We start from the raw sequence: 114825 nt of genomic DNA on the forward strand, positions 1-114825 counted from the left end.
CGAACTTGTACGAGTCGATGCCGGCGCCGCCGTACTCCTCGTCGACGCGGATGCCGAAGACGCCGAGCTCGGCGATCTTGTAGTAGAAGTCGCGCGGCGCCTGGCCGGCGGCGAACCACTCGTCGTAGACGGGGACGACCTCGGCCTCGATGAAGGCCCTGAGGGTCTCCCGGAACGCCTCGTGATCCTCGTTGAACACCGTACGGCGCACCGCCGCCACCTCCAGCTGCCTCGCATGTCTAAGCGCTTGCTCATTGCACGGTACCGGCGAGTAGGGAACACGTCCAGGGCCCCCCGTGGTAACGCCCGTCACGCCTTCCAGCCCGTCCGGCGTTTGAGGACGAGGCCCGTTCAGGGCCGAAAGCGGGGGCCCGGGGGTGGCAGCCCCCGAGGACGGGACGGGTAGGGGCGGCGGGGGCGAAGCCCCCCGGGGCCCGGGCGGAGTCTCACCGCTCACCGGCGGAGCCGAACGCCCCCCGGGCCATTCGGTGCAGCAGCGCCGCGGTGGCGCCCCGGCCCGGCAGGGATCCCGGTCGCCCGAGGTGCGGCGTCGAGTTCAGCAGCCCGAACACCGAGTGCACAGCGGAGCGCGCGGTCGGCTCCGACAGCTCCGGATACACCTCCCGCACCACCCCCACCCACAGCTCCACGTACTGCCGCTGCAACTGCCGCACCAGCTTGCGGTCGCTGTCCCGCAGGCGGTCCAGCTCACGGTCGTGCAGGGTGATCAGAGGACGGTCGTCGATGGCGAAGTCGATGTGCCCCTCGATGAGCGAGTCGAGGACCGCCCCGGCGTCACCGCCCGCCCCGTCACCCCCGCCGCTCCCGTCCGCCTCCGCGACCCGCCGCCGCGCCCCGTTCAGCAACTGCCCGCTGATCCCGACCAGCAGCTCCGCCAGCATCGCGTCCTTGCCGGGGAAGTGCCGGTAGAGCCCGGGGCCGCTGATGCCGACCGCGGCCCCTATCTCGTCCACCCCGACGCCGTGGAACCCGCGCTCGGCGAAGAGCCGCGCGGCCTCCTTGAGGATCTGCTCGCGGCGGGTGGGGGCGTCGGTTCTGGTGGCCATGAAATCAATTCTAGACAGCGAGGTTAGCGCTCGTTAACCTGATGGAAATGGTTAACGCTCATTAACAGTCGATCACTGGGTGAGGGGACCGCAAGGATGGAGCAGGCACCGGAGCTGACGAGCGCGGCAGACCCCGCGTCGGAGGCCTGGCGGGCCAACGAGGAAGCGCACCGCGCACTCGTCGAGGAACTGCGCGGCAAGCTCGCCGCCGCCCGCCTCGGCGGCGGCGAGAAGGCGCGCGAGCGGCACACCGCGCGCGGCAAGCTGCTGCCGAGGGACCGGGTGGACGCCCTCCTCGACGCCGGCTCGCCGTTCCTGGAGCTCGCGCCCCTCGCCGCCGACGGGATGTACGAGGGGCAGGCCCCGGCCGCCGGCGTGATCGCCGGGATCGGCCGGGTGAGCGGCCGGGAGTGCGTGATCGTCGCCAACGACGCGACCGTCAAGGGCGGCACGTACTACCCGATGACCGTGAAGAAGCACCTGCGGGCGCAGGAGGTGGCGCTGGAGAACCGGCTGCCCTGCCTGTACCTGGTGGACTCCGGCGGCGCCTTCCTGCCGATGCAGGACGAGGTGTTCCCCGACCGCGAGCACTTCGGGCGGATCTTCTACAACCAGGCCCGGATGTCGGGCGCGGGCATCCCGCAGATCGCGGCGGTGCTCGGCTCGTGCACGGCGGGCGGGGCGTACGTCCCGGCGATGAGCGACGAGGCCGTCATCGTGCGCGGCCAGGGGACGATCTTCCTCGGCGGTCCTCCGCTGGTGAAGGCCGCCACCGGCGAGGTGGTCACCGCGGAGGAGCTCGGCGGCGGCGAGGTCCACGCGCGCGTGTCGGGCGTCACCGACCACCTCGCGGAGGACGACGCGCACGCCCTGAGGATCGTGCGGACCATCGTCTCCACGCTGCCGGCCCGCCGGTCCCTGCCCTGGGAGGTCCGCCCGGCCGCCGAGCCCAAGGTCGACCCCTACGGGCTGTACGGCGCGGTCCCCGTCGACTCCCGTACCCCCTACGACGTACGCGAGGTCATCGCCCGTATCACCGACGGCTCCCGCTTCGCCGAGTTCAAGTCGGAGTTCGGGCAGACCCTGATCACCGGCTTCGCCCGGATCCACGGCCATCCGGTCGGGATCGTCGCCAACAACGGCATCCTGTTCTCCGAGTCCGCCCAGAAGGGCGCGCACTTCGTCGAGCTGTGCGACCAGCGCGGGATCCCGCTGCTCTTCCTCCAGAACATCTCCGGGTTCATGGTCGGCCGGGACTACGAGGCCGGCGGCATCGCCAAGCACGGCGCCAAGATGGTGACGGCCGTCGCCTGCACGCGCGTGCCGAAGCTGACCGTCGTGGTCGGCGGCTCGTACGGCGCGGGGAACTACTCCATGTGCGGCCGGGCCTACTCCCCCCGCTTCCTGTGGATGTGGCCCAACGCCAAGATCTCCGTGATGGGCGGCGAGCAGGCCGCCTCGGTCCTCGCCACCGTCAAGCGGGACCAGCTGGAGGGGCGCGGCCAGGAGTGGGCCGTGGAGGAGGAAGAGGCGTTCAAGGACCCGATCCGCGCGCAGTACGAGCGCCAGGGCAACGCCTACTACGCCACCGCCCGCCTCTGGGACGACGGCGTCATCGACCCGCTGGACACCCGCCAGGTCGTCGGCCTGGCCCTGACCGCCTGTGCCAACGCGCCCCTGAGCGACCCTCAGTTCGGCGTCTTCCGGATGTGAGGAGGAGACCCTTGTTCGACACCGTGCTCGTGGCCAACCGCGGCGAGATCGCCGTCCGTGTCATCCGCACCCTGCGCTCGCTCGGCGTGCGTTCGGTGGCGGTCTTCTCCGACGCGGACGCCGACGCCCGGCACGTGCGGGAGGCCGACACCGCCGTGCGGATCGGCCCGGCCCCGGCCGCCGAGAGCTATCTGTCCGTCGAGCGGCTGCTGGAGGCCGCCGCCCGCACGGGCGCCCGGGCCGTCCATCCGGGGTACGGCTTCCTCGCGGAGAACGCCGCCTTCGCGCGCGCGTGCGCCGACGCGGGGCTCGTCTTCATCGGGCCGCCGGCCGAGGCGATCGCCCTGATGGGCGACAAGATCCGCGCCAAGGCGACCGTGCAGGAGGCCGGGGTGCCGGTCGTGCCGGGCTCGTCCGGCAGTGGTCTCGACGACACCCAGCTGATCGAGGCGGCCCGGGAGATCGGCGTGCCGGTGCTGCTGAAGCCGAGCGCCGGCGGCGGCGGCAAGGGCATGCGCCTGGTCCGCGACCCGGCCGTCCTCGCCGACGAGATCGCCGCCGCCCGCCGCGAGGCCCGCGCCTCCTTCGGCGACGACACGCTGCTCGTCGAGCGGTGGATCGACCGGCCCCGCCACATCGAGATCCAGGTGCTGGCGGACGCCCACGGCAACGTGATCCACCTGAGCGAGCGCGAGTGCTCGCTCCAGCGCCGGCACCAGAAGATCATCGAGGAGGCGCCCAGCGTCCTCCTCGACGAGACCACCCGGGCCTCGATGGGCGAGGCGGCGGTCCAGGCGGCCCGCTCCTGCGGCTACCGGGGCGCGGGCACCGTGGAGTTCATCGTCCCGGGCGGCGACCCCAAGGCGTACTACTTCATGGAGATGAACACCCGTCTCCAGGTGGAGCACCCGGTCACCGAGCTGGTCACCGGCCTGGACCTGGTGGAGTGGCAGCTGCGGGCGGCGGCGGGCGAGCCCCTGCCGTTCCGCCAGGACGACATCGCCCTCACCGGGCACGCCGTCGAGGCCCGCCTGTGCGCCGAGGACCCCGCGCGCGGGTTCCTGCCCTCCGGCGGCACGGTGCTCAGACTGCGCGAGCCCCAGGGCGACGGCGTCCGCACCGACTCGGGACTCGTCGAGGGCGCCGAGGTCGGCAGCCTGTACGACCCGATGCTGTCCAAGGTGATCGCGTACGGCCCCGACCGCGCGACGGCGCTCCGCAAGCTGCGGGCGGCCCTCGCGGAGACGGTCACGCTGGGCGTGCAGACCAACGCCGGGTTCCTGCGCCGGCTGCTGGCCCATCCGGCGGTCGTGGCGGGCGAGCTGGACACCGGGCTCGTGGAGCGGGTGGCGGAGGAGCTGGTCCCCGCCGACGTGCCCGAGGAGGTCTACGAGGCCGCCGCCGCCGTACGCCTGGAGGCGCTGCGGCCCCGCGGGGACGGCTGGACGGATCCCTTCTCGGTGCCGAGTGGCTGGCGGATGGGCGGCGTGCCCCGGCCGGTCGGCTTCCACCTACGGGTGACCGAGCCCGTCGAGCACAGCGCGCGCGGCGCCCACACCGTCACCGACGACCGCGTCCACGTCACCCTGGACGGCGTCCGGCACTCCTTCCACCGGGCCGGCGACTGGCTGGGCCGGGACGGCGACGCCTGGCACGTGCGCGACCACGACCCGGTCGCCGCGGCCCTGTCGGGGGCCGCGCACGCGGGCGCCGACTCGCTGACCGCGCCCATGCCGGGCACGGTGACGGTGGTGAAGGTCGCCGTCGGCGACGAGGTGACCGCCGGTCAGAGCCTGCTGGTGGTCGAGGCGATGAAGATGGAGCACGTCATCTCCGCCCCGCACGCCGGCACGGTCGCCGAACTGGACGTCACGCCGGGCACGACGGTCGCCATGGACCAGGTCCTGGCGGTCGTCGCACCGCACGAGGAGGCGGCTCCGTGACCCTGCGAGGACTTCCCATGGCCGTACCGTCCGAGGGCCTGCCCGGGCGGGTCAGGATCCATGAGGTCGGGGCGCGCGACGGCCTCCAGAACGAGAAGTCGACCGTGCCGACCGAGGTGAAGGCGGAGTTCGTGCGCCGGCTCGCCGGTGCGGGTCTGACGACCATCGAGGCGACCAGCTTCGTGCATCCCAAGTGGGTGCCCCAACTGGCCGACGCCGAGCAGCTGTACCCGCTGGTGGCGGACCTTCCCGTCGAGCTGCCCGTCCTGGTGCCGAACGAACGCGGACTGGACCGGGCGCTGGCCCTCGGGGCCACCCGGGTCGCCGTGTTCGCCAGCGCCACCGAGTCCTTCGCCAAGGCCAACCTCAACCGCACGGTGGACGAGACGCTGGCCATGTTCGAGCCGGTGGTGGCGCGCTCGAAGGCCGACGGCGTCCAGGTGCGCGGCTATCTCTCCATGTGCTTCGGCGACCCGTGGGAGGGCGCGGTCCCGGTCCCGCAGGTGGTGCGGGTGTGCCGGGCGCTGCTCGACATGGGCTGCGACGAGCTGAGCCTCGGCGACACGATCGGCGTCGCGACGCCCGGTCATGTCGGGCAGCTCCTCGCCGCGCTCACCGAACAGGGCGTCCCCGTCAGCGCGTTGGGCGTGCACTTCCACGACACCTACGGCCAGGCGCTCGCCAACACCCTGGCCGCGCTCCAGCACGGCGTCACCACCGTGGACGCCTCCGCGGGCGGCCTCGGCGGCTGCCCGTACGCGAGGTCCGCCACCGGCAACCTCGCCACCGAAGACCTCGTGTGGATGCTGCGGGGCCTCGGCATCGACACCGGGGTCGACCTCGGCCGCCTCGTCGCCACAAGCGTCTGGATGGCCGGACGACTGGGCCGACCCAGCCCCTCCCGCACCGTCCGGGCCCTGTCCCACAAGGAGCAGTGATGGACCACCGTCTCTCCCCCGAACTCGAGGAACTCCGCCGTACGGTGGAGGAGTTCGCCCATGACGTCGTCGCCCCCAAGATCGGCGAGTTCTACGAGCGGCACGAGTTCCCGTACGAGATCGTCCGTGAGATGGGCCGTATGGGCCTGTTCGGGCTGCCGTTCCCCGAGGAGTACGGCGGCATGGGCGGCGACTATCTGGCGCTGGGCATCGCGCTGGAGGAACTCGCGCGGGTCGACTCGTCCGTCGCCATCACCCTGGAGGCGGGCGTCTCCCTGGGCGCGATGCCGCTGCACCTGTTCGGCACGGAGGAGCAGAAGCGCGAGTGGCTGCCCCGGCTGTGCTCGGGGGAGATGCTCGGCGCGTTCGGCCTGACGGAGCCCGACGGCGGCTCCGACGCGGGCGCGACGCGCACGACGGCACGGCTGGACGAGACGACGGACGAGTGGGTGATCAACGGCACGAAGTGCTTCATCACCAACTCGGGCACCGACGTCACCGGGCTGGTCACGGTCACGGCGGTCACCGGCCGCAAGCCGGACGGCAGGCCGCTGATCTCGGCGATCATCGTCCCGTCCGGCACCCCCGGCTTCACGGTCGCCGCCCCCTACTCCAAGGTCGGCTGGAACGCCTCGGACACCCGGGAGCTGTCCTTCGCGGACGTCCGCGTCCCGGCGGCGAACCTGCTCGGCGAAGAGGGCCGCGGCTACGCCCAGTTCCTGCGCATCCTCGACGAGGGCCGCATCGCCATCGCCGCCCTCGCCACCGGGCTCGCCCAGGGCTGTGTGGACGAGTCGGTGAAGTACGCGCGGGAGCGGCAGGCGTTCGGCCGTCCGATCGGCGCGAACCAGGCCATCCAGTTCAAGGTCGCCGACATGGAGATGAAGGCGCACACGGCCCGCCTCGCCTGGCGTGACGCCGCGTCCCGGCTGGTGGCCGGCGAGCCGTTCAAGAAGGAGGCGGCCCTGGCGAAGCTGTACTCGTCGACGGTCGCCGTCGACAACGCCCGCGACGCCACCCAGATCCACGGCGGTTACGGCTTCATGAACGAGTATCCGGTCGCCCGGATGTGGCGCGACTCCAAGATCCTGGAGATCGGCGAGGGCACGAGTGAGGTTCAGCGCATGCTGATCGCACGGGAGTTGGGCCTGGTCGGCTGATCCCCGACAGGAGAGGGCTCCGCGGTACGGCCGCGGCGGGTGTGCTCGCCGCGGCCTTCTGCACGGGCAACTCCGGTTCCGTATTGGCCGGAAGCCGCCCAACCTCCGCGCGCCCTACGCGTGTCGCACGCGTTCACACGCCCCCGCTTCCGTGATGCGTGGGCGTCCCGGAAACGGGCACACGTCCCATCAGGTGGCAAGGCACTCACAGGCACCACCCCCTGGACAAGATCTGAGGTTAGGCTAACCTACATTCGAACTTGCCCTTGGGTGATCAGCCCCGTTCGAAAGCAGCCAGATTGATGTCCAACGCCACCAACCACCTCACCCGCCGCGGCATCCTCGCCGCCGGTGGCGCCCTCGGCCTCGGAGCCGTGCTCGCAGCCTGCGGGGACGACGACGCGAAAAGCGGTGGCTCGGACTCGACCGCCGGCCCCTCCGCCAAGTCGGGCCCCTGGACGTTCAAGGACGACCGCGGCACCACCGTGAAGCTCGACAAGGCGCCCGCGAACATCGTCGCCTTCACCGGCGTCGCCGCCGCGCTGTTCGACTACGGCATCACGGTCAAGGGCGTGTTCGGCCCGACCAAGACCGCCGCCGGCAAGGCCGACGTCCAGGCCGGCGACATGGACATCTCCAAGGTCGAGATCCTCGGCAACGTCTGGGACGAGTTCAACGTCGAGAAGTACGCGGCGCTCGCCCCCGACGTGCTGATCTCCACCATGTTCGACAGCGCCGGCACCCTCTGGTACGTCCCCGAGGCCTCCAAGGACAAGATCGCCAAGCTGGCCCCGAGCGTCGGCATATCCGTCTACGACCGCCAGCTCACCGCGCCGCTGGAGCGCATGTGGGCGCTGGCCGAGTCCCTCGGCGCCGATCTGACGGCCGCCAAGGTCACCGACGCCAAGAAGCGCTTCGAGGCGGCGGCCACCCGGCTGCGCGCCGCCGCCAAGGCCAAGCCCGACATCAAGGTCCTGGCCGGCTCCGCGTCCGACCAGCTCTTCTACGTCTCCGGCACCAACCTCTCCATCGACCTCGAGTACTTCAAGGCGCTCGGCGTGAACTTCGTCGAGCCGCCGGAGAGCGCAAAGGCGCAGGGCGGCGGCTGGTTCGAGGCGCTCAGCTGGGAGAACGTCGACAAGTACAAGGCCGACGTGATCATGCTGGACGACCGGTCGCAGGCGCTTCAGCCTTCGGCGATCACCAAGCCGACGTGGAAGCAGTTGGCTGCCGTCAAGGCTGGGCAGGTCATCGCTCGGTCGCCGGAGCCGATTCTGTCCTACGACAAGTGTGTGCCGCTTCTTGAGAACCTCGCGAAGGCGCTGGAGTCCGCCAAGAAGGTCGCCTGATCGGTGGGATGGCTGTGAGGCGTGGGCGACTGCGAGTCGGTCGTGGCTGGTCGCGCCCACGCGGCGGAGCCGCAAATAGGCACAGCCCCGCGCCCCTCAGGTGAGCTGCCCTGCCCCTCGTTGACACCTGACGCCACTTCAGGAGCTCTCATGACCACCGCCGTTGCCGCGCCGTTCCGGTTCTTCGCTCTTCAGGTCACGCGAACCAGGCGGCTCGGTGCGTCCCTCGTCCGGGTGACCCTCGGCGGGGAAGATCTTCAGTACTTCTTCTCCGACGGGTACGACCAGTCGCTCTCCCTGTTCCTGCCGCAGCCGGGGCAGAGCGAGCCGCGGGTGCCGTACGAGCTCGGGGACGGGTGGTGGCAGGCCTGGCGGGAACTCCCGGACGACGTGCGGGCGGTGATGCGCTCGTACACGCTCCGGTCGCTGCGCCGGGACGCCGCGGGGCGGACCGTGGAGATCGACGTCGACTTCGTGCTGCACGGGGTCGAGCCGGACGCCGCCGTCCCGGCGGGGCCCGCCTCGCGGTGGGCCTCGACGGCCGCGGCCGGGGACCGGGTGGTGCTGCTCGGGCCGGCGATCGCCGACAACCGGGCGATCCGCTTCCGGGCGCCCGAGGACGCCGATCTGGTGGTCCTGTGGGGCGACGAGACGGCGCTGCCGGCGATCTCGTCGATCCTGGAGGCGCTGCCGGCCGGTCTGCGGGTGCGGGCCTGGCTGGAGGTGCACGACGCCGGGAACATCCAGGATCTGGCGACCCCGGCGGACGCCGAGATCACCTGGCTCGTGCACCGCGAGGACGGCATGGAGGGCGACGAGGGGTCCCCCATGGCCCTCGCCGCCCTGCGTGAGGCACAACTGCCGTCCGCCGAGAGGCCGTACGTCTGGATCGCGGGCGAGTCGGGGTGCGTGAAGCTCCTGCGCCGGCATTTCGTCGGCGAGCGCGGCATCGACCGGCGTCGGGTCACCTTCGTCGGGTACTGGCGCAGGGGCCTCTCCGAAGAGCAGCTGCGCGAGCAGGCGTGAGCGAAACCCGTACCCGCCAGGGAAGTTGACTGGTGGGCAGCAACGTGAGCACCGTCACGGAGGGGGCCGGGCACCCCCGCTACAACTTAGGTTAGGCTTGCCTAAGTTGAATCCGAGGTTCCGCCCCCTGTGTCCGTTTCGCAAGCGGACCGTCCCCACCCGGAGGACCCCCACCATGCGCTCGCACCTGCTCAATGACACGACCGCGGAGCAGTACCGCCGCTCCGTGACCGAAGGAGTCGAGCGGGTGGCCGCCAAACTCGCCGCCACCGACCGTCCGTTCACCGGCGTCTCGGTCGACGCCCTCGCTCCCCGCATCGAGGGGATCGACCTCGACAAGCCCCTGCACGACACCGCGGCCGTCCTGGACGAGCTGGAGGAGGTCTACCTCCGCGACGCGATCTACTTCCACCACCCCCGCTACCTCGCGCACCTCAACTGCCCGGTCGTCATCCCCGCCGTGCTGGGCGAGGCCGTCCTGTCCGCCGTCAACTCCTCCCTGGACACCTGGGACCAGTCGGCCGGCGGCACCCTCATCGAGCGCAAACTGATCGACTGGACCACCGAGCGCATCGGCCTCGGCCCCGCCGCCGACGGCGTGTTCACCTCGGGCGGCTCGCAGTCCAACCTCCAGGCGCTGCTGCTCGCCCGTGAGGAGGCCAAGCCGGGGCGGGACGGGTGGGAGGGGCCGGCCTCGCTCGCCAAACTGCGCATCTTCGCCTCCGAGGTCAGCCACTTCAGCGTGAAGAAGTCCGCGAAACTGCTCGGCCTGAGCCAGGACGCCGTGGTCTCCCTCCCCGTCGACCACGACAAGCGCATGCAGACCGTCGCGCTCGCCCGTGAGCTGGAGCGCTGCACCGAGGCCGGCCTCATCCCCATGGCCGTCGTCGCCACCGCCGGCACCACCGACTTCGGCTCCATCGACCCGCTGCCCGAGATCGCCGAGCTGTGCTCCCAGTACGGCGCCTGGATGCACGTCGACGCCGCCTACGGCTGCGGCCTGCTCGCCTCGGTGAAGTACCGGGACCGCATCGACGGCATCGAGCGCGCCGACTCCGTCACCGTCGACTACCACAAGTCCTTCTTCCAGCCGGTGAGTTCCTCCGCGGTGCTGGTGCGCGACGCGGCCACGCTGCGGCACGCCACCTACCACGCCGAGTACCTGAACCCGCGCCGGATGGTGCAGGAACGTATCCCCAACCAGGTGGACAAGTCCCTCCAGACCACGCGCCGCTTCGACGCGCTCAAGCTGTGGATGACCCTGCGCACCATGGGCGCCGACGGCATCGGCCAGCTCTTCGACGAGGTCTGCGACCTCGCCGTCGAGGGCTGGAAACTACTCGCCGCCGACCCGCGCTTCGACGTCGTCGTCGAGCCGTCGCTGTCGACCCTGGTCTTCCGCTACATCCCCGCGGCCGTCACCGACCCGGCCGAGATCGACCGCGCCAACCTCTACGCCCGCAAGGCCCTGTTCGCCTCCGGCGACGCCGTGGTCGCGGGCACCAAGGTGGGCGCCCGCCACTACCTGAAGTTCACCCTGCTCAACCCCGAGACCACGACCGCCGACATGGCCGCCGTCCTCGACCTGATCGCCGGCCATGCCGAGCAGTACCTGGGAGACTCCCTTGACCGCGCTTCCTGACACCACGAAAAAGACCTACGACTTCGTGGGCATCGGGCTCGGCCCCTTCAACCTCGGCCTGGCCTGCCTCACCGAGCCGATCGCCGAGCTCGACGGGATCTTCCTGGACTCCAAGCCCGACTTCGAGTGGCACGCCGGCATGTTCCTCGACGGCGCCCACCTCCAGACGCCGTTCATGTCGGACCTGGTCACCCTCGCCGACCCGACCTCGCCGTACTCCTTCCTCAACTACCTGAAGGAGAAGGGCCGGCTGTACTCGTTCTACATCCGCGAGAACTTCTACCCGCTGCGCGTCGAGTACGACGACTACTGCCGCTGGGCCGCGGGCAGGCTGAGCAACGTCCGCTTCTCCACGACGGTCTCCGAGATCACGTACGAGGACGAGGTCTACGTGGTGCGGACGACCGCCGGCGAGGAGTTCCGCGCCCGCCGTCTGGTCCTGGGCACCGGCACCTCGCCGCACTACCCGGAGGCGGTCAGCGGTCTGGGCGGCGACTTCTTCCACAACTCCCGCTATGTGCAGAACAAGGCGGAGCTCCAGAAGAAGCGGTCGATCACGATCGTCGGCTCCGGCCAGTCCGCCGCCGAGATCTACTACGACCTGCTCAGCGAGATCGACGTCCACGGCTACCAGCTGAACTGGGTGACCCGCTCCCCGCGCTTCTTCCCGCTGGAGTACACCAAGCTCACGCTGGAGATGACGTCCCCGGAGTACATCGACTACTTCCGCGAGCTGCCGGAGGCCACCCGCTACCGGCTCACCTCGCAGCAGAAGGGTCTGTTCAAGGGCATCGACGGCGACCTCATCGACGAGATCTTCGACCTGCTCTACCAGAAGAACCTCGGCGGTCCGGTCCCCACCCGGCTGCTCACCAACTCCGCCCTCGGCGGGGCGACGTACGAGAACGGCACGTACACCCTCGCCTTCCGCCAGGAGGAGCAGGGCAAGGAGTTCGAGCTGGCCTCCGAGGGCCTGGTCCTGGCCACCGGCTACGCCTACGCCGAGCCGGAGTTCCTCGCGCCGGTCCGCGACAGACTGCGCTACGACTCCCAGGGCAACTTCGACGTCGCCCGCAACTACGCCATCGACACCACCGGCCGGGGCGTGTTCCTCCAGAACGCGGGCGTGCACACCCACAGCATCACCTCGCCCGACCTCGGCATGGGCGCCTACCGCAACAGCTACATCATCCGAGAGCTGCTCGGCAGCGAGTACTACCCGGTCGAAAAGACCATCGCGTTCCAGGAGTTCGCCGTATGACCCCCACCACCGGCACCCTCACCGACACCGGCGCCCTCACCCTGCGCCCTCTGGACCCCCTGAAAGACGCCGAGTTGCTGCACGCCTGGGTGACACACCCCAAGGCGGCCTACTGGATGATGCAGGACGCCACGCTCGTGGACGTCGAGCGGGCGTACATGGAGATAGCCGCCGACGAGCACCACCACGCGCTGCTCGGACTGCACCGCGACGCGCCGGCCTTCCTCATGGAGTACTACGACCCGGCCCACCGCGAGCTGGTCGGCCTCTACGAGCCGCAGCCCGGCGACGTCGGCATGCACTTCCTGGTCGCCCCCACCGACCGGCCCGTGCACGGCTTCACCCGCGCGGTCATCACCGCCGTCATGGCGCGCCTCTTCGAGGACCCGGCGGTGCGGCGCGTCGTCGTCGAGCCGGACGTCTCCAACACCGCCGTCCACGCCCTGAACGAGGCCGTCGGCTTCGTCGCGGAGCGGGAGATCCAGAAGCCGGAGAAGCAGGCGCTGCTGAGCTTCTGCACGCGGGAGCAGTTCGCCGCCGCGACGGGGGTGGCCGCATGAGCCGCCTCGCCGACGCCGTGGCCCACCTCTCCCCCGAGCGCTGGGAGAAGGCCAACCGACTGCTGGTGCGCAAAGCCCTCGCGGAGTTCGCGCACGAGCGGCTGATCACGCCCAAGGCGCAGGAAGAGGGCGGCGACCAGTACGTCGTCCGCAGCGACGACGGTCTGACCGCCTACCGCTACACCGCCGTCCGGCGCGCCCTCGACCACTGGCAGGTCGACGCCGACTCCATCACCCGCACCCGGGACGGGGCCGAACTCCCGCTCGCCGCCCTGGATTTCTTCATCGAGCTGAAGAAGACGCTGGGCCTGAGCGACGAGATCCTGCCGGTCTACCTGGAGGAGATCTCCTCCACCCTCTCCGGCACCTGCTACAAGCTCACCAAGCCGCAGCTCACCTCCGCCGAGCTCGCGCGCAGCGGTTTCCAGACCATCGAGACCGGGATGACCGAGGGCCACCCCTGTTTCGTCGCCAACAACGGCCGGCTCGGCTTCGGCGTCCACGAGTACCTGTCGTACGCCCCCGAGACGGCGAGCCCGGTCCGGCTGGTGTGGCTGGCCGCGCACCGCTCACGGGCGGCCTTCACGGCGGGCGTCGGCATCGAGTACGAGTCCTTCGTCCGGCAGGAGCTGGGCGCGGAGACGGTCGAGCGGTTCGATAGGCAGCTCGCCGGCCAGGGCCTGGACCCGGCCGACTACCTGCTCATCCCCGTCCACCCCTGGCAGTGGTGGAACAAGCTCGCCGTCACCTTCGCCGCCGAGGTCGCCCGCGGGAACCTGGTGTGCCTGGGCGAGGGCGAGGACGAGTACCTGGCGCAGCAGTCCATCCGGACGTTCTTCAACAGCTCGCACCCCGAGAAGCACTATGTGAAGACGGCGCTGTCCGTCCTCAACATGGGCTTCATGCGCGGCCTTTCGGCGGCGTACATGGAGGCGACCCCGGCGATCAACGACTGGCTGGCGCAGCTCATCGACAACGACCCGGTGCTGAAGTCGGCAGGCCTGTCGATCATCCGGGAGCGGGCGGCCGTCGGCTACCGGCACCTGGAGTACGAGGCCGCGACGGACCGCTACTCGCCGTACCGCAAGATGCTGGCCGCGCTGTGGCGGGAGAGCCCGGTGCCGTCCCTGGAGGACGGCGAGTCGCTCGCCACGATGGCCTCGCTGGTCCATGTGGACCACATGGGCAGGTCGGTGGCCGGCGCGCTGGTCGAGCAGTCGGGTCTGGCGCCCACGGAGTGGCTGCGCCACTACCTGGAGGCCTACTACACCCCGCTGCTGCACTCCTTCTACGCCTACGACCTGGTCTTCATGCCGCACGGCGAGAACACCATCCTGGTCCTGCGGGACGGGGTCGTGCAGCGGGCGATCTACAAGGACATCGCCGAGGAGATCGCGGTGATGGACCCGGACGCGGTGCTGCCGCCCGAGGTGCGGCGCATCCGGGTGGAGGTCCCCGAGGACAAGAAGCTGCTGTCGATCTTCACGGACGTCTTCGACTGCTTCTTCCGCTTCCTCGCCGCGGACCTCGCCGCCGAAGGGGTCCTGGAGGAGGACGACTTCTGGCGCACGGTCGCCGAGGTCACCCGCGCCTACCAGGAGGCGAACCCCCAACTCGCCGAGAAGTTCGCGCAGTACGACATGTTCGCGCCCGAGTTCGCGCTGTCCTGCCTCAACCGGCTCCAACTGCGCAACAACGAGCAGATGGTGGACCTGGCGGACCCGTCGGGCGCCCTCCAGCTGATCGGAACCCTGGAAAATCCCGTCGCGGGGTTCTGATCAAGACAGACGGGCGCCCCCCGAGTACGGTCCTCGGGGGGCGCCCGTCGCCGTCTTTGAAAGAATCCCCCCATGGCGGAAATCATCCAGAAGGACGGTACCTGGGTCTTCGACGGCGACGCCCTGCGGTTGACTCCGGGGAGGGACAAGAACGTCGGTCTGCTGCGCCGGACCCTCGGCGAACTCGTCGTCCCGCTGGGCGCGTTGGCGGGGATCTCGTTCGAGCAGGGGAAGAAGACCGGACGGCTCAGAATACGGCTGCGCGACGGCGCCGACCCGCTGCTGCTCGCGACGGGCGGCCGGCTCACCGAGCCCCACGACCCCTATCAACTGCTCGTCGAGAGCGACCGCTACGGCGTCGCCGAGTACTTCGTCGACGAGGTGCGCAACGCGCTGCTGCTGGACCAGGTCCCCACCGGCCCGGCGGAGTCCTATCTGCTGCCGGGGCCTTCGGTGCCGCTGTCGGTGTCCGCGGGGGACGGCACGGCGAGCTTCGACGGCGAGCGCGTGCGGCTGGAGTGGAACTGGAAGACGGAGGAGGCCAAGGCCGCCGCCGGCGCCCGCAGTCTGCCGGTCGCCGAGATCACGGCCGTCGACTGGCATCCCGCGGCGGGCCTGGGCAACGGTCATCTGCGCTTCACCGTCCGCAACGCGGCCACGAAGGCGCCGCCCAAGTACGACCCGAACGCGGTGGAGTTGTGGGGGTTCAAGAAGGACCCGCTGATGGCTCTGGTCGCGGCGGCGGTGCAGGCGCGGCTGCCGCATCCCTCGGGCGCGCCGCAGGACGCCGTGCCCGCGCCGGGGGCCGAGCCGCGCGACCGGACGGCCGCGGTCACCGCGGGGGCCGCCGGGAACGCGGGGGCCGCCGCGTCCGCCGCTCCTGCCGCGTCTTCCGCCTCCCCCGCCTCCCCCGATTCCCCCGCCTCCCCCGACGACGACCATGACGCGCTGCTGCGGCGGTTGCGCGAGCTGGGCGAGCTGCACCGCGACGGGGTGCTGACGGACGAGGAGTTCGCGATGGCCAAGCAGGCGGTCCTCAGACGGCTGTGAGGACCGCCCGCGCCGCCTGACCGTGCGCCCCGCCTACTTCGCCGTGCGGGCCACCGTGAAGTGGTCGACCCGCTCGCCGCTCTCGGCGATGCCGCGCACCATGAGCGTGGCCGTGCGGCCCTTGGCGGCCGGGGTGACGTCGACGCGCAGGAACGAGTAGTCGAGGTAGCGCACCCGCGACCAGGCGACGGTCTCGTTCTGCTTGCCCTCCTTGGTGTTGACGAACGAGGCGACGGAATCGACGTCGTTCTCGTGGCCCTCGTACGACAGCGGGGCGGTGAAGGCGTACAGGCTGCGGCCCGCCGCGCCCGCAGTGACGTAGACGACGCCGTCGCTCTCGGGGTAGGCCGTGCCGCCGATCGGGAGTTCGCGGGTGACCGCGCCGCCCTTGATCACGTCCGTGCGCTCGTACTGGTGGTTGTGGCCGTTGATGACCAGGTCGACGGTGTACTTCTCGAACAGCGGCACCCACTCCTGGCGCACACCCCCCTCCGAGGCGTGCGCGGTGGAGGTGCAGTAGGCGCAGTGGTGGAAGAAGACGACGATGAAGTCGACGTCCTTCGCCGCGCGGTACTTCTTGAGCTGCGCCTCCAGCCACTTCGTCTGGGTGCCCCCGGAGATCCCGAGGTTGGCCGGGATCTCGAAGGAGACGTCGTTGGCGTCGAGGGAGACGACCGCCGTGTTGCCGTAGACGAAGGAGTAGACGCCGGGGAGGTTCTTGCGGTCGGGGCCGTTGTCCGGGAGGTTCCAGCGGGCCTCCTCGCCGCCGTAGCCGTTGGGCGAGTACCAGGCCTCCATGTCGTGGTTGCCGTAGGCCGGCATCCACGGGACGGACTTGGCGACGGACTCCGTCTGGTACAGGAACTGGTCCCACACGCGGGAGTCGAAGCCGGCGTCGGAGGTCTTGCCCGCGCCGGACGGGTCGGCGTAGGCGATGTCCCCGGCGTGCAGGTGGAAGGCGGGGTTCTGGCCGAGGAGGAGGCTGTTGTTGGCCAGCCCGTGGTAGCTGACGCCCTCGTCGCCGAAGGCGGTGAAGGTGAACGGCTCCTTGTGCGCGGGGGCGGTGGTGAAGGTGCCGACGGTGCCCGCGAAGCGCGGGTCGGCCGGGTCGAAGCCGTCGTGGCCGACGCCGTAGAAGTACGTCCTGCCGGGCTTGAGGTGGGTGAGCTTCGCGTGCACGTAGTACTGGGTGTGATCACCGCTGGCGCCGACGCCCGCCGGGGTGAAGAGGGTGCGCACCTCGGCGTCGATCTTGACGGAGAGGTGCGAGGCGTGGGTGCCGATCCGGATGAAGGGCCGCTTCACCGGGAGCGGGACCTGCCAGGAGACGCCGATCTCCGTGCGGGGGTCGTTGCCGAAGGCGAGGTGGCGGCCGAAGGGGGCGACGAGGGCGCCGTCGACGGCCGCGGCGGCGGTGAAGGTCCGGGTCGGCACGCCGGCCTGCGCGGTGGCGCCCGCGGCCTGTGAGGTGGTGCCGGCGGCCTGTGCGGTGGCGGCCGGGACGAACGCGCCACCGGCGACGGCGCCCAGCGTGACGGCGCCGCCTCTGATCATCGTGCGCCGGGAGAACCGGGAGCGCAGGTACTCGTGCTGCTCGGCCATGCTCATGCGGGCGGCGAGCCGCTCGGGTACGCCCATGCGAGGAGTGTCCATGGCGTCTGAAACTCGTCCCCCCGGGCAACGAATCGCGGGCGGAGGGATGGACGGCTCACGAACAGGCACTCATGAGAGATTCAACGTTCGGGCCTGTCCGGCGGATCATGCCGCAGACGCGGGGCTCGGCACGCCCGTCTGCGGCGTTGTCGTCGGTCGCCGACGCTCCGCGTCGACTCCCTCCTCCGCCTTGCAGCCGGACGCACCGAGCCCCGCTCACCCGCGCTGATCAGCCACCGCCGATTCCCTGCGACCTGATCCGCCGGACAGGCCCTGACCCAAAGATCGTCCACAAGCGATTGCCCGGAATCGGGCAGGATTCTTGCGAAACCGGCTCCGGTACCCCAGGATCTACCGGGTGCACGACGAACTCGTAGATCATCTGACGCGCTCCACGCCCCTCCAGCGGGGCGAGGCGCTGCGGGTGGTCCAGGACGTGCTCGCCTACTTCGACGAGACGACCGAGGACTACGTCCGTCGCCGCCACCGCGAACTCCAGGCCCGGGGCCTGGTCAACGCGGAGATCTTCGGACGGATCGAGGCGGACCTGAAATACCGTGCGGTCGCCCCGCCGGAGCTCACGCTCCGGCAGCTGCGGCGCATCGTCTACGGCTGATCGAAAGCTTGGGGATACCTTTTTATGTGCGGAATCGTCGGATACATCGGCAAGCGTGACGTCGCCCCGCTGCTCCTGGAGGGCCTCCAGCGCTTGGAGTACCGCGGCTACGACTCGGCGGGCCTGGTCGTGACCTCCCCGAAGACGGCCGGCCTGAAGATGGTCAAGGCCAAGGGCCGCGTCCGCGACCTGGAGGCGAAGGTCCCGGCCCGCTTCAAGGGCACCACGGGCATCGCCCACACCCGCTGGGCCACCCACGGCGCCCCCTCCGACGTCAACGCCCACCCGCACATGTCGGCCGACCTCAAGGTCGCCGTCGTCCACAACGGCATCATCGACAACGCCTCCGACCTGCGCCGCAAGCTGGAGGCGGACGGCGTCGAGTTCCTCTCCGAGACCGACACCGAGGTCCTCGTCCACCTGATCGCCCGCTCGCAGGCCGACAAGCTGGAGGACAAGGTCCGCGAGGCGCTGCGCGTGGTCGAGGGCACCTACGGCATCGCCGTGATGCACGCCGACTTCAACGACCGCATCGTCGTGGCCCGCAACGGCTCGCCGGTCGTCCTCGGCATCGGCGAGAAGGAGATGTTCGTCGCCTCGGACATCGCCGCCCTGGTCGCCCACACCCGCCAGGTCGTCACCCTCGACGACGGCGAGATGGCCACCCTCAAGGCCGACGACTTCCGCACCTACACCACCGAGGGCACCCGCACCACCGCCGAGCCCACCACCGTGGAGTGGGAGGCCGCCTCCTACGACATGGGCGGCCACGACACCTACATGCACAAGGAGATCCACGAGCAGGCCGACGCCGTGGACCGCGTGCTGCGCGGCCGTATCGACGACCGCTTCTCCACCGTGCACCTCGGCGGCCTCAACCTGGACGCCCGCGAGGCGCGCCAGATCCGCCGGGTGAAGATCCTCGGCTGCGGCACCTCGTACCACGCGGGCATGATCGGCGCCCAGATGATCGAGGAGCTGGCCCGCATCCCCGCCGACGCCGAGCCCGCCTCCGAGTTCCGCTACCGCAACGCGGTCGTCGACCCCGACACCCTGTACATCGCCGTCTCCCAGTCCGGCGAGACGTACGACGTGCTGGCCGCCGTCCAGGAGCTGAAGCGCAAGGGCGCGCGGGTGCTGGGCGTGGTCAACGTGGTCGGCTCGGCGATCGCCCGCGAGGCGGACGGCGGCATCTACGTGCACGCCGGTCCCGAGGTCTGCGTCGTCTCGACGAAGTGCTTCACCAACACCACGGTCGCCTTCGCGCTGCTCGCGCTGCACCTGGGCCGCACCCGCGACCTGTCGGTGCGCGACGGCAAGCGGATCATCGAGGGGCTGCGCAAGCTGCCCGGCCAGATCGCGGAGATCCTGGAGCAGGAAGCCGAGATCGAGAAGCTGGCCGAGCAGTTCGCCGAGGCCCGCTCGATGCTCTTCATCGGCCGTGTCCGGGGCTACCCGGTGGCCCGTGAGGCCTCCCTGAAGCTCAAGGAGGTCTCCTACATCCACGCCGAGGCCTACCCCGCCTCCGAGCTGAAGCACGGCCCGCTGGCCCTGATCGAGCCGGCCCTGCCGACGGTCGCGATCGTCCCCGACGACGACCTGCTGGAGAAGAACCGCGCCGCCCTGGAGGAGATCAAGGCCCGCAGCGGCAAGATCCTCGCGGTGGCCCACGAGTGCCAGGAGAAGGCCGACCAGACGATCGTCGTCCCGAAGAACGAGGACGAGCTCGACCCGATCCTGATGGGCATCCCGCTCCAGCTGCTCGCCTACTACACGGCGAAGGCCCTGGGCCGGGACATCGACAAGCCGCGCAACCTGGCCAAGTCGGTCACGGTCGAGTAGTCGAGCGGTCGAGTCGTCGAGCGGTCTAGCGGTCGATTCGTCGAAGTGAGAAGCGGGCCCCACGTGATGCCACCCCGTCACGCGGGGCCCGCCCTCGTACGCCGGGGCCGCCCGACGCCCCGGCCGGCGCTGCGAACGACCGGTGGCCATCACCCCCCGGCCGGCAGCGCGTCGCCGTCCTGCCCGCCGCCTCGACCGGCGTGCGGTGCACGGTATATGCCCGGAGCAGGGACGCGAACACCCCTACGCGCGAGTAGATTCGTGCGGCGCGCACGGGAGTTGACGGTGCGTCGGGAACGTCACTGACGGGGCGTCGGGAGCGACGCCGACGGGGCGCCGGGCAGGGCCGGGCTCATCTCACCGGCGGGAAGCGCCCGTTGGGGCTACGGGATGACGATGACGGGCCGCTTCGCCCGCTTGGCGAGCCGCCCGGCGACCGAGCCGAAGATCCGCCCGACGATGCCGTGCGTCGAGCCGACGACGATCGCGTCGGCCTCGTACTCCCGCCCCACCTCTTCGAGTTCGTGGCAGATGTCACCGCCGCGCTCGACCAGGATCCAGGGCACCTCGGAGAGGTAGTCGGCGCAGGCCAGCTCCAGACCGAGCACCTCGGTGCGATGGTCCGGCACGTCGACGAAGACCGGCGGCTCGCAGCCCGCCCACACCGTGGTGGGCAGCCGGTTGGCCACATGCACGATGATCAGGCCCGAGCCGGAGCGGTGAGCCATGCCGATGGCGTACGCGAGGGCGCGCTCACTGGAGGTGGAACCGTCGAAGCCGACGACGACGCCGTGCTTGAAAGCGGGATCGCAGGAGGGGCGTGCTTCTTCCGCCGCCAGGGGCTCGGCCGCCGTGGGATCGGCGACGGGCCGCTTGCGGTCCGCGGGTTCGAAGAATTCGTGACCGGCCATGGCTGTCTCGGCGTATAGATCCTTGCTACGGATGGGACGAGCGGGAGCGGCGGAGCGTGTCCGGGAATCGCCTTCCCAGGCCCATACCCTCAAGGGTACGGCGGCAAGCCCCGTTGGCCCAGATCCCGCGGACGTCCCCTGGGGGGTTCCAGGGAGCATGCACGAGGGGCCGCCCGTAACGCAATGGTTGCTGCCCCGTACAGGCGGTTTGCACAGGATTCATTTATCCCCGGCGTACGGGGCGGCCGATCGATGCGTCGCTCCCGGCGTGAGGTGTGGATGATCGAGTACGCCGAAGATACGTCGAAGAGGAGTGACCGACCCGTCGGGCAGGCGTTGAACCCCCTGAGCCACCGCCCCAGGGAGAGCCCGCCCCCATGCCTCCGTCCCACCCCGCCCCCGAGGACCACCCCGACGACGACCGGACCACCGAACGGACCACCGACCTGATCCGCTGGGCGGCCTTCAGCTGCGTCCTGGTCCCGGTGGTCCTGCTCTGGTACGGCACCTCCTTCGCCGGCGCCGCCGGCACCGCGCTGGGCCTGGCCGCCGTCACGGGCGCCTGCCGGCTGCTGCTGCGCCGCTCGGAGCGGTACGCACACGAAACCCGCGACCTTCAGGAGCCCCAGCAGCCCCCCGAGTCCCCTGGGTCTCTTGGATCCCCAGAGTCCCACAAACCCCAGGATTCCCAGGTGACCCGGGGTGCGCAGGCGTCGTACGGGCCCCGGCGGGGACGCCGTCACCGCCCCGGGGGCGGGCCGCGCCGTGGCGGTCGTCACAGCGGCGGAAGCTCACCGGTCGGCTGACCGGTTTTCACGCACGCGCCCGTCGGTTTTCAGCCAACTTCCAAGACCCCCGCACCCCTTGCCCTGAGTACCCCTCACCCCCCGTTCCACCTGCGGAAAAAGGGTCTGGGAGGCCCCGCGCACCCTACGTGGATTGGCCACTGCGACAAGGCGCACTTCCCTGCACGGCCCGTGAGTGCAACGCTTCGTGATCGAATGCTTCACGCCAAGTTGCCATGTCGACAATCTGCCGGGTGCTGAACTGGCCACGCCGGCATCACGCGACACAGTAGATTCGATCTTGACTGTCTACGGCGGGGGACTCGTGCAGGACCGAGGGGAAACGTGCAGGAGCGACACAACCGAGGAGCCGCGACCACCGAGGGGGGCTTAGCAGGATGAGCCACGACTCCACTGCCGCGCCGGAAACCGCGGCCCGGAAACTGTCCGGGCGACGCCGCAAGGAGATCGTCGCGGTGCTGCTGTTCAGCGGCGGCCCCATTTTCGAGAGTTCCATTCCGCTGTCGGTGTTCGGGATTGACCGCCAGGACGCCGGCGTGCCGCGCTACCGATTGCTGGTGTGCGGCGGCGAGGACGGCCCGCTGCGGACCACAGGGGGCCTGGAACTCACCGCACCACACGGCCTGGAGGCGATATCCAGGGCCGGCACGGTCGTCGTGCCGGCCTGGCGTTCTATCACCTCCCCGCCGCCTGCGGACGCGCTCGACGCACTGCGCCGGGCGCACGAAGAGGGCGCCCGCATAGTGGGTCTGTGCACCGGCGCGTTCGTGCTGGCGGCGGCGGGCCTGCTGGACGGCCGTCCGGCCACGACGCACTGGATGTACGCACCGACGCTGGCCAAGCGCTATCCGTCGGTGCACGTCGATCCGCGAGAACTGTTCGTCGACGACGGCGACGTCCTGACGTCGGCGGGCACGGCGGCCGGAATCGATCTCTGTCTCCACATCGTGCGGACGGACCACGGCAACGAGGCGGCGGGCGCGCTGGCCCGGCGTCTGGTCGTGCCGCCGCGCCGATCCGGCGGCCAGGAGCGCTACCTCGACCGGTCTTTACCGGAGGAGATCGGCGCCGACCCGCTCGCGGAGGTCGTCGCCTGGGCGCTGGAACACCTCCACGAACAGTTCGACGTGGAGACGCTGGCCGCGCGCGCTTACATGAGCCGGCGGACCTTCGACCGCCGCTTCCGGTCGCTGACCGGCAGCGCGCCGCTGCAATGGCTGATCACCCAGCGGGTGCTCCAGGCGCAGCGGCTGCTGGAGACGTCGGACTACTCCGTCGACGAGGTCGCGGGCCGGTGCGGGTTCCGCTCGCCGGTCGCGCTGCGCGGGCACTTCCGGCGGCAGCTCGGCTCGTCGCCGGCGGCCTACCGGGCGGCGTACCGGGCGCGGCGTCCGCAGGGCGACCGGCCGCCGGCCGACAGCGAGCCGCCTGCGCCGGTTTCTGCGGGGCCGGGAGCGGGCGGGTTCCATCCGGAGGCGGGCGTGCCGCCGCAGGTGCGCCGCACGGCGGGCCCGCCGGCACCGGCCCCGCACGTGGCGTCGGCCACGGCGACGGCGCTTTCGTCGGACCACGGCCAGCACAGCCAGCACGGCCAACATGGTCAGCACGGCCAGCACGGCCAGCACGGCCAGCACGGCCAGCTGCACGGACGGGACGCGTTCGCGGGACCGCGGGCGAGTCTGCCGGGACCGCGTAGCGGGATGTGACGGCGGGGGCGGCGGGGCCGGGATCGTCCCCGCCCCGCCGCCCCCGCCCATTCCGTGCGTCCCGTCCCGTCCCGTCCCGTCCTCCGTCCCCGAGGCAGTCGTCGGCACCGGGGGCATGGCAACGGCGGACGTCAGCCTTAGGGTGGTCGCATGAACGATCGCATGGTGTGGATCGACTGCGAGATGACCGGCCTCTCGCTGTCCGACGACGCTCTCATCGAGGTAGCCGCCCTCGTCACCGACTCCGAGCTGAACGTCCTCGGCGACGGCGTCGACATCGTCATCCGCCCGCCGGACGCGGCGCTGGAGACGATGCCGGACGTCGTGCGCCAGATGCACACCGCGTCCGGACTCCTCGACGAGCTCGCCGCCGGCACCACGCTGGCCGACGCGGAGGAGCAGGTGCTCACGTACGTACGCGAGCACGTCAAGGAACCCGGCAAGGCGCCCCTGTGCGGGAACTCCGTGGGCACGGACCGCGGCTTCCTGCTGCGCGACATGCCGACCCTGGAGGACTACCTCCACTACCGGATCGTGGACGTCTCCTCGATCAAGGAGCTGGCCAGGCGCTGGTACCCGCGCGCCTACTTCAACAGCCCCGAGAAGAACGGCAACCACCGCGCCCTCGCCGACATCCGCGAGTCCATCGCCGAACTGCGCTACTACCGCGAGGCCGTCTTCGTCCCGCAGCCCGGCCCGGACTCCGACACGGCGAAGAAGATCGCCGCGAAGCACGTCGTCACCGAACGGTAGCGACCCCCCGACAGGGCCCCCGGAAAAGCCGTGCGCGAGCACCCCTTCGGACCCTGTACACTTTTTCTCGGCCGGTCGGTGAACCACCAAGTGAACCGCCGGTCATGGTGGGTGTAGCTCAGCTGGTAGAGCACCTGGTTGTGGTCCAGGATGCCGCGGGTTCGAGTCCCGTCACTCACCCTGACAGATCAAGGCCTGCCCCGCGAAAGCGGAGCAGGCCTTGATCGTTTCCCCCTCCTTGGCGTGAGCGCACCCTCATATGCGAGAACGGCGACCAGGCCGACCGCTTCGTCGTGCCCGGATACTCTGCCCGCATGATTCGCGCTGTGATCTTCGACGTCGGCGAATGCCTCGTGGACGAGACCACCGAGTACGGCACCTGGGCCGACTGGCTCGGCGTGCCCCGCCACACCTTTGCGGCGATGTTCGGTGCCGTCATCGCCCAAGGCCGCGACTACCGCGAGGTGTTCGAGGAATTCCGGCCCGGCTTCGACCTCTACGCCGAACGCGAGCGCCGTGCCGAGGCCGACAAGCCCGAGCACTTCGGTGAGACCGACTTGTATCCAGACGTCCGCGACGCCCTCGCGGCCCTGCGCGCGGACGGCCTGTGGCTCGGCATCGCCGGCAACCAAACCGTGCGCGCCGGCCGGATCCTTCGGCAGTTGTTCACCCAGGACGTCGACCTGATCGGCACCTCCGACGACTGGGGAGCCTCGAAGCCGGACCGGGCGTTCTTCGAGCGCGTCGCCGAGGTGGTCCCGGCCGCGGTCGACGAGATGCTGTACGTCGGCGACCGCGTCGACAACGACATCCGCCCCGCCGCCGCTGCGGGCATGCACACCGCGCTCGTGCGTCGAGGCCCGTGGGCGACGATCCAGTGGCACACCGAGGAAGCCGAGAAACTCCCGACCTTCCGGGTAGAGAGCCTCCTCGACCTGCCCGGCCTCATCCGCGACGTCAACGAGCGAGAGCGCTGACCGTCGTCGACCAGCCGTACAGCCGGTCGTCGAGGTCCCGCACGCACCGCTCGTGCTGATGCGGCGCCAGCGCGCGCCGCACCTCCCGCACCCGGTCCATGCCCATCGCGTACCACGTGCGCTCCAGCTGATCGAGCGCGCGGATCGCGTAACCGCAGGCGGCCTCCGGGTCGCCGGCTGCGGTCTCAACGGCGGCCAGGTCGCCGAGGATCACCGTGGTCTGCTTCTCGCCGGTGGGGCCGAGTGTGTCCAGGACGCCGAGCAGCGTCTCGCGGGCCTGCGGCAGGTGACCGGCGCGCAGCTGGGTGTTGCCCTTGAAGGCGGCGAGCCGCACGGGGCTGAACCAGTCGAGCCACTCCGGAACCGGGTGGCCGCTGCCCGCGGCGAGGAGGCCCTCGCCGTGCCCGATCAGGTGGAGCGCTGTGCGGGTGTGCCCGCACCGCGTCTCGCACTCGGCCTCGACCGCGTCCAGCCACGCGAGCAGCTCGGCGGGAGCGGGGCCTCGGCGGGCGTACGTCCGCGCAGCCACCATCCGCTCGACGGCGGCCTCCCGGTCACCCGCCCACGCGGGGATGAACGCCGTGTGCGCGAGGATCGCGCATCCGAGCAGCGGGTCATCAGCCTCGCCCGCGGCTTGGAGCGCGCGGAGCAGGGTCTGCTGGGCACGGACGGCGTCGCGCAGGTCGAAGAACTCGATCCGCCCTGCCAGCAGCCACGTTTCAGCGAGCGCGGCCGCCGTGCGCTGCCGTGTCCGGCCGGCCGTCTCGGGAAGCAGAGCGCAGCCGAGGGTGGCGTGCGAGATCGCAGCGGGATGCAGGGTGGCGGGGGCCACGGACCAGTAAAGGCGGCGATGCGAGCGCGTCACCGCTTCGAAGTCCTGCGCGACCGAAGCGGGTTGCACAGCGACGGCCAGTGTGGGGACCGCGGCCAGCCCGACAGCGGCGGTCGTGGCCGCGAGGACGGTGCGGCGGCCGCGGTCGACGCGGGCACCACCACCCGGTGGGATGAATCCGAGCTGTTCCAGATCCTGCCCGAGCGCGCGCGTGAGGGCCTGTCCCACCTCGGGCTGCGGCCACGGTGGAGCGTCGGACTCCCACCGGCGGACCTGCCGGACGCCGACCTGAAGAGCGTCGGCGAGGGCTTGCTGAGAGCGGTATCCGGCGGCCACGCGCGCCGCCTTGAGGCGGGTGTTACCCGTAGGTCGTGCCACTGCTGCACCTCCGTGTCGAGCACTGCGGCAAGTGTCCCCAAAGGCCCTGTCGTTGACCAGTTATCCTCCGTACGCCTCAAGGAAAGTCCCATTCGAGGCGGCAAGAAGACCTTTTAAAGTCCTCGGAATCGCTTCTAGCGAGGGCCACGCTTGTATGCGCTGACCACCACTGATGCCGAGGAGTCCACGAATGCCGACGACACCCTTACCGTCCGCCGCAGGCTGCACCCTGCACGACGCCGGCCAGGAGTGGGACGCGATCCGAGTCCCTCGCAGCGTCGGTCTCGCCGCGCTCGGCATCCTGGGCCGACGCTGCGGTGCCGTCGTCGAGGACCCGATCTCCTCCGCCGTGTACTTCTTCACCGAGGTGGGCACCGCCGCTGAGTGGGACGCGGTGAACACCCGGGCTCTCGGCGAGGGCAGCACCTTGACGATCCCCCCGACGCGACGCATGGAGGGGCCGGGCGTGCACTGGAGGATCTCCCCCAGCCATGACAGGTGGCTCACCGACGCCGAAGCGCTGCGGGCCGCCATCGCGGACGCGTTCGGTACACGGGTCGTCGAGCCGGTGGAGGCCACGGCTTGAGCGGCGGCCCCGTGCAGCGTGCGGTCCGCGCCGTGGACGCCGGCGTCCGCACGGCGTTCCTCGCCATGGCCGACCACTCGCTGGGATGCACGGAGTGCAAGGCGACCCGGGACGACACCGGGCTCGGGTGCCCGACCGGAACCGAGTTGTACCGGGCCTGGTCCCGTGCCCGCAGGGGAGCGCGGCGATGACCGTGGCCGTCTCCTACCTCCTGCAGCTACCCACCGCCCCACCCTCACCCGTGCCGGGCTGCACCACCTGCGCAGCCCTGGCCGAAAAACGCGCGGCCGCCCAGGCGAAGGGCGATTACTCCAAGGTGTCGGACTGCAACGTTCGCATGCGCCGACACCACAAGCATCGCGCGGCGACAGCCCGTTGATCTCCTTCGCCTGCGAAACAGACGCAGGCGAAGGACACGACCCGTGTCCTCCCTCGTGGAGGGCGCTGTCGTGTCCCATGACTTCCGGTAAGGCTGTTCTGCACCCCCGCCGATGACGGTGGGATGGCAGCCGCCGCACGAGGCACCCGAAGCGCCCCGAAGATCACGTTCCGGTTAATCCGTCGTGATCGCCGCAACCGCACAACTCCTCCACGAGTCGTACAGGCGCACATCGTCATTCATGCCTCGGGGAGACCATGAGCCAGCACCACCAGCCCGGATACGGAGCGCCCCAGCAGCCGGTGTGGGGGCCGCCGCCGCCAAAGAAGACCTCTCCCGGGAAGATCGTCGGCTTCGGCTGTCTCGGTGTCTTCGCTCTGTTCGTCGTCATTACCGTCATCGGCGCGATCGTCGGTGGTGGTGACAGCGGCGGCAGTGGCAGCGACGGCAAGGACGTATCCGCCGGCAAGACGGAGAAGAGCGCCCCCGCCGTCGCGAGCAGCGCGCCCGCCGCCGCGCCCAAGGCGGAGACCGAGCCGGAGGCGGCGACGAGCGTCGCGGCCGAGACCGCGAGCCTGCCGGACCTGCGGGGCAAGGGGCTTCAGTCCGCCCAGGATCAGGCCCAGGCCGCCGGGTTCTTCTACCTGACCTCGCACGACGCGCTCGGCCGCGGGCGGTTCCAGGCCTTCGACCGCAACTGGAAGGTGTGCTCCCAGTCGCCCGCGGCCGGTGAGCACCCCACGGACGCCGAGATCGACTTCGGCGCGGTCAAACTGGAGGAGTCCTGCCCGGCCCAGGACGCGGGCCCCGTCAAGGAGGCCGGGGCGACGATGCCCGACTTTGTGGGCAAGTCCGTCAAGGTCGCCCGCCAGGCCCTCGACAGCGGCACCAGCATCACCGTCGACGACGCGTCCGGGGACGACCGACTGATCATCGTCGAGTCCAACTGGAAGGTCTGCACCCAGACCCCGGCGGCCGGCGCCGCGCTCGACGGTCAGCCCGTGGGCTTCACCGCCGTCAAGTTCGAGGAGTCCTGCTGAGGCTCGGTCCCCCCTTACGACGACGCCCGCAGCACCAGTTCCGTCGCCAGTACCACCTGGCGTCGCTCCAGTTCGCGGGAGACCGCCGGGCGGCGGTCCGCGATCTCTGTGAGGAGGAGGTCCAGCATCCGGCGGCCCATCTCCTCTATGGGCTGGCGGACGCTGGTCAGGGGCGGGTCCATGTGGCGGGCGATCGCCGAGTCGTCGTAGCCGACCAGGGCCACGTCGTCCGGGATACGGCGGCCCACCTCCCGCAGGGTCTGGCGCGCGCCGGCCGCCATGACGTCGGAGCCCGCGAAGACCGCGTCGAGGGTCGGGGTACGGGCGAGAAGGTCGGCCATCGCGCGGCGGCCGCCCTCCTCGGTGAAGTCACCCGGCTCGATGAGCCCCTCCTCCACCTCGTGCCCCGCGTCGCGCAGCGCGTCGCGGTAGCCGTCGACGCGGCGCTGAGCGCCGTAGACGTCCAGGCGGCCCGTGATGTGCGCGATCCTGCGGCACCCCCGCGCGAGCAGGTGTTCGACGGCGGAGCGGGCGCCGCCGTAATTGTCGGAGTCGACGGACGGCAGCGTCTCCGCGGCGGAGCGGGGGCCGCTGATCACGGCCGGGATCTCCAGCTGCGCGAGGAGGTCCGGCAGGGGGTCGTCCGCGTGGACGGAGACCAGCAGGACGCCGTCCACCCGGTGGGCCGCCAGATACTGGGCCAGGCGTCGCCGCTCACGGTCGCTGCCCGCGAAGATAAGCAGCAACTGCATCTCGGTGTCGGAGAGTTCGGCGCCGACGCCGCGCAGGATCTCCGAGAAGTACGGTTCGGTGAAGAAGCGGGTCTCCGGCTCGGGCACGACGAGGGCGATGGCGTCCGTGCGGTTGGCGGCGAGGGCGCGGGCCGCGGTGTTGGGGACGTACCCGAGTTCGGCGACCGCCGCCTCGACCGCCGCGCGGGTCGCGTCGCTGACCCGGGGCGAACCGTTGATGACCCGGGACACCGTGCCCCGGCCCACGCCGGCGCGCGCGGCCACCTCCTCGAGGGTGGGCCGGCCACCGCTCCGGCTCCGCGCTCCGTGGCTTGCCATGAGCTCCGCCTTCCCGCCGTCGTCATCCCGCTGGCCTGGAATCTAACAGTCCCGCCTGTTCGCCCGACCGCCACCGTGACCGCCGCCTGCCAGGGCCACCGCCCACCGTGGCCGCCGTCCGGCCGGGGCCGCCGCCCGCCGAGGCCGCCGCCAACCGTGGCCGCCGTCCGGCCGGGGCCGCCGCCCGCCGAGGCCGCCGCCCGCCAGGGCCGCCACCTACCGTGGCCGCCGCCCGGCCGGGGCCACCGCCCGCCAGGGCCACCGCCAACCGTGGCCGCCGTCCGGCCGGGGCCGCCGCCCGCCGAGGCCGCCGCCTCCGTCGCCGGCCGCCCGGTGATCGACACCCTCGGCATCCGCGCCTCCGGTCTCGACACCCTTGACGTCCACGCCTCCGGCCCCTAACACCTTCGGCATCCGCGCCTTCGGTCTCGACACCCTCGGCGTCCACGCCTCCGGCCGCCAACACCCTCGGCATCCACACCTCCGGTCACCGACTCCCCGGCCGAAAACCACCCATCCCCCGAGTTAGTTAACAGGCCGATAACTGAACACACCCTTCCGCGCCCCCACCCTTGACACCCCCGCCCGAACCCGCGACTCTTCAACACATCACTTGTGGGAGCGCTCCCACGGTACCTGACACATACACATCCCGCACGTTCCCCGCCCGAGCCGCAGCGAGAAACTAACGGGCCCAACAATGCAGTTGGCCGGGGGGTCGGCACGTCAGGGCAACAGGAGGACGCAATGCGAGCACGTACCCGAACCGCCCGCAAGGCGCTGGTCCTCGCGGCCGTCGCGACGCTGGGCGCCGGGCTGCTGGCCGGCTGTGCCGACGACGGCGGCAACGAGGGTCCCAAGGGATCCTCGTCCGAGGACGGCAAGGGCAAGACCAAGATCACGCTGGGCCTTTTCGGCACCATGGGCTTCAAAGAGGCCGGCCTCTACGCCGAGTACGAGAAGCTCAACCCCAACATCAAGATCGCCGAGACGGTCATCGAGCGGAACGAGAACTACTACCCGGCGCTCCTCAACCACCTCACCACCAACAGCGGCCTCCAGGACGTGCAGGCCATCGAAGTCGCCAACATCTCCGAGGTGACGGCCACCCAGGCCAACCGGTTCCAGGACATGTCCAAGGTTTCGGGCGTGAACAAGAGCAACTGGCTGGACTGGAAGTGGGCGCAGGCCACCAACAAGGAGAACAAGACGATCGGGCTCGGCACCGACGTCGGCCCGATGGCCATCTGCTACCGCACCGACCTCTTCCAACAGGCCGGTCTGCCCACCGACCCCGCGGAGGTCGGCAAGCTGTGGGCGGGCGACTGGAACAAGTTCCTCGACACCGGCCGGAAGTACAAGGCGAAGGCGCCCTCGGGCACGTTCTTCATGGACTCACCCGGCGGTCTGCTCAACGCAGTCCTCAGCAGTGAGAAGGAGAAATTCTACGACTCCGCCGGCGAGGTCATCTACAAGACGAACCCGGCCGTGAAGGCCGGCTTCGACCTCACCGCGAAGGCCGCCCAGGAGGGCCTCGTCCAGGCGCAGACCCAGTTCCAGCCGGCCTGGGACCAGACGATCGCGAACAGCAAGTTCGCCACGGTCGCCTGCCCGCCGTGGATGCTCGGCACCCTCAAGGGCAAGTCCAAGCCTGACTCCTTCGGCAAGTGGGCCGTCGCGGTGGCGCCCAAGTCCGGCAACTGGGGCGGCTCCTTCCTGGGCGTGCCCTCCAGCGGCAAGAACGTGAAGGAGGCCGAGAAGCTGGTCGCCTGGCTGACCGCGCCCGAGCAGCAGGCGAAGCTGTTCAAGGTGCAGGGCTCCTTCCCGAGCGCGCCGAGCGCGTACACGATGCCCGAAGTCACCGGCGCCACCAACGAGATGACCGGCAGCGCCAACATCGGCACGATCTTCGCCGAGGCCGCGAAGGCCGCTCCGGTCCAGGTGATCGGCCCGAAGGACCAGATCATCCAGCAGGGTCTGAGCGACAACGGCGTCATCCTCGTGACGAAGGGCAAGTCGCCGAAGGAGGCCTGGGACACGGCGACGAAGACCATCGACAACAACCTGGACAAGTGACCCGTATGGCCACCCGCCACGACACCGCCGCGCCCCCCGTGAAGGAGGGGGGCGCGGCCCCGGGCCGCCCGCCCGCCGCACCGACGGATGCGGAGCAGCGGCACCGCGCCCGGCTGTCCCGCCGCTGGCAGCGGGACATCCGCTGGAGCCCGTACGCCTTCGTCTCGCCGTTCTTCCTGCTGTTCCTGGCGTTCGGCCTGTTTCCGCTGCTCTACACGGGCTGGGCGTCGCTGCATCAGGTGGAGATGACCGCGCCCACCGACATGAACTGGGTCGGGCTGCGCAACTACACGCGGATCTTCGACGACGAGTTCTTCTGGAACGCGGCGAAGAACACGCTGACGATCGGCATCATCTCGACGGTGCCGCAGTTGCTGATGGCGATGGGCATCGCGCACATCCTCAACTACAAGCTGCGTGCCTCGACCTTCTACCGGGTCGTGATGCTGGCGCCGTACGCGACGTCGATCGCGGCCGCCTCGCTCGTCTTCGTGCTGCTCTTCGGGCGCGACTACGGCATGATCAACTGGGCGCTGGACATGGTCGGGATCAGCCCGGTCGACTGGCAGAACGACAAGTGGCCGTCGCAGATAGCGGTGTCCACGATCATCATCTGGCGATGGACCGGCTACAACGCGCTGATCTACCTGGCGGCGATGCAGGCGATCCCGCAGGACCTGTACGAGTCGGCGGCGCTGGACGGCGCGAGCCGGTGGAAGCAGTTCGTCCATGTGACGCTGCCCTCGCTGCGGCCCACGATTCTGTTCACGGTGGTCGTCTCCACGATCGGCGCCAGCCAGGTCTTCGGCGAACCGCTCCTCTTCGACGCCAACAAGGGCGCGTCGGGCGGTGCGGAGCACCAGTTCCAGACGCTGGGCCTGTACCTGTACGAGCAGGGCTGGGTGAACCAGCACCTGGGCCGAGCCTCTGCGATCGCCTGGACGATGTTCCTGATCCTGATCGTGATCGGCATCGTCAACTACGTCATCTCGCGCCGGCTGCGCGCCAGTAGTTAGGAGTACCGGCCGTGACGACGACACTGACCCCGCCGGATACGACCGTGAAGAAGCCCGGCCGTGTACGGCGGCCCAAGTCGGCCCGTGCCGGCGGCACCCTGCACGCCGGCCCGGTCGCCTATGTGATCCTGGCCCTGTTCACCATCGGCTCGCTGTTCCCGCTGGTGTGGACAGCGATCGCCGCGTCCCGCGACAACAACCGGCTGGCGCAGACTCCGCCGCCGTTCTGGTTCGGCTCGAACCTCTTCCACAACCTGGATGTGGCGTGGAACGACGCCAACCTGGGCACGGCGTTCGTCAACACGACGATCGTGGCCGGGATTTCGGCGGCCACCATCGTGTTCCTGTCCACGATCGCCGGGTTCGCCTTCGCCAAGCTGCGGTTCAAGGGCCGGGGCGCGATGATGCTGATCGTCATCGGCACGATGATGGTGCCGCCGCAGCTGAGTGTGATCCCGCTGTACATGATGGTCGCCAAGCTGGAGTGGACCGACCAGCTCCAGGCGGTGATCCTGCCGTCCCTGGTGAGCGCCTTCGGTGTGTTCTTCATGCGGCAGTACCTGCTCCAGGCGCTGCCGGACGAGATCATCGAGGCGGCCCGGGTGGACGGTGCGAGCAGCTGGCGTGTGGTGTGGCACGTGGTGTTCCCCGCCGCGCGCCCGGCGATGGCCGTGCTCGGCATGCTGATGTTCGTCCAGACGTGGAACGACTTCCTGTGGCCGTTCCTGGTGCTGAGCCAGACCGGCAACCCCACCGTGCAGGTCGCGATCGCCGGCCTGGGCCGCGGTTACACCCCGGACCAGTCGCTGATCATGGCGGGCGCGCTGCTGGGCACGCTCCCCCTGCTCCTCGTCTTCGCGATCTTCGGCAAGCAGATCGTGGGCGGCATCATGCAGGGCGCGGTGAAGGGCTGAGGCCCGTCCGTCCCCGCCTTCCCGGGGGCCGGGTCACCGCCGCCTCGGCCCCTCCGCATCACTTCCCCCCATCCTCCGTCGGTCGGCGACGACCTCGACGACCAACCATGGGAGCGCTTCCATGTCTGAGTCCGCACAGTCGGCCACCTCGGTGACCCCGGTGACCTTCCCTCCCGCCTTCCTCTGGGGCGCCGCGACGTCCGCGTACCAGATCGAGGGGGCGGTGCGGGAGGACGGCCGCACCCCGTCGATCTGGGACACCTTCAGCCATACGCCGGGCAAGACCGCCGGCGGCGAGACCGGTGACATCGCTGTCGACCACTACCACCGCTACCGCGACGACGTGGCGCTGATGGCGGAGCTGGGCCTGTCGGCGTACCGCTTCTCCGTCTCCTGGTCGCGGGTCCAGCCGACCGGGCGCGGCCCGGCGGTCCAGCGGGGCCTGGACTTCTACCGCCGGCTGGTGGACGAGCTGCTGGCCAAGGGCATCAAGCCGGCCGTGACCCTCTACCACTGGGACCTCCCGCAGGAGTTGGAGGACGCGGGCGGCTGGCCGGAGCGCGACACGGCGTACCGGTTCGCCGAGTACGCGCAGATCGTCGGGGAGGCGCTCGGCGACCGGGTGGAGCAGTGGATCACGCTGAACGAGCCGTGGTGCAGCGCGTTCCTCGGCTACGCGTCCGGGGTGCACGCGCCGGGGCGCACGGATCCGGCGGCCTCGCTGCGCGCCGCGCATCACCTCAACTTGGCGCACGGGCTGGGCGCGTCCGCCCTGCGGTCGGTGATGCCGGCCCGCAACTCGGTCGCGATCAGCCTCAACTCCTCGGTGGTGCGGCCCCTTTCGCCGACGGAGGCCGATCTCGCCGCGGTCCGCAAGATCGACGACCTGGCCAACGGCGTCTTCCACGGCCCGCTGCTGCGCGGCGCGTACCCGGAGACGCTGCTCGCCGCCACGTCGTCGGTGACGGACTGGTCGTACGTCCTCGACGGCGATCTGCGCACGATCCAGCAGCCGCTCGACGCGCTGGGCCTCAACTACTACACGCCCACGCTGGTCTCGGCGGCGGACGCCGACCCGAAGGGCCCGCGCGCGGACGGTCACGGCGCGAGCGACCACACCCCGTGGCCGGGCGCGGACGACGTCGCCTTCCACCAGACGCCGGGCGAGCGCACGGAGATGGGCTGGACGATCGACCCGACGGGCCTGCACGACCTGATCATGCGCTATACCAAGGAGGCGCCGGGCCTGCCCCTCTACATCACGGAGAACGGCGCGGCCTACGACGACAAGCCGGACCCGGACGGCCGCGTCCACGACCCGGAGCGCGTCGCCTACCTGCACGGCCATCTGCGGGCGGTCCGCCGGGCCATCGCGGAGGGCGCGGACGTCCGCGGCTACTTCCTGTGGTCCCTGCTGGACAACTTCGAGTGGGCGTACGGCTACGAGAAGCGGTTCGGCGCGGTGTACGTGGACTACGCGACGCTGGCCCGCACCCCGAAGTCGAGCGCTCTGTGGTACGGCCAGGCGGCGAAGACGGGAACGCTGCCGGCGCTCGAGACCAACTGACCCTCCCGGGGGAGCGGGGAAAGGGGCGCGGCACTCCAAGGGGGGTGTGCCGCGCCCCGCTGTTCCTCGCCCCGCTGTTCCGCGCCCCGCTGTACCGTGCCGGGTCACCTCAGGACGGTCACGGCCACCACGACCGCGAGGGCGACGACCGCCGCGGCGGTCCAGGCGAACGCGCTGACGCGCTGCCTGCTGAAGCGGTCGATGACCTCGATGCCTCCGGTGGCGGCGGGGAAGGCGTAGTAGACGCGGCGCGGGTCGGCGGGGGACTCGACGCGGGCGAGGGGGAGGTAGCTGAGGGACACCCGGCGGCGGACCTCGCGGTCCTGTTCGGCCAGGAGGCGCGCGAGCCGTTTGCGGTGGACGTCGTCGAGGAAGTCGGGGAGTTCGTCGCCGGCGGCGTTCAGCTCGGCGGTGAGGCGTCGGCCCGACTTGAGTCTGCTGAACGGCGGGTAGACCGGCTTCAGTTCGTCGGTGGCGGGCGTGTGGGTGATGACGCCCGCGGTCCAGACCGTCAGGCGGCCGGTGGCGCCGCAGGGCTGGTGCGGCAGGCGCCGGGCGCCCTTGCACTCGCCGCAGGTGATCCGTCCCTTTCCCTTGCAGGCGGGGCACTTCCACTTCCACTCGCCCGCGCAGTTCGGGCAGGCCACGTCGGCGGCGGCGCAGCGCTTGCACTGGGCGGCGCGCGGCCGGGCGCCCTCGGGGCGGGGCCGGGCCGACGCGCGGGGCCGCCGGGTGCGCGGGGTGCCCGTGCCGTCGCACTCCCAGCAGGCGTCGGGGCCGCCCTCGCAGACCTCGCACTCGATCCAGGCGGGGCAGTCGCGTCCGCCGCGCCCCTTGCAGGCGTCGCAGTCCTTCCTGCCGTCGGTGCAGCCGTCGCACGCCGTCTCGTCGAGCGTGCCCTCGCGCACGAGGTCGATCCGCCGGGCCGTCGCCGGGTCGTCCGGCGGGGTGACCGGGTTGGCGTGGAGATCGGTGTACGTGGGGCGGTCGGCGACGCGCTGGTTGGCGCTCCTCGGTCCCTTGGCCCGGCCGGGTTCCTCCCGCCGCTTCTCTAGGGAGCGGTGGATGCGGCACTCCAGGACAGAGGGCCAGGAGACGGTCGCCGCGCCGGGCGCGGAGAGGTCGGCGGTGATCTTGTACCGGGTCATGCGGCGTTCGACGGCCCGCAGTACCTCTTCCTCGGACGGAACCGTGGCCAACTCCGCTTCCCCTCGTCAACCAGTGACACAGGCAGGAAGAGCAGGGTAAGAGGGCCCTCAACTCGGCGACAAGAGGGCGTCGTTGCCGTCGTCGGCGGTCAGCCGTCGGTGCCCGAGAGCAGCCGGCGGGTGGTGGTCACGCCCCACTCGTCCAGCGAGAGCAGCCGGTCGCTGGAGGCCGTCAGACCGCCCGTCGCCTCCACGTGCGCGGCCCAGCGCTCACGGGTCTCCACGGCGGGGCGCGCCATCAGGCAGTCGGGGTCGTTGACCCAGAGCCGGCCGTGCTGCCACTGGCGGGCCGCGCCGGTGAACTCGGCCGGTTCCTGGCCGGGTTGGCTGAAGTCGTCGGCCTCGGGGCGGCGGTGCGGGGCGGTGTCGGGGCTGACCCGCATCGCGTCGAACAGGCCGAGGGAGGGCAGGATCGGCGCGCCGCAGCCCAGCAGGTAGGCGTCCGCGCCGATCGCCTCGCGGATCAGCCGGACGCCGTCCCGGTACGCCGTCAGCGCGTCCACCGGCTCGTGCCGTACGCCGTGCAGCGCGCCCGCGTACAGGAAGTCGGCCTTGAAGTAGTCGTAGCCCTCGGCGCGCAGGGTGGTGAACACGCCGGTCAGGTAGGCGGCGGCGTCGGGGTGGGTGGTGTCGAGGACGTTCAGGTCGTGGCCCCAGTTGCGGCCGGCGTGGGCGGGGCCGCCGTCGGGGTCGCGGACCAGCCAGTCGGGGTGCTCGGCGGCCAGGTCGCTCGCCGGGTCGACCAGGAAGGGCGCCGTCCAGATGCCCGCCCGGCGGCCCCGGGCGCGGATGGCGTCGGCGATGCCGGCGCGGGAGCGGAAGCGGCCGGAGAGGACCAGCCAGTCGCCGAGCGCCTTCTGGTAGCCGTCGTCGATCTGGACGACGTCGACGGGCAGGTCGAGGGTGTCCATCGCGCGGAGGTTCTCGTGGATGTCGTCCTCGGTGACGGCGGTGAAGTACTCGTACCAGGAGCACCAGACGGTGGGCGCGGGCCGGGGCGCGGGCAGGCCGAGGTGGGCGGCCCAGTCGGCGAGGGCGCCCTGGATGCCGCCGGGGCCGAGGTAGGAGTAGTGCTCGACCTTGCCGTCGGCGCTGATCTCGGCGCGGTCGCCGTCCACCCGCAGGCGTATGGAGGGCACGGAGCGCGTCGGGTCGGGCGCGGCGCAGACCACGACGGGGCCGTTGCGCCCCTTCGGGGCCAGGGCGAGCAGCCCTTCCCCCTGGAAGACGCCGTCGGGCACGGAGACCCCGGGCCGGTAGCAGACGGTGGCCCAGTTGGCGGTGGTGGGGCGGTACGGCGTCGCGCCGAGGGCGTAGGCGCCGCTGGGGCTCCAGGACTGCCAACCCTCCTCGTGGACGAGGGCGCGTCGCGGGTCCACGGGGACGGAGAGGACCGGGGTGAAGGGGTGGTGCACGGTGGTTCTCTTTCGTGAGCGTTCGTGAGCGGGAGGCTCGCGTCGTCAGCCCTTGTTGGCGCCGAGGGTCAGGCCGCTGACGAACTGCCGTTGCAGGACGAAGTACACGATGAGCGTCGGGATCGCGGTGAGCAGGGCGCCGGCGGCGACCAGGTTGGGGTCGGTGAAGTACTGGCCGGAGAGGTTGTTCAGGGCCGAGGTGATCGGCATGTTCTCGCCGGTGGAGATCAGGACGATGGCCCAGAAGAAGTCGTTGTAGATCCAGATGGACAGCAGGGTGGCCAGGGCGGCCATGGCGGGCTTGCACAGCGGCAGCACGATCTGCCAGTACAGCCGCCACACCGAGGCGCCGTCGACGAGCGCGGCCTCGGTCAGCTCGTGCGGCAGCGAGCGCATGTAGTTGCTCAGCACGAAGGCGCAGAAGCCGGACTGGAACGCCACATGGATGAGGACCAGGCCGAGCGCGGAGTCGTACAGCTTGCCGCTCACCGTGATGCCGGGCACGTCGACGAGCAGGTACAGCCGGTACAGCGGGGTGATGATGACCTGCTGCGGGAGCAGGTTGCCCGCGGTGAAGACCAGGAGCAGCGCCAGGTTGAGGCGGAAGTCGAAGCGGCTGACGTAGAAGGCGACCATCGACGACAGGAACAGCGTCAGCAGCACGGCGGGCACCGCCACCAGCAGGGTGTTGCCGAAGTAGTGCAGCATGTCGGACTGCTGGAACGCGTTGGTGAAGTTGTCGAGGCTCAGCTTGTCGGGCCAGGAGACATAGCCCTTCTCGCTGGTCTCGGCGTACGGGCGCAGCGCGGCGAGCAGCGCCCACAGCAGCGGGGCGAGCCAGGCCAGGGCGGTGACGACCAGGAAAGCGTGCAGCAGGATCCGGGCGGGGCGGACGGGGGTGCGCCGCTTGGTCACCAGGGCGTGGCTCATGCCCGCCGCTCCTTCCGGAAGGTCGCGATCAGGTACGGGATGATCACGACGAGGGAGATCACCAGCAGGACGACGGCGATCGCGGAGCCGTATCCGATCCGGCTGGACTCGCCGATGATGTTGTCGGTGACCAGGATCGACAGCAGCTCGGTGCCCTCGGCGCCCTTGTTGAAGACGAAGACCAGGTCGAAGGCGCGCAGGGCCTCGATGATCGTGACGACGAGGACGACGGTGTTGGTCGGGCGCAGCGTCGGGAAGACGACGTTCTTGAACGTCTGCCACTCCCCCGCGCCGTCCAGCGCGGACGCCTCGCGCAGGGCCGGGTCGACGCCCTTGAGGCCGGCCAGGTAGAGGATCATCATGTAGCCGGTGTGCCGCCAGGAGGCGGCGACGAGGACGGCCCAGAGGTTGAGGTCGGGGTCGCCGATCCAGTCGATGTAGCGGCCGGGCTCGTTCGCGCCGATGAGGCTGTTGATCAGCCCGGTGTCGGGGTTGTAGACGAGCTGCCAGACGAAGCCGATGACGGCCATCGACACCACGACCGGCAGGAAGAACGCGGTCTGGTAGACCCGGCTGAAGCGGATCCTCTTGTCGAGCTGGACGGCGAGGAACAGGCCGAGCGGCGTCGGGACCAGGATGAGGACGACGAACCAGACGACGTTGTGCTCGACGGCCGGCCAGAACTGCGGGTTGGTGGTGAAGAGCTCCCTGAAGTTGTCGAGACCGACCCACTTGATCGAGTCGAAGCCGATGCCGTCCCAGGCGGTGAAGGCGAGGGCGATCGAGGCGAGGGCGGTGACCCAGACGAGGGCCACGTGCAGGACCGTGGGCACACCCGCCATCAGCCCGAGCGTGAACCGGTCACGCCGGGTGAGCAGACGGCGGTGGCCCGTCTTCGTGTCGTTCGTCTCTGTGCTCATCGGGTCTGATCAGCCGGACGCGAAGATCGTCTTCTTCTGGCGCTCGATCGAGGTCAGCAGGCTGTCGACGCCCTTGGGGTCGCGGACGAACTTCTGGAGCGCGGGCTGCATCACCGTGGAGGTGAAGTCGGGCCGGCTGTCGCGGTCCATGAACTGGGTGAGGCTCTTCGCGCCGCTGATCATCTCGTACGCCTTCTTCTGGAGGGCGGTGTACGAGGAGGTGTCGGCCTTGGTGGAGGCGGCGACGACGCTCGGGTCGGCCTTGAGGTAGACCGCCTCGGCCTGCGGGGTGCCGAGGTACTCCAGCAGCTTGAAGGCGCCCTCCTTGTTCTTCGGGGCCTTGCTGAGCATGAAGCCGTCGGTGGGCGCCTCGACGGTGTCCTGCCCGTAGGCGGGGTCGATCTCCGGGAAGGCGAAGAAGTCCAGGTCGTCGAGGTCGGCCTGGTTCGTGAACTGCTGCGCGACGAACGTGCCCAGCAGATACATGCCGGCCTTCTTGGAGACGAGGGTCTGGGCGGCGTCCTGCCAGGTGCGGCCGACCGCGCCGTCCTGGTGGTAGGGGAGGATCTCGGCCCAGTGGTCGAAGGCCTTGCGCACCTTGGCGTCGGTCCAGGAGGCCTTGCCGGCCATCAGCTCGACGTGGAAGTCGTAGCCGTTGGTGCGGAAGTTGATCTGGTCGAAGGTGCCGAGCGCGGGCCAGGCGTCCTTGTCGCCGAAGGCGATCGGGACGAGCTTGTCCTGCCGCATCCGCTTGCACAGGGCGACGAACTGGTCCCAGGTGGTGGGGACGGTGTAGCCGTACCGCCGGAAGACGCTCTTGCGGTAGAAGATCGCCCACGGGTACGTGTACAGCGGGACGAAGTAGTACTTGCCGTCCTCGCCCTTGCTGAGCGCCTTCATGGCGTCGGGGAAGTCGCCGCCGATCTTCTGCCACACCTCGTCGACCGGGGTGGCGAGCTTCTTGGCCGCGAAGAACTGCATGCGGTAGCCGGCGAACCAGTGGAAGACGTCGTCGGGGGTGCCCTGGAGGTAGGAGTTGATCTGCTCCTGGAACGTGTTGTGGTCCTTGGTGTTCACGGCGACCGTGATGCCGGACTGCTGGGTGAAGGCCCCGTAGATGTCGGCGAAGGCCTTCTTCGGCACGGCGTCGGAGGCGTTGGAGCCGACGGTGACCGTCTTGGGGTCGGCAGCCGTGCCGCTGCCGCCGCAGGCGCTCAGCAGGGGGATGCCGGCGCCGAGCACGGCCGCGCCGCCCATGCCGCGCAGGAGGGTGCGGCGGGTGGGGGCGGGGGTGGGGAGTCCGGAGGGGGAGAGGTCGTGCATGAACGGCTCCAGGGGCAGGTTCGGCCACGGAGGTCGGCTGAAAGTCGGCCGTGAACGACCAGAAATCAACTTGACCCAACACGGTGGCGCAATAACAGCCGCATGTCCTGTCATGCGTCAAGAGTTGAAGAAGCCGGTTGTCGAAACGTAATCGACACGACTCCGCCCGGTTCGTCCGATGTGAGACACGTCATGGGGAGGGTGTGCCACAGCGTGAGGTCAGGAGAGTTCAGGAGAGGGAGCGCGAGCGGCGGAAGGCCGCACCCAGCCGGCCCGCGCGGCGCCGGCGGACCGCTCCGCGGTGTCCCCGGCGGGAGGGCTCGTGCCCGCTCAGCTGGATCCAGATCCGCACCTCGGTGCCGCCCAGCACGGAGGACCCGATCCGCACGTCCCCGCCGGTCGACTCCGCGAGCCGGCGCACGATGTCCAGCCCGAGCCCGGTCGATCCCGCGCTCCCGGAGCCCCGGCCGCGCGCCATCGCCGCCTCGGGGTCGGGTATGCCGGGGCCGGCGTCGGACACCAGCACGATCACCGCGTCCTCGGCGTTGTGCACGTCGACCGCGAATGCGGTGCCCTCGGCGGTGTGCCGGAACACGTTGCCGAGCAGGGCGTCGAGCGCCGCCGCGAGGTCGGCGCGGGCCACGGGGATGCGCACCGGCCGGTCCACGCCGGCCACCCGCACCTTGCGGCCCTCGTCCTCCGCGAGCGCCGACCAGAACGCCATCCGCTCCCGGACGACCTCGGCCGCGTCGCAGCCCGCGCCCGGTCCGGCGGCGGCCGTCTGCGGCTTGGCCTCCCGCGCCGTGCGGATGATGGTGTCGACCTCACGCTCCAACTGGGCGACCGCGGCCCGGGTCTGCTCCGCGGCCGGGGAGTCGCCGAGGGAGGCCGCGTTGAGCCGCAGCACGGTCAGCGGAGTCCGCAGCCGGTGCGACAGATCCGCCGCCAACTCCCTTTCGTTGGCCAGCAGTTGTACGACCTGGTCGGCCATGGAGTTGAACGCCACGGCCGCAAGCCGCAGTTCGGTCGGCCCCTCCTCGGGGACGCGCGCGCCGAGCTTGCCCTCCCCCAGTTCGTGCGCGCCCTCCACCAGCCGCTGGGCGGGCTGCACCATCCGCACGCCCAGCCGGTCGGCGACGGCGACCGAGCCGACGATCAGCGCGACGCCCACCCCGGCGAGCACCGCCCACGCCGTGCCGACGCCGTTGCTGACCTCCGACTCGGGGACGTACACCTCGATCACCACGGTGCCGAGGCCGAGCGCCACGGGCTGGAGCAGCACGGAGCCGCCGGGCACCTCCGCGGTGGAGGCGCGGCCCAGGGCGCGTACGGCCTCGATGTCGGTGTCGGCGGCGCGCGCCCGGCCCAGGTCGACGGCGGGCCGGCCGTCGCCCGCCGGTATGTGCACCGCCATCCCGTCGTCGGAGCCGGTGGAGGCGACGACGCGTTCCACCTGCTCCCGGTCGGTGGTGATGGACAGGGCGGGGACCACGACGGCGGCCTCCCGCTCGGCGTTGGAGAAGGCGCGGTCGCGGGCCATCTCCTTGATGACCAGCCCCAGCGGGACCGCGAAGGCGACCACGACCATGGCGGTGACCGCCAGACAGACCTTGACCAGTGCCCACCTCATCGCGGTGGCTCCGGTGTCGGGGCGGGCGGCGCGGGGGCGGGCGGTGTCGTAGCGGGCGGTGTCGTAGCGGGCGGTTCGAGTTTCACGCCGACGCCGCGCAGGGTGTGCAGATAGCGGGGCCGGGCCGCCGTCTCGCCCAGTTTGCGGCGCAGCCAGGACAGATGGACGTCGATGGTCTGGTCGTCGCCGTAGGACTGCTGCCAGACCTCGGCGAGCAGTTCCCGGCGCGACACGACGACGCCGGGCCGGCCGGCGAGGAAGGCGAGCAGGTCGAACTCGCGGCGGGTGAGGTCGAGTCGGACGCCGTCCAGCTCGGCCTGGCGGCGCAGCGGGTCGACGGTCAGCCCGCCGACGCTCAGGACGGTGGACGGCGCGGCCTCCCCGGCGCCGGCGCGGGAGCGGCGCAGGACGGCGGCCATGCGGGCGGACAGGTGCTCCACCGAGAAGGGCTTGGTGAGGTAGTCGTCCGCCCCGGCGTTCAGCAGTCGGACGATCTCCGTCTCGTCGTCGCGGGCGGTGGCGATGATGACGGGCACGTCGGTGATGCCGCGCAGCATCTTCAGCGCCTCGGAGCCGTCCAGGTCGGGCAGTCCGAGGTCGAGGACGACCACGTCGAAGCGGAAATGGGCGACCTCGCGCAGCGCCTCCAGCGCCGTCCCCACGCTGCGCACGAGATGCGAGGCGTCGGTCAGGTGCCGGATCAGCGCCGAACGCACGAACTGGTCGTCCTCGACCACGAGCACACTTGCCATGCGCGGCAACCTACGCCATGCGGACGGACGTCATTCGGGCCTGTGGACAACTCATCGCCTGTGGACAACCGGTGGGGCGTCCGTCGAGCACCCGTGCGACACCCATGAGGCGCGTGGGGCAAGATGGCCGCGATGCGCAGCGGACTCGTACACCTGCTCGCGTGGTCGCTCGCCACGGGCGCGGCGGTCACGCTGTCGTGGTGGGGTGTCCACACGGTGATGGCCGGCACGGTCTACGACCCTCCGCGCGCCCTGCCGCTGACGGCGGGTGAGGCGACGGCGCGGGAGACGGAGCCGCCGCCGACCGGGGCGGACGGCTCCTCGCCGTCCCCTTCCGCCAGCCCCTCCCCGGCCCGGCCGAGCCGCGCGCCCGGCACGCCGTCGTCCGCACCGTCCTCGTCCACATCGTCCCCGCCGTCCGGGCCGTCCGCGTCGCCCCCGTACGGCGCGGGCGCTTCGAACCCGGCAGCCGCCGGCGGGCCCGGCTCCTCCGGCCAGGTCAAGAGCTATGACACCGAGGGCGGGCGGGTGGTCCTCGACATCGGCACGACGTCCGCCGCGCTCGTCTCGGCGACGCCGGGCGCGGGCTGGTCGATGCAGGTGTGGAAGACGCAGTCGTGGATCCGGGTGGACTTCGCCTCGGGCGCGGACCGGGTCACGGTGTTCTGCACCTGGCACGACGGACCGCCGCGGGTGGACGTCAGTACTTACTGAACTGTCCGCCGCGCGGGGCCTATTCGAATACCGAGGGCGGCGGGGCCGGTGACGCGACGGCCGAGGCGTCGGCGACCGGTGCGGCGCCGCCGGTGAAGTCGAGGAGCGCGCTGCCGTGCTCGACCCGGCCGGGGTGCGGGTCGGAGGCGGCGCGGCGGGTCAGTTCGGCGATCGGCAGGGGCAGGTCGGAGGCGACCAGGACGGCGTTGCCGAAGCGTCTGCCGCGCAGCACGGACGGGTCGGCGACCAGGGCGAGTTCGCCGAAGCGGGCGGCGGCGGTGGCTATCTGGCCGCGCAGATGGGTCAGGGGCGGGCCGTCGGCGACGTTGGCGGCGTAGATTCCGCCGGGCCGCAACGCCCTGCGGACCTCGTCGAGGAACTCGGTGGAGGTCAGGTGCGCGGGCGTCCGGGCCCCGCCGAACACATCGGCGATGACGAGGTCGGCCCAGCCGTCCGGCGTCTTCCCGAGGCCCTCGCGGGCGTCCACCGACCTGATCCTGATCCGCGCCCCCGGGTCCAACGGCAGCTCGCGCCTGACCAGTTGGACGAGACGCGCGTCCCGCTCGACGACCTGCTGGGTGGAGCGGGGGCGGCCGGCGGCGACGTACCGGGCGAGGGTGAGGGCGCCGCCGCCGAGATGCACGACGTGCAGGGGCTTGCCCTGCGGTGCGGCGAGGTCGATGACGTGGCCGAGGCGGCGCTGGTACTCGAAGGAGAGGTAGGACGGATCGTCGAGGTCGACGTGCGACTGCGGCGCGCCGTCGATGAGCAGGGTCCAGGCCCGCGCCCGGTCCCGGTCCGGGACGAGTCGGGCCACCCCGCCGTCGACCTGCTCGACGACGGCGTCGGCGTCGCGCTCACGACGGGAGGTGCGGGACCGTGCCATGGGGGCATTTTCGCACCCTGTGACGGGAGGTTCGCCCGGCGGGTGACGGGAGGTTCGCTCCGGCAGGGGCCGGAGGGGTCGCCCGACGGAGGCCGGGAGGTCCCGCCGGCGGAGGCCGGGAGGGTCGCCCGGCGAAGGCCGGGAGGGTCGCCCAGCAAGGGCCGGAGGGGTCGCCCGGCGGAGGCCGGGAGGTTCGCCCGGCGAAGGTTGGGAGGGTCACCCGGCAAGGGCCGGGAGGTTCGCCCGGCAAGGGCCGGAGGGGTCGCCCGGCGAAGGCCGGGAGGTTCGCCCGGCAAGGGCCGGGAGGTTCAGCGGCAGTTGTCCGCCGCTTCGATGATGCGGGCCGCCTCGCCCAACGCTCTTCGCAGCACCGCCGGATCGGTCGCGAGGTCCGCCTCGCCGGGCGGGACCAGCCAGTCCGAGCCCTCGACCGGCGGTTCGGCGGGCAGCCGCAGCCCCCGGCCGTCCGTCTCCGTACAGGTGCTGCCGGGCACGTCCCAGGCGGCGGCCGTGCCCGCGGGCACCACGAAGCCGAGCGTCCCGCACCCGTCGTCGTGCAGCACGGGCCCCACCGCGTCGTCCGGGCCCCGTCTGCGCAGGATGTCGACGGCCTCGAGGCCCTGCCGCGTCGGGACGGTGACGAGGTCACATCCCGGCCGCGGCGGCTCACCGCACTCGACGTCGACGCTCTGACTGGTCTCCATCCCGGCCTCCACCACGGAACCCCTCCTTCAGCGAGCGGCTCGGGAGTCGGGCGGCTCCCGGTCCGCAGGGTTCAACGCGTCACGGCGTCAACGGCTACGGCGGAAGTCCGCCGCAAGGATGGCAGTTCATGGCAGATCACGTAGGAGATATCCGGTTTGTAGCCAAACACCGCGTGGCGGTCCGGTCACAGCAGGTACGTTCTTGCTCGCCGGACAACAGGGTGATCACTTCGGATGATCGAACAACTCACCCTTCGTCCGGCATGGTTCGACGGTTCGCACGAGAGGACCCGGCCATGGCGTCGTCAACGGTGACCCCACCACGGCCCGACCGGCCACCCCGGCCCAACCTCGCCTTCCGGCAGTTGCGCGGACAGCGCTCGCCGGCCGAGTTCGCCGCACTGGTACGGCGGGCCGCGCGCGAGATCGACGAGCGGGTCAGCTGCGACGCGCGCTACATCGGCCGCGTCGAGGCGGGGGAGATCCGCTGCCCCAACTACGCGTACGAGCGGGTGTTCCTGCACATGTTCCCCGGCCGCACACTCACCGACCTGGGGTTCGCACCCCGTTCGTCCGTACGCGGACGAGGGGCTCGCCCGGACGACGAAACGCCCCCGGCGCACATCGGACGCCCGGCGCGCTCCCCCGCGGACGCGCCGGGCACGGATGAGACGCGCCGGACGTACGAGCCGTATGACACGCAGGACCCGTACGACACGCACCACGACCACGAGGAGAGCGACGTGCTGCGTCGCGCATTCATGACCGGCGGAGGCGCCACGGTGGCCGCCGCCTCGCTGGGCCCGCTCGGGTTCGCCCTGGAGGCGTCGGCGACGGAACGTCCCGTCCGCCGCGCCGGGGGAAGCCAGGCGAGCGCCCTCGAAGAAGCGGTCCGCCGCATCCGGCTGCTGGACGACCGGCACGGCGCCGACGGTCTCTACCGGCGCGCGGCGACCCCGCTGCGCGCCGCCTACGCGCTGCTCGACGCCGGCGCGACCCGGCAGGCGACCGCCGACCGGCTCCACTCGGGCGCCGGGGAACTCGCCATCTCCGTGGGCTGGCTGGCGCACGACTCCGGGCGCTTCGAAGATGCCCGCTCCCACTACGCCGAGGCCCTCGCCACCGCCCGGATGACCGGCGACAACGCCCTGGAGGCCCACGCCTTCTGCAACACCGCGTTCCTCGCGCGCGACGCGGGCCGCCCGCGCGAGGCCGTCCGGGCAGCGCAGGCCGCGCAGCGCGTCGCCCGCCCGCTCGGCTCGCCCCGGCTGATGTCCCTGCTCGCGCTGCGCGAGGCGGGCGGCTGGGCGGGGCTCGCCGACCGCACCGGCTGTGAGCAGGCCCTCGCCCGCGCCCAGGCCCTCTACGAGCGGGGCGCCACGGACGCCGACCCCGAGTGGATGTCCTTCTACGGCGAGGCCGAGCTGGAGGGGCTGGAGGCGCAGTGCTGGTCGACGCTGGGCGACTGGCCGCGTGCCGCGCGGCACGCGCGCCGGGCGGCGGAACTCCAGGATCCGCACTTCACCCGCAACATCGCGCTGTACACCGCCGAGCTGGCGGACGACCTCGCGCGCGGGGGGCGCCCCGACGAGGCGGCGGCGGCGGGACTGCGGGTGCTCGACCTGCTGGGCCAGGTCCAGTCGTCCCGGATCCAGACGATGCTGGCGGGCACGGCGAGGGTGTTGCTGCCGCACCGACGGGCGTCCGGGGTCTCAGAGTTCCTGGAGCGGCACGCGTCGACACCCCGCAAGGTGTAGCCACAGCGGCCGGCAGCACTCTCGCCCCTACGCCAAGTGCCCCAAGTCGTTCCAGCTCTCGATCGCCGGCTCCCCGTAGGCCCACCCCAGCACGGACAGCGACGTCGGATTGAGCCGTATCCGCGCCGCGAAGTCCAGCGGCAGCCCCAACCACCGCGCCCCGATCGACCGCAGGATGTGCCCGTGGGCGAACACCAGCACGTCCCGCTCGGCGGACCGCGCCCACGCCACGACCTCGTCCGCGCGCGCGGTGACCTCGGCGAGGGACTCCCCCTCGGGCACCCCGTCGCGCCAGATGAGCCACCCGGGCCGCAGGGCCTGGATGTCGGCGGGGGCCAGCCCCTCGTACGCCCCGTAGTCCCACTCCATCAGCGTGTCCCACTCGGTGGCCCGCTCGCCGAAGCCGGCGATCTCGCACGTCTCACGCGCGCGTGCCAGCGGGCTGGTGCGGACCTCGACGTCGGGGAGCCCGTCGAAGGGCGCCCGGTGCAGTCGCTCGCCGAGCAGCTTCGCGCCCCGGCGGCCCTCCTCCAGCAGGGGCACGTCGGTCCTGCCGGTGTGCTTGCCGGACAGCGACCACTCGGTCTGTCCGTGCCGGGCCAGCAGGATGCGCGGTGCCATGGGGGACCTTTCCGGGGAAACCCTGGGAGAACCAGGGGACTGATCAGCTGCGGAGCCCTTCCATCATCGCTCACCCTGGAGGGGGGCAACCCGACGGGCGATCTCAGCGTCTCTTGAGGTCCGGGGGCGTTCTGAAGGGACGCACGCACACGCCGTAAAGTGTCACCTCCGTGCCACCGGCGCGGCAGCGACGAGAAGGGGGAGGCAATCGGATGCCGCAGACCGAGACACAGGGCACCGAGGCGCACCCACGGACCCGGCTGCGCTGGTGGACCGAGCTGCCGCTCATCCTGCTGGTGTACGCCTGCTACACGGCGGGCCGCCTGCTCGCGCGCGGTGACGTCTCCACGGCCGTCGACAACGGTCTGGCGATCCTGCGCGTCGAGAAGCTCTTCTACCTCAACGCCGAGCACCCGCTGAACCGCCTCTTCAGGACCCAGGCGTGGATAGGCATACCCGCCGACTTCTGGTACGCGTCGCTGCACTACGTGGTGACGCCGGTCATCCTGGTCTGGCTGTTCCGCTCGCGCGCCGTCCAGTACCGGGCCGCCCGCACCTGGCTGATGACCTCGACCATGATCGGCCTGGTCGGCTTCACCCTGCTGCCCACCTGCCCGCCCCGCCTGCTCGCGGCGGAGCACGGCTTCGTGGACACGATGGCGCAGTACAGCTCATGGGGCTGGTGGGGCGCCGAGGCGAGCGCGCCGCGCGGGATGGGCGGCATGACCAACCAGTACGCGGCCATGCCGAGCCTGCACGTCGGCTGGGCGCTGTGGTGCGGGGTCATGCTGTGGCGGCACGGCCGCACCCCGCTGGCGAAGACGGCGGCCGTCGTCTACCCGCTGGTGACGACGATCGTGGTGATGGGCACCGCGAACCACTACTTCCTCGACGCGGTCGCGGGCGCGGCCGTGATGGGCCTGGGGCTGCTGCTGGCGCCGGTCGTGACGCGCCGCGTGGACCGGATCCGGGACTGGCGCGAGGCGCGCGCCCCGCTCGCCCCGACGGCCTCCCCCGCCGCACAGGCCACGATTGTCAGTGGCGGATGCCAGACTTCCACGGGTGAGCGAATTCCACGGCAGCGCGAGCCGCGCCTCGACAGCGGAGCCGAGCCGGGTGCCTCCCCCACGGACGCGGGGGACGGCGCTCCGGCAGCGGCTCGCTGAGCTGCGCGGCCCCGACGTACCCGCCAAGGCGCTGGACGCCCGGGCCCTCGCGGCGCTCGCCGCGAACCCGGGGTGCAGCCGGCGCGCGATCCTCGACGGCGCCGGGGTGAACAAGACGGCGCTGGCGAGCGCGCTGGGCTCGCCTTCGGCGTTCGGCCAGTCGCAGTTCGCCCTCACGCGCGGCAACGCCTTCGAGGCGCGGGTGAAAGCCGACGGCGGCACGGAGCTGCTGCGCCTGGTGCACGAGAGGCTGGACCCGCGCGCCGAACCGCCCGCCGGGGCGAGCGTGCCCGACCTGACGGCGATCGGCCCCGAGGGCCGTACCGCGCGGACGGCGCTGGCCCTGCGCGAGGCCACCGACGCGACCGGCTCCTGGACGCTCCTGGACCATCCGATGCTCGCGCTCGACGTCGCCGGCTCCCCCGCCTTCCTGGAGCCGGACGCGGTCGTGGTGCACCCCGACGGCACCTGGACCGTCGTCGAGATCAAGTCGTTCCCGATGCTGGACGGCTCGGCGGACCCGGCGAAGGTCGGCGCGGCCGCCCGCCAGGCCGCGGTGTACGTGCTGGCGCTGGAGCAGGTCGCCGCCCGCCTCGACCCCGCGCCGGCCGTGCGCCACCGGGTGCTCCTCGTCTGCCCGAAGGACTTCTCCAACCTGCCGACCGCCTCCGCCGTGGACGTCCGCAAGCAGCGCGCCGTCACCCACCGCCAGCTGGCCCGGCTCACCCGCATCGAGGAGATCGCCGACGCCCTCCCGGAGGGCACGTGCTTCTCCCCCGAGCTGCCCGCCGACCGGCTCATGGCCGCCGTCGAGTCGGTCCCGGCGACGTACGCGCCGGAATGCCTGTCCGCGTGCGAGCTGGCGTTCCACTGCCGTGGCCGCTCCCGCGCGGACGGCGCGGTGACCACCCTGGGCCGCCCGGTCCGCGCCGAACTGGGCGGTCTGACGACGGTCGAGGACGTGCTGGCCGCCGCGCGCGGGGAGGCAGGCGATCCCGACGACCCGGCGGTCGCGGCCCTGCGCCGGGCCGCGCGGCTGCGCGGCGAGGCCCTGGGGGCGATGTGTCGCTGATCGCCACCCTCGCCCGTCTCGAGGCCGTCGCCACCGGCCGGGCCCAGCCCGCCGCCACCGTCCGGCACCGGCATCTGTCCGCGCGCCCGCTGGTGTTCGTGCCGCTGACCACCGCCGGTGAGGCCGGCGCCCCGCTGGGCGCGCTCGTCGGCGCCGACCGGGACGCGCCCCGGCTGCTGGCCGTCCCCCAGCCGCGCGACCGCGACCAGAGGTTCGCCTTCCTCGCCGAGCTGGCCGACGTCGTCCTGCCGTACGTCGACTCCTACGCCGACGTCGTGGAGGCCGCCGAGCGCACCGAGACCGACCCGGAGACCGGCAAGCGGGTCAAGGTCGAGGTCGACCTGTGCGCCGACGCGCCCCAGCTGATCGTGCCGAGCCGCGCCGGCGTCGAGTTCGTCCGCCTCCTGGGCCGCTCCATGCGCTTCCGGCGTACGGCGGAGCAGGACCCGGAGACGCCGTATCCCGCGCCCCCGCGCGTGCCATTGCTCGGCCGGTGGCTCACGCACTACGGCGAGCGGGCCCGGGTGCCCGGCTCGTCGCTGCTGCTGGCCCTGACGGAGGTGCTCGGCCGGCACTGGGCGACCGGGCAGTCCAGCCTGGAGGACCAGCACCTCGGGGCGCTGCTCGCCTGGATCGACCCGCCCGGGGACACGACGGGGGCCGAGGCCGCGCTGCGCGCCGAGCTCGGGCGCGACGGGCAGGGCCAGTTGCTGTGCCCACCGGCCGGTCCGGCGACGGACCCGGCGTTCGACAACAAGCTGCTCGCCCCCGCCGTCGAGCGCTACGACCGGGCCCGCACCGCCCTGGCCTCCGCCGAGGACGGTCTGGAGGCCGATGACCGGCTGGGCGCGCTGACCGCCGCCGAGCGGGAGATCCGCGACCTGGTCGAGAGCCGGACGCGGCCCACCTGGGACGCGGTGTGGCGCGGCCTGGACCTGCTGCGGACGCTGCCCGAGGGGGCGCACGTCGAGGAGCGGTGGACGCGCGACCGCTGGTCGTTCACCGGCCACCGGGACCGGGTAGTGGCGGGCGAGCCGCCGCAGCCGCGCCGCGACGACGCCGTCACCGCCGCGAACAAGCTCGCCACGCGCGAGCGTGAACAGGCCCGGCTGGAGGCGCAGGAGGCGCTGGACGATCCGCTGGTGATGGCGGGGCGGCGGCTGGCCGGGGAGGCGTTCGCGGGCGAGGTCGTCGATGTCGTCATGGCGTACAGCGAGGGCAAGCGGCCGAGCCCGCGCCCGCTGGTCACGGTGCGCACGGAGGACCGGCCGCATCTCGCGGAGCGGGCGAAGGTGTTCCGTTCCCTGGGCGGGAAGCCGCAGGCGGCGGAGTTCGTGGAGCGGGAGGAACGGGAACAGGGGGGGCGAGGGGAGAGCGGGGCGGACGGGGCGCTGCTGGTGTTGCGGATCGTCGACAAGATGGGCCGCGGCAAGGAGCCCGAGCAGGGGTCGGTGCCCGAGAAGGGCGACCGGCTCTGCTTCACGCTCTTCGAGCACGAGCAGCGCGGCGGCGCGAAGCTGCCCGACCCGGAGGAGACGCCGTGGACGCACGGCGGGCCGCCCGGGGAGCAGACGCCCGAAGCACCCGACACCGTCACCAGGGAGGACGTCCTGTGACCACCGAGGCCGCCTTCGACCCCGGTACGGCCGCCGCCCGCGCCACCGAGGCGATCCTGCGGGACACGCTGCACGGCACCGCGCGCGGTGTCGTCGTGGACTCCCCGCCCGGCGCCGGCAAGTCCACGCTGGTGGTCCGCGCGGCGCTGGAACTCGCCGACGCGGGACGCCCGTTGATGGTGGTGGCGCAGACCAACGCGCAGGTCGACGACCTGGTGCTGCGGCTCGCCGAGAAGAGCCCCGAGCTGCCGGTGGGCCGACTGCACAGCAGCGACGCCGACGCCTACGACAAGGCGCTGGACGCCCTGCCGAACGTACGGACGTCGGCGAAGGCGGGCGATCTCGGCGGGCTGCCCGTGGTCATCTCCACGGCGGCCAAGTGGGCGCATGTGAAGGTCGACGAGCAGTGGCGGCACGCGATCGTGGACGAGGCGTACCAGATGCGCTCGGACGGACTGCTGGCCGTGGCCGGGCTGTTCGAGCGGGCGCTGTTCGTGGGCGACCCGGGGCAGCTGGACCCGTTCGCGATCGTCGGCAGCGAGCAGTGGGCGGGGCTGTCGTACGACCCGTCGGCCTCGGCGGTGTCGACGCTGCTGGCGCACAATCCTGAACTGCCGCAGCACCGGCTGCCGGTGTCCTGGCGGCTCCCGGCGTCGGCGGCGCCCCTGGTCTCCGACGCGTTCTACCCCTACACCCCGTTCCGCAGCGGCACCGGCCACGGCGACCGGCGCCTGTCCTTCGCCGTGCCGTCGGACGGGTCCGGCCCGGACCGGGTGATCGACGAGGCGGCGGAGTCGGGCTGGGGCCTGCTGGAACTGCCCGCGCGGCACACGCCCCGCACCGACCCGGAGGCGGTGCGCGCGGTGGCGGCGGTCGTCCGCCGGCTCCTGGACCGGGGCGGCGCGGCCACCTCGGAGCGCTCCCCGGACGCCACGCCCCTCACCGCCGACCGGATCGCCGTCGGCACGGCCCACCGCGACCAGGCGTCGGCGATCCGCGCGGCGCTCGCCGACGTGGGCGTAGCGGACGTCACCGTGGACACCGCGAACCGGCTCCAGGGCCGAGAGTACGACGTCACGGTGATCCTGCACCCCCTGTCCGGCCGCCCCGACGCCACCGCCTTCCACCTGGAGACGGGCCGCCTCTGCGTCCTCGCCTCCCGCCACCGCCACGCGTGCGTGGTGGTCTGCCGCGAGGGAGTGACCGACCTCCTCGACGACTACCCGTCCACGGAACCGGTCCAACTGGGCACCCTCGTAAAATTCCCGGACGGCTGGGAGGCCAACCACGCAGTCCTGGCCCACCTCACGGAACACCGGGTGCGCTGGCGCCCCTGACCCCGCCCGCCCGCCGGACGGAGTCCGGCACGCCGCCGGAGGCGGCCGGAAGGCACAGCCCCGGACGGCTGGGAAGCCAACCACGCAGTCCTGGCCCACCTCACGGAACACCGGGTGCGCTGGCGCCCCTGACCCCGCCTCGCGGAGCGCCGGGTGCGCTGGAAGGGGTGATGTCGGGTGGGGTTGGGGTGGGTAGGGAACAACGCGGGGCGCGCGCGGATTGAGAGTGCGGGGCTCTGGCCCCCTTGCACTGCCGGGGGACAATGGAGGGTGGTCCGCTCATCAGTGGTGCCATCCCGACCGTAGGAGGAGGACAAGACATGGCGGAGCCCACGCCGCGTCGGAACGAACCGCGGCTACGCCCCGCGCCCCTGCTCTTCGAGCCCGCGGAGGCGGCCGGTGACCCTGAGCACTTCTTCGACCTGGAGTCGATAGACGACCCGGGCGCGCTGCTGGCGCGGGCGACGGAGCTGACGGTGGCGTTCCAGGCGGCGGCCGACCGGGCGCTGGAGTTCCAGGCGATGGCCGCGGCGCAGCTCGCCGACCCGCGCCGGTTCGACCGGCTCACCCCGGCGGACATCGCCGAGCGGGCGGAGTGGACCGAGGACTACGCGAAGAAGATGGTGGAGTTCGGCCGGGACCTCATGAGGGGCGAGGTCGAGGGCCGGGGGTACGCCGACCCCGTCTGACACGTCTGACACGTCTGACAAGTCTGACATCAAACGTCTGACGTCGGTCAGCCGCTCCTGGCACGGCGGACGCGTGAGCAACAGAGCACTCACCGCCGGTAAGGCCCAGGGCATATGCCAGGCGGGCAAGATACCGTCTCCCACCCGCTTCCGTCCCGGTTTCCCGCAACTCTGGGCGATCGGATCCTCACCGCCGGTAGACAGGGGGCATGAGCAGCGTATGGGACGCCCTGCCCGCCTCCACCGTCGGCCCCGTCGGCCCCGGCAGCCCCGGCGGCCCCGGCGGTCAGCCCGGTGTCGCCGTCGTCACCGTGGACGGCGCCGCCTGGCTGGCCTCCGCCGGCGCCTACCCCCGCAGCACGCTCGCCCTGTGGGAGGAGCGGCCGCACGCCCCGGTCGTCCTGCCCTGCGGTTCCGTCTTCGACGTGGTCAGCGCGCCCGCGATGTTCGGCCGGCTGATGCTGGACCGGCTGTGGGGCGACGGGCCCGGCTCCGGACCGGTGGCCGCGTTCCGCGGGCGGACGCTGCTGTTCGCCGCGCCGGGCACCGCCCAGCGGCTGCCCTCGCTGCTGGAGTGGGAGGAGTGGAGCGCCGACGGCCGCTCCGACGGCCGTACGGGCACCGTCCCGCCGCTCCTGTGCCACGGCAACGGCGACGCCGTGACCGTACCGGCCCCGCTCGCCTCCCCGGGGGACACCTCCACCCGCTGGGTGGTCGCCCCCGACACCCGTCATCCGTGGCTGCCGGGCCCGGAAATCCTGCTCTGGGCGGCCGTCCGGGCGGCCCGCTCAGCCGTGCGCATATCGATTTCTCACCCCGCCGACCAGGATGCTAAGGTCTACGACGTCAGCAGGCGCCGCTAGCTCAGTTGGTTAGAGCAGCTGACTCTTAATCAGCGGGTCCGGGGTTCGAGTCCCTGGCGGCGCACGACACCGGAAGGCCCCTCGCGGAAGCGAGGGGCCTTCCGCGTTCTCCGTCACGCCCGCGGCCCCGCCCCCGTCGTGATCCTCACCGTCCACGCCCCCGCCACCGTCCGCCCCTGCACCTCCACCCGCACGTCCTCCCCCGGCACGGTGAAGGTCTCGCCCAAGGCGACGGGGGCGTCCGCGAGCGGCGGATAGACGGAGTCCTCCCAGCAGGCCTCGGTGCGGGGGTGGGCGTCGATCACCTCGACCGGGCCGCCGCCGGACGCCTCACCGCTGTGGACGCGGTAGACGAGGATCCCGGCGCGGCAGGCCGAGCCGTCGTTGCCGACCGGGCCGCGCGCCTCGAAGGCGAGCACGCTGTCGGCGCCGGTGCGCACGACCGCGAGCTTCACGCCGCCGCCGAGTCCGAAGGCCGGCGACCTGGAGGGCAGCGTCACCGGCGTGCCGGGCCCCGCGCCGAGCGGCTCCAGCGTCAGCCGGGCCGGCTCCCCGCTCCGCACGCACACCACCTGCCGCGGCTCCAGCCAGCCCAGCTTCCACTTGTGCCAGGCGAACAGATCCGGGGCCAGTCCGAACTGGCTGCCCATCAGGTCCCAGTCGCCGACATGGGTGTCCCAGTCGCCCTTGCCGTCCGTCGGCCGGTGGTAGAGGTCGGGCAGGTCGAAGACATGGCCGGTCTCATGGGCGAGGACCAGCCGGTCCGGCGGATGCTGTTCGAACACGGTGACGATCCGGCGGATGTCGGCGCCGTCGGCCCGCAGCGGGGTGCGCAGATTGACGACCTTGGTGGCGTCCGAGTCCACGCCGGGCGCGTCCGGGTCGGCGACGAAGTAGACGACGTCGTAGCGGGAGAAGTCGACCTGGGCGTCGGCGACGGCGAGCGCGTCGCGCAGATAGGCGGCGCGGTGCGCGGCGCCCCAGTCGCGCTGTATGGCGTACGCGGTGGACGGCTTCGGCATCCGGATCCAGCGCTTCAGCGAATGCGGACGCAGGGTGAACTTCCCGTAGGAGGCCCGCTGGAAGAAGTGGCTGGTGGCCGGGAAGTGGTCGGCGGTCAGCTCGGCCGGTGTGCTCATCGGCTTCGAGTCCGGGAACGACAGGAAGATCATCACCGCGTCGACCGTGCGGTCCGGCCGCGGATAGGCGGCGTTCCAGGTGTCCAGGCCCTCCGAATGGTGGGCGCCGGTGCGCTTCAGGGCGCAGGGAGCGGCGGAGAACGGCTCGGCCGGACGGGCGCTGACCAGGCAGCACGCGGCGAACGCGGTGAGGGTGGTCAACAGGGCCGCGGCGCTGCGCAGTCGGGGGCGCGGGAGCGGTCGCGGCACGAAGACCTCCGGGGACGGTTCACGGGACACCGCACCCAGCCTGTGTTGATTTGTCGTACTACGCCCTGTTTTTCTGCCCCGGACGAGTGAGGGGACGGAACCGGGACATCAGCGCCGACACCCCCGGAACACTCACGGAACGTCACAAGCGGTCCGCGATCCGCGGAACCGGGCCAGCTGCGGGCAGAAACGATCTGTCAGAAGCACCGGTTGTTCCGGGACACTGGGCAGTGGCTGCGCGCGTCCGGGGGCAGCCTCTATGATCGGCACACTTTCCTGCGCGGACAGAGATCGAGTGCACTGCGGGAGCGAGCGGTGAGCGGAACGTCCGAAGGGCCGACGCCCGCGGCAGACCTCGACCGGTCCGCCGTCACAGAGAGTGACATCAAGACGTCTCCACGTCAGGCCTCCCCACGTGAGGCTTCGCCACGTGAGGCTTCCCCACGTCAGACCCCACCGGGTCCGGCGTCAGGTCAGGCGTCCGACTACCGCCGTGTCTTCGCGGCGGCGCCCCTCGCCATGGCCGTCGTCGACAGCGCCGGTCTGGTCGCCGACGCCAACGAGGCGTTCGGCGCGCTGCTCGGCGGCGACCGCATGGCCCTGGTCGGGCGGCCGGCCGGCGAGCTGCTGGACCTCGCCGCCGACCCCCGCACCTGGCACGCCTACCGCGAGGTGCTGTGCGGCCGGCGGGCCGAACTGCGCTGCACCCGGCGGCTGAAGCAGCCCGACGGCCGCTCGCTGTGGACGCAGATCACGGTCGCGCCCCTCGACGGCGCGCTCCTCGACGGCGACGCCCCCGGCGTCCTGCTCTCCGTCGCCGACATCAGCTCCCACCACGACCTCCAGGCCCGGCTGCGCCACCTCCAGATGCACGATCCGGTCACCCGGCTGCCCAACCGCACCCTGTTCTTCGAGCGGGTGTCGGCCGCGCTGGAGGCGGAGCCGTACGGCGAGGGCGGAACCGGCCGGATCGGGCTGTGCTACCTGGACATCGACGGGTTCAAGGCCGTCAACGACACCCTCGGCCACCGGGTCGGCGACCGTCTCCTGGCCGCCGTCGCCGAGCGGCTCACCGCCTGCGCCGAGGAGGCCGGGCGGACCCGGCCGAGCGTGCCGCTGGTGGCCCGGCTCGGCGGGGACGAGTTCGCGCTGCTGGTGGAGGACTCCACCGGCACCGAGCAGCTCGCCGATCTCGCCGAGTGCGTGCTCAAGGCGCTCCAGGCGCCGTTCGACCTGTCGGGCCAGCGGCTGAACGTGTCCGCGTCGATCGGGGTCGTCGAGCGGCACGCGGCCGGCACCACCGCCACCGGGCTGATGCAGGCCGCCGACACCACCCTGTACTGGGCGAAGGTGGACGGCAAGGACCGCTGGACGCTGTTCGACCCGGAGCGCAACGCTCATCTGATGACCCGTCAGGCACTGGCGTCCACACTGCGACCCGCCATCGAGCGCGGTGAATTCCGGCTGGAGTACCAGCCGTTGGTGGGCATGTCGGACGGACGGCTGCGCGGGGTGGAGGCGTTGGTGCGCTGGGACCACCCGCGTTTCGGTCTGCTGCCGCCGAATCGGTTCGTCGCGCTGGCCGAGGAGGACGGCTCGATCGTGCCGCTCGGCCGCTGGGTGCTGGACACCGCCTGCCGGCAGGCCCGCCGCTGGCAGACGGAACACCCCGACGAGCCGCCGCTGTTCGTCAGCGTCAACGTGGCGGTCCGCCAGGTGTGGGACTCCGACCTGGTCGCGGACGTGGCGCGGACCCTCGCCGAGACGGGACTGTCGCCGCGCCTGCTCCAGCTGGAGCTGACCGAGTCGGCGGTGATGGGCTCGGCGGGGCAGCCGTTGCAGGCGCTCCAGGCCCTCAGCGACATGGGCGTGAACATCGCCATCGACGACTTCGGCACCGGCTACTCCAACCTCGCCTATCTGAGCCGGCTGCCGGTGTCGGTGCTGAAGCTGGACGGGTCGTTCGTGCGGGGTTTCCAGCACGAGGGGCCGGACGCGCCGCCGAACCCGGCCGACGAGGTCGTCGTCGCGGCGATGATCGACCTCGCCCACCGGCTCGGACTGACCGTCACCGCCGAGTGCGTGGAGACCTCCGCGCAGGCCACCCGGCTGCGCAGCATCGGCTGCGACACCGGGCAGGGCTGGCTGTACTCCCGCCCGGTGACGCCGGACCGTATCTCGGAGCTGCTGGAGGGCGCCGCCTACGCGGTCGGCAACCCGTAGGCGTCGGCGACGAGTTCGTAGGAGCGCAGGCGCAGCTCGCCGCGGTGGGCGTGGCTGGTGAGCATCAACTCGTCGGCTCCGGTGCGCTTGTGGAGGTCGTCGAGGCCGGAGCGGACCTCGTCGGCGGTGCCGTGGACGATGTTCGCCGTCCAGGAGTCGACGAACTCCCGCTCCAGCGGCGTGAATTCGTGCGCCTCCGCCTCCTCGGGGGAGGGGAACAGGCCGGGGCGTCCGCCGCGCAGGCGGACCATGTTCAGTCCGGTGGCCAGCACTTGGCGGCGGGCCTCGCGCTCGTCGTCGGCGGCGAGCACGGAGACGCCGATGACGGCGTACGGCTCGTCGAGGAGCGCGGACGGCCGGAAGGAGTCCCGGTAGAGGTCGAGCGCCGGGATCGTGTTCTGCGCCGAGAAGTGGTGGGCGAAGGCGAAGGGCAGCCCGAGCAGACCGGCCAGCCGGGCGCTGAAGCCGGAGGAGCCGAGCAGCCAGACCGGCGGGCGGTGCCGGGACTGCACCCCGCCGGGCGAGGTGGACTGGACGGGGCCGGGCACGGCGTGGACGCGGCGGTAGGGGTGGCCGTCGGGGAAGTCGTCGTCCAGGAAGCGGGTCAACTCGGCGAGCTGCTCGGGGAAGTCGTCGGCGCCCTCGTTCAGCCGGTCGGTGCGGCGCAGGGCGGCGGCGGTGGCGCCGTCGGTGCCGGGGGCGCGGCCCAGGCCCAGGTCGACGCGGCCCGGGGCGAGCGCCTCCAGGGTGCCGAACTGCTCGGCGATCACCAGCGGGGCGTGGTTGGGCAGCATGACGCCGCCCGAGCCGAGCCGGATGCGGTCGGTGTGGGCGGCGAGGTGGGCGAGGATCACGGCGGGCGAGGAGGAGGCGACGCCCGGCATGGAGTGGTGCTCGGCGATCCAGTACCGGTGGAAGCCGCGGGCCTCGGTGAGCCGGGCCAGGTCGACGCTGGTGCGCAGGGCGTCGCCGGCGGTGCGTCCGGAGCCCACGGTGACCAGGTCCAGGACGGAGAGGGGGACGGGGGCGGCGCCGTGCGCCACGCCTCGGATGCCGTCGGCCGCGGTCTCGGCTCCCCGCCGCTCACCGGCCGGCTTCAGGCCTGTCGGCTTCGCGTCGGCCGGCTTCAGGCCTGTCGGCTTCCCGTCGGCCGGCTGCCCGCCTGCCGCCGTCTCGTCTGCCGCCACGGGTTCCTCCTGATCTCGGCGTGCGCTGTCCTCGCACGGCTAACAGGAGGGTGTCCCCGCTTATTCCTCGGCGATACGCCCCGTACTCCTCGGTGGTGCGCCCGGCTCGGCGCGCACCCGGGCCCGCGCCTCACCGTCCGCTCCTCGCGCAAGCCTCCGTCCGGGAGCCGCTCACGCCTGCACGATCGGCTCCCGGGTGAACAGCGCGCCCAGCCCCGGCGCGTTCACCCGCCGGTCGGCCAGCCGGAGCGCCTCCCAGACGGTGACCTGGTTGGCGGTGAGGACCGGCTTGCCGAGCCGCTCCTCCAGGGCCGACAGATGGGCGGCCGTGTGCAGGGCGGTGTCGGGGAGCAGGACCGCGTCCGCGTCGGGGCTGTCGGCGGCGCGGGCCAGCGCGAAGACCTCCGCCTCGCCCCAGGCGCCGACCTCGGCGGCCGTGCCGCTCCCGGAGCCGCGCACCGCGCTCACCTCGAGGCCGCCGGTCCGCAGGAACTCCGCGAAGAGCCCGGCCACGTCCTCCGGGTAGGTCGCGCCGACCGCGACCTTGGCCGCGCCCAGCTCCCGCGCCGCGTGCACGAAGCCGAAGGAGGTCGAGGAGGCCGGCAGGCCCGCGGTGACGGCCAGGGTGCGCACCTGCTCGTGCGCGCCCTCCCAGCCGTGCACGAAGCCGCCGCTGGTGCAGGCCCACACGACGGCCTCCGCGCCGGACAGCCGCAGCTGTTCGACCCCCTTCGCCAGCCGCTCCGGCGTGCCGATCTGCCGCAGCGCGTCGACGCGGTGGGCGTCCTCGCCGACGTCCGTGTGAACCACGTCCACCCGGATGTCGCTGCCCAGGAGCTGCTCGATGCGGGGGTAGTCGTCCTCGGCGGAGTGGCCCGGGTAGAGGAATCCGAGTGCGGTCATGTCCAGCCTTCCTGCTGTTCTTCCGGCAGTACGGGAGGCCGCTGCCGCGCCCCCTCGTCCAGCAGGGCCGGGTGGGGCCCCACGGCCCGGGTACCCATTCGGCGCAGCGACGCCCCCCTCGTGACCCGGTTGGCCGAGATCACCGGCACGCGCCGCAACGGGCCGTGTGCGCGGCCGTGTTGACGGCGGTGGACCCAGGTGCGTGTTGACGGCGGTGGACCCGGGTGCGAACGTGGTCGATCCGCGCACGTCGAGCTCCTGGTCACGGAAGCCGCGAGGAAGGAGCACCGGATGGCCGCCGTCCCCACGCTCCTCGTCCTCGACGCCGATCCCCCGCCGCGGCTCGGGCGGCTCACCGGGCGGGCCCGGGTGGTGCACGCCGACGCGGCCACGCTCGCCGAGCGCCTCCCGGCCGCCGACGTGCTGCTGGTGTGGGACTTCGCCTCGCACGCGGTGCGCGCCGCCTGGCCGGGCGAGGGGGCCCGGCCGCGCTGGGTGCACACGGCGAGCGCGGGCGTGGACCATCTGATGTGCCCGGAGCTGGCCGCGTCGGACACGGTGGTGACGAACGCGCGCGGCATCTTCGACGAGCCGATCGCCGAGTACGTCGCCGCCCTCGTCCTGGCGCTGGCGAAGGACCTGCCGCGCACCTGGGAGCTCCAGGGGCGGCGGGAGTGGCGGCACCGGGAGAGCCGGCGGGTCGCCGGGACGCGCGCGGTGGTCGTCGGCTCGGGGCCGATCGGCCGGGCGGTCGTGCGCACGCTGAAGGCGCTCGGGGTGACCACGGCGCTCGTCGGCCGGGTCCCGCGCACCGGCGTCCACGGCCCGGACGACCTCGACCGGCTGCTCGCCCGTGCCGACTGGGTGGTCGCGGCGGCCCCGCTCACCGAGAGCACGCGCGGCATGTTCGACCTCCGCCGCTTCGGCGTGATGCAGCCGTCCGCCTGCTTCCTGAACGTGGGCCGGGGACAGCTGGTCGTCGAGGACGCGCTCGTGGAGGCGCTGGAGAAGCGGTGGATCGCGGGCGCGGCGCTGGACGTCTTCGCGGCCGAACCCCTCGCCGCCGACAGCCCGTTGTGGCGGATGCCGGGTCTGCTGGTGTCGCCGCACATGAGCGGGGACACGGTGGGCTGGCGGGACGAACTGGGCGCGCAGTTCGTGGAGTTGTTCGAGCGGTGGGCGGCGGGCCGGCCGCTGGTGAATGTCGTCGACAAGCAGCGCGGATACGTCCCGGGACACTGAACGAATACATAAGTGCTCCATGGGGCGCGAGTTTCCCCGGTGCATAACTCGTGTGGTCCCGGGTAGCCGCGCCGCCATGGCTCCACCGAACAGGCACGTCAGACAGGACCCACGGACGGCGAACCCCACACGCCGGTCGCTGCTCGCGGGGGTGGCGGCGCTCGGCGCGCTGGGCGCGGCGGGCTGCTCGCGCGTGGCCACGGCCTCCGGCGCACCCGGCGGCGACCTGCTGGAACGGCTGCGCGCACAGGGCGTCGTACGGCTCGGGATAGCCGGTGAGATCCCCTTCGGGTACATCGACAAGGACGGCCGGATGACCGGCGAGGCACCGGAGTTGGCCCGGGTGATATTCAAGCGGCTCGGCATCGACGAGGTGCAGCCCGTGCCCACCGAGTTCGGCTCGCTCATTCCGGGTCTGAATTCCCAGCAGTTCGATGTCGTGGCCGCCGGGATGTATGTCAACCCCGAACGCTGCGAGCAGGTGATATTCGCCGATCCCGACCACCAGATGCTGGATTCCTTCATCGTCCGGAAGGGGAATCCCGAGAATCTTCACAATTATCAGGATGTCGTGGAGAAGAAGGCGCGTTTCGCGACCGGGACCGGATATGCCCAGATCGAGCACGCCGTCGAGGCCGGCTACAAGCGGAGCGACATCCTCGTCATGCCGGACCAGGTGGCCGGTCTGAACGCCGTCGAGGCGGGCCGGGTCGACGTGTTCGCGGGAACGGCCGTGACCGTCCGTGACGTGGTGAAGAAGTCGGCCAAGGCGGAGGCGGCCAAGCCGTTCGCCCCGCTCGTCGACGGCGAACCGCGTGTCGACGGCGGCGCGTTCGCGTTCCGGCCGACCGAGACGAAGTTGCGGGACGCCTTCAACGTCGAGCTGCGCAAGCTGAAGAAGAGCGGCGAGCTGTTCCGCATCCTCAAGCCCTTCGGGTTCACCGAGGCGGAGATGACCGACCTCACGGCGAAGGAGCTCTGCGGCGGATGACCTCCGGACTCTGGGACCTCGTCCTCAAGGGGATCTGGACGACCGTCCAACTCCTCGTGTTCAGCGCCCTGCTGGCGGCGGCGGTGTCGTTCGCCGTCGGGATCGCGCGCACCCACCGGCGGTGGTTCGTGCGCTTCCTCGCGGGCTTCTACACCGAGGTGTTCCGCGGCACGTCGGCGCTCGTCATGATCTTCTGGGTGTTCTTCGTGCTGCCGCTCGCCTTCGGCTGGCAACTGGTGCCGATGTGGGCGGGCACGCTCGCGCTCGGCCTGACCTACGGCGCGTACGGCTCGGAGATCGTGCGCGGCGCGCTGAACGCCGTCAGCCCCGCCCAGACGGAGGGCGGCATCGCGCTCGGCTTCACACCCGGGCAGCGGCTGCGCAAGATCCTGCTGCCGCAGGCGGTGCCGGAGATGATCCCGCCCTTCTCCAACCTGCTGATCGAGCTGCTCAAGGGCACCGCCCTGGTGTCCGTCATGGGCATGGGCGACCTCGCCTTCAGCGGCAACCTGGTGCGCCTCGCGCTTCAGGAGAGCGCGGAGATCTACACGTACGTCCTGCTCCTCTACTTCGTCATCGCCTTCCTGCTGACGCGGGTGATGCGCGGACTGGAACACCATCTGAAGGCGGGTGCCCGATGAACTGGGACTGGAGCGCCGTCTCCGACTTCATGCCGATGTTCTGGGACGGCCTGCTCGTCACCCTCCAGGCACTGGTTCTCGGCTCGCTGATCTCCTTCTCGCTGGGGCTGGTGTGGGCGCTGCTGATGCGGACGCCGACACGGTGGGTGCAGTGGCCGGTCGGCATCGTCACGGAGTTCATCCGCGACACCCCGCTGCTGGTGCAGCTGTTCTTCCTCTTCTACGTGCTGCCGGAGTGGGGCGTGACCCTGTCGGCGATGGCGACCGGCGTCCTCGCGATCGGCCTGCACTACTCGACGTACACGATGCAGGTCTACCGGGCCGGCATCGACGCGGTGCCCGCCGGCCAGTGGGAGGCGGCGACGGCGCTGAACCTGCCGAGGAGCCGGACCTGGGGTGCGGTGATCCTTCCGCAGGCGGTCCGCCGGGTGGTGCCGGCGCTCGGCAACTACGTCATCGCGATGCTCAAGGACACCCCGCTGCTGATGACGATCACCGTCCTGGACCTGCTGGGCCGGGCCCGGCTCTTCTCCCAGGAGCACTTCCAGTTCACCGAGCCCCTGACGGTGATCGGCGTGGCCTTCATCGTCATCTCCTATCTCGCCTCCCTCCTCCTGCGCACCCTGGAGCGACGCCTTGTCCGTTGAGACCAGCAAGACCACGACCGACGCCGTCCCGCAGAACACCGAGCTGATCCGCCTGGAGCAGGTCACCAAGCGGTTCGGGGACAACACCGTCCTCGACCACCTGGACTTCTCCGTGGAGCCGGGCAAGCACGTCACGCTCATCGGCCCCTCCGGGTCCGGCAAGACCACGATCCTGCGGCTGCTGATGACGCTGACCAAGCCCGACGAGGGCACCATCACCGTCGACGGGCAGCGGCTCTTCCCCGCTCCGGAGAAGCAGGTCCGCGAGGTCCGCAAGAAGATCGGCATGGTGTTCCAGCAGTTCAACCTGTTCCCGAACATGAGCGTGCTGAGAAACCTGACCGAGGCCCCGGTCCACGTCCTCGGCCTGTCCAAGGACGAGGCGGAGGAGCGGGCGCGCGAGCTGCTCGACCTGGTGGGCCTCGCCGACAAGTGCGACGCCAAGCCCTCCCGGCTCTCCGGCGGGCAGCAGCAGCGGGTCGCGATCGCGCGGGCGCTGGCCATGCGGCCGCAGATCCTGCTGCTCGACGAGGTGACCTCGGCGCTCGACCCCGAGCTGGTCGCGGGCGTCCTCGACGTGCTCCGGGACATCGCCAACTCCACCGACATCACGATGCTCTGCGTGACCCACGAGATGAACTTCGCCCGGGACATCTCCGACCAGGTCCTGATGTTCGACTCCGGCCGGGTGATCGAGTCCGGTCCGCCGGAGAAGATCTTCAGCTCGCCGGAGCAGGAGCGCACACGGGAGTTCCTCAGCGCCGTGCTGTGACACCGCGCGTCAGCCCCGCAATCTCGCCGACACCCGCTCCCCGTCACCCCCTCGGCCGTTATCGTGGAGATGATTCGCCGTCCGGATCAGGCCAGCAAGCGACCGCAGGGGGAGACCGTGGCGCTGACGCACGAGCCGACCGCGCCGTACCACTCGGCCCAGGACGCCCTGCGCGTCCTGGAGACAGTGGCCCGGCACACCGACGGCGTCACCGACGCCGACCTCGCCCGCCGGACCGGCCTCGGCAGCCGGCGGCTGACCCCGCTCCTGCGGATGCTGCGCCGCGAGGGGTACGTCGAGCAGGTCGCCGAGGGGGCCTACGTCGCCGGCGCCGCCCTGGCCCGCCTGGGTTCGGCGCACCAGCGGGAGCAGGCGCTGCGCGAGCAGCTCCAGCACGTCCTGGACCGGCTGCGGGACTCCGTGGGCGCCGCCGTCTACGTCAGCCGGTACGTCGACGGCGAGGTCACCGTCACCCAGTACGCGGACAGCCCGGCCGCCCCCGCGGTCAACGAGTGGGTCGACTTCCGCTCCTGCGCGCACGCCACCGCGCTCGGCAAGAGCCTGCTCGGGCAGCTCGACCACAACGGCCGCCGCGACCACCTCTCCCGGCACAAGATGGCCCGCCTCACCTCGCGCACCATCACCAGCGACAAGCTGCTGCTCTCCCGCCTGGAGGCCCAGCCCGCCACGGTCCCGGTGCTCGACCTCCAGGAGTACGCCGTCGGCACGGTCTGCGCGGCCGTCCCGCTCACCGCCGGCTCCGCCGCGGGCTGTCTGGCCCTGTCCCTCCCCGTGCGGCACGCCCACCGTCTGCGCCAGGCAGCGGAGACCCTGAACCGCGGCGCGGCACCGGTACTGCTGTCCCTGGCCCTGTAGCCCTCCCGGCCGTGGTGCGGGGCGCCGTCGCCCGTGGTGCGGAGCACCCTCCCGGAGCAGGTATTATTTTCTCCGTCGTCGGCCGCCGAGAGCGGTGGACGGGAGTCATGCGCCGCTAGCTCAGTTGGTTAGAGCAGCTGACTCTTAATCAGCGGGTCCGGGGTTCGAGTCCCTGGCGGCGCACCGGTGAAGGGCCTCTCGTGGATACGAGGGGCCCTTCGGCGTCCTCCGGGGTCAGCCGCCGGTAGGCCCGCTCGCCGGGCGGCCGCCACCACACCGGGTCGGCGCAGCGGAAGCCCTCCTTCCTGAGCCGGGCCCGGTGGATCTTGTTCGTGGCCGTGACCGGCATGTGCTCGACCACCCGCACGAACCGGGGCGCCATCTTCGTCCCCAGATCGGGCTGGGCCCGCAGGAACGCGGCGAACGACTCCGGCTCGAACTCCCCGGCGACCGTCGCCATCACCTGGTCCCCGGTCACCGGGTCCGGCACCGCGTAGACGGCGACGGCGACCGCCCCCTCGTACCGGGCGAGGATGTTCTCGATCATCGCGGCGGCCAGGTTCTCGCCGTCGACGCGCAGCCGGTCGTCGGTGCGGCCCGCGAAGTAGAGGTAGCCGTCGGCGTCACGGCAGAAGAGGTCGCCGGTCCAGTACCAGCCGTCCGCGCCCCTGCGGCGCTCGGCCTCCGCGTCCGGGTTGCGCCAGTAGCCCTCGAACGGGTTCGGCCCCCGGTTCACCAGCTCGCCGATCGCCTCGTCCGCGTTGCGCAGCCGTCCCGCCGCGTCGAAGCGGGCCGGCGGACACTCGGCCCCCGTCCGCGGATCGAGGACGACGAGACCGGGCCCGGCCCGCCCGACCGCACCCGCCGGCGTCCCCGGCGACCACTGCACGGCCGCGCCGCCCTCCGACGAGCCGTACCCCTCCACCAGCCGCGCCCCGAACCGCCGTTCGAACGCCGCCGCGTCCACCGCCCCCGCCTCGGTGCCGAAGCCGAGCCGCAGCCGGTGGTCCCGGTCGTGCGGACCGGGCTCGGTGGCCAGCACGTACTGGATCGCGCGTCCCACATAGGTGAAGTACGTGGCCTGGTATCGCCGTACGTCCGCCAGGAACCCGGAGGCCGAGAACCGCCGCCGCAGCGCCACGCCCGCGCCGGCCGCCAGGGCGGGCGCCCAGTCGGCGATCACGGCGTTGCCGTGGAACATCGGCATGCAGACGTAGTGGACGTCGTCCGCCGTCACCGCGAACTGCCCGGCCAGCGAGCGGCCGGCGGCGGCCAGCCGGCCCTGGCTGCACAGGGCGGCCTTGGGCGCGCCGGTCGAGCCGGAGGTGAAGTAGAGGAGCAGCCGGTCGGCGGGCCGGGCCCGGGCGGGGTCGGGGCGGGCGTCGGCGTAGGGGGCGAGGAGAGCCTCGTACTCCTCGGTGTCCGTGACCAGCACGCGGACGCCGGGCAGGTCCAGGCCGGCGAGGAGCGGCAGCCGGCTCCGCTCGGTGAGCAGCACACGGCACTCGGTGTGCAGGATGTCCCGCGCCAGCTCGGGGCCGCGCCGGGTGGGGTTGATCCCGGCGACCGCCGCGCCGGCCAGCGCCGCGCCGGCGAGCCACAGCGGGAACTCCGGGGTGTTGTCGAGCAGCGCCCCGACGTGCGGCGGCGCGCCGGGCGGCAGCAGGTCGTCGAGCAGCGCCGCCCGGGCGGCGGCGCCGGCCGCGGCCTCGTGGTGGGTGAGGACTCGGTCCTCGCACCACAGCCCCGGCCGGCGGTCGCCCCACCGGGCGGCCACGAGCTCGGCGACGGTTCCGGCACCGGTACCCTGCGTGGACTTCATGCCCGCGCAGGGTAGTTGACGGACCGTCAGATGTGGATGCCCGAATCAGAACGTGACGTCCGAGCAGGCGTAGAAGGCGTTGGCGGTGTCCGCGATCGTCCACACCGCGACCACGACGTGACGTCCGCTGAGCCCGGACGGCAGCCTGCCGCTGTGCGAGAGGGTGGCCGGCGGACGCTGGCCGCTGTAGGGGACGGTGAGGAACGGGGTGAGGGTGAGGTCGGAGCGGGCCAGGTCGTGGTTCTGGTTCCAGCCCTGCTTGGTGACGTAGTACCTGAAGTCGGTCGTGGCGTGCATGGCGGTGAACTGCCAGCGGAACGTGTAGTTCTGCCCGCCGCTCACCCTGGTGGCCGGCCACGCCGCGCCCGACGGGGTGCGGGGGCCGTCGAGTTGGGCGAAGCGGGTGTTGTTCCCGGAACAGATCCGGCCGTCGGCCGGTCCGGACGCCGGGAAGCCCTTGGGCCCCTCGACGCTCTGTGGCTCCCACTGGATGGCGCCGCAGTCGGTGACGGAGCCGTTCTGGCAGAGCTTCTGCCGGCTGACGGGGAGATCGGTGTAGCCGTGGCCGCTCGCGCCTCCGGCGGTGAGCACGAGGGCTCCCGCCGTGGTGAGTCCGAGCGCGGCGGCGTACCACTTGGTCTTTTTGCGCATGCTGCCGCTCCTGGTGAACGTGGGGAGTTCAGTGAGCTGTGCGTGCAGGTCTAGACCAAGTTCGAGATTATGGGCGTTTGTTCAACATGTCCATACCAATCGCGGCATCTGTTCGACCGGTCGACGAAGAGGCCGTCCGGGTCGGCGAAAGGGCCGTCAGGATCGACGAACGGGCCGTCAGGATCGACGAACGGGCCGTCAGGGAGACTGCTCGCCGCGCCCCGCGCAGAACGCCACCGTCAGGTCCTTCACCAGCGCCTTGCGCTCGTAGTCGTCGAGCTCCACCAGTCCCCGCATGGTCAGCCGGGTCACGGTGTCCTCCACCGAGTCGACCACCGAGGTCAGCACGGTCGCGCGCTGCTGGGCGTCCAGCGCGGCGATCCGGCGGCGGTTCATCGCGGCCGCGACCTCGGGGGCGTACTCCACCCGCACCGGCTGCACCGAGAACACCTCCAGGCCGATCGCGCCCGCGTCCCGCGCCACCCGCCGGGTCAGCGCCTCCCCGGCCGCCTCCACCGAACCCCGGCCCGCGCCCGGCGTCTCCACCGGGATCCGGGCGATCGCCGCCTCGACGCACTCGCGCAGATACGTCTCGTGGTCCTCGACGCCCAGCGTCGCCCGCGCGGTGTCCCGCACCCGCCACACCACGAGCGCCACCACCCGCAACGCGACCCCGTTGCCGTCGGCGGCCGGCATCGGCTCGCTGCGCCAGTGCCGCAGCCGTACGTCGACCCGGCGGCGCAGCAGCAGCGGGTTCACCCACAGCAGCCCGGTGCGCCGGACCGTCCCCCGGTAGCGGCCGAACAGGCCCAGCACCCAGGCCCGCCCGGTCCGCCCCCGGGCGAGCCCGCCGAACCCGAAGAGCCCAAGGGCGCCCGCCCCCGCGTACGCCGCCCACTGCGCGGGGCCGAGTCCCGCACCGGCGTAGGCGGGCAGCCGCAGCGCGTCCACCACCAGCGGCGGCAGGACCCCCGCCCACCAGGAGGCCGCCACACACCCGACCGCGCCGCACGCGCCGGCGGCCACCCCCGCCGCCCCGGGCAGCACCCGGGCGGGCCGCTCCACCAGCGCGGGATCGACCTCGGCGAGCGGCCGGTCCCGGGCCGGCACCGGCCTGCGGAACCGGGGCTGCTCACCCGTCCGGTACCTCGGCTGCTCCCCGGTCCCCCGGAACCTCGGCTGCTCCCCGGTGCCGGCCCGGCTGCCCACCACGGCGGGGCCGAGGGGCACCGGCCGCGGCTCGGGCTCGTCGCGGAACAGCAGATGGACGGGGATCTCGGTGGTCGCCTCGTTCTTGATCAGCCGGACGGGCCGGGGAACCGGACCCTCGGGCTCGGGTGTCTGGGGAGTGGTCGTGTCGGTCGTGCTCATGCGTGCCTCCAGCCTCCGCGCCAGATACGCCATGACAGTGAAGGGATGCCGGCCCGCGAGCAGCGAGGGAAGGGACGCCCGCCCGCGGCACGGCGAGGGGATGCTGCCTACGAGAACAGCCGCCGCCAGGTCTCCGGCCCCGGGTAGCCGTCCGCCGCGCCGCCGCGCCAGCCCTGGGCGCGCTGGAAGGCCTCGACGCCCCGCCGGTCGGCGTCGCCCCAGCGCGGGCCCGGCCCGGTCGCGTAGAACCTGCCGAACCCTTTCTTCGCGAGCTGCCGGCCGAGCTGGGTGACGTACGCGTTGTCGGCCCCCGGCCGGAACATGGCCCGGCCCGGGTAGGGGGGGACCCGGGTGGCGGCGGGGGCGGGCCTGCCCGGGGTGGCAGCGGACGTGGTGGGGGCGGGCGGTCCCGCCGCGCCGACGGGGATGTCCTTGCCCGTGCCGGTGGCCAGCAGCCGCCAGGTGCCCGGTCCGGGCAGCCCGTCGGCGTTCGCGCCGCGCCAGCCCTGGGCCAGCTGGAACGCCTGGGTGGCCCTGCGGTCGGCCTCCGACCAGCGCGGGCCCGGTCCGGCGGCGTAAAAGCGGTCGGCCCCGCGCTCGACGAGGAGCCGACCGAGCAGGGTCACGAACTTGTTGTTCGCGCCGGGACCGAAGTAACCGCCCCCCGGATAGGCGGGGGCCGAGGCGGCGGCGCCCGCGACACCGGCTCCGGAGCCGCCGGAATCGCCGCCGCCCCCGCTGCCGCCCGCGCCGAACTGCCCGCCGTTGGCGACGGGAGCCTTGCCGCCCACCAGGTCCTGCGTCGCCGTGCCCGCGGTCACGCCCTTGTAGCGGTAGGGGACATAACGGTCGGAGTTGGTCCAGTACCCGTAGGGGGTCGCCAGCCGGCGCGTGGTCGGACGGGTCTGCTCGTAGGCGACGTAGTAGGTGTGCGTGCTGTCCGTCCAGCCGCCGAAGAGGACCACGTGCGAGCCGTTCTCCGGGTTGGCCGGGTTGTGGAACAGCAGCATGTCGCCGGGCTGGAGCTCCTCCTTGGTGACGCGCGTCGCGAACTGGTGGAGGCTGCCCGTCCACTCGTTCCCGGTCAACCCCCAGGCCATCGAGACATAGCCCGAGCAGTCCTGCCGGTACCCGTCGGACCAGAACGCGCTCATGCTGTACGGCACCCGCGCCGCCACCCAGGTCTGCGCCCGCCGGATGATCTCCGCCCGGGTCGTCGCCGGCACCTTGACGGTGTCCGCCGGCACGGCCGGCTTGCCGCCCGGCCCGTGCAGCGGCGCCTTGTGCCCCTGAGGGGTCTGCGGCCCGTCCCCTACGGGAACACCCGGCCGGTCGGCGGTGTGCGGGGCGGCGAGAGCGGGCACGACGTGCCCCGCGCCGAGCGCCGCGGAGGCCGCGGTCGCCACGACGAGGGCGCGGTGGGCGGCGGGATGACCGCCGATCCCGGCGGGCAGGGAGCGCGGGCTCACCCGCCGCCAGTGAACGCATCCGGGGCAGTCGCAGTCGCTCGCGGGATCGAATTCCTCGAACACCGGAGTCTCCATGCGCTTCCCCTCACACTCCAGATGGAAATGTCCGCGACTGTACACATTCGTCAGTCTTTCCCAACTGTCCGGCGGTCGCGCCCGCTGACGGTCCGAATGACGTACGCGGGGCCCTCCGCGCGCGTGCGGACATGGTCGGGAGCACCTGCGCACATCCTGTAGAGTTGTCGACGTCAGCAGGCGCCGCTAGCTCAGTTGGTTAGAGCAGCTGACTCTTAATCAGCGGGTCCGGGGTTCGAGTCCCTGGCGGCGCACGACACGGGAAGGCCCCTCGCGGAAGCGGGGGGCCTTTTCGCTGCTCACGCCCCCGTGCCCGTCAGATACGCCGACACGATCACGTTCGCCGTGTAGCTGCGGGTCGCCCGGTCGAAGGTGCCACCGCAGGTGATCAGCCGCAGCTCGGCACGGCCCGGCTCACGGACGCCGTAGGCCTGACGGGCGTCGAAGCGCTCGCGCGGGACGACGGCGACGTCGTCGACGGTGAACTCGGCGATCTCCCCGTCGTCGCGGGCGATCCGGATCGTGCCGCCGGCCTCCAGCGTGCTCAGCTTGTAGAACACCGCCGGCCGGGTCTCGGTGTCGACGTGCCCGACCATCAGCGCGGCGCCCGCTGCGCCGGGACGCACGCCGGCCGCGAACCAGCCGACGACGCCCGCCTGGTCGTAGGGCGGCGGATCGATCGCGCCCCGCGCGTCCAGACCGCGGGCCACGACCGGGGCCTGCACCCCCAGCTCGGGGATGTCCACGCGCCTCGGCAGCGCGCCGCGCAACGGCTCGGCGGCGGGCGGGAGCGGACCGACGTCCGCTCGGCCCACGCCGGCCACGACGCCCGTCGCGGCCGTGGACTCCCCCGGCCGCACGTCGCTCACCTCACGCCCCCACAGCCACAGCCCCAGCAGCAGCAACGCCCAGGCCAGGACGGTCAGGAGACGCCCGGAGGAGCGTTCCCCGTCGGCCGCGGTCATTCCGCTCCGCTGCGTCCACCACGCCGCCGTGCCCTGCGCAGCGCCACGGCGACGGCGGCGGCGCCGGCCAGGACCAGCCCGGTGACGGCGTGGGCGGCGCCGGGCGCCTCGACCCGGCCCTTCTCGGCGGCGGCGAGCGGAGCCGCGCCGCCGCCGCCCGCGAGGACGGGGGCGACGGGGGTGGCGGGGGCGGAATCGGCCTGGCTTTCGCCCGACCCGGCCTGGTTGTCGCCGGACCCGGTGTCCTCGGACCGTCGGGCGGAGCCGGCGACGATCTCGATCTTCTTCTCGATCCGGAAGTCGGCGCAGGTGACCGTCACGTCGTAGGAGCCGGTGCGCAGCGAGGTGCGGATCCGGGTCTCGCCGGCCAGGACGCTGCCGTCGGAGCCGACGAGGCGGGCCGCCGAGACGAAGGCGACGGACGCCGCGGTGCCCGTCCTGCCGCGGCACCCACTCACCTCCAGGGCGACCTCGGAGCCCAGGGAGGGCGCCGACGGCGTCACCGAGACGCCGCCCGCACCCTCCCCGTCCGCCGCGTGGGCCGTCGGGACGAACGCCGTGGCGAGGGCGGCGACCCCGGTACAGAGAGCGACTTTCAGTGAACTCATCGTGAACCTCCCAGCTACCTGGAGGCTCCTCCCGGGCACCGGCCGCCGCACCTCCAGCGGGGGTGCGGCTACGCCGAACGGGTGAGGACGACGGCGCTGGGGCGGCGGCAGCCGCGGTCGGCCGGCCGCCGGGTCAGATCCGGCCGCCGGGTCAGATCCGCTCGACGAGGTCCGCGATCGAGTCGACGACCTGCGACGGGCGGTAGGGGAAGTCCTCGACCTGGTCCGGCCGGGTCAGCCCGGTGAGCACCAGGAACGTCTGCATCCCGGCCTCCATGCCGGCCAGCACGTCGGTGTCCATGCGGTCGCCGATCATCGCGCTGGTCTCGGAGTGGGCGCCGATGGCGTTCAGCCCCGTGCGCATCATCAGCGGGTTCGGCTTGCCCGCGAAGTACGGCTTCTTGCCGGTCGCCTTGGTGATCAGCGCGGCGACGGCGCCGGTGGCGGGCAGCGGGCCCTCGGTGGAGGGGCCGGTCTCGTCCGGGTTGGTGCAGATGAAACGGGCGCCGTCGTTGATGAGCCGCACGGCCTTGGTCATGGCCTCGAAGGAGTAGGTGCGGGTCTCGCCGAGGACGACGTAGTCGGGCTCGTGGTCGGTGAGGATGTAGCCGATGTCGTGCAGCGCCGTGGTCAGGCCCGCCTCGCCGATGACGTACGCCGATCCGTCCGGGCGCTGGTCGTCCAGGAACTGGGCGGTGGCCAGCGCCGAGGTCCAGATGTTCTCGATCGGCACGTCCAGGCCCATGCGGCGCAGCCGGGCGTGCAGGTCGCGCGGGGTGTAGATCGAGTTGTTGGTCAGCACGAGGAACGGCTTGCCCGACTCGCGCAGCTTCTTCAGGAAGGAGTCGGCGCCGGGGATGGGAACGCCCTCGTGGATCAGCACACCGTCCATGTCGGTGAGCCACGACTGTATGGGCTTGCGGTCTGCCATGTGGTGCGTCTCCTGGCGTGCGTACGGGCAGGGGCGGGGGCGCCGGAACCACGGCGTACCGACGCCCCCAGCCTAGTCAGCACGGCGTGATCCGGACCCTGTCGATCCGCCGGTACCCGCTGTCGGCCACGACCTGCACGTCGGCGGCGGTTCAGCGGCGTCGGCGGGCCTGCACCAGGGCGGCGCCGAGCGCGATGAGGCAGACGGTGACGGCGAGGACGGCGGGTGAGGAGAGGCCGGTGAGGGCGAGTTCCTCGGCCTCGTCGGCGAAGGAGGGCAGACCGCCGGCGGACGGGGACGCCGAGGCGTCGGGCTCGGCGGCGGCGCTGTCCGTGGCGGCGGGGCCGGCGGAGGCGCGGGCGGACGCGGAGGCATGGGAGGCGCTGGCGTTCGGCGAGGTGGCGTCCGGGGAGGTGGCGTGGGGGTCACGGGACCCGGAGGAACTGGTCCCGGAGGCGCTGGTTCCGGGAGCGGTGGTCTCCGGGGCGGCGGCCCGGCGTTCGCCCTCGACGGTGAAGCGGTAGTCGTTCGACTGCCCGATCCACTCGCCGTCGTCCCCGTGCCGCTGGACGACCGCCGCGTTGGCGGTGACCTCGTTCCGCACGGCGTCCGAGGTGAGCGCGAGACGCAGCTTGACGGTGAGGGTCTTGCCCGGCGCGACCGTGAAGCCGGGGAAGGGGGTGGGGCCGGGGGCGGGCTCTTCGCCTCGACCGGCGGGCTGGTCCATGAGGGCGCCGACGAGTTCGTCCTCGTCGGTGGTCTCGAAGCGGACGGGGTGCGGAGCGCCGTCGGCGTAGAACTCCAGCCGGGGCTGCGACGGCTCGAGCGCGCGCTCGGCGTCGACGAGGACGACGACCGGGTGGACTCCGGTGCAGGTCCGGCGGGTGGTGTTGGTGAGGTCGAGATACCAGGTGCCGTAGCCGCCGCCGGCCCGGTAGGAGTCGGGGCCGCCGTGGAGCCGGCTGGTGAGCGGGAAGTCACCGGCGTCCGCCCCGGCACAGGACGGCCCCGGCGCCGCGTACGCGGCCGAGGGCACCGACAGGAGAACGGCGGCTGCGGCAAGGCAGAGGGGGACGGGCGTGCACAGTCGCATGAACATATGACCTAGCCGGACGGACGGTGCTACCGGGCCGCGCCGCACCGCACGACGGTACGAAGTCCCCTCGTTCGGCGGGCCCACCCAGCCCGTCCGGCGCTTGAGGACGAGGGCCAGTGCGGAGGCCCACCCAGCCCGTCCGGCGCTTGAGGGCGAGGCCCGGTACGAAGGCCCACCCAGCCCGTCCGGCGCTTGAGGACGAGGCCCGGTACGAAGGCCCACCCAGCCCGTCCGGCGCTTGAGGACGAGGCCCGTTCAGGGCCGAAGCGGGGGTCTGGGGGCGCAGCCCCCAGGTACGGGACGGGAAGGGTAGGGGCGGCGGGGGCGAACACCGCTTGCGCCACCGCAACCGCCCCCGCCGCACCCCTCAGCCGCCCGCCCGCCCGAACACAGGCGCGAGCAACAGTTGCGCCGCCCCCTCGGCCACCCCACGCGCCCCGCCCGGGGCGAGGCGCACCGGCACCGGCCCCTCCGGGGCGCCCTCGCGCTCGGCATGGGCGGCGAGGATCCCGGCGACCCCCTCCACAAAGGGCCCCGGCGCAGCCGCGATCGTCCGCCCACCCAGCAGCAGAAGATCGATGTCCAGGAGCCCCACCAGATTCGCCGCGGCAGCACCCAGCACCCGAGCCGCCTCCCCCACGTCCCCCCGCCCGATGGCCGCGAGGCACAACGCCTCGACGCACCCCCGGTTCCCGCAGGGGCAGGGCGGCCCGTCCAGCTGGATGACCTGGTGACCGAACTCGCCGGCCCCCGTCCGCGCCCCCCGGTGCACGCTCCCGCCGATCACCAGCCCCGCGCCGAGGCCCGTACCGAGATGCAGATAGGCGAAGGAGCCGCGTTCACCGCCGACGGCGAGACCGAGCGCGGCGGCGTTGGTGTCCTTGTCGACGACGACCGGAACCCCGAGCCGCCGCGCGAGCGCGTCCCGCAGGGGGAAGCCGTCCCACTCGGGAAAGCCGGTGACGCGGTGCAGCACTCCGCGGACATGATCGAGCGGACCGGGCAGCGCGACACCGACACCAAGAAGGGCGGCGGCCCCCCGCCCGGCCCCACGCGCGGCGGAGTCACCCCCAGCCTCCCCCGCAGCGACGCCCAGCACCTCACCCACCACCCCCTCCGTCTCCCGCACCACCGCCCCCACGACGGCCTCCGCCCCCGCCCCCAGGTCCAGCGGGACACACCGCTCCCCCACCACAGCGCCATCGAGGTCGGCCAGGACCACCCGCAGTTCGTCGCGGTCGAGATGGACGCCGACCGCGTGCCCGGCCTCGGGCACCAGCCGCAGGACGGTCCGCGGCTTGCCGCCCGTGGAGGCCCGGCGGCCCGCCTCCGCCGCGAACCCCTCGTCCCGCAGCCGCGCGGTGATCTTGCTGACCGCCTGCGGGGTGAGCCCGGTGCGCTCGGCGAGTTCGAGCCGACTGATGCCGTCCGCCCCGGCGGTGCGCAGCAGGTCGAGCACGAGCGCGGCGTTGTGACTGCGCACCCCGAGCAGATTCGCCCCCACGACTCCCCGCCCCGCCCGCCCGGCCACCCCACCGGAAGCACCGGCCTCCCGCCTCACCCCGCCACCCCCGCCCTCAAGGCCACCACACCCCTCCCCGTCACCGCCACCGCGCCCCTCACCCTCACCGTCGTCCATCCTGCTCACACCCCATTCTCCCCCGCGCTTGCACTTTGGCAACAGCGTTGCCAAAGTGGGCCTTATGACTGCTGCTGGCACTCCCCTCCGCGTAGGCCTGATCGGCTACGGCCTCGCGGGCTCCGTCTTCCACGCCCCGCTGATCGCCGCTACCGAGGGCCTCGTCCTCGACACGGTGACCACCTCGAACCCGGAGCGGCAGGAGCAGGCCCGCGCCGGGTTCCCGGACGTACGCGTCGCCGCGACCCCCGACGAGCTCCTCGCCCGCGCCGACGAGCTGGACCTGATCGTCGTCGCGTCCCCGAACAAGACGCACGTGCCGCTCGCCACGGCCGCCCTGAAGGCGGGCCTCCCGGTCGTCGTCGACAAGCCGGTCGCCGGCACCGCCGCCGAGGCCCGCGAGCTGGCCGCCCTCGCCGAGGAGCGCGGCCTGCTGCTCTCCGTCTTCCAGAACCGCCGCTGGGACAACGACTTCCTGACCCTGCGCAGGCTCCTGGACGAGGGCGAGCTGGGCGACGCCTGGCGCTTCGAGTCCCGCTTCGAACGCTGGCGCCCGCAGCTCAAGGGCGGCTGGCGGGAGTCCGGCGACCCGACAGAGATCGGAGGTCTGCTGTACGACCTCGGCAGTCACGTCGTCGACCAGGCGCTGGTCCTCTTCGGCCCCGCCGCCTCCGTCTACGCCGAGTCGGACGTGCGCCGGCCGGGCGCGCAGGCGGACGACGACACGTTCATCGCGATCACGCACGCGAACGGCGTCCGCTCCCACCTCTACGTCTCCGCGACGACCGCACAGCTCGGCCCCCGTTTCCGGGTGCTGGGCTCGCGCGCGGGCTATGTGAAGTACGGCCTGGACCCGCAGGAGGCCGCCCTGCGCGAGGGCGCGCGCCCCGGCGCGGGCTGGGGCGAGGAACCCGAGGAGCTGTGGGGCCGCGTCGGCTCCGGCGAGTCGCCGCTGACCGGCGGCGGAACCCCCGTGCCGACCCTCCCCGGCGACTACCCGGCCTACTACGCTGCGGTGGCCAGGGCACTGATCGAGGGCGGGCCCAACCCGGTGACCGCCCTGGAGGCGGCCGCCGCCCTGGACGTCCTGGAGGCGGCCCGCCGTTCGGCACGAGACGGAGTGGCGGTGACGCTGTGACCCACGAGATCACCCCGAAGTTCACCCCGGAGATCACCCCGACCCTGGAGGAGCTCCAAGCCCAGGAACGGCGGCTGGTCTTCCGTCAGTTCACCTACGACGACGCCTGGGCGCTGGGCTCCCTGCTGGTGGAGCTGGCCCGGGAACGTCAGGCCCCGGTCGCCGTCGACATTCACCGCGCCGGCCAGCAGCTCTTCCACGCGGCCCTGCCCGGCTCGGCCCCCGACAACGACGCCTGGATCGCCCGCAAACGCCGGGTGGTGGAGCGCTACGGCGCGTCCTCCTACCTGGTGGGCGCCCGGCACCGGGCCAAGGGCACGACGTTCGAGGAGTCCTCCCGCCTCGACCCGGACGAGTACGCGGCCCACGGCGGCTCCTTCCCGATCAACGTCGAGGGCGTGGGCGTGATCGGCGCGGTCACGGTCTCCGGGCTGCCGCAGCTCCAGGACCACCGGTTCGTGGTGGAGGCGCTGGAGGAGTTCCTCAGCAAGCGACGCTGACGGGGCCGGAGGACGGGGCGGGGCGGGGGGCTGTGCCGGTGTGCGGCTCCGCCCCGTGCCGGCGTGCGGCTCCGCCCCGCGCCGATGTGCGCCCCCAGCGGAGCGTCACGCGTCTTTGAACTCCTGCCGTTGCCGCCCCAACCCCCCGATCTCCAGCTCCACCACATCCCCGGCCCGCAAGTACGGCTTCGGCTCGGGCCGCCCGAGGGCCACCCCCGCCGGCGTCCCCGTGTTGATGACGTCCCCGGGGTACAGGGTCATGAACTGGCTGACGTAGCGCACGACTTCGCCCACCGGGAAGATCTGCTCGGCCGTCGTCCCGTCCTGCTTCAACTCCCCGTTGACCCACAGCCGGAGGGACAGCTCCTGCGGGTCGCCGACCTCGTCGGCCGTCACCAGCCACGGCCCCAGCGGGTTGAACGTCTCGCAGTTCTTGCCCTTGTCCCAGGTCCCGCCCCGCTCGATCTGGAACTCCCGCTCGGACACGTCGTGCGCCACCGCGTACCCGGCCGCATGGGCGAGCCCCTCCTCGGCCGACTCCAGGTAGCGGGCCGTACGGCCGATGACGACCGCCAGCTCCACCTCCCAGTCGGTCTTCGCGGACCCACGCGGCACCAGCACGGTGTCGTACGGCCCGACGACGGTGTCCGCCGCCTTGAAGAAGACGACGGGCTCGGCGGGCGGCTCGGCCCCGGTCTCCCGGGCGTGGTCGTGGTAGTTCAGCCCGATGCACACGATCTTGCCGATCCGCCCGACCGGCGGTCCGACGCGCAGCCCGGCCGGGTCCAGCTCGGGCAGCTCGCCCACGTCGGCGGCGGCCCGGACCCGGCCGAGCGCCGCGTCGTCGGCGAGCAGCGCGCCGTCGACGTCGTCCACGACACCGGACAGGTCCCGCAGGGCGCCCCCGGCGTCGAGCAGTGCGGGGCGCTCCGCGCCCGCCGGACCGACTCGCAGCAGCTTCATGATCACAGTCTCCCTCGATGGGCGGGCCGCGCCCGCCGACGGGCGCAGCCGTACGGGCGCAGCCATCGGAGGACTGGTCGATCCTCCAAGCCGGCAGTCCACTCCGCAAGACCCGGTTCACGTACTGGACCGTCACCGGTCACCGATAGAGGAACGCCCGCTCCACCGCGCTCCACGCCGTGCTGGTGACCAGGTACAGCCCGGCGGCCAGCGGGACGACGGCCACGGTGACGAGGGTGAAGAAGGACAGGAACGGCATGACCCGGGTGACGGCGGCGACGGCGGAGGCGGTCGCGGCGGCGGAGTCGGGGGCGGTCCCGGCCCCCGGCAGGCCCTCCGCGGCAGCCGCCATCGCCGGGTTGTCCGCCATCATCCTCTTCGTCTGCCGGTAGCTGAACGTGGCGACGGCCGCGACGAGGGCGAACAGCGCGAGATAGACCAGCCCCGCCCCGCCGAAGATCCCGTCGGCGGAGAGGGCGTCGGTCCAGCGGTCGCCGAGGGGCGCGTCGAGCAGCCGCTGGGTGAGCAGCCCGTTCGTCTCGCCGCCGATCGTGGAGTGCGAGAAGACGTAGTAGAGGAGGAGGAAGGCGGGCGCCTGGAGCAGGCTGGGCAGACAGCCCGACAGCGGCGACACCTTCTCGGCGGCGTGCAGTTCCAGTACCGCCTTCTGGAGCTTCTCCGGGTTCCGCGCGTGCTTCCCGCGCAGTTCGGCGATCCGCGGCTGGAGCGCGGCCCGCGCCTTCTGGCCGCGCGCGGCGGCCCGGGACAGGGGGTGGACGAGCAGTCGTACGAGCGCGGTGAACAGGACGATCGCAACGGCCGCCGCCGAGGCGTCGAACAGGGGTTCGAGCAGATCGGCGAACCGCTCGACGAGGTGGACGAAGGCGGACGGAAGCGCGGTCAGGAGTGCGGACATGGGTGAGGAGCCCTCCGGGGGTCTCGTCGTGCCGGAAGAGGTGCTGTCGGCATGACGACCCGCGCGGGGTCACACAGCGGATGCGGTACGCGGCGCTCGACCGGAGCCGGAGCCCGCGACAGCCGGGATGTGCCCTACGCGACGGCCGTCGGGAGGGCGAGACCGGGCGCCCTGGGCTTGGGCCGCCCGGAGGCGTCGGGATCACGTTGCGGCAGGAAGGCCGTACGACGGTCCCGGTCGCGGATGGCCGTACGCACCCGCGTGGGCGCCACGGCGGGCGCGCACCGGGCGGCGATGAGACGGCACACGGCGAAGGCCGCGCCGGCGGCGGCGGTAGCGGCGGTGGCCGTCGCGGCGAGGGCGACGGTGACGGCGAGTCCGCCGGCGTCGAGGACGGCGAGGCCGAGGAGGACGAACAGGAGCGTGGCTGCGGGGCGCAGGCGCAGGCTGAGCCGACCACTGGTCACAGCCGTTCCTCCCCGCGTCTCGTCCGGTCCTACTTGTATACCTGATCGCGCGTGCGTCAGGGGAGCCGTGTCGACACCAACGTCGCCCACACCACCAGGCGGTACCGGGAGGTGTACTCCGGTGTGCAGGTGGTGAGCGTGAGGTAGTGGCCGGGACGGCTGAACCCGTAGGCGGGATGGACGAGCGACCGCGGCACGGGCCGCAGGACGCCCGAGTCACGTGCCGAGGTCTGCGCCAGGACGAGATCGACGGCGTACGTGTACGTCCCGGCCGCCGTCCGCACCTCGACGGTGTCCTTGGCCCGCAGCCGGTCGAGATACCGGAAGGGCTCGCCGTGACTGTTGCGATGCCCGGCGAGCGCGAAGTTGCCTTTCTGGCCGGGCTGTTGGGTGCCGGAGTAGTGGCCGGCGTACCCCTTGTCGAGAACGCCCCGCTTGCTGGTGCCCTCGGCGACGGGGACGCGGAGACCGAGGCGGGGGACGGTGAGGACGGCGTAGGCCTGGGAGGGGGCGGGGTCGCGTCCGGAGGATGAGGTGTCCCCCTCGCCACTGGAGCCGCCGGAACCGCCCGAACCGCCGTACGGGCCGGAGTCGTTGGAACCGCCGGAACCGCCGGGGTCGCCGGAACCGCCGAGGTCGCCGTCGGCACGGCCGGAATCAAGTCGCCCCCCGCCCCCGTCCCCCGCCCACTCCTTTTCCAGCGCCTCCACCTTCCGCTCGGCGCCCTCCCGGGCCTCCCGGTTGGTCCACCACAGCTGATGGACGACGAGCAGCAGCCCCAACACACCCACGGTGACGAGGAGTTCGGCGCCCGTCCACAGAACGCGCCGGCGCCGGGCGCGTCGCCGCCGGGTGCCGTGCTCGACGACGGAGATCCGCATACGGCGCATACGGGTCACGCCCCCTCCCTGACGGGCCGGCCGCCCGCAAGATAAGGGCAGCGGGGCGAGGTCTCCAGCCCCGTACGCGAAGGAACGCGGTCGTCACCCCTTCCTCCACAGGTTTGAGAAAGGGGCGTCGGAACTCTCGACAACACCGCGCGCCGCACCCGATGCTTCGTGACGCGCGCACGCACTCACATCCCCCCCGCGAGTCACGGGCCCGGTTCGGGACGGCCGGTTCCGGCTCGGTCGAGTGAAGCGGAGAAGTCGAAGATGATCCGACGCAGAACACTGCTGGCCGCCACCGGCGGCGCGGTACTCGGCAGCGCCCTGGCGACCGGCACGGCCCACGCCGACGCGACGATCGCCGTCAACCCGTCGACGTCGTACGGCACTTGGGAGGGCTGGGGCACTTCCCTGGCCTGGTGGGCCAACGTCTTCGGGGCCCGGGACGACTTCGCCGACCTGTTCTTCACGACGAAGTCGGTGGCGTACGGCGGCAGGACGCTGCCCGGCCTCGGCCTGAACATCGCGCGCTACAACCTGGGCGCGTGCAGTGGGAACACCGTGAGCGGCGCGTCGATGGCGGTCTCCCCCAACATCCCCGGCTTCAAGCAGATCGAGGGCTTCTGGCAGGACTGGAACAGCGAGGACCCCGCCTCCTCGGCCTGGGACTGGACGGCGGACGCCAACCAGCGCACGATGCTCCAGAAGGCGACGCAACGGGGCGCGATCACCGAGCTGTTCGCCAACTCCCCCATGTGGTGGATGTGTCTGAACCACAACCCGTCGGGAGCGGCGGACGGCGGCAACAACCTCCAGTCCTGGAACTACCGCCAGCACGCCTCCCACTTGGCGGCGACGGCCCTGTACGCGAGGAACAACTGGGGCGTTAACTTCGCGACGGTCGACCCCTTCAACGAGCCGGCGTCGTCGTGGTGGACGGCCACCGGCACTCAGGAGGGCTGCCATCTGGACCCGGCGGTGCAGGCGGCCGTACTCCCCTACATGCGCAGCGAGTTGGACAAGCGGGGCCTGACCGGCGTCCGGATCGCGGCCTCCGACGAGACGAACTACGACACGGCGCGCTCGACCTGGTCCTCCTTCGGCTCCTCGACGAGGGCCCTGGTGAGCCAGGTGAACGTGCACGGCTACCAGGGTTCGGGCGGACGTCGGGACCTGCTCTACACGGACGTGGTGACGACGTCCGGCAAGAAACTGTGGAACTCGGAGACCGGCGACGGCGACGGCACCGGCCTGACCCTGGCGTCGAACCTCTGCTACGACTTCCGCTGGCTGCACCCGACGGCCTGGTGCTATTGGCAAGTCATGGATCCGTCGGCGGGCTGGGCGATGATCGCGTACGACGCGGGCACGCTCCAGCCGACGACGATCCAGACCAAGCACTACGTCATGGCCCAGTTCAGCCGCCATATCCGCCCCGGCATGCGGATCCTCGACACGGGCGTGAGCTACGCGGCGGCGGCCTACGACCCGACGGCCCGCCGCCTGGTCATCGTCGCGGTGAACACCTCGGCCTCCGCCCAGACCCTCACCTTCGACCTCTCCCGCTTCTCCACCGTGACCGGCGGCACGGGCGGCCTGGTCCCCCGCTGGAACACGGTCACGACGGGCGGCGACCAGTACCGGGCGTACGCGAACACGTACCTGAGCGGGAAGTCGGTGGCGGCGTCGTTCGCGGCGAAGTCGGTGCAGACGTTGCAGATCGACGGGGTGACGATCTAGGGGGCAGGGACCGGGCCGGGACGCCACAGATCACCGAATGCCGCTGAAGGCTGCTGAAGGGTGCTGAAACGTCCTGGCCTGCGGGTCTCACCTTTGACACCGGTGGGCAGTACGGTGTCGGTCATGCGCCCCGACACGCCTGCCGAGAACGTCGACCACACCGCCGAAGCGGCACGCCTGGAGCGGACCGCCGGCCTGTATCCCGAGGACGCCGAGGCCCTGCTGCTCCAGGCCGCGGCCCACCTGGAACTGTCCGGCGACCGCCCCGCCGCGACCGCGCTCTACGACCGCCTGCTGTCCTCCGGGGCCACGCTGGACGACCCGCACCTGATCAGAGCCCTGAAGGCGTCGAACCTGTGGGAGTACGGCCACGAGGCCGAGGCCCGCGCGATCATCGAGGGAATCCGGGCGGCAGCCCCGCGCGAACCGGCCCCCTGGGTGATCGTCGCGGAGGCCCTGGAAGCCCACGACGAGCTGGAGGCGGCGGAGAAGACGTTCACGGAGGCGGCGCGGCTGCTGCTGACGGACGTACCGAAACCCCCGTACGCCACCCACCCCCTCCTCTTCGGCCGCCACCGGGTACGGCGGATGCTGGGCGCGGCCCACGACGAATGGGACACGCTGGCGGACGCGCTGCACTCGTCCCCCGTCTCCCTGGACGAACTTCACGACCCGAAGCGGGTGTGGTCCCTGGGCTCGGACAACCCGCTGGAGCTGGCGGCGGAGATCTCCCGCCTGCGGGCGGAGCTGGGCACGTTCCGGGAGGCCCTGTCCCGCCCGTTCCCGGTCGCCGTCCTGCACTGGCCGGCGGACGAACTGACGGAACTGCTGTCGGCGTACCCGTCGCTGGCCCTGGAGTACCCCTCGCACCCCGACCACCTCACGACGATAGAGACGTCCCTGCGCGAACTGTCGACGTCCGGCACCCCGAACCTGGGCATCGTCACCGGCACGGTCCCCTCCTACGAGGCCTTCGCAGCCTCGGAGGGCTCCGCCCCGGACGACACGACCCTGCTCCCCCAGTACGCCACGACACTGGCAGCCCGAGGCCGAGCGACGGCGTGGCCGCCGGAGAGGGGGGCGGGGTGCTGGTGCGGCTCGAACCAGCCGTACGAGACGTGCCACGGCACCACGCAGACATCGCCGCCGCGGGCTAACTGACCTACGGCCTCCGCATCACCCACCGAGCCCTCGCCGACCCCCGAGCCCTACGCCACCTGGACAGCCGCGGCGAACCCACGGCCCGAACAACCAGCCCTACCGCCGCCCCCGTCAACCCGGACCGTCACGAACTCCACCCCGGCTACAAGGTGATTGATCGCCCGCTACGACCCCGGCGACCCCCGCCGGGTCGTCATCACCCGAACCCAGAAGACGTTCGCCCCTGTCTCGATCTTCTTTGGCATCGGATCCTTCAAATGTCAGTGGCTGCTGTTAAAACAGATCCACGTCGGCACGAGTGATCGTGCGCAAGAACCACGAGGGATCAGGGGAGCAGTCGTGGCGGGAACTGGGGGGCGGTCGGAGCCGATCGCGGGTGTCTACGAAAAGTTGATCACCCATGGCATACACGCCGAGCTCGAAGAGTTTGAGGCCGCGGGCTGGAAGGCTATCGACGCCGAGGTGAGCCCCGAGTCCTCCCCTCATGTTCTTGCTCGCCACATCGGTGAAGCCGTGGCGCGCAAGCTGAGTCAACTGCCGCATGCCGAGCAGGTCACGGTCGCCAACCGCATCTTGCAGTCCTTGGCTGCTGCCGCGCCTGACCAGCACGACACGGAGGCAGCAAGCACCATCGTCGAAGGTCCACGGCAGCTACTGGCTCTCGCTGAGCAGGAAGCCCCCGGGGTCTACGCAATGCGTCCTCTCACTCCGCTCTCCGAGACTTCGCTCATCACCAACTCGCCCGAAGACCCCAGCTTGGGCGCCGAGCTGAGGGCCGAACTAGCCACCGCTGACAGCATCGATCTGCTCTGCGCCTTCGTGAAGTGGTACGGAATCCGCGTTCTGGAGGACTCCCTGCGCGCCGCGAAGGAGCGCAACGTACCGATCCGTGTCATCACGACTACCTACATCGGTGCCACTGACCGCCATGCGCTCGACCGACTCGTCCGCGACTTCGGCGCTCAGGTCAAGGTCAACTACGAACTGCGCTCCACGCGCCTGCATGCGAAGGCATGGCTGTTTCGTCGCAACAGCGGCTTCGATACAGCGTACGTCGGTAGCTCCAACCTGTCGAAGGCCGCGCTGCTGGATGGCCTTGAGTGGAACGTACGACTGTCGTCGATCGCCACGCCCGCAGTGCTCGGCAAGTTCGAGGCGACCTTCGATGCGTACTGGAACGACATTGCCTTCGAACCGTACGACCCGGACCATCACAGCGAACGTCTGGATCAGGCCCTCGCGCAGGCAAGTGGCAGCACGTCCTCCACTGACCTGAAGATCAACCTCTCAGGCCTCGAAGTACGCCCCTTCCCGCACCAGCGGGACATGCTCGAACGTCTTCGAGTCGAGCGGGAGATCCGAGGCCGTGACCGCAACCTTCTCGTTGCAGCCACGGGAACCGGCAAAACGGTCATGGCGGCCTTGGACTATCGCGGCCTCGCCAAGGATCTCGACGTCAAACGCCCGCGTCTGTTGTTCGTAGCTCACCGCAAGGAAATTCTTCGGCAGTCTGTGCGGACGTACCGGGAGGTCCTCGATGACGCTTCCTTCGGAGAGCTGCTCCACAGCGGCCAAGAGCCCCAGGCTTGGGACCATGTCTTCGCGAGTGTCCAGTCCCTCAACATGCGGCGCTTGGAACAACTAGCTCCTGATCACTTCGACATCATCGTCATTGACGAGTTCCACCACGCCACCGCCGCCACCTACCGACGGGTCATAGATCACTTCAAGCCGAAGCAGTTGTTGGGCCTCACCGCCACTCCGGAGCGGATGGACGGGCTCAACGTGCAGGACGAGTTCTTCGAAGGCCGCATTGCAGCAGAGATGCGGCTGTGGGAGGCACTCGAGAACGACCTCCTCTGCCCCTTCCACTACTTCGGCATCCCCGACGGTACAGATCTGACCAACCTTGGATGGGCCAAGGGCACCTACGCGGAAACCGAGCTCGGCAATCTCTACACGGGCAACCAGGCCCGAGCCCGCATCGTCGTCAAGCAGATCCGAGACAAGGTGTCCGAGCCGGGCGCCATGAGGGCCCTGGGCTTCTGCGTGACCAAGGCGCACGCCCACTTCATGGCCGACTTCTTCCGTGAGGTTGGCTTCCAGGCCGTGGCTCTGGACAGCGACTCGCCGGCGGGAGAGCGCGCCCAGGCGCTTGCTGACCTGCGTGACGGCAAGCTCCAGGTCATCTTCTCCGTCGACCTGTTCAATGAGGGCCTCGACATCCCCGACGTCGATACGCTGCTCCTCCTGCGCCCCACCAACAGTGCGACCGTCTTTCTCCAGCAACTTGGCCGCGGGCTGCGCCGCACTGATTCCAAGCCCGTGCTCACCGTTCTTGACTTCATCGGCCAGCACAGGGTGGAGTTCCGTTTCGAGGAGCAGTTCCGGGCTCTCACCAACCTCTCTCGCAACCGACTCGTCGATCACATCGAGCATGACTTCCCGCAGCTTCCCTCCGGATGCCAGATCATCCTGGAAGGCAAGTCCAAGGAACTCGTACTCGCCAACATCCGCACTCAAATCGGCGCCACCGTCAAGACGTTGGTCAACGAGGTGAAGGCGTACGACACTCTGCGACTGGCCGACTACCTCCGTGAGAGTCGGCGCGAAATCAAGGAGCTCTACAAGAGCGACAACTCGTGGACAGGTGTGCTCAGGCGGGCCGGCATCGTCAAAGAGCCCGCACCGTCCGGTGAAGCTGCGCTTCTCAAGCGGGTCCACGCCTTTCTCCACGTCGACGACCCCGACCGGGCCGAGGCATACCTTCGCCTCCTCGCCGACGACGCTCCGCCATACGAGGCCCTGAACCCGACCGACCAGGCCTACGCCCGCATGCTCTTCTTCAACCTGTGGGACAACGCGGGCGGCTTCACGAGCTACCAGCAGGGCCTTGATTCACTCCGCGACCAAGCAGCGTTCCGCGATGAGCTCCGACAGGTGTTGTCGCATGTCATGGAGCGGGCCGACCACTTCCCCATCCCCCTGCCGGACAGCCACCGCGGGATCCCCCTGAAGATCCACAGCTCCTACAACCGCTCCGAAATCCTGGCCGCTCTCGGTGTGGCTCGCTTCGGCGGCCAGATGCCCCGCTCTTTCGCTCAAGGTGTCCAGTGGGTGGAGGAGATCAAAACCGACGCCCTTCTCATCACGTTGGAGAAGAACGAAAAGGACTTCTCCCCCACGGTTCGCTACAAGGACTACGCCCTGAGCCCGGAACTCTTCCACTGGGAGTCCCAAAACGCGACCGCTGAAACGTCACCGACCGGTCTGCGGTATCGCCAGCACGAGCAGCAAGGCAGCCACGTCCTACTGTTCGTCCGCCGTTACAGCAACACCGACATCGGCAAGCCACACCCCTGGATGCTCCTCGGCCCGGCGACCTACGACAAGCACACGGGTAGCAAGCCGATGGCGATCACGTGGCGACTGAAGCACGACCTTCCGGCTGACGTGTGGACGTACTCCACGATCGCCGCTGGGTAAATCGTCCCGCGGCTCGCGAGTCATGGGTGGCCGCGTCTCAGTGCAACCTGCTGGCCCACCCATCGGCGATACCGTTCAGTTCGGCGTCGTAGCGCGCCTGAGCGCGGTCCACGGCGTCCTCCACGTCGCACCCGTGCGCCCGGAGCCAGTGGAGGAAGTCCGTGATGACGGCGATCACGGACTCCTCGGCCATGGTCCTCGCGAGTCTGCCCGCACCGGCCGGGAGGGGCGGTCCGGCGTCCGTGTACAGCCCCAGCAGAGCCTCGGCGCGGCGCACGCCGGGGCCCTCGCGATGACCCTCCGGTGACGCGAGGCCCGTCGCCAGTTCGCACCACGTGACCTTGCGGTCCGGGCCGAGTTCGACGCCCCACCGGTCGGCGACCGCGTCGACGAGGGCCATACCCCGGCCGCCCTCCGAGTCGGCGTCGGCACCGAGCAGGGTGGGCAGGGCGCGGGTGTCGGGGTCGTGCACCTCGATGCGCAGATGCACGCCGTTCATCGAGACCGCGAGGGTGGCCGGGGTGCCCGGGCCGACGTGCGTGATGACGTTGGACACCAACTCGCTGACGCACAGCTGGGCTTCGTCGGTGACTCCGTGCAGCCCCCAGATGCCCAGATGCAACCGCATGACCCGGCGCAGGCCGGCCACCTCCGTCGCTTCGGCCGTGAAGGCGAGATCCCACGGCTTGCGCGCCACGCATGATCCCCGGCCCACGAAATCCTGACCCACGAGAATCCCCTTTCGTCACGACGACCCCCATGAACCACCCAGAGTCATGGGGCATCACTTTGAGTTGCCGTCGATCGACAGAGTGCGGGATGCGCATCCCTTTCTGCAATGTGCACGGAGGGATTCCCACTTCCGAGTGATTGGCAGTCCCACCCCTTGGCGCGAGACTGAACGCCCGCTATCCGAAACGGGGTTTGCTATGGCCGGATCACCCACGGCACGCCGGCGTCGTCTGTCGATCGAGCTGAAGAGGCTCCGCGAGCAGAGCGCACTCACGTGCGCGCAGGTCGGCGAGGCCCTGGACTGGAGCGGCTCAAAGGTGAACCGCATGGAGACGGGCAGCGGGCGCGTCCAGCCCTCCGACATCGACGCCCTGTGCCGCTTCTACGACACCGGCGACGAACTGCGGGAGTTCCTCAAGTCGTTGGCCCGGCAGGCCAAGATGCGGGGCTGGTGGCAGGTACACGGCTCCGGGGTCCCTGAGTGGTTCAACGTCTACATCGGCCTGGAGCAGGACGCGTCCACCGTCCGCCAGTACCAGTGCGAGCTGATCCCCGGCCTCATGCAGACCCCCGAGTACGCCTCGGAGCTCCACACGACCGGTGCGCACCTGTCGGTCGAGGACATCGACAGAGCCGTCCGCGTCCGCATGGAGCGCCAGGCCATGCTCAGCCGCGCGGACGCCCCCGAATCCTGGTTCGTCGTCCACGAAGGCGCGCTGCGCAACACCATCGGGGACCGCACCCTGATGCGAGAGCAACTCGAACGCGTCCTGGAAGTCGCCCGGTTGCCGGCCGTGACGCTACAGATCCTCCCCTTCGACTCCGGCACGTATCCGGCCACGGGTTCCTTCACCATGCTGGGCTTTCCCGCACCGGAAGATCCCGACCTCGTCTATCGGGACGGCATCACCGATGCCGTCTACCTCGAAGGCGAGCATCATGTACGGGAGTACACCCGAGCGTTCGACGGTCTGCGGGCCGCGGCACTGAGCCCTCGACGCTCGACCCAGGTGATCGAAACGGTGTTGAAGGAATACGCAACGTGAGCATTGCAGCGCGCAGCGAGGACAGCCGTCCGGTGTGGTTCACATCGTCCTACAGCAACGGGGCAGGCGGGGAGTGCGTCGAGTGTCGGCTGACGGAGCACGGCGCCGTCGTACGAGACTCCAAGCGGCCCGAGGGGGCCGTTATGGCCATCGGGAACAGGGCTTGGCGCTCTTTCGTGGCAGCTGCCGCACATGCGGATTCGGCACGCTGAGGGAACATGCATCACGCACGGGCAGGGCAGCCGATCGAGCGAAGGCCCTCGGAGCGGAACAGGCCGTCGAAGCGCTGCGACAGGAACTGGAACAGGCGCCGCCACGCGGTGTACTGCTCGGGCCACCCATCTACCGTCGCCTCCCTCCGATGGTCGCGATCGTCGCGGTGCCCCGGACGAAAGCGTCTTCGCGGTGTAAGCGCATGGGCCACTTGCCGCTTGTACGTGGAACCCTAGCTACCGAGTGGCGGAGCGACGCGAGAGGAACTGACGTGCCAGGTGCCAGTTCGGACGGTAGGTACTCGCGGGGCTCTGAGCGCTCTATGAGCGATGACGATTTCGAAGCGGACGGCCGCTCGTCCCCCGTGAAGGAGCTGTGCGACTCGCTCGGAACCTCGCAGACAGAGGTTCGGTCCGCCGTCGCGCGGCCGGGGGGATGGCGGCAGGTCGGCAAAGGAGCGACGCCGGAGCGGGTCACCGTCGCTCTGCTCGTTGCACAGGAGGGGCAGACGGCATGACGATGAGCGAACGAACCGCGTTCGACTCCGCGGCGGCGGAGAGCATCCTGCGTCGAGCTTGCGATCTGGCCGGACTGGACCCCGACGGAGTCGAACTGCTGCGACTCGGTGACCATGCGGTGTTCCGCATCCACGGCGGCCGGATCGTCTCTCGCGTCGGCCGCCACGCGGACCGGCTGCCGTCCGTGCGCCGAGAGGTGGCCGTTGCGCATTGGCTCACGACCCAGGGCTACCCGTCCGCCCGACTCGTCAGGGCGACTGAACAGCCTCTTGTCGTCGAGGGACACCCCGTGACCTTCTGGGAGGCGCTGGCCGACGGTGAGAAATACGCCAGCACACGTGAGATGGGCGAGCTCTTGCGTCAGCTCCACGGACTGGAGCCACCGCAGTTCTCACTGCCCGACCTCCGCCCCTTCGACAAAGTCGATCAGCGTCTGAGGCGTGCTGAGATCCGTGCCGAGAATCGCGCGTATCTATCCAGACTGGCAGGCGAGTTGGCGGCTGCGTACGGAAGGCTGGAGTTCGTCCTTCCGTCAGGGCATCTGCACGGTGACTTCAACGTCGGCAACGTCTTGCGGGACGCCGAAGGACACCCGAAGGTCATCGATCTGGACGGCTTCGCTGCCGGTCCCCGCGAGTGGGACCTCATACAGACGGCCATGTACTACGACAGCTTCGGCTGGCACACGGAGGCCGAATACGTTGACTTCGTTGCAGGTTACGGCTTCGACGTCCGGCAATGGTCCGGGTACACCGTGCTCCGGAGCGTCCGCGAACTGTTGATGGTCGCGTGGCTCGCGCAAAACGCCGGCATGGATCCAGGCGCCGCCGAAGAGGTCGAGAAGCGTGTCGAAACTTTGCGGTCAGGTGGCTCCCGACGGGATTGGGCACCGTTCTAGGCGGCTGCGGCTTGCTGCCAGAGACGGAAGGCCCTGGCCTGTTCCGCGAAGTCGCGGAACTCCGCGGCCCGCCGCATGTGGTTCGTGACGCAGCCTTGGAACTCCCGAACGTACTGCACGCAGCGTTCCGACTTGAGCCCCTCGCCGAGGCCCAACGCGCTCATGGCGATCTCGAAGCTGCGGCCGATCTCACCTTGGTTGAGGTAGGCCTCGGCCAACACCATCGTCGCGAAGAAGTCGCTTCGGTTGTTCATGCCGTCGCCGAAGATGGAGCCGGTGCCCCGCGCCGTGGCTTCGACGGAACGTCTCAAGTCTCGGAAGCAGTGGCCGATCTCTGCCGCCAGTTCCACCTCGTCGAAGTACGCGATGTACGGCGGGTCGCTGTCGGCTGTCCTCTGGTCGAGCTTGCGTTCCGCATCCACCAAGGCCAGGTCACAGCCTCGCTCGTCGCCAAGACGAGCCAGAGCCCGCGCCTCCATCGCACGGAATTGCGCGGCCATCGTCGGCCCAAGGGCCGCGGCCGGCCCTGCGCACGCGGCGCGGGCGAGAGTCACAGCGTCCTGGTACCGCCCCATGAACGTGGCCTGATGGCTCATCGCCGACAGGACACTTCCGCCCAGGAGCCTGTCAGCAGCCGTCTGCGCCATGCGCAGGGCCTGAATGAAGTACCGCTGAGCGATGCTGTGCAGGCCGCTGTCGTACGACATCCATCCGGCCAACAAGAGCGCTTCGGCTACGGCTGAGTGCAGCTGCTTGCCCACGGTGTCGGAGTACTGCCCGCCGAGCATCGGCCGGACATCCGTGTGCAGGTACTGAATGAGCGCGCGTCGGGCATGGCCGCCACCGAACTTCCCGTCCAGCATGCTGAATGCTTCGGCGGTTGAGCGCACCATTTCCACGTCCACCGTGCCGATCGCCCGGTTGCCTGTCCGCGTCAGCTCTACGTCCGGCGGGGCGACGAGCCACCGCAGAGTGGCGGTGTTCCACGCAGCAGAGTCCGGCAGTGCTCGAACCAACGGCTTGGCCTCGGCCAGATCGGCGCGCCACAGGTCGGCCAAGGTCTTGGCCGTGGCCTCAGGGTCGCCTGCGAATTCGAGCCCCAGGTCAGGCTGTACGGCGGACACGGCCGCGTCGCCCATCCCGGTGTCATCGATGGTGATGTGACGTCCGAGCTTGGTCCCGATGGCGTCGGCGATGAACTGCGGCATGTTGCCCCGCGGTATCGAGCCCTTGAGCCACCGGGTGACGTAGGTGTGATCGCAGGTGGCGTCTTCTCCTGATCGAACCGCAGCGGCAACCACTGCGCGGGCGAGCGACTTGTTCGAGAAGTCCGCTTCCTGCATGAGCGCGGCCAGCCTGGCGTTCCGGTCTGCCATCGGACCCCCCAAACGGCCGCTGTGCCAGCTCGACGCACAGTCACTCTACGCAGGTCATAGCCCGGGTGCAGGGGGTTCGCGCACAGGAGTGCACGAGTACACCCCCCAGTGCACGCTCCCGAAGTCGCCTTCGCACGGCGACAGTTGGAATCGCCGCTGTAAGGGAAGGTCGGCGGTTCCGAGTCGAATCCATGGGTTGACGGCACGGAAAGCATTCATGCGTCGCCTCCATTGCCGTACGGGCCTTTGGTGGCGCGCGCCCAAAACCAGCCCATCATCCATGACTTCTGAGCTCCTTGGAAAGGTGGTCCCGTGATATCAGCTCACCACCTCATCGTGATCGGTTTCGATGAGATCGTCGCTAACAAGTACCTGCCGTGCATTGGCGATGCCATCAGGACCGGCTACATCGAGTCCTATTCCATCATCGATCTGGAGTCTCAGCGGACAGCAATCGACAGGCGCATAAATGCGGCCGGCGTGAAGCCGCGAGGAGTCGTTTACCTGTCGGATTCCGGCGACCGAGTACGGGAGACACCGCAAGAGCTCATCGCGGCCGCCGTCCAACGCCTGCGAGTACCCGGCGTACCGACGAAGGTTTACATCGCCACGGAGGTACGGGCCCACGAGGCATACCTCCGGTTCTGTGTGCAGAACCACATCGACTCGCTGGTCGAGAAGCCCGTCCTGGCTCCCGTCGTCGACGGTCGGTTCAAGCCCTCGTACATCACGAAGACCATGAAGGAACTCATCGGTGTCGCTGCCGACTCCTCCGCAAAGCACTCGGTGATGACGTTGAGCCGGTACCACCAGATCTACAACGAGAAGGTCCTCGCGTCGCTGAGGGACCGGATGGAGAGGTGGGAAGCACCCCTGACTTCCTTCCATCTCCGGGCCGCCGGCGGTGTGTGGAACCTCCAGCGCGAGTTCGAGAGCCGCGACGATCACCCGTACAAGTACGGCTACGGGATGATGATGCACGGCGCGTACCACTACGTGGACCTCGCGACCCAGATCCTGGCACTCAACTCGGAGCTCTTCCCCGAGTGCCGGCTCAAGCTGGAGGTCAGCTCCTTCGGCGCCTTTCCCATCGACCAGCACCAGCGCATCTCGCAGCCGATCGCCGGCAGGTTCCAGGACGGCGGCGCGCGGTGGTCGGCGGACTCGGATGCGGGCTCCCGGTTCGGCGAGACCGATGTGACCTCTGCGTTCCGCCTGGTGGATGCGGCGACGGGGAGGACCGTCTCGCTCGGGACCCTGTGCTTCGAACAAACCACCCCCTCCATTCGCGACTGGGCCGAACTCCCGGACCGCCTCTACAACGTCAACGGCCGCACATCGAGCGTCGACCTGGAGGCCCAGTTGTCGACGCTGTTCTCCACTCACGTCCACTGCTACGACATCCCCCGAGGTGCCGGCGCGGACAGGATCGATGCGTTCGCCCGCGTGACCACACGCGCCAACGCCGCGCTTCTGCCCGACGAGCAGTACGTGTCGGAGGAGTCGTTCGACGGGCTGTTCCACAGCGACAGCAACCGCCGACTCATGGAGCACTGGCTGCGCGGCTCCGAGCACCGCAGTTCCCTCGCGAGCCATCTCCGGCCCATGCAGGTCACCGAGGCACTCGCCTCGTCGGTGCTCACTCCTGGACGTCTGGTCGCGGTGCCTTTCCAGGTACTGGCTGCTCCAAACCTTCCAGGCCAGAGGAGTCATTCATGAATCAGCCAGTTTCGAAGGCGTCCGTGCACGCCTTCTACGCGGACGCGATCCGGCGGGGCCGGAACACCGCGGAGAACCTCCAGGCCGCCACCTCGGAGCGGTTCAACACCCTCCTCGAATCCATCGGAGACGGGACCCCACGTACCGCACTGGATCTGGGGTACGGGGCCGGGAACTACACCATCGACTTAGCGCGCGCAGGATTCCGCGTGACAGCCGTCGATCAGATCCCCCGCAACTCGCTTCTTCGCCGTATCCGCGGCGCCGGCAATTGGGCCCACCGGATCGACCCACGAGAATGCCTCGCCGAGGACTTCGCCATCGATGAGGACTTCGGGGTCATCGTCGCCAAGGACATCCTGCATTACCTCGCAAGACGCGACGTCGAGTCCCTCCTCACGAACGCGGTCACTCATGCGCGTGGGGGGAACTACCACTACCTCGAAGTCTTCACGAGAATCACCCGAAGATCTACGGACGGCCAACTGCTGCGTATCGAGGGGGAAGCCGGCTACTCCCCGGACGTCTTCCAACGCGTCATCGAGCGGATCTACGACGGCTGGGACCTCACGCTGCTCTGGTCCGAGCACGCGGAACAGGACAGCCGAACCGGACGCAACTGCTTCGAAGCGACCCGGGCCACCGTCATCGCCGCCAACCGGGCAGCCTGATCCAAGACAGGGAGAACGCCTTGAAGGCGAGCACGTCCGAAGGGATCAGCTTCGTCATCCCCTGCTTCAACTCGGGGGACTATCTCGTCGAAGCCGTGGAGTCCCTGATCCAGCAGCCCCATACGTTCCCGTACGAAGTCGTGGTCGTGGATGACGGCTCCGACGACGACCGCACGCTTCGTGCCATCTCGCAGTGCGCCGAGCGCGCCGGGGTCCGCATCGTCCGCCAGGAGCACAACGGGCACCATGCCGCGAGGAACACCGGCATCGACACCGCAAGCTTCGAGTACGTGATGCAGCTCGACGCCGACGACCGGCTCGCCACGGCGCCCGAGCTGCTGAGGGACGGCAGCTACCCGGACCGAGCCGTCAAGCTGCTGAAGGCCCACAAGCACGTGGCCTTCGTCCACACCATGTCCCGGATGATCGGCGACTTCGACGGGCTCACCATCTCCTCCTACCCGTGCCGTGAGGAGCTGGTCCTGCGCAAGCACCACGTGCCCACCTCGATCGTCTACCGCCGCGACGACGCCGTCCTGGGAGGCCTTTACGACCCGCACGTACGAAAGTGGGGCGACTGGGCGTTCGCCGTGAACCTCCTTGCCGGGCGTTTCCGCAGGGGCGACCACAACGGCATCGTGTGCATCGCCGGCCCGCTGCACGAATACCGGGTCCACTCGCGCAGCCGACGGGTCTCCAACGTTGAGATCTCCGAGTTCGACATGACCCTGCTGGTGGTGGAGAAGAACCTCGACCTCTTCCGGCACCACTTCAACCGCGACGACACGGCCGAGGACATCACGCGCCTTGTCCTCGCCTCGAAGCCGTCCCGGCTCGTCGACCTGATCCGGATGGCCGAGTTCGACCTCGAACAGGCCCTCGTGGTCGCCCGCCAGCGGCAGTTCTCCCTGTCGAGCCCATTCGAGGCCCTCGGCATCCCGTAGCCGCGCCCGCTCCATGAAGGAAGCCCCGGACGATGTGTCCGGGGCTTCCTCGCTGGTCTGGCTACTAGGCAAGCGGCAGGTTATTGATCTGGTTCTGCAGCCGGACGATGTCCTCTTCGGCCTTCGTCAGACGGGTCCGAATCTTCTCGACCACGTTGTCCGGCGCCTTCGCCAGGAACGCCTCGTTGCCGAGCTTGGCCTCCGCCTGGGCCTTCTCCTTCTCCGCCGCAGCCAAGTCCTTGGCCAGCCGCTTACGCTCGGCCGCGACGTCGATCGTGCCGGACAGGTCGAGGGCGACCGTGGCGCCGGCGACCGGGAGGGTCGCCGTGGCGCTGAAGCCGTCACCCTCCGGCTGGAGCCGGAGCAGCTGACGGATGGCGGCCTCGTGGGCGGCGAGCTGCGTACCCGCCAGGTCCAGGCGGGCGGGGACCTTCTGACCGGGCTGCAGGCCCTGGTCCGAGCGGAAGCGGCGAACCTCGGTGATCACCTGCTGGAGGCTCTCGATCTCCGCCTCGGCCGCGGCATCGCGGAAGCCGCTGTCCGCCGGCCACTCGGCGATCACGACGGACTCGCCGCCGGTGAGCGTGGTCCACAGCGTCTCCGTCACGAACGGAACGACGGGATGCAGCAGTCGCAGCGTCACGTCCAGGACCTCGCCCAGGACGCGTGCCGAGACCTTGGCCGCGTCGCCGCCGGCCATGAACGTCGTCTTGGACAGCTCGACGTACCAGTCGAAGACCTCGTCCCACGCGAAGTGGTACAGAGCATCGGCGAGCTTCGCGAACTGGTAGTCGTCGTAGTACGCGTCCGCCTCGGCCACGACGGTGTTCAGCCGGGACAGGATCCAACGGTCCGTGGCCGACAGCTGCTCGACCGGGGGCAGCTCGCCCTCGATCGTGGCGCCGTTCATCATCGCGAACCGCGTCGCGTTCCAGATCTTGTTCGCGAAGTTCCGGGACGCCTGGACCCAGTCCTCGCCGATCGGCACGTCGGTACCGGGGTTGGCACCCCGCGCGAGCGTGAACCGCAGAGCGTCCGAGCCGTACTTGTCCATCCAGTCCAGCGGATTGACCGTGTTGCCGAACGACTTCGACATCTTCTTGCCGTGCTCGTCACGGACCATGCCGTGGAACGCGATGGTGCGAAAGGGGATCGCGCCGTCCATCGCGTACAGGCCGAACATCATCATCCGCGCGACCCAGAAGAACATCAGGTCGTAGCCGGTGACCATTGCCGAGTTCGGATAGAACTTGGCCAGGTCCGCGGTCTTCTCGGGCCAGCCCAGCGTGGAGAAGGGCCACAGGCCGGACGAGAACCAGGTGTCGAGGACATCGGTGTCCTGCTCCCAGCCCTCGCCGGTCGGCGGCTGCTCGTCGGGGCCGACGCACACGGTCTCGCCGTTCGGGCCGTGCCAGACGGGAATGCGGTGACCCCACCACAACTGCCGTGAGATGCACCAGTCGTTGAGGTTGTCGACCCAGTCGAAGTACCGCTGCGACAGGTCGGCGGGGTGGATATCCACCCGGCCGTCGCGGACCGCGTCCCCCGCGGCCTTGGCGAGCGTCTCGACCTTCACCCACCACTGCAGGGACAGCCGCGGCTCAAGGGTCGTCTTGCAGCGCGAGCAGTGGCCCACCGAGTGGACGTACGGCCGCTTCTCCGCCACGATCCGGCCATCGGCGCGCAGCGCGGCGACGATCGCGGAACGCGCCTCGAAGCGGTCAAGTCCCTCGAAGGGCCCGTGAACCGTGATGACACCGCGCTCGTCCATGACGGTCAGCGACTCCAGGCCGTGCCGCTGGCCGATGGCGAAGTCGTTGGGGTCATGGGCGGGCGTGACCTTGACGGCGCCGGTGCCGAACTCCGGGTCGACGTGGGTGTCGGCGACGACGGGAATCGTGCGGCCCGTCAGCGGCAGCGCGATGCGCCGACCGACGAGGTGCTTGTAGCGCTCGTCGTCGGGGTGAACGGCGACGGCGGTGTCACCGAGCATGGTCTCCGCGCGCGTGGTGGCAACAACGACGGTGTCGTCCCCCTCGCCGTACTTGATGGAGACGAGCTCGCCGTCGTCGTCCTGGTAGTCGACCTCGATGTCCGAGATGGCCGTCAGGCAGCGCGGGCACCAGTTGATGATGCGCTCGGCGCGGTAGATCAGGCCGTCGTCGTACATCTTCTTGAAGACGGTCTGGACGGCACGGGACAGACCCTCGTCCATGGTGAAGCGGTCGCGGCTCCACGCGACGCCGTTACCCAGACGCCGCATCTGCCCGGCGATCTGACCGCCGGACTCGGCCTTCCACTGCCAGACCCGCTCGACGAACGCCTCGCGACCCAGGTCGTGGCGGGACTTGCCTTCCTTGGCGAGCTCCCGCTCGACGACGTTCTGGGTGGCGATACCGGCGTGGTCCATGCCGGGCTGCCACAGCGTCTCGTAGCCCTGCATGCGCTTACGGCGGGTGAGGGCATCGATCAGCGTGTGCTCGAAGGCGTGGCCCAGGTGCAGGGATCCGGTGACGTTCGGCGGCGGGATGACGATGGTGTACGCGGGCTTGTCGCTCTTCGCGTCGGCCTCGAAGTAACCGCGCTCTACCCAGCGCTCGTACAACGTCCCCTCTACCTCGGCCGGCGTGTACTGGGTCGGCAGTTCGGGGGCGCTGTTAGGCCCGCTGTCGGGGCGCTGAGTGTTGTCGGTCACGACGGCCATTCTAAGGTCGTGGCACTCCTCGCCTCGCCTGACTATTGCGCGCACGCCGGGGCCACGGCCAGGACAGAAAAGTGGCCGCACGGAGGTAATTCGAGTGTGACCAAGAACACTCCCGTGCGGCCGGTTCCTAGCCTACCCCCGGCCGCAGCGGGATCGCGCCATGAGGTGGGATGAAGCGCAGGGCTCAACGCCGTTGGCCCCTCACACGGTGAGGAGTCTTTGTGAGGGTTGGCGTCAAGTGGGCCATGGCCGCACGGCTTTGGGGAGGGTGGCGGTTCCGGGGCGAGCGTCAAGGGCGCCCTTCGGGCGTCGGCTGCGCCGATTTCGCTTCGCTCCACCCTTGACTCTCGCCCCTCCACCGCGGGTGAGGGGGTGGCCGGGCGGCCCAGGGGTGGGGCGGCGGGGGCGGTCGGGGAGGAGGAAGGTGCGTCGCCGGGTGGCGGGTCGCGGGTGCGGGCTGTGCACCGTCTGCATGGCAGGTGTGCACGGTTCGTGGACCGGGTGGTGTATGCGGCGGTTCACATGTAGGTGAGGTACCGATCGGCCCACACCGGTGACCATTCCTCCTCGTCTTCCGCGTCTAGTCCGGTGCCGGCCGCATACGCCGCCAGTACCGCTTCGGCGGCTTCGTCCTCCCGGGAGGTTCGGGCCCTCATACGGCTCGAGGAAGAAGGTGAGGGGGACGAAGACACCGTCTGCGGCCGTGCAGACGTCGTCGAGCCAGGCCACGAATTCGTCGGTCAGACCCTCCGTGGGGGCAGGGTCGGACCAGTCGGCCGTCATCGCGGTGACGAAGCCGCCGAAGTTGCTCATCCTCACCGTCAGGGGGCGGCCGAGGCCCGTCTTGTCTGCGGGGATCGAGATTCCGCCGTAGGCGCTGGCGTCCTGGTACAGGTAGCTGTCGCAAAACGGGCCGAAGCGTCGCTCACATGCGTGCGTGAGACGGGCGAAACGGTGCGCCGAAGCTTTCAGGCCGAAGTTTCGGGGGCGTTCCAGGTGGGAGGGGTCGTCCAGTTCCCTCAGGAGGGTTCTGATCTGGTTAGCCGGGGAGCAAGGGCGTGTCCATCTCTCGTCTGGACCTCACGGCCGGTTGTCTCATCCAACCGTGGCAGTTTTCGGCCTCCCACCCGCGCCGCCAGTGCATTGTTCGTCCGTACGGCGGCGGCTGGTGGGGGATGACGTTACTCAGGAGCTCACGAGTTCACGAGCTCAGGTGTGTTGGAGCGGGACTGTCGGCGGCAGGTCCGCCCCGGGCCGGGGCAGGGGCCGCGCGTTAGCCTCGTAGTCACTTCTCTTGTGATGAAAGTGGGTTGTGATGGCTGAGCGTTCCGGTGTCGGCAGGGTTCCCGGTTCGGTGATTGCCGCTGGTGGGCTCGTCGGGGGGTATGGCGTCGCTCGGTGGACCAAGAAGCGGCCGCTGGGTGGGGTCGTGCTTGCCGTCGCGGGGGCCGCGGCCGCTCAGCAGTGGCGGCAGCGGGCCGGGGGGAAGGCCGCGGGGGCGTTGACCGCCGCGTATGTCGCCGCCTTCGCCGGGTCGCATCCGCTGGCCAAGAAAGTGGGCGCCTGGCCGTCGGTGTTCGGCGTGGCCGGTGCGGTCGCGCTCGCGTCGTGGGCGGTTGCCGACCGGAAGGGGTGAGGGGGAGGGGGGAGGGGAGCGGCGGTCGCGCGCCTTCCGCCTTCCGCCTTCCGCCTTCCGCCTTCCGCCTTCCGCCTTCCGCCTTCCGCCTTCCGCCTAGGACTACGGATGGTCAGGGGCGTATGACGGGTACTGCGGGTCCGGCGCGTACGTCGGCTGCGGCGCGTACGTCGGGGTCGGGGCGTGCGTGGATTCCGGGGTGCCGCCTCGTCCCAGGGCCGATCGCATCGTCACTCCGTAGCGTTGCCTCAGGCGTCGTGTCTCCCAGATCGACAGGGCCGTCACGGAGAGCGGGCCGCCCAGGAGGAAGGTGTAGAGGACCAGGGGTGGGGCGGCCACTTCGGGGGCGTCGAAGAAGCTGAGCGCGAACAGGGACCACACCAGGAACGGCGAGATCAGCGCGGGCAGCAGTTCGTGGACGTCGCCGACCCGGAAGCAGGAGTTGAGCGCGAACACCGCGGCGGCCAGCGTGAAGAGCGCCACCACGGCCAGGACCAGCGCGCCGATGACCATCACGATGACGAACAGCAGGAAGGACCCGAGCCAGGCCAGGTTGCCCGCCTCCCGGATGTCCTCCCACGGGATGATCTCCGCCCGCAGCAGCTTCATCCCCAGCAGGGTGCCGCCGGCGCAGACGCCCACGCCGAGCAGGATGACGCCGAGCGCGGTGCCGGGGCCGGTGAGGCGACGGGCGTAGACGCCGCGGAGCGAGGGGCGCGCCATGCCGATGAAGACGCTCAGGGTGATCAGTCCGGCGAGGAAGGCGATCCCGCAGCCGACTACCACGTCCACCACCTTGCCCAGCAGGATGTCCTCGCCGCTCTCGGCCAACGGGTAGGCGAAGAGCATCCCCGCCGATGCCAGGAAGCCGGCCCAGGTGCGACCGGACTGGAGCCGCTGCACGATCGGGTCCCCGACGCGGTCGGGACGGGATGCGGCCGCCATCGCCGCAGCGGCGGCGAGCGGGCTGGGCGCCGAGCGCAGCCTGGCCGACAGACTTGGGCGCTGGGTGTTCACTGTGACGTCTCCCCCGAGTACGTGACGGTGGTTCACGTGTTGGCACGTGCCACGGCCCGCCACCCTAGCCGATCATCCTGCCGGGATCATGTTCGCGTCAGGCCCGGCCCAGCCCGGCCCGGCCCAGCCCGGCCCGGCCCAGCCCGGCCCGGCCCGGCCCGGTCAGGCTTCAGACGAACGCTCCGCGCGGAACGCCCTCCGGTACCCCTGCGGGCTCGTCCCCACCACCCTGCGGAAACGTTCCCGGAACGCCGTCGGTGAGCCGAAGCCCGTCTGGGCCGCGATGCGTTCCACCGGGTGGGCCGTCGTCTCCAGCAGGTACTGGGCGCGCCGCACCCGGGCCCGGTGCAGCCACTGCAACGGGGTCGTCCCGGCCTGTTCGCGGAAGCGGCGGTTGAGGGTGCGGGTGCTCATCCCCGCGTGGGCCGCGATCTCGTCGAGGGTGAGGTCGCGGTCGCAGTGGTCCTCCAGCCAGCGCAGCACGGGTTCGAGGGTGGCCCCGGCGGGCGCCGGCGGCAGGTCGTGGACGATGAACTGCGCCTGCCCGCCCTCCCGTTCGAGCGGCATGACGGACATCCGGGCGGCCTGCGCGGCGACGGCGGAGCCGTGGTCCCTGCGGATCATGTGCAGGCACATGTCCAGGGCCGCGGCGGCGCCGGCCGAGGTGAGGAACTGGCCGTTGTCGACGTAGAGGACGTTCGGGTCGACCGTCACCCTCGGGTAGCGCTCGGCCAGGTCGCGGGCCGCGATCCAGTGGGTGGTGGCGCGCAGGCCGTCCAGCAGCCCGGTGGCGGCGAAGAGGAACGCTCCGACGCAGATGGACGCGATGCGCGTGCCGTTCGCCGCCGCCTCGCGCAGCGCCTCGGCCACCCCCTCCGGCAACGGGTCGGGCGGCTCCTCGACGCCGGGCAGGACGATCGTGTCCGCCTCCGCGAGGGCCTCCAGGCCGTACGGCGCCCGCAGCGTGAACGGCCCCGCGTTCACCTCCCCGGACGGGTACGGCGAGCAGACCCGCACCCGGTACGCCTCGCGGCCGTCGGGCAGCCGCGCCCAGCCGAAGGCGTCGATCGGGGCGGACAGGTCGAAGGGGAGGACCCGGTCGAGGGCGAGGACGGCGACGGTGTGCATGGCGAGAGCGTAGGCATGTGGGCTGTTATGGCCAAGCTTGTGGGCAGGAGATATTGCGGATGCGGCAGGTACGGGGCCGGTCAGATGCTGTGGCGAGAATCCGTCGAGGCGTGGCATTCTCGCCGCTTCTCCGGGTTCCGCCGTGCGTCTACCGTCTGCCCGTGACCAAGTTCCTCCTCGCTCTCCATGTCCTCGCCGCGATCGTCGCCATCGGTCCCGTCACCGTCGCGGCCAGCATGTTCCCGCCCGCCGCACGCCGCGCCCTGGACGCGCCCGACGACGTGCGCGCCACCGGGACCGTCCAGTTGCTGCACCGGATCTGCCGGGTCTACGCCGGCGTCGGCATCGCCGTTCCCGTGCTCGGGTTCGCCACGGCGAGCGCGATGGGGGTGATGGGCGACGCCTGGCTGATCGTGTCGACCGGGCTGACCGTGCTGGCGGCGATCGTCCTCGTCGTGCTCGTGCTGCCCCGGCAGGAGGTGCTGCTGGAGGGCGGCGGTACGCGCGAGACGACCGTGCGACTCGGCATGTTCACCGGGGTGTTCAACCTGCTGTGGGCGACGGTGACGGTCCTGATGATCGTCCGGCCGGGGTCGACTACGGGGGCCTGAGACCGCCTTCGCCGCGCTTCTGGAGCCGCCTCCGCCGCAACTCCCGAACCCGCCTCCAGCGAGTTTCTGTTATCGAGATCTTCCTCGCCCGTCTCCTCGACGTCCCCGCCAGGCAAGCGAGTCAAGACGTCGAGGTACGAAGCCCGTGACACGAGAGATCAGCCGCCGCAGCATGCTGAAGGCCACCGGAGCGACCGCCGCCGGCGTCGGGGTGGTGCACCTCGCCGCCGCCGCGCCCGCCGCCGCGGCCGGCCCCGCCTACGCGCACCCCGGGCTGCTGCACACCCGCGCCGACCTGGACCGCATGGCCGCCAAGGTGAAGGCCGGCGCCGCGCCCTATGCCGCCGGGTTCGCCGAGCTCACCGCCAACCGGCATGCGCAGAGCGGCTGGACGGCCAACCCGCAGGCCACCGTCTATCGCGGCGCGGGCAGTCCGCAGAACTACGCGATCCTCTACAACGACGTCCACGCCGCCTACCAGAACGGCCTGCGCTACCACGTCGGCGGCGACGAAGCGCACGCCGAGACCGCCGTCGCCATTCTCAACGCCTGGTCGGCGAAGCTCACTTCGCTTGCGGGCTCCGCCGACCGGTTCCTCGCTGCCGGACTGTACGGCTACCAGATCGCCAACGCCGCCGAACTCGTCCGCGACCGGCCCGACTTCGAGCTCGAACGCTTCCAGAAGATGCTGACGTCCGTCTTCGCGCCGCTCAGCGAAAGCTTCCTCACGCACCACAACAACGCGGTCGTCACCAACTACTGGCCCAACTGGGACCTCGCCGCCCTCGCCTGCGTCCTCGCCACCGGCGTCTTCTGTGACGACGACAGACGGGTGGAACAGGCCGTCGAGTACTTCAAGAACGGGGCCGGGCTCGGCTCGGTCAGGAACGCCGTTCCCGTCGTGCACGACGACGGCCTCGGCGAGTGGCTGGAGGCCGGCCGGGACCAGGGGCACGCCCTGCTCGGCGTCGGACTCATGGGCACCGTCTGCGAGATGGCCTGGAACCAGGGCATCGACCTGTACGGCCATGACGACAGCCGGTTCCTCAAGGGGGCCCAGTACGTGGCGAAGTGGAGCCTCGGCGGGGACGTGCCCTACACGGCGAACACCCGGAAGAAGGGCGCGATCGGGGGGTGGTCGGGGACGGAGACCGCCTCCGACGCCGCCGCCGTCGACCCCACGATGACCCGGCCCATCTGGGCGATGATCACCAACCACTACACCAAGCGCCGGGGACTGTCCGCCCCCTACCTCACGCGCATCGCCGCCAAGGCCTCCCCCGAGGGCGGTGGCGGCGACTACGGCCCCAACAGCGGCGGGTACGACCAACTGGGCTTCGGGACGCTGGCGTTCACTCGGGAGCGGGGGATTGCGGGGGTGGGGGGTTCTCCAGCGCCGTCCGCATCGACTTCGGGTTCGGCCCCCACTTCGGCTTCGGCATCGACTTCGGGTTCGGCCTCCGCTTCGGCTTCGGCATCGACTTCGGGTTCGGCCCCCGCTTCGGCTTCGGCATCCCCTTCGGGTTCGGGGGCGGCTGCGGCCGGCAAGGCCGGCGATCTCGCCGCCACCGGCTCCTCCGACGCCGTCGCCTGGAGCGCCGCCACCGGCGTCACCGCCCTCGCGGGCGGCCTGCTGCTGCTACGACGCCGGAAGCGGGACGCCCGCGGCGAGTGATCGTCAGGACGACGTCGTCTCCGTCCCCTTCCCCGACCCCGTCCCCTTCCCTGACCCCGTCTCCTTGCCCGACCCCGTTCCCATACTCGTACCCGACTCCGACCCCGACCCCGACCCCGTCGCCTTCGCCGTGAGCGGCTCGGCGATGTCCTCCAGGGAACGCCGTTCCGCGTTGACCGCCAGGAACGCGGCGACCAGACCCGCCGCGCACATCAGACCCGCGCCGATCTGGAACGCCAGGACCGTGTCGCCGACCTCGCCCGTGCCGGTGAGGTCCGCGAACAGCAGGGGGCCGCTGATGCCGCCGGCGGCGGTGCCGATGGCGTAGAAGAAGGCGATCGACATCGCCCGGGTCTCCATCGGGAAGACCTCGGAGACCGTGAGGTAGGCGCTGGAGGCGCCCGCCGAGGCGAAGAACAGCACCGCGCACCAGCACGCCGTCAGCGTGGCCGCGCTCAGCGAGCCCCGGTCGAACAGCCAGGCCGTGCCGAACAGGAGCAGGCCGGACAGCAGGTACGTCGACGAGATCATCACCCGGCGGCCCACCGTGTCGAACAGCTTGCCCAGCAGCATCGGGCCGAAGAAGTTGCCGAGGGCGATGACGGCGAAGAAGTAGCCGGTGTCGCCGGTCGGGACGTCGAAGAACGTGGTCAGGATCGCGCCGAAGCCGAAGGTGATCGCGTTGTACAGGAACGCCTGGCCGATGAAGAGGGAGAAGCCGAGGACGGCCCGGCGGCGGTAGTCGGAGAACACCGTGCGGCCGATCTCCACGAAGGACACGCTGCGGCGCTGGTGGATGGTGAGCTCGCCCTCGGCCGGCGGCAGCGGCTCGCCCCGCTCCTCCTCCACCTGCCGTTCGATGCCGGAGACGATCCGCTCCGCCTCGTCGTCCCGGCCGTGGATCAGCAGCCAGCGCGGGCTCTCCGGGACGTGCCGCCGTACGAGGAGGATGACCAGGGCGAGTACGGCGCCCAGCGCGAAGGTGAGCCGCCAGCCGACGTCCGCCGCGAAGAGGTCCGTGTTCAGCGCGACGATCGACAGCAGCGAACCGCCGACCGCGCCCAGCCAGAAACTGCCGTTGATCATCAGGTCGACCCGGCCCCGGTACTCCGCCGGGATCAGCTCGTCGATCGCCGAGTTGATCGCCGCGTACTCGCCGCCGATGCCGAAGCCGGTGAGGAAGCGGAAGAGGAGGAACCACCAGGTGTCGAAGGAGACCGCGGTCAGGGCGGTGGCCGCCAGGTACACCGCGAGCGTGATCATGAAGAGCTTCTTGCGGCCCCAGCGGTCGGTCAGCCGGCCCCAGAAGAGCGCGCCGATGCAGGCGCCCGCCACGTACAGCGCGGCGGCGAGGCCCGTGACCTGGCCGGAGGTGATCGGCAGACCGCTGCCCGGCTCGGACAGCCGGCTCGCGATGTTGCCGACGACCGTGACCTCCAGGCCGTCGAGGATCCACACGGTGCCGAGGCCGAACACGATCGTCCAGTGCCAGCGGGACCAGGGGAGGCGGTCCAGGCGGGCGGGGATGTCGGTGGTGATGGTTCGGCCGGTCTGGGCCTCTGCGGTGGCCATGGGCTCCCTCCACGTCGAGCGGACCCCTTCGCTTGTGCCCCTGCGCTGCCGCTTTAGGCCGGGTGGGGGTTGGGTGAGGTGGCCTCTGCTTGTGAGGTGCTCGGTGTTGGTGCCGGGCTCTCTGGGGGCTGCCGCCCCCAGACCCCCGCTTCGGCCCTTCGGGCCTCGTCCTCAAGCTCCCCCAGAGGGGGGACCCCCAGACGGGCTGAGTTGAGCCACCGGCGCCTTCAAGGCACCGGAAAAGAGGTTCACGCTCCGAAGCCCCTCGACACCGTGTAGATCACCAGGCCCGCCAGCGAGCCCACCACCGTGCCGTTGATGCGGATGAACTGGAGGTCCCGGCCGATGTGGGCCTCGATCTTGCGGGTGGTGTGTTCGGCGTCCCAGCCGGCGACCGTGTCGGTGATCAGGGAGGTGATCTGGCGCTGGTACGTCGTCACGACGTGCACCGCCGCGCCCTCGACCCAGCTGTCCACCTTCTCCTGCACCTTGGGCTCCTCGGCCATCCGCGCGCCCAGGGAGAGGAGCGAGGCCCGCACTCGCAGGCGCAGCTCGCTGCGCTCGTCCTCCGCCGCGGCGACGATCATGGACCGTACGGCGGTCCAGGCCGACGCGATGAGGTCCTGCACCTCGCCCCGGCCCAGCACCTCGCCCTTCAGCCGCTCCACACGCGCGCGTGTGTCGCCGTCGGACTGGAGGTCGGAGGCGAAGTCGGTGAGGAAGCGGTCGAGGGCGCCCCGGGCCGGGTGGGAGGGCATGTCCCGCATCTCCGCGCAGAACCGCAGCAGCTCCTTGTAGACGCGCTCGCCGACCTTCTTGTCGACGAACCGCGGGGTCCAGCCGGGCGCGCCGCCCTGGACCGCGTCCATCACGGAGTCGGCGTGCAGCACCAGCCAGTCGTGCGCCCGGGAGACCACCAGGTCGACGGCGCGCCGGTGGCCGCCGTCCGCGACGATCCTCTCCAGCATCTTCCCCATGCCGGGGCCGATCTCCTGGGCGTCGGCGCGGCGCGTGATCGCCTCGCCGACCACCGCCTGCACATCGGAGTCGCGCAGCACCGTCAACGCGCCCCGCAGGGCGGTCGCCAGCTCCGCCGTCACCCGGTCGGCGTTGCCCGGCTCCGCCAGCCAGGCCCCCAGCCGGCTGCCGATACCGACGGCGCGCAGCCGCTGGCGCACGACGTCCTCGGAGAGGAAGTTCTCGCCGACGAACTCGCCCAGGGAGACGCCCAGCTGGTCCTTCTTGGTGGGGATGATCGCCGTGTGCGGGATGGGCAGGCCCAGGGGGTGGCGGAAGAGGGCGGTGACGGCGAACCAGTCGGCGAGCGCGCCGACCATGCCCGCCTCGGCCGCCGCCGCCACATACCCGGCCCAGGCGCCGGCGCCCTGGTGCGAGGCCCACTCGGCGAGGACGTAGACCACGGCCACGAACAGCAGCAGTCCGGTCGCGGTGATCTTCATCCGGCGCACGCCGCGGCTGCGCTCCTCGTCGGCCGCGCTGAAGACGGTCATGGCACGCGCCGCCGCCTTCCCGGGCGGCCTCGGCCCCGACGCGTTCGCCTTCGCCGCCGTCGCCGACGCCGACGCCGACGCCGACGCTGCCTTCAGCTTCTCGTCCGCTTCCGTGCCGTCCATCCGCTCCACCCGTCCTGGTGCCCCACGTCGTCCCTCACGTCCCACACATCGACATTCTCCCAACTTGACCGACTCCCGGAACGGAACAAGAGTTCCCTTCGTCTGTCAGTCGGGGGGATCGACGGTGACCTCCTGCATGTTGCCGGGAGCCTCGACGCTCCCCCGCCCGAGGAGAAACACACCCGCATGACCGAGCGTCACCCCGAGGACGCGGGGGTGTCCCCCACCCGGCCCAACGCCCTGCTGGCCGCCCTCCTCGCCGTGGTCGTGATCCTTTCCGCCGTCATCTACATGGGCGTCGAAGCCGGGGACGGCCGCGACGAGGACACCCTCGCCGCGCCCCTCTCCCCGTACGACTCCGCCGCTGCCGCCGCCCCCGCCTCCACCGGGATCTGGGTCGGCACCTGGGCCGCCGCCCCCGTGTCCGGCGAGCCGGGCACCGAGGCGGCCGGCATGGCGGGGCGCACGGTGCGCAACGTCGTCCACACCAGCGTCGGAGGGACGAGTGCCCGCGTCACGCTGTCCAATCTCTACGGCACCCGGCCGCTGAACGTCACCGCCGCCACCCTCGCCGTCGCAGCCGACGACGACGCGCCGGCGGCGGCCGAGGGCACCCTGCGCCGGCTCACCTTCGGCGGGTTGCCCACGGTCGTCGTGCCGGCGGGCGGGCACACCGTCAGCGACGCCGTCGCCCTCGTCGTCCCGCGCGACGCCGACATGCTCGTCAGCACCTACACGCCGACGTCCTCGGGCCCGGTCACCCACCACCCCTACGCCCGCAGCACCAGCTATGTCGCCGCCGGTGAGCGCACCGAGGACGTGACGGGGGACGCGTACACCGGGGAGAGCGGCTCGTGGCGCTACCTCACCGCCCTGGACGTCCTCAGCGGCGAGGCCGACGGCACCGTGGTCGCCTTCGGCGACTCCCTCACCGACGGCATCACCTCCACCATGGACGCCGACCGCCGCTGGCCCGACGTGCTGTCCGACCGGCTGCGCGACGCCGCCTCCGACGGCCGGGACGCGCCCCGCTACGGCGTCGTCAACGCGGGCATCAGCGGCAACCGGGTCCTGGCCGACGGCGGCCGGGCCGCGGGCAACGCCGCCGGGGTCAAACGTTTCGCCCGGGACGTCCTCGGCCGTCCCCACGTCAAGGTCGTCGTGATCGACCTCGGCGTCAACGACATCCTGCGCCACCCGTCCGGCAACGACGCGGACGCCATCGTCGCCGGGCTGCGCACGCTGGTGAGCAGCGCCCACGCCCACGGCGTCAAGGCCGTCGGCGCCACCCTCATGCCTTTCCGGGGGCACCCCTCCCACTCGGACGCGCGGGAACGCGTACGGCAGCGGGTGAACGCCGAGCTCCGGTCGGGCACCGTCTTCGACGAGCTCGTCGACCTCGACGAGGCGCTGCGCGATCCCTACGACCCGCGGAGTCTGAGGGCGGAGTACGACTCGGGGGACGGCCTGCATCCGAGTGACGCGGGGTACCGGCGGATGGCGCAGGCCGTCGAGCTGGAGCAGCTGGAGGGGGCGGCGCCGGCCCGGCTGTGACGAGGTGCGCCGGGGGCGGGGGCGCGGGCGCGGGCGGGGGCCGGGGGCGGGGGCGGGGGCGGGGGCGGGGGCGGGGACAGCATCAGCACCGGTGCACCGGCATCAGCGCCGGCACACCCGTACCCGCGTCGGGTCAGTGCTCCCAGTGGCGGCGTTCGTCCCGCCGTCCCTCGTCCAGTTCCCGATTCCCGGCTGACCCCTCCAGTCGATCCTTTCCGCCCTTGCCCGCCTTGCCGAGCTTGGCGGCCTTGGCGCCCTTCCTGCGCTTGCGTTCGATCCCCACGCCGCCCCAGAACGCGAAGCCCGTCACCACCACGCGCGGAGCGCCCCGCTCCGCCGGCACGCCCGCCTCGCTGTGGTCGAAACCGCCCATGATGCCGAGGCCCCGCACCACGACCTCCACACCCGGCGGCACCACGACGTTCACCCCGCCCATGATCGCCACGCAGTTGAGGACGACCTCCTCGGCCGCGAAGTCCGCCTCGCGCAGGTCGATCTCCCCGCCGCCCCAGAAGGCGAAGCTGTTGAAGCGCCGCGGGACCGTCCACCGGCCCTTGCGCTGGAAGCCGGACATCACGGCGACGCCCCACCTCGACGTGCCCTCGCCGCCGACGACCCGCCCGCCCCAACTCCCTGGCTCCGCCGGGTCCTTGCTCATCGACACCCGGGGCGCGAGGGCGGCGCCCGCGGCGTCCGGCAGATCGCGGGTGATCGGCGTGAGCTCGCCGTAGGTCCGCGCCCGGTAGGTCGCGTCCAGCCGTTCCTCGAACTCCGTCATGTCGAGGCGGCCCTCCGCGAGGGCGTCCCGCAGGACCTCGGCGACTCGTTCACGATCGGCGTCGGAAGCGCGCAGCTCCGGAGCATCCTCGGTCATGGACAGCAGCCTACGAGTTCCGGGCGGCGGACACTACGTGATCGCGCGGGTGCCGTCGCCCAGCGAGTGCAGCATCTTGGCGATCACCGCCTCGATGTCCGGCTCCCGCACCGAGAGGTCCACCAGCGGGTACTCCGCCGCGATCCGCGCCACCAGCGGCGCGGCCGACTCCGACGCCGGGAACGCCAGCCACTGGCGTGGCCCCTCCACCCGTACGACCCGGGCCGGCGCCGGCGCGTCGATCGGCGGCAGCTCGCGCTCCAGGTCGACCACCAGGGTCCGTTCGCTCTCCCCCGCCTCGTGCAGACCGGTGAGCGGCCCGTCGTACATCATGCGTCCGTGGTCGATGACCATCACCCGGGAGCACAACTGCTCGATGTCCTGGAGGTCATGGGTGGTGAGCAGGACCGTCGTGCCGCGTTCACTGTTCAACTCCCGCAGGAACTCACGCACCTTGGCCTTGGAGACGACGTCCAGGCCGATCGTCGGCTCGTCGAGGTAGAGCACCTCCGGGTCGTGCAGCAGCGCCGCCGCGATGTCGCCGCGCATCCGCTGCCCCAGCGACAGTTGCCGCACCGGCACGTCCAACAGCTCGCCCAGGTCGAGGAGTTCGACGAGCCGGTCGAGGTTCTCGCGGTAACGGGCGTCCGGGATGCGGTACATGCGGTGCGCCAGCCGGTAGGAGTCGATCAGCGGGAGGTCCCACCACAGGGTCGTCCGCTGACCGAACACCACCCCTATGCGGTAGGCCAGCCGGCCGCGCTCGCGCGAGGGGTCGATCCCCGCCACCCGCACCCGGCCCCCGCTCGGCACCAGGATCCCGGTCAGCATCTTGATCGTGGTCGACTTCCCCGCGCCGTTCGGGCCGATGTAGCCGACCATCTCGCCGCGCGCCACGGTGAAGGAGATCGAGTCGACCGCCCGCACCCGCCGCAGCTCCCGCTTCAGGAAACCCGTCTTCTTGCGCACGTCGAAGACCTTCTCGATCCGGTCCACCTCGATGAACGCCGATTCCGCCGAGCCCGCTGAGTCCACCGACTCCGCCGCGCCCGCGCCCGTGCCCGTGTTCATGTCCATGAGCGTCCTCAACTCCCCGTGCTTCGATACGACCGCAGCCCCGCCCGCCAGGCCAGCCCCGCGAGCGCGCAGCACGCCACCGCCACCAACGGCGGTGCGAACGCGGCCCCTTCGGGCAGTCCCAGCGGATACGGCCGCCCCAACAGGTAGGCGGCGGGAACCCAGTTGACGAAGGCCAGCGGCAACAGGAACGTCACCCCGCGCACCAGCTCCTTGCCGAACACGGTCGGCGGATACTGCAACAGCGTCTGACCGCCGTACGTGAACGCCGCCTGCACCTCCGTCGCGTCCCGCGCGACGAACTGGAAGGCCGCGCCCGCCACGAACACCGCCGCGAAGATCGCCCCGCCGCAGACCACCATCATCGGCACCAGCAGCACCTTGACCGGCGTCCACTGCACGTCGACGGCGGTCAGCGCGTAGCCCAGCACCAGCGCCCCCTGGGCGACGCGGCCGATCCGGCGCAGCGCGAAGCGGTCCGCCGCGACCTGGACCAGCACCGGCGCCGGCCGCACCAGCAGCGTGTCGAGCGTGCCGTCCCGCACGCGGGTGCCCAGCCGGTACGCCGAGCCGATCGTGAGGTCCGCGCAGCCGAAGCTGGTCGCCGACAGGCCGTACAGCAGGGCGACCTCGGGCAGCGTGTAGCCGCCGAGGACGTCGACCTGCGAGAACATCAGCAGGATCGCGACGAAGTCGAGCCCGGTCACCACCAGGCCGCCGAACACCGTCATCGCGAACGACGCCCGGTAGGCGAGCGTGGAGCGGATCCACATCCCGGCGATCAGCCGGTAGGCCCGCAGCCCTTCGGCCACCCGGCCGCCCATACCCGGCAAGCGGCTCCCCTCATCCGGCAAGCGGCTTCCCCCACCCGGCGCGCGGCTTCCCTCACCCACCCTGGACCACCACCCGCCGGGTCGCCGCCGCCTGCACCAGGCGGCCCGCCGCCAGCAGCGCCACCGCCCAAGCCGCCTGGAAGGAGAAGACGTACAGCCAGTCGGCCTCGCCCATCAGCACATCCGCGGGCATCTGGAGCTGCGCCGCCCACGGCAGCACCCGCACGACCTCGCCCAGCGGGCCGGGGACGGCGTTCAGCGGCAGCGTCATGCCCGAGCAGAAGATCCCCAGGATCATCATCGCCTGGAGCGCGCCCGTGCCGTCCAGCAGCCAGAACCCGCTGAGCGCCACCAGGTAGCGGATGCCGAAGCTGACCACCATCGCGAGCACGACCGCCACGAGGAAGGCCGCCCACAGCCCCGGGTCGGTCGGCAGCGCCGTGGGGAAGACGAGCGCCCCGAAGGCGAAGGGGATCACCCCGCGCCCCAGCAGCTGGAACAACGCCCGCCCCAAGTCGTTGGCCAGCCACCACAGTTGGAGATCGGCCGGCCGGTACAGATCGACGGCCACGTCCCCGGTGCGCACCCGTTCCATGAACTCGGCCTCGAAACCGCCGCCCTGGATCGCCAGCGTCGCGTACAGCGCCTGGCCCAGCCACACGAAGGTGACGGCCTGCGCCTGGTCGTAGCCGCCGAGCTGGGGCCGCTCGTCCCACAACGCCAGATACGTGTAGACCAGGATCAGACCGAAGACGGTGTTGGTGAACACCCCCGCGGCCGTGGCCGTCCGGTACGTCGCGTACCGTCGAAAACCGCCCGCTGCGACGGCGGCGTACAACCGCACCGCACCCAAGGCAACCGTCCTCCCGCCCCGGGCCGACCCGCCCGTCCCGCCTGACACCGAAGCGCAGGAGCCTAGTGCGCGCGCACGACGGCGTGCCACGCGTTTTCCGGAGCGACGCATCGCACACCGCGTCGCACAACGCGTGCCGATTGCCGGGAACGGAACGGTTGGTGCGAGAGTCTTCAACAGGGGGCGCAAAACGCGCACGAGGCGTACGGGAAAACGTACGACGCGAAACAGGAGTCCGAGCAACGCATGAGCGACGATCCGCAGCCGAAGCAGCCGACCGAGGGCTGGGCGGCCCCCGCAGAGCCCGAGGCGGCAGAGCCGGGACAGCCGGGAGAGGGGAAGAAGCCGAAGCGGCCCAAGCGCACCGGCTGGCGCCGCCTGCTGCCCACCTGGCGGATGGTGCTCGGCGCCTTCGTCATCTGCACGATGGTCCTGGCCGCCCTGTTCTTCCTCGGCTACTCCATGGTGAAGATCCCGCCGGCCAACGCGCTCGCCACCAAGCAGAGCAACGTCTACCTGTACGCGGACGGCACCGAGATCGCCCGTGACGGCGAGGTCAACCGCGAGAACGTCACCCTCGCGCAGATCTCCAAGGAGGCCCAGCACGCCGTGCTGGCCGCCGAGGACCGCGACTTCTACACCGAGTCCGCCGTCGACCCCAAGGCGATGCTGCGGGCCGGCTGGAACACCGCCCTGGGCAAGGGCAAGCAGTCCGGCTCCACCATCACCCAGCAGTACGTGAAGAACTACTACCTCGCCCAGGAGCAGACCGTCACCCGCAAGGTGAAGGAGTTCTTCATCGCGATCAAGCTGGACCGCGAGACCTCCAAGGACGAGATCCTGGAGGGCTACCTCAACACCAGCTTCTTCGGCCGCAACGCCTACGGCATCCAGGCCGCCGCCCAGGCCTACTACGGCATCGACGCCACCGAGCTCACCGCCGCCCAGGGCGCCTACCTGGCCGCACTCGTCAACGCCCCCAGCCAGTACGACGTGACCGCCCACCCCGAGAACCAGAAGGCCGCCGAATCCCGCTGGAACTACGTCCTGGACGGCATGGTCGACAAGGGCTGGCTGAAGGAGTCCGAGCGCACCGGGATGAAGTTCCCCACCCCGCGGGAGGAGAGCGGCGCCGACACCGGCATGTCCGGCCAGCGCGGCTACATCGTGCGCGCCATCAAGGACCAGCTGATCCAGAGCAGGGTCGTCGACGAGAACGCCCTCGACGCGGGCGGCTACCGCATCACCACCACGCTCCAGAAGAAGAAGCAGGACGCCTTCGTCGACGCCGTCGACGACCAGTTGATGTCCAAGCTCGACAAGAAGAAGCGCAAGGTCGACAACTACGTCCGCGCGGGCGGGGCCGCCGTCGACCCCAAGACCGGCAAGGTCCTCGCGATGTACGGCGGCGTCGACTACGTCAAGCAGTACACCAACAACGCCACCCGCCGGGACTTCCAGGTCGGCTCCACCTTCAAGCCGTTCGTGTTCACCTCGGCCGTCCAGAACGACTCCTCCACCCAGGACGGCCGCCGGATCAACCCCAACACCGTCTACGACGGCAGCAACAAGCGCCCCGTGCAGGGCTGGAGCGGCGGCCCCTACAACCCCGCGAACGAGGACGACGTCGACTACGGCGACATCAGCGTGCGCGAGGCCACCGACAAGTCCGTGAACTCCGTGTACGCGCAACTGGCCGTCGACGTCGGCCCCGACGACGTCAAGCAGACCGCGATCGACCTCGGCCTGCCCGCCGACACCCCCGAGCTCCAGCCGTACCCGTCGGTCGCCCTCGGCGTGGCCACCGCCAGCGTCCTGGACATGGCGGAGGCGTACGCGACGCTCGCCAACCACGGCAAGCACGGCACGTACACCATGATCGAGAAGGTCACGAAGGACGGCACGGACCTCGAACTGCCCAAGCGCAAGACCACGCAGGCCGTCACCCGCGAGGCCGCCGACACCACCACCTCGGTGCTGCGCAGCGTCGTCCAGCGGGGCACCGCGACCGAGGCGCTGAACGCGGGCCGCCCGGCCGCCGGCAAGACCGGCACCGCCGAGGAGGACACCGCCGCCTGGTTCGCCGGCTACACCCCCGACCTCGCCACGGTCGTCGCCGTGATGGGCCAGGACCCGGTCACCGCCGCCCACAAGTCGCTCTACGGCGCGATGGGCCTGAAGCGCGTCAACGGCGGCGGCGCGCCCACGGAGATCTGGGCGCAGTTCACCAAGGAGGCCCTGAAGGGCACCCCGGAGACCGACTTCGACCTCGAAGTCCAGGAGGGCTCCACGGAGTCGGCCTACACGCCCGTCCTGCCCTCGCAGGAGGAGACCACCCAGGACCAGCAGGAGGACCCCTCCACGGACCGGCCCAGCACCGGCACCCCCACCACGGACGGCGGCACGACCGGCGGCAGCCCGACGACCGGCGGCGGCACGAGCCAGGGCACGACCGACGGCGGCACGGCCACGAGCGGCGCCACCAGCGACGGCGCCACCGGGAACGCCTCGGACGGCGGGGCGACCGGGGAGACCACCGACGGCGGCGCGACCGGCGATACGGGTGCCGACGG

The 114825-nt window shown here is 71.2% G+C and carries 100 protein-coding genes, 4 tRNA genes and 1 pseudogene (2 of these 105 running past the window's edge); 61 read left to right on the top strand and 44 right to left on the bottom strand.

Features of this window, described 5'->3' with window-relative positions; translation table 11 throughout:
* Positions 1-211 carry the 5' end (the start) of an acyl-CoA dehydrogenase family protein gene (locus tag ACFYX4_RS05230; protein ID WP_389326028.1) on the bottom strand. Its footprint begins 947 nt before the window's first position, so only the first 211 of its 1158 coding nucleotides appear in the window; the start codon lies at positions 209-211; the stop codon falls past the left edge of the window.
* 235 nt (positions 212-446) lie between these two features.
* The gene (locus ACFYX4_RS05235) at positions 447-1067 is read right to left on the bottom strand and encodes a TetR/AcrR family transcriptional regulator (RefSeq protein ID WP_389326030.1); all 621 of its coding nucleotides are present in this window, start codon (positions 1065-1067) and stop codon (positions 447-449) included.
* A gap of 96 nt (positions 1068-1163) precedes the next feature.
* Between ACFYX4_RS05235 and ACFYX4_RS05240 the strand changes: the two genes are divergently transcribed.
* The 11 genes from ACFYX4_RS05240 (at position 1164) to ACFYX4_RS05290 (ending at position 15487) form a co-directional block, all read left to right on the top strand.
* Positions 1164-2780 (top strand): carboxyl transferase domain-containing protein, encoded by a 1617-nt coding sequence (locus tag ACFYX4_RS05240; RefSeq protein WP_389326033.1) that lies wholly within the window; start codon positions 1164-1166, stop codon positions 2778-2780.
* Positions 2781-2791: 11 nt separating this feature from the next.
* Positions 2792-4723: an acetyl/propionyl/methylcrotonyl-CoA carboxylase subunit alpha gene (locus ACFYX4_RS05245; RefSeq protein ID WP_389326036.1), complete on the top strand. Its 1932-nt coding sequence runs from the start codon at positions 2792-2794 to the stop codon at positions 4721-4723.
* A 17-nt stretch (positions 4724-4740) separates the two neighbouring features.
* Entirely contained in the window at positions 4741-5661 is a 921-nt protein-coding gene (locus ACFYX4_RS05250) for a hydroxymethylglutaryl-CoA lyase (RefSeq protein WP_389326039.1), read from the top strand.
* Positions 5661-6821 carry an acyl-CoA dehydrogenase family protein gene (locus ACFYX4_RS05255; protein ID WP_389326042.1) on the top strand — a complete coding sequence of 387 codons (1161 nt, stop codon included), beginning with the start codon at positions 5661-5663 and terminating at the stop codon, positions 6819-6821. Before ACFYX4_RS05250 ends, ACFYX4_RS05255 begins: the two co-directional genes overlap by 1 nt.
* A gap of 302 nt (positions 6822-7123) precedes the next feature.
* Positions 7124-8170, top strand: a complete 1047-nt coding sequence (locus tag ACFYX4_RS05260; protein WP_389326045.1) for an ABC transporter substrate-binding protein — start codon at positions 7124-7126, stop codon at positions 8168-8170.
* A 150-nt stretch (positions 8171-8320) separates the two neighbouring features.
* On the top strand, positions 8321-9196 hold the full coding sequence (locus ACFYX4_RS05265) for a siderophore-interacting protein (RefSeq protein ID WP_389326048.1): 876 nt from the start codon (positions 8321-8323) through the stop codon (positions 9194-9196).
* Positions 9197-9371: 175 nt separating this feature from the next.
* Positions 9372-10838 carry a lysine decarboxylase DesA gene (gene desA, locus ACFYX4_RS05270; RefSeq protein WP_389326051.1) on the top strand — a complete coding sequence of 489 codons (1467 nt, stop codon included), beginning with the start codon at positions 9372-9374 and terminating at the stop codon, positions 10836-10838.
* A complete protein-coding gene (locus ACFYX4_RS05275) occupies positions 10795-12099 on the top strand; it encodes a lysine N(6)-hydroxylase/L-ornithine N(5)-oxygenase family protein (protein ID WP_389326054.1) in 1305 nt (434 codons plus the stop codon). The genes desA and ACFYX4_RS05275 overlap by 44 nt, the downstream gene beginning before the upstream one ends.
* The gene (locus ACFYX4_RS05280; protein ID WP_389326057.1) at positions 12096-12659 is read left to right on the top strand and encodes a GNAT family N-acetyltransferase; all 564 of its coding nucleotides are present in this window, start codon (positions 12096-12098) and stop codon (positions 12657-12659) included. Before ACFYX4_RS05275 ends, ACFYX4_RS05280 begins: the two co-directional genes overlap by 4 nt.
* Positions 12656-14437: an IucA/IucC family protein gene (locus tag ACFYX4_RS05285; protein ID WP_389326060.1), complete on the top strand. Its 1782-nt coding sequence runs from the start codon at positions 12656-12658 to the stop codon at positions 14435-14437. The genes ACFYX4_RS05280 and ACFYX4_RS05285 overlap by 4 nt, the downstream gene beginning before the upstream one ends.
* Before the next feature lie 72 nt (positions 14438-14509).
* Complete coding sequence (locus tag ACFYX4_RS05290) at positions 14510-15487, top strand: DUF4429 domain-containing protein (protein ID WP_389326063.1); 978 nt, start codon at positions 14510-14512, stop codon at positions 15485-15487.
* Between the two features lie 33 nt (positions 15488-15520).
* Here the strand turns inward: ACFYX4_RS05290 and ACFYX4_RS05295 are convergent, their stop codons facing one another.
* The gene (locus ACFYX4_RS05295; RefSeq protein WP_389326066.1) at positions 15521-17125 is read right to left on the bottom strand and encodes a purple acid phosphatase family protein; all 1605 of its coding nucleotides are present in this window, start codon (positions 17123-17125) and stop codon (positions 15521-15523) included.
* Between the two features lie 373 nt (positions 17126-17498).
* On the opposite strand from ACFYX4_RS05295, the gene ACFYX4_RS05300 reads away from it, so the two are divergent.
* A complete protein-coding gene (locus ACFYX4_RS05300; RefSeq protein ID WP_389326753.1) occupies positions 17499-17756 on the top strand; it encodes a hypothetical protein in 258 nt (85 codons plus the stop codon).
* A gap of 24 nt (positions 17757-17780) precedes the next feature.
* Entirely contained in the window at positions 17781-19598 is a 1818-nt protein-coding gene (gene glmS / locus ACFYX4_RS05305; RefSeq protein WP_389326069.1) for a glutamine--fructose-6-phosphate transaminase (isomerizing), read from the top strand.
* 383 nt (positions 19599-19981) lie between these two features.
* Here glmS and ACFYX4_RS05310 read toward each other — a convergent pair whose 3' ends face one another.
* The gene (locus tag ACFYX4_RS05310; protein ID WP_389326072.1) at positions 19982-20509 is read right to left on the bottom strand and encodes a universal stress protein; all 528 of its coding nucleotides are present in this window, start codon (positions 20507-20509) and stop codon (positions 19982-19984) included.
* Positions 20510-20886: 377 nt separating this feature from the next.
* Here ACFYX4_RS05310 and ACFYX4_RS05315 point away from each other — a divergent pair, with 377 nt between their 5' ends.
* The 5 genes from ACFYX4_RS05315 (at position 20887) to ACFYX4_RS05335 (ending at position 24751) form a co-directional block, all read left to right on the top strand.
* Positions 20887-21315 (top strand): hypothetical protein, encoded by a 429-nt coding sequence (locus tag ACFYX4_RS05315; protein WP_389326075.1) that lies wholly within the window; start codon positions 20887-20889, stop codon positions 21313-21315.
* Between the two features lie 377 nt (positions 21316-21692).
* Complete coding sequence (locus ACFYX4_RS05320) at positions 21693-23021, top strand: helix-turn-helix domain-containing protein (protein WP_389326078.1); 1329 nt, start codon at positions 21693-21695, stop codon at positions 23019-23021.
* Positions 23022-23171: 150 nt separating this feature from the next.
* The gene (orn, locus tag ACFYX4_RS05325) at positions 23172-23774 is read left to right on the top strand and encodes an oligoribonuclease (protein ID WP_389326081.1); all 603 of its coding nucleotides are present in this window, start codon (positions 23172-23174) and stop codon (positions 23772-23774) included.
* 107 nt (positions 23775-23881) lie between these two features.
* Positions 23882-23954, top strand: a tRNA-His gene (locus ACFYX4_RS05330).
* A 134-nt stretch (positions 23955-24088) separates the two neighbouring features.
* Complete coding sequence (locus ACFYX4_RS05335) at positions 24089-24751, top strand: HAD family hydrolase (protein ID WP_389326084.1); 663 nt, start codon at positions 24089-24091, stop codon at positions 24749-24751.
* On the opposite strand, the gene ACFYX4_RS05340 is transcribed toward ACFYX4_RS05335, so the two are convergent.
* Positions 24732-25961, bottom strand: a complete 1230-nt coding sequence (locus ACFYX4_RS05340) for a helix-turn-helix transcriptional regulator (protein WP_389326087.1) — start codon at positions 25959-25961, stop codon at positions 24732-24734. The two genes, ACFYX4_RS05335 and ACFYX4_RS05340, sit on opposite strands and share 20 nt — an antisense overlap.
* Positions 25962-26151: 190 nt before the next feature.
* Between ACFYX4_RS05340 and ACFYX4_RS05345 the strand changes: the two genes are divergently transcribed.
* The 4 genes from ACFYX4_RS05345 to ACFYX4_RS05360 all read left to right on the top strand — a co-directional run bounded on the left by ACFYX4_RS05345 (position 26152) and on the right by ACFYX4_RS05360 (position 27966).
* Positions 26152-26547 carry a hypothetical protein gene (locus ACFYX4_RS05345; protein WP_389326090.1) on the top strand — a complete coding sequence of 132 codons (396 nt, stop codon included), beginning with the start codon at positions 26152-26154 and terminating at the stop codon, positions 26545-26547.
* Positions 26544-26738 carry a hypothetical protein gene (locus ACFYX4_RS05350; protein ID WP_389326092.1) on the top strand — a complete coding sequence of 65 codons (195 nt, stop codon included), beginning with the start codon at positions 26544-26546 and terminating at the stop codon, positions 26736-26738. Before ACFYX4_RS05345 ends, ACFYX4_RS05350 begins: the two co-directional genes overlap by 4 nt.
* Complete coding sequence (locus ACFYX4_RS05355; protein ID WP_389326095.1) at positions 26735-26926, top strand: hypothetical protein; 192 nt, start codon at positions 26735-26737, stop codon at positions 26924-26926. The genes ACFYX4_RS05350 and ACFYX4_RS05355 overlap by 4 nt, the downstream gene beginning before the upstream one ends.
* 257 nt (positions 26927-27183) lie before the next feature.
* A complete protein-coding gene (locus ACFYX4_RS05360) occupies positions 27184-27966 on the top strand; it encodes a hypothetical protein (protein ID WP_389326098.1) in 783 nt (260 codons plus the stop codon).
* A 14-nt stretch (positions 27967-27980) separates the two neighbouring features.
* On the opposite strand, the gene ACFYX4_RS05365 is transcribed toward ACFYX4_RS05360, so the two are convergent.
* On the bottom strand, positions 27981-29036 hold the full coding sequence (locus tag ACFYX4_RS05365; protein ID WP_389326101.1) for a LacI family DNA-binding transcriptional regulator: 1056 nt from the start codon (positions 29034-29036) through the stop codon (positions 27981-27983).
* A 270-nt stretch (positions 29037-29306) separates the two neighbouring features.
* On the opposite strand from ACFYX4_RS05365, the gene ACFYX4_RS05370 reads away from it, so the two are divergent.
* The 5 genes from ACFYX4_RS05370 (at position 29307) to ACFYX4_RS05390 (ending at position 34609) form a co-directional block, all read left to right on the top strand.
* A complete protein-coding gene (locus ACFYX4_RS05370) occupies positions 29307-29438 on the top strand; it encodes a hypothetical protein (protein WP_389326104.1) in 132 nt (43 codons plus the stop codon).
* 345 nt (positions 29439-29783) lie between these two features.
* The gene (locus ACFYX4_RS05375; RefSeq protein WP_389326107.1) at positions 29784-31112 is read left to right on the top strand and encodes an extracellular solute-binding protein; all 1329 of its coding nucleotides are present in this window, start codon (positions 29784-29786) and stop codon (positions 31110-31112) included.
* A gap of 5 nt (positions 31113-31117) precedes the next feature.
* Entirely contained in the window at positions 31118-32128 is a 1011-nt protein-coding gene (locus ACFYX4_RS05380; RefSeq protein WP_389326756.1) for a carbohydrate ABC transporter permease, read from the top strand.
* A gap of 11 nt (positions 32129-32139) precedes the next feature.
* The gene (locus ACFYX4_RS05385; RefSeq protein WP_389326110.1) at positions 32140-33042 is read left to right on the top strand and encodes a carbohydrate ABC transporter permease; all 903 of its coding nucleotides are present in this window, start codon (positions 32140-32142) and stop codon (positions 33040-33042) included.
* A gap of 121 nt (positions 33043-33163) precedes the next feature.
* Positions 33164-34609, top strand: a complete 1446-nt coding sequence (locus ACFYX4_RS05390) for a GH1 family beta-glucosidase (protein WP_389326113.1) — start codon at positions 33164-33166, stop codon at positions 34607-34609.
* 104 nt (positions 34610-34713) lie between these two features.
* Here the strand turns inward: ACFYX4_RS05390 and ACFYX4_RS05395 are convergent, their stop codons facing one another.
* The 7 genes from ACFYX4_RS05395 to ACFYX4_RS05425 form a co-directional block, all read right to left on the bottom strand.
* Positions 34714-35808 (bottom strand): hypothetical protein, encoded by a 1095-nt coding sequence (locus ACFYX4_RS05395; protein WP_389326117.1) that lies wholly within the window; start codon positions 35806-35808, stop codon positions 34714-34716.
* A gap of 98 nt (positions 35809-35906) precedes the next feature.
* Positions 35907-37232, bottom strand: a complete 1326-nt coding sequence (locus ACFYX4_RS05400; RefSeq protein WP_389326120.1) for a glycoside hydrolase family 36 protein — start codon at positions 37230-37232, stop codon at positions 35907-35909.
* Positions 37233-37277: 45 nt separating this feature from the next.
* Complete coding sequence (locus ACFYX4_RS05405) at positions 37278-38162, bottom strand: carbohydrate ABC transporter permease (RefSeq protein WP_389326122.1); 885 nt, start codon at positions 38160-38162, stop codon at positions 37278-37280.
* Positions 38159-39082, bottom strand: coding sequence for a carbohydrate ABC transporter permease (locus ACFYX4_RS05410; protein WP_389326125.1), 924 nt, complete (start codon positions 39080-39082; stop codon positions 38159-38161). Before ACFYX4_RS05410 ends, ACFYX4_RS05405 begins: the two co-directional genes overlap by 4 nt.
* A 9-nt stretch (positions 39083-39091) precedes the next feature.
* A complete protein-coding gene (locus ACFYX4_RS05415; protein WP_389326128.1) occupies positions 39092-40405 on the bottom strand; it encodes an ABC transporter substrate-binding protein in 1314 nt (437 codons plus the stop codon).
* Between the two features lie 229 nt (positions 40406-40634).
* Positions 40635-42035, bottom strand: a complete 1401-nt coding sequence (locus ACFYX4_RS05420; RefSeq protein ID WP_389326131.1) for a sensor histidine kinase — start codon at positions 42033-42035, stop codon at positions 40635-40637.
* Entirely contained in the window at positions 42032-42787 is a 756-nt protein-coding gene (locus tag ACFYX4_RS05425; protein ID WP_389326134.1) for a response regulator transcription factor, read from the bottom strand. Before ACFYX4_RS05425 ends, ACFYX4_RS05420 begins: the two co-directional genes overlap by 4 nt.
* Positions 42788-42919: 132 nt before the next feature.
* Between ACFYX4_RS05425 and ACFYX4_RS05430 the strand changes: the two genes are divergently transcribed.
* Complete coding sequence (locus ACFYX4_RS05430; RefSeq protein ID WP_389326137.1) at positions 42920-43501, top strand: hypothetical protein; 582 nt, start codon at positions 42920-42922, stop codon at positions 43499-43501.
* Between the two features lie 19 nt (positions 43502-43520).
* Here the strand turns inward: ACFYX4_RS05430 and ACFYX4_RS05435 are convergent, their stop codons facing one another.
* On the bottom strand, positions 43521-44387 hold the full coding sequence (locus ACFYX4_RS05435) for a spermidine synthase (protein WP_389326140.1): 867 nt from the start codon (positions 44385-44387) through the stop codon (positions 43521-43523).
* Between the two features lie 308 nt (positions 44388-44695).
* Entirely contained in the window at positions 44696-45106 is a 411-nt protein-coding gene (locus ACFYX4_RS05440) for a hypothetical protein (protein WP_389326143.1), read from the bottom strand.
* Positions 45107-45387: 281 nt separating this feature from the next.
* Here ACFYX4_RS05440 and ACFYX4_RS05445 point away from each other — a divergent pair, with 281 nt between their 5' ends.
* Positions 45388-46848, top strand: a complete 1461-nt coding sequence (locus ACFYX4_RS05445; RefSeq protein WP_389326146.1) for a hypothetical protein — start codon at positions 45388-45390, stop codon at positions 46846-46848.
* 27 nt (positions 46849-46875) lie between these two features.
* Here the strand turns inward: ACFYX4_RS05445 and ACFYX4_RS05450 are convergent, their stop codons facing one another.
* A complete protein-coding gene (locus tag ACFYX4_RS05450; RefSeq protein ID WP_389326149.1) occupies positions 46876-47469 on the bottom strand; it encodes a histidine phosphatase family protein in 594 nt (197 codons plus the stop codon).
* A gap of 212 nt (positions 47470-47681) precedes the next feature.
* Here ACFYX4_RS05450 and ACFYX4_RS05455 point away from each other — a divergent pair, with 212 nt between their 5' ends.
* From ACFYX4_RS05455 to ACFYX4_RS05485, 7 genes are all read left to right on the top strand, one after another.
* Positions 47682-48635, top strand: coding sequence for a phosphatase PAP2 family protein (locus ACFYX4_RS05455; RefSeq protein WP_389326152.1), 954 nt, complete (start codon positions 47682-47684; stop codon positions 48633-48635).
* Positions 48586-49707 carry a hypothetical protein gene (locus ACFYX4_RS05460; protein WP_389326759.1) on the top strand — a complete coding sequence of 374 codons (1122 nt, stop codon included), beginning with the start codon at positions 48586-48588 and terminating at the stop codon, positions 49705-49707. The genes ACFYX4_RS05455 and ACFYX4_RS05460 overlap by 50 nt, the downstream gene beginning before the upstream one ends.
* Complete coding sequence (locus ACFYX4_RS05465; protein WP_389326155.1) at positions 49698-51323, top strand: hypothetical protein; 1626 nt, start codon at positions 49698-49700, stop codon at positions 51321-51323. Before ACFYX4_RS05460 ends, ACFYX4_RS05465 begins: the two co-directional genes overlap by 10 nt.
* On the top strand, positions 51320-52660 hold the full coding sequence (locus ACFYX4_RS05470) for an AAA domain-containing protein (protein ID WP_389326158.1): 1341 nt from the start codon (positions 51320-51322) through the stop codon (positions 52658-52660). Before ACFYX4_RS05465 ends, ACFYX4_RS05470 begins: the two co-directional genes overlap by 4 nt.
* Before the next feature lie 320 nt (positions 52661-52980).
* The gene (locus ACFYX4_RS05475) at positions 52981-53349 is read left to right on the top strand and encodes a hypothetical protein (protein WP_389326161.1); all 369 of its coding nucleotides are present in this window, start codon (positions 52981-52983) and stop codon (positions 53347-53349) included.
* A gap of 209 nt (positions 53350-53558) precedes the next feature.
* Entirely contained in the window at positions 53559-54212 is a 654-nt protein-coding gene (locus ACFYX4_RS05480; protein WP_389326164.1) for a bifunctional DNA primase/polymerase, read from the top strand.
* Positions 54203-54276, top strand: a tRNA-Lys gene (locus tag ACFYX4_RS05485). The genes ACFYX4_RS05480 and ACFYX4_RS05485 overlap by 10 nt, the downstream gene beginning before the upstream one ends.
* A 49-nt stretch (positions 54277-54325) precedes the next feature.
* On the opposite strand, the gene ACFYX4_RS05490 is transcribed toward ACFYX4_RS05485, so the two are convergent.
* The gene (locus ACFYX4_RS05490; RefSeq protein ID WP_389326167.1) at positions 54326-55630 is read right to left on the bottom strand and encodes a M6 family metalloprotease domain-containing protein; all 1305 of its coding nucleotides are present in this window, start codon (positions 55628-55630) and stop codon (positions 54326-54328) included.
* A 285-nt stretch (positions 55631-55915) separates the two neighbouring features.
* On the opposite strand from ACFYX4_RS05490, the gene ACFYX4_RS05495 reads away from it, so the two are divergent.
* Positions 55916-57823, top strand: coding sequence for a putative bifunctional diguanylate cyclase/phosphodiesterase (locus ACFYX4_RS05495; RefSeq protein WP_389326171.1), 1908 nt, complete (start codon positions 55916-55918; stop codon positions 57821-57823).
* On the opposite strand, the gene ACFYX4_RS05500 is transcribed toward ACFYX4_RS05495, so the two are convergent.
* The 3 genes and pseudogenes from ACFYX4_RS05500 to ACFYX4_RS05510 form a co-directional block, all read right to left on the bottom strand.
* Positions 57802-58923, bottom strand: a complete 1122-nt coding sequence (locus ACFYX4_RS05500) for an LLM class flavin-dependent oxidoreductase (protein WP_389326762.1) — start codon at positions 58921-58923, stop codon at positions 57802-57804. The two genes, ACFYX4_RS05495 and ACFYX4_RS05500, sit on opposite strands and share 22 nt — an antisense overlap.
* Before the next feature lie 258 nt (positions 58924-59181).
* Positions 59182-59913: a decarboxylase gene (locus ACFYX4_RS05505; protein ID WP_389326174.1), complete on the bottom strand. Its 732-nt coding sequence runs from the start codon at positions 59911-59913 to the stop codon at positions 59182-59184.
* Positions 59910-60065 (bottom strand): annotated as a pseudogene (locus ACFYX4_RS05510) (decarboxylase); the annotation flags it as partial. The pseudogene ACFYX4_RS05510 and the gene ACFYX4_RS05505, both read right to left, overlap by 4 nt.
* Before the next feature lie 139 nt (positions 60066-60204).
* On the opposite strand from ACFYX4_RS05510, the gene ACFYX4_RS05515 reads away from it, so the two are divergent.
* The 7 genes from ACFYX4_RS05515 to ACFYX4_RS05545 all read left to right on the top strand — a co-directional run bounded on the left by ACFYX4_RS05515 (position 60205) and on the right by ACFYX4_RS05545 (position 65265).
* Positions 60205-61155, top strand: coding sequence for a D-2-hydroxyacid dehydrogenase (locus ACFYX4_RS05515; protein ID WP_389326177.1), 951 nt, complete (start codon positions 60205-60207; stop codon positions 61153-61155).
* A gap of 76 nt (positions 61156-61231) precedes the next feature.
* The gene (gene ehuB, locus ACFYX4_RS05520) at positions 61232-62146 is read left to right on the top strand and encodes an ectoine/hydroxyectoine ABC transporter substrate-binding protein EhuB (RefSeq protein WP_389326180.1); all 915 of its coding nucleotides are present in this window, start codon (positions 61232-61234) and stop codon (positions 62144-62146) included.
* On the top strand, positions 62143-62787 hold the full coding sequence (gene ehuC, locus ACFYX4_RS05525; RefSeq protein WP_389326183.1) for an ectoine/hydroxyectoine ABC transporter permease subunit EhuC: 645 nt from the start codon (positions 62143-62145) through the stop codon (positions 62785-62787). The genes ehuB and ehuC overlap by 4 nt, the downstream gene beginning before the upstream one ends.
* Complete coding sequence (gene ehuD / locus ACFYX4_RS05530) at positions 62784-63434, top strand: ectoine/hydroxyectoine ABC transporter permease subunit EhuD (RefSeq protein ID WP_389326186.1); 651 nt, start codon at positions 62784-62786, stop codon at positions 63432-63434. The genes ehuC and ehuD overlap by 4 nt, the downstream gene beginning before the upstream one ends.
* A complete protein-coding gene (gene ehuA, locus ACFYX4_RS05535) occupies positions 63424-64206 on the top strand; it encodes an ectoine/hydroxyectoine ABC transporter ATP-binding protein EhuA (protein ID WP_389326189.1) in 783 nt (260 codons plus the stop codon). The genes ehuD and ehuA overlap by 11 nt, the downstream gene beginning before the upstream one ends.
* A 117-nt stretch (positions 64207-64323) precedes the next feature.
* Complete coding sequence (locus tag ACFYX4_RS05540; RefSeq protein ID WP_389326192.1) at positions 64324-65082, top strand: IclR family transcriptional regulator; 759 nt, start codon at positions 64324-64326, stop codon at positions 65080-65082.
* Positions 65083-65191: 109 nt separating this feature from the next.
* A tRNA-Lys gene (locus tag ACFYX4_RS05545) sits at positions 65192-65265 on the top strand.
* Here the strand turns inward: ACFYX4_RS05545 and ACFYX4_RS05550 are convergent.
* The 4 genes from ACFYX4_RS05550 to ACFYX4_RS05565 form a co-directional block, all read right to left on the bottom strand.
* Entirely contained in the window at positions 65231-66904 is a 1674-nt protein-coding gene (locus ACFYX4_RS05550; protein ID WP_389326195.1) for an AMP-binding protein, read from the bottom strand. The genes ACFYX4_RS05545 and ACFYX4_RS05550 overlap by 35 nt on opposite strands.
* Positions 66905-66949: 45 nt before the next feature.
* Positions 66950-67555 carry a lytic polysaccharide monooxygenase gene (locus tag ACFYX4_RS05555; RefSeq protein WP_389326198.1) on the bottom strand — a complete coding sequence of 202 codons (606 nt, stop codon included), beginning with the start codon at positions 67553-67555 and terminating at the stop codon, positions 66950-66952.
* 198 nt (positions 67556-67753) lie between these two features.
* On the bottom strand, positions 67754-68926 hold the full coding sequence (locus ACFYX4_RS05560; RefSeq protein WP_389326201.1) for an SPFH domain-containing protein: 1173 nt from the start codon (positions 68924-68926) through the stop codon (positions 67754-67756).
* A 107-nt stretch (positions 68927-69033) separates the two neighbouring features.
* Positions 69034-70470 (bottom strand): peptidoglycan-binding protein, encoded by a 1437-nt coding sequence (locus ACFYX4_RS05565; RefSeq protein WP_389326204.1) that lies wholly within the window; start codon positions 70468-70470, stop codon positions 69034-69036.
* A gap of 180 nt (positions 70471-70650) precedes the next feature.
* Between ACFYX4_RS05565 and ACFYX4_RS05570 the strand changes: the two genes are divergently transcribed.
* A tRNA-Lys gene (locus tag ACFYX4_RS05570) sits at positions 70651-70724 on the top strand.
* A gap of 45 nt (positions 70725-70769) precedes the next feature.
* On the opposite strand, the gene ACFYX4_RS05575 is transcribed toward ACFYX4_RS05570, so the two are convergent.
* The 5 genes from ACFYX4_RS05575 to ACFYX4_RS05595 all read right to left on the bottom strand — a co-directional run bounded on the left by ACFYX4_RS05575 (position 70770) and on the right by ACFYX4_RS05595 (position 75574).
* On the bottom strand, positions 70770-71435 hold the full coding sequence (locus ACFYX4_RS05575; protein ID WP_389326207.1) for a class F sortase: 666 nt from the start codon (positions 71433-71435) through the stop codon (positions 70770-70772).
* Positions 71432-72043, bottom strand: coding sequence for a hypothetical protein (locus ACFYX4_RS05580; protein WP_389326210.1), 612 nt, complete (start codon positions 72041-72043; stop codon positions 71432-71434). The genes ACFYX4_RS05575 and ACFYX4_RS05580 overlap by 4 nt, the downstream gene beginning before the upstream one ends.
* 151 nt (positions 72044-72194) lie before the next feature.
* Positions 72195-72974, bottom strand: coding sequence for an HAD-IIA family hydrolase (locus ACFYX4_RS05585; protein ID WP_389326213.1), 780 nt, complete (start codon positions 72972-72974; stop codon positions 72195-72197).
* 151 nt (positions 72975-73125) lie between these two features.
* Positions 73126-74073, bottom strand: a complete 948-nt coding sequence (locus tag ACFYX4_RS05590; protein ID WP_389326216.1) for a hypothetical protein — start codon at positions 74071-74073, stop codon at positions 73126-73128.
* A 364-nt stretch (positions 74074-74437) separates the two neighbouring features.
* Positions 74438-75574, bottom strand: coding sequence for an ROK family protein (locus ACFYX4_RS05595; RefSeq protein ID WP_389326219.1), 1137 nt, complete (start codon positions 75572-75574; stop codon positions 74438-74440).
* A 199-nt stretch (positions 75575-75773) separates the two neighbouring features.
* Here ACFYX4_RS05595 and ACFYX4_RS05600 point away from each other — a divergent pair, with 199 nt between their 5' ends.
* Complete coding sequence (locus tag ACFYX4_RS05600; protein WP_389326222.1) at positions 75774-76847, top strand: Gfo/Idh/MocA family oxidoreductase; 1074 nt, start codon at positions 75774-75776, stop codon at positions 76845-76847.
* Positions 76844-77347, top strand: a complete 504-nt coding sequence (locus ACFYX4_RS05605; RefSeq protein WP_389326225.1) for a heme-degrading domain-containing protein — start codon at positions 76844-76846, stop codon at positions 77345-77347. Before ACFYX4_RS05600 ends, ACFYX4_RS05605 begins: the two co-directional genes overlap by 4 nt.
* 105 nt (positions 77348-77452) lie before the next feature.
* Here ACFYX4_RS05605 and ACFYX4_RS05610 read toward each other — a convergent pair whose 3' ends face one another.
* The 4 genes from ACFYX4_RS05610 to ACFYX4_RS05625 all read right to left on the bottom strand — a co-directional run bounded on the left by ACFYX4_RS05610 (position 77453) and on the right by ACFYX4_RS05625 (position 80583).
* On the bottom strand, positions 77453-78310 hold the full coding sequence (locus ACFYX4_RS05610; RefSeq protein WP_389326228.1) for a fumarylacetoacetate hydrolase family protein: 858 nt from the start codon (positions 78308-78310) through the stop codon (positions 77453-77455).
* Positions 78311-78449: 139 nt separating this feature from the next.
* Positions 78450-79226, bottom strand: coding sequence for a YidC/Oxa1 family membrane protein insertase (locus tag ACFYX4_RS05615; RefSeq protein WP_389326231.1), 777 nt, complete (start codon positions 79224-79226; stop codon positions 78450-78452).
* A 134-nt stretch (positions 79227-79360) separates the two neighbouring features.
* Positions 79361-79693: a DUF6412 domain-containing protein gene (locus ACFYX4_RS05620; protein ID WP_389326234.1), complete on the bottom strand. Its 333-nt coding sequence runs from the start codon at positions 79691-79693 to the stop codon at positions 79361-79363.
* Positions 79694-79749: 56 nt separating this feature from the next.
* Positions 79750-80583 carry a class E sortase gene (locus tag ACFYX4_RS05625; RefSeq protein WP_389326765.1) on the bottom strand — a complete coding sequence of 278 codons (834 nt, stop codon included), beginning with the start codon at positions 80581-80583 and terminating at the stop codon, positions 79750-79752.
* A 264-nt stretch (positions 80584-80847) separates the two neighbouring features.
* Between ACFYX4_RS05625 and ACFYX4_RS05630 the strand changes: the two genes are divergently transcribed.
* The 3 genes from ACFYX4_RS05630 (at position 80848) to ACFYX4_RS05640 (ending at position 86967) form a co-directional block, all read left to right on the top strand.
* Entirely contained in the window at positions 80848-82320 is a 1473-nt protein-coding gene (locus ACFYX4_RS05630) for a glycoside hydrolase (RefSeq protein WP_389326237.1), read from the top strand.
* Positions 82321-82443: 123 nt separating this feature from the next.
* Positions 82444-83481, top strand: coding sequence for an SEC-C metal-binding domain-containing protein (locus ACFYX4_RS05635; RefSeq protein WP_389326240.1), 1038 nt, complete (start codon positions 82444-82446; stop codon positions 83479-83481).
* 339 nt (positions 83482-83820) lie between these two features.
* The gene (locus ACFYX4_RS05640) at positions 83821-86967 is read left to right on the top strand and encodes a DUF3427 domain-containing protein (RefSeq protein ID WP_389326768.1); all 3147 of its coding nucleotides are present in this window, start codon (positions 83821-83823) and stop codon (positions 86965-86967) included.
* A 37-nt stretch (positions 86968-87004) separates the two neighbouring features.
* Here ACFYX4_RS05640 and ACFYX4_RS05645 read toward each other — a convergent pair whose 3' ends face one another.
* The gene (locus ACFYX4_RS05645; RefSeq protein ID WP_389326243.1) at positions 87005-87664 is read right to left on the bottom strand and encodes an ATP-binding protein; all 660 of its coding nucleotides are present in this window, start codon (positions 87662-87664) and stop codon (positions 87005-87007) included.
* A 232-nt stretch (positions 87665-87896) separates the two neighbouring features.
* Here ACFYX4_RS05645 and ACFYX4_RS05650 point away from each other — a divergent pair, with 232 nt between their 5' ends.
* The 3 genes from ACFYX4_RS05650 (at position 87897) to ACFYX4_RS05660 (ending at position 90374) form a co-directional block, all read left to right on the top strand.
* Complete coding sequence (locus tag ACFYX4_RS05650; protein WP_389326246.1) at positions 87897-88745, top strand: helix-turn-helix domain-containing protein; 849 nt, start codon at positions 87897-87899, stop codon at positions 88743-88745.
* 32 nt (positions 88746-88777) lie between these two features.
* Positions 88778-88957: a DUF397 domain-containing protein gene (locus ACFYX4_RS05655; RefSeq protein WP_389326771.1), complete on the top strand. Its 180-nt coding sequence runs from the start codon at positions 88778-88780 to the stop codon at positions 88955-88957.
* A gap of 514 nt (positions 88958-89471) precedes the next feature.
* On the top strand, positions 89472-90374 hold the full coding sequence (locus ACFYX4_RS05660; RefSeq protein ID WP_389326249.1) for a phosphotransferase enzyme family protein: 903 nt from the start codon (positions 89472-89474) through the stop codon (positions 90372-90374).
* Here ACFYX4_RS05660 and ACFYX4_RS05665 read toward each other — a convergent pair.
* Positions 90371-91750 carry a hypothetical protein gene (locus ACFYX4_RS05665; protein ID WP_389326252.1) on the bottom strand — a complete coding sequence of 460 codons (1380 nt, stop codon included), beginning with the start codon at positions 91748-91750 and terminating at the stop codon, positions 90371-90373. The two genes, ACFYX4_RS05660 and ACFYX4_RS05665, sit on opposite strands and share 4 nt — an antisense overlap.
* Positions 91751-92062: 312 nt before the next feature.
* Here ACFYX4_RS05665 and ACFYX4_RS05670 point away from each other — a divergent pair, with 312 nt between their 5' ends.
* Genes ACFYX4_RS05670 through ACFYX4_RS05680 form a run of 3 tightly spaced genes read left to right on the top strand, consistent with a single transcriptional unit; the run spans position 92063 to position 95084 of the window.
* Positions 92063-93469: a hypothetical protein gene (locus ACFYX4_RS05670; protein WP_389326255.1), complete on the top strand. Its 1407-nt coding sequence runs from the start codon at positions 92063-92065 to the stop codon at positions 93467-93469.
* Positions 93466-94140 carry a class I SAM-dependent methyltransferase gene (locus ACFYX4_RS05675; protein ID WP_389326258.1) on the top strand — a complete coding sequence of 225 codons (675 nt, stop codon included), beginning with the start codon at positions 93466-93468 and terminating at the stop codon, positions 94138-94140. Before ACFYX4_RS05670 ends, ACFYX4_RS05675 begins: the two co-directional genes overlap by 4 nt.
* A gap of 20 nt (positions 94141-94160) precedes the next feature.
* Positions 94161-95084 carry a glycosyltransferase family 2 protein gene (locus tag ACFYX4_RS05680; RefSeq protein WP_389326261.1) on the top strand — a complete coding sequence of 308 codons (924 nt, stop codon included), beginning with the start codon at positions 94161-94163 and terminating at the stop codon, positions 95082-95084.
* Between the two features lie 64 nt (positions 95085-95148).
* On the opposite strand, the gene ACFYX4_RS05685 is transcribed toward ACFYX4_RS05680, so the two are convergent.
* Positions 95149-97779, bottom strand: a complete 2631-nt coding sequence (locus tag ACFYX4_RS05685; RefSeq protein WP_389326264.1) for a valine--tRNA ligase — start codon at positions 97777-97779, stop codon at positions 95149-95151.
* A gap of 1324 nt (positions 97780-99103) precedes the next feature.
* Here ACFYX4_RS05685 and ACFYX4_RS05690 point away from each other — a divergent pair.
* On the top strand, positions 99104-99424 hold the full coding sequence (locus ACFYX4_RS05690) for a hypothetical protein (RefSeq protein WP_389326267.1): 321 nt from the start codon (positions 99104-99106) through the stop codon (positions 99422-99424).
* A gap of 102 nt (positions 99425-99526) precedes the next feature.
* Here ACFYX4_RS05690 and ACFYX4_RS05695 read toward each other — a convergent pair whose 3' ends face one another.
* Both ACFYX4_RS05695 and ACFYX4_RS05700 read right to left on the bottom strand, forming a co-directional pair.
* Positions 99527-100441, bottom strand: a complete 915-nt coding sequence (locus ACFYX4_RS05695) for a hypothetical protein (protein WP_389326270.1) — start codon at positions 100439-100441, stop codon at positions 99527-99529.
* A gap of 162 nt (positions 100442-100603) precedes the next feature.
* Positions 100604-101569: a GlxA family transcriptional regulator gene (locus tag ACFYX4_RS05700; protein WP_389326273.1), complete on the bottom strand. Its 966-nt coding sequence runs from the start codon at positions 101567-101569 to the stop codon at positions 100604-100606.
* Between the two features lie 161 nt (positions 101570-101730).
* On the opposite strand from ACFYX4_RS05700, the gene ACFYX4_RS05705 reads away from it, so the two are divergent.
* On the top strand, positions 101731-102180 hold the full coding sequence (locus tag ACFYX4_RS05705) for a hypothetical protein (protein WP_389326276.1): 450 nt from the start codon (positions 101731-101733) through the stop codon (positions 102178-102180).
* 172 nt (positions 102181-102352) lie between these two features.
* Complete coding sequence (locus ACFYX4_RS05710; protein WP_389326774.1) at positions 102353-103855, top strand: alginate lyase family protein; 1503 nt, start codon at positions 102353-102355, stop codon at positions 103853-103855.
* A gap of 3 nt (positions 103856-103858) precedes the next feature.
* Here ACFYX4_RS05710 and ACFYX4_RS05715 read toward each other — a convergent pair whose 3' ends face one another.
* Together ACFYX4_RS05715 and ACFYX4_RS05720 are read right to left on the bottom strand one after the other, a co-directional pair.
* Complete coding sequence (locus ACFYX4_RS05715) at positions 103859-105427, bottom strand: MFS transporter (RefSeq protein ID WP_389326279.1); 1569 nt, start codon at positions 105425-105427, stop codon at positions 103859-103861.
* 248 nt (positions 105428-105675) lie between these two features.
* Entirely contained in the window at positions 105676-107061 is a 1386-nt protein-coding gene (locus tag ACFYX4_RS05720) for a DUF445 domain-containing protein (protein WP_389326282.1), read from the bottom strand.
* Between the two features lie 186 nt (positions 107062-107247).
* Between ACFYX4_RS05720 and ACFYX4_RS05725 the strand changes: the two genes are divergently transcribed.
* Complete coding sequence (locus ACFYX4_RS05725; RefSeq protein WP_389326285.1) at positions 107248-108615, top strand: SGNH/GDSL hydrolase family protein; 1368 nt, start codon at positions 107248-107250, stop codon at positions 108613-108615.
* 133 nt (positions 108616-108748) lie between these two features.
* On the opposite strand, the gene ACFYX4_RS05730 is transcribed toward ACFYX4_RS05725, so the two are convergent.
* The 4 genes from ACFYX4_RS05730 to ACFYX4_RS05745 form a co-directional block, all read right to left on the bottom strand.
* A complete protein-coding gene (locus ACFYX4_RS05730; protein ID WP_389326288.1) occupies positions 108749-109489 on the bottom strand; it encodes a DUF1707 domain-containing protein in 741 nt (246 codons plus the stop codon).
* A gap of 33 nt (positions 109490-109522) precedes the next feature.
* Positions 109523-110560, bottom strand: a complete 1038-nt coding sequence (locus ACFYX4_RS05735) for an ATP-binding cassette domain-containing protein (RefSeq protein ID WP_389326777.1) — start codon at positions 110558-110560, stop codon at positions 109523-109525.
* Between the two features lie 14 nt (positions 110561-110574).
* On the bottom strand, positions 110575-111390 hold the full coding sequence (locus ACFYX4_RS05740) for an ABC transporter permease (protein WP_389326780.1): 816 nt from the start codon (positions 111388-111390) through the stop codon (positions 110575-110577).
* 61 nt (positions 111391-111451) lie between these two features.
* Entirely contained in the window at positions 111452-112252 is an 801-nt protein-coding gene (locus ACFYX4_RS05745; protein ID WP_389326291.1) for an ABC transporter permease, read from the bottom strand.
* A gap of 246 nt (positions 112253-112498) precedes the next feature.
* Here ACFYX4_RS05745 and ACFYX4_RS05750 point away from each other — a divergent pair, with 246 nt between their 5' ends.
* Positions 112499-114825 carry the 5' portion of a transglycosylase domain-containing protein gene (locus tag ACFYX4_RS05750; protein ID WP_389326294.1) on the top strand. The gene runs 103 nt beyond the window's last position, so only the first 2327 of its 2430 coding nucleotides appear in the window; the start codon lies at positions 112499-112501; its stop codon lies off the right edge, out of view.

This window comes from Streptomyces sp. NPDC002328 (genome assembly GCF_042890065.1).
Classification (GTDB): domain Bacteria; phylum Actinomycetota; class Actinomycetes; order Streptomycetales; family Streptomycetaceae; genus Streptomyces.

Coding starts and splice junctions, on each gene's coding strand:
- ACFYX4_RS05235 (WP_389326030.1), bottom strand. CDS start 1,067: ATGGCCACCAGAACCGACGCCCCCACCCGCCGCGAGCAGATCCTCAAG.
- ACFYX4_RS05240 (WP_389326033.1), top strand. CDS start 1,164: ATGGAGCAGGCACCGGAGCTGACGAGCGCGGCAGACCCCGCGTCGGAG.
- ACFYX4_RS05250 (WP_389326039.1), top strand. CDS start 4,741: ATGGCCGTACCGTCCGAGGGCCTGCCCGGGCGGGTCAGGATCCATGAG.
- ACFYX4_RS05255 (WP_389326042.1), top strand. CDS start 5,661: ATGGACCACCGTCTCTCCCCCGAACTCGAGGAACTCCGCCGTACGGTG.
- ACFYX4_RS05260 (WP_389326045.1), top strand. CDS start 7,124: ATGTCCAACGCCACCAACCACCTCACCCGCCGCGGCATCCTCGCCGCC.
- ACFYX4_RS05265 (WP_389326048.1), top strand. CDS start 8,321: ATGACCACCGCCGTTGCCGCGCCGTTCCGGTTCTTCGCTCTTCAGGTC.
- desA (WP_389326051.1), top strand. CDS start 9,372: ATGCGCTCGCACCTGCTCAATGACACGACCGCGGAGCAGTACCGCCGC.
- ACFYX4_RS05275 (WP_389326054.1), top strand. CDS start 10,795: ATGCCGAGCAGTACCTGGGAGACTCCCTTGACCGCGCTTCCTGACACC.
- ACFYX4_RS05280 (WP_389326057.1), top strand. CDS start 12,096: ATGACCCCCACCACCGGCACCCTCACCGACACCGGCGCCCTCACCCTG.
- ACFYX4_RS05285 (WP_389326060.1), top strand. CDS start 12,656: ATGAGCCGCCTCGCCGACGCCGTGGCCCACCTCTCCCCCGAGCGCTGG.
- ACFYX4_RS05290 (WP_389326063.1), top strand. CDS start 14,510: ATGGCGGAAATCATCCAGAAGGACGGTACCTGGGTCTTCGACGGCGAC.
- ACFYX4_RS05295 (WP_389326066.1), bottom strand. CDS start 17,125: ATGGGCGTACCCGAGCGGCTCGCCGCCCGCATGAGCATGGCCGAGCAG.
- glmS (WP_389326069.1), top strand. CDS start 17,781: ATGTGCGGAATCGTCGGATACATCGGCAAGCGTGACGTCGCCCCGCTG.
- ACFYX4_RS05310 (WP_389326072.1), bottom strand. CDS start 20,509: ATGGCCGGTCACGAATTCTTCGAACCCGCGGACCGCAAGCGGCCCGTC.
- ACFYX4_RS05315 (WP_389326075.1), top strand. CDS start 20,887: ATGCCTCCGTCCCACCCCGCCCCCGAGGACCACCCCGACGACGACCGG.
- ACFYX4_RS05320 (WP_389326078.1), top strand. CDS start 21,693: ATGAGCCACGACTCCACTGCCGCGCCGGAAACCGCGGCCCGGAAACTG.
- orn (WP_389326081.1), top strand. CDS start 23,172: ATGAACGATCGCATGGTGTGGATCGACTGCGAGATGACCGGCCTCTCG.
- ACFYX4_RS05335 (WP_389326084.1), top strand. CDS start 24,089: ATGATTCGCGCTGTGATCTTCGACGTCGGCGAATGCCTCGTGGACGAG.
- ACFYX4_RS05345 (WP_389326090.1), top strand. CDS start 26,152: ATGCCGACGACACCCTTACCGTCCGCCGCAGGCTGCACCCTGCACGAC.
- ACFYX4_RS05355 (WP_389326095.1), top strand. CDS start 26,735: ATGACCGTGGCCGTCTCCTACCTCCTGCAGCTACCCACCGCCCCACCC.
- ACFYX4_RS05360 (WP_389326098.1), top strand. CDS start 27,184: ATGAGCCAGCACCACCAGCCCGGATACGGAGCGCCCCAGCAGCCGGTG.
- ACFYX4_RS05365 (WP_389326101.1), bottom strand. CDS start 29,036: ATGGCAAGCCACGGAGCGCGGAGCCGGAGCGGTGGCCGGCCCACCCTC.
- ACFYX4_RS05375 (WP_389326107.1), top strand. CDS start 29,784: ATGCGAGCACGTACCCGAACCGCCCGCAAGGCGCTGGTCCTCGCGGCC.
- ACFYX4_RS05380 (WP_389326756.1), top strand. CDS start 31,118: ATGGCCACCCGCCACGACACCGCCGCGCCCCCCGTGAAGGAGGGGGGC.
- ACFYX4_RS05390 (WP_389326113.1), top strand. CDS start 33,164: ATGTCTGAGTCCGCACAGTCGGCCACCTCGGTGACCCCGGTGACCTTC.
- ACFYX4_RS05405 (WP_389326122.1), bottom strand. CDS start 38,162: ATGAGCCACGCCCTGGTGACCAAGCGGCGCACCCCCGTCCGCCCCGCC.
- ACFYX4_RS05410 (WP_389326125.1), bottom strand. CDS start 39,082: ATGAGCACAGAGACGAACGACACGAAGACGGGCCACCGCCGTCTGCTC.
- ACFYX4_RS05415 (WP_389326128.1), bottom strand. CDS start 40,405: ATGCACGACCTCTCCCCCTCCGGACTCCCCACCCCCGCCCCCACCCGC.
- ACFYX4_RS05420 (WP_389326131.1), bottom strand. CDS start 42,035: ATGAGGTGGGCACTGGTCAAGGTCTGTCTGGCGGTCACCGCCATGGTC.
- ACFYX4_RS05425 (WP_389326134.1), bottom strand. CDS start 42,787: ATGGCAAGTGTGCTCGTGGTCGAGGACGACCAGTTCGTGCGTTCGGCG.
- ACFYX4_RS05430 (WP_389326137.1), top strand. CDS start 42,920: ATGCGCAGCGGACTCGTACACCTGCTCGCGTGGTCGCTCGCCACGGGC.
- ACFYX4_RS05435 (WP_389326140.1), bottom strand. CDS start 44,387: ATGGCACGGTCCCGCACCTCCCGTCGTGAGCGCGACGCCGACGCCGTC.
- ACFYX4_RS05445 (WP_389326146.1), top strand. CDS start 45,388: ATGGCGTCGTCAACGGTGACCCCACCACGGCCCGACCGGCCACCCCGG.
- ACFYX4_RS05450 (WP_389326149.1), bottom strand. CDS start 47,469: ATGGCACCGCGCATCCTGCTGGCCCGGCACGGACAGACCGAGTGGTCG.
- ACFYX4_RS05455 (WP_389326152.1), top strand. CDS start 47,682: ATGCCGCAGACCGAGACACAGGGCACCGAGGCGCACCCACGGACCCGG.
- ACFYX4_RS05475 (WP_389326161.1), top strand. CDS start 52,981: ATGGCGGAGCCCACGCCGCGTCGGAACGAACCGCGGCTACGCCCCGCG.
- ACFYX4_RS05480 (WP_389326164.1), top strand. CDS start 53,559: ATGAGCAGCGTATGGGACGCCCTGCCCGCCTCCACCGTCGGCCCCGTC.
- ACFYX4_RS05505 (WP_389326174.1), bottom strand. CDS start 59,913: ATGACCGCACTCGGATTCCTCTACCCGGGCCACTCCGCCGAGGACGAC.
- ACFYX4_RS05515 (WP_389326177.1), top strand. CDS start 60,205: ATGGCCGCCGTCCCCACGCTCCTCGTCCTCGACGCCGATCCCCCGCCG.
- ehuB (WP_389326180.1), top strand. CDS start 61,232: ATGGCTCCACCGAACAGGCACGTCAGACAGGACCCACGGACGGCGAAC.
- ehuC (WP_389326183.1), top strand. CDS start 62,143: ATGACCTCCGGACTCTGGGACCTCGTCCTCAAGGGGATCTGGACGACC.
- ehuD (WP_389326186.1), top strand. CDS start 62,784: ATGAACTGGGACTGGAGCGCCGTCTCCGACTTCATGCCGATGTTCTGG.
- ACFYX4_RS05550 (WP_389326195.1), bottom strand. CDS start 66,904: ATGAAGTCCACGCAGGGTACCGGTGCCGGAACCGTCGCCGAGCTCGTG.
- ACFYX4_RS05555 (WP_389326198.1), bottom strand. CDS start 67,555: ATGCGCAAAAAGACCAAGTGGTACGCCGCCGCGCTCGGACTCACCACG.
- ACFYX4_RS05560 (WP_389326201.1), bottom strand. CDS start 68,926: ATGAGCACGACCGACACGACCACTCCCCAGACACCCGAGCCCGAGGGT.
- ACFYX4_RS05565 (WP_389326204.1), bottom strand. CDS start 70,470: ATGGAGACTCCGGTGTTCGAGGAATTCGATCCCGCGAGCGACTGCGAC.
- ACFYX4_RS05575 (WP_389326207.1), bottom strand. CDS start 71,435: ATGACCGCGGCCGACGGGGAACGCTCCTCCGGGCGTCTCCTGACCGTC.
- ACFYX4_RS05580 (WP_389326210.1), bottom strand. CDS start 72,043: ATGAGTTCACTGAAAGTCGCTCTCTGTACCGGGGTCGCCGCCCTCGCC.
- ACFYX4_RS05585 (WP_389326213.1), bottom strand. CDS start 72,974: ATGGCAGACCGCAAGCCCATACAGTCGTGGCTCACCGACATGGACGGT.
- ACFYX4_RS05590 (WP_389326216.1), bottom strand. CDS start 74,073: ATGTTCATGCGACTGTGCACGCCCGTCCCCCTCTGCCTTGCCGCAGCC.
- ACFYX4_RS05600 (WP_389326222.1), top strand. CDS start 75,774: ATGACTGCTGCTGGCACTCCCCTCCGCGTAGGCCTGATCGGCTACGGC.
- ACFYX4_RS05610 (WP_389326228.1), bottom strand. CDS start 78,310: ATGAAGCTGCTGCGAGTCGGTCCGGCGGGCGCGGAGCGCCCCGCACTG.
- ACFYX4_RS05615 (WP_389326231.1), bottom strand. CDS start 79,226: ATGTCCGCACTCCTGACCGCGCTTCCGTCCGCCTTCGTCCACCTCGTC.
- ACFYX4_RS05625 (WP_389326765.1), bottom strand. CDS start 80,583: ATGCGCCGTATGCGGATCTCCGTCGTCGAGCACGGCACCCGGCGGCGA.
- ACFYX4_RS05630 (WP_389326237.1), top strand. CDS start 80,848: ATGATCCGACGCAGAACACTGCTGGCCGCCACCGGCGGCGCGGTACTC.
- ACFYX4_RS05635 (WP_389326240.1), top strand. CDS start 82,444: ATGCGCCCCGACACGCCTGCCGAGAACGTCGACCACACCGCCGAAGCG.
- ACFYX4_RS05650 (WP_389326246.1), top strand. CDS start 87,897: ATGGCCGGATCACCCACGGCACGCCGGCGTCGTCTGTCGATCGAGCTG.
- ACFYX4_RS05660 (WP_389326249.1), top strand. CDS start 89,472: ATGACGATGAGCGAACGAACCGCGTTCGACTCCGCGGCGGCGGAGAGC.
- ACFYX4_RS05665 (WP_389326252.1), bottom strand. CDS start 91,750: ATGGCAGACCGGAACGCCAGGCTGGCCGCGCTCATGCAGGAAGCGGAC.
- ACFYX4_RS05675 (WP_389326258.1), top strand. CDS start 93,466: ATGAATCAGCCAGTTTCGAAGGCGTCCGTGCACGCCTTCTACGCGGAC.
- ACFYX4_RS05690 (WP_389326267.1), top strand. CDS start 99,104: ATGGCTGAGCGTTCCGGTGTCGGCAGGGTTCCCGGTTCGGTGATTGCC.
- ACFYX4_RS05700 (WP_389326273.1), bottom strand. CDS start 101,569: ATGCACACCGTCGCCGTCCTCGCCCTCGACCGGGTCCTCCCCTTCGAC.
- ACFYX4_RS05710 (WP_389326774.1), top strand. CDS start 102,353: ATGCTGAAGGCCACCGGAGCGACCGCCGCCGGCGTCGGGGTGGTGCAC.
- ACFYX4_RS05715 (WP_389326279.1), bottom strand. CDS start 105,427: ATGGCCACCGCAGAGGCCCAGACCGGCCGAACCATCACCACCGACATC.
- ACFYX4_RS05720 (WP_389326282.1), bottom strand. CDS start 107,061: ATGGACGGCACGGAAGCGGACGAGAAGCTGAAGGCAGCGTCGGCGTCG.
- ACFYX4_RS05725 (WP_389326285.1), top strand. CDS start 107,248: ATGACCGAGCGTCACCCCGAGGACGCGGGGGTGTCCCCCACCCGGCCC.
- ACFYX4_RS05730 (WP_389326288.1), bottom strand. CDS start 109,489: ATGACCGAGGATGCTCCGGAGCTGCGCGCTTCCGACGCCGATCGTGAA.
- ACFYX4_RS05735 (WP_389326777.1), bottom strand. CDS start 110,560: ATGAACACGGGCACGGGCGCGGGCGCGGCGGAGTCGGTGGACTCAGCG.
- ACFYX4_RS05740 (WP_389326780.1), bottom strand. CDS start 111,390: ATGGGCGGCCGGGTGGCCGAAGGGCTGCGGGCCTACCGGCTGATCGCC.